The sequence below is a fragment of the Paenibacillus nanensis genome, from assembly GCF_003583765.1.
GTDB lineage: Bacteria > Bacillota > Bacilli > Paenibacillales > Paenibacillaceae > Pristimantibacillus > Pristimantibacillus nanensis.
In genome coordinates this window covers 1-89,072 of record NZ_QXQA01000022.1, presented here as the reverse complement: position 1 = coordinate 89,072, position 89,072 = coordinate 1, and the positions used below count along the sequence as shown (strand labels likewise).

Here is an 89,072-nt window from a genome sequence, read left to right as displayed (position 1 = left end):
GGGTAGCCAAGTACGGACGGGATAAGCGCTGAAAGCATCTAAGCGTGAAGCCCCCCTCAAGATGAGATTTCCCAATTCGTAAGACCCCTTGAAGACGACGAGGTTGATAGGTTCGGGGTGGAAGCACGGCAACGTGTGGAGCTGACGAATACTAATCGGTCGAGGGCTTATCCTAAATAACCCCACAAAGTGAAGCGAATGCTTCGAGGATTATTCCTGATACTTTGCGGGGACCCCAAAACAGCTAAAATGATCACTACAGCTAAACTTTCGTATCCAGTTTTCAAGGTACAAACCTTGATCCGTTTGGTGGCGATGGCGGAGGGGAACCACGCGTTCCCATACCGAACACGACCGTTAAGCCCTCCAGCGCCGATGGTACTTGGACCGCAGGGTCCTGGGAGAGTAGGACGTCGCCAAGCACAGATAACCTACCGTAGTTGATACGGTAGGTTTTTTGTTGTGCATAGACCATTTCGGATGATAGCTGCGCCATCCGAAATGGTCTGGCGACGTTTCTCTCCCAGTTGGGAGAGTGTCTGAACCTTGTGATCGAACTGATCGAAGCAATTCGATGATGCATGACCCGGCCTGAAGAGGAAGGTTCAGACGCCGACCGTTGATGTAACTCTGCGAAGAGTATTCATCCCGGTGCGGAATGGATATCGCCAAGCACAGATAACCTACCGTAGTCGATACGGTAGGTTTCTTGTTGTGCATAGACCATTTCGGATGATGGTTCCGCTATCTGAAATGGTCTAGCGACGTTCGTCTCCCAACGGGGAGAGTGTCTGAACCTTCCGTTCGCAGCAATTCGATGATGTATGACCTGACTTTATTTTTTACTGAGTGGTTGCTGCATACGCTGTTGCTGCGGCGGAAAGGTAGTAGGCTAATCCTGTTTGCTGGCTCTCTAACATCTGAAGATGGAAGTCGTCGCTTAAGAAGAACTGTGTTTGCGCTGCAAAATCTACCGGCGATAGCCGATGGCCATGCTCATTCAAAAAAAGGAGATGGTCACGAATTAGCCGAGTTACCTTGTCATCCTGATGCTTAATGCCTTCCCTCAAACAATCGGCTATAGCATTCATAAAAGTCATTGCCTCGGCTGCTTGTTCATTTAGCTCTGGAACATCTGTAGTGTTAACCTTTAGAGGCTCCATCCCGTAGCTTTCCTTCAGGTGCTGGTTCTGTTCCATTAATGCATGGTCCCACTCTTCAGCGGTAGTTAAGCCTTTGAACATGTCCTTGTTATCCATAGCTCTTCCTTCCTCCAAACAATTCAAAGATTTGCGTAAAGTTTCTACGATGGACTCCAGTCTTTGTTTTCGATCAAACAGCAATTTCTCTTGGTGAGCGAGAATGGATTTCCGGTCTGAGTGGCGCTCAAGCATCTCTTTAATTTGGTGTAAAGGGAATTCCAATTCTCTATAAAACAAAATCTCCTGCAAACGTTCCAATTCCGTATCTCCGTATAATCGGTAACCGGACTCGCTAATTTCTCTCGGAAGCAGCAGCCCTATCTTGTGATAATGATGAAGGGTCTTGATTGTAACATTAGACATCTCCGATACTTCCTTAACGGTATACAAAACGTTTCTTCCTCCTTTCATTTTGAAGTTTAAGGTCTGACCCAAGAGGAGAGTCAAGATAAAGATCAAACGGTCATACATTGATTTTGTTCTGCTATAATAAAAGGGCATAATTGGAAATAAGAGATTGGGTTTCAAATGAGGGGAGAGGCTGCTGCATGAAGAAGTTGGTGTTTGGTATGTTTATTTTATCCGTATTGGTTATTTTAATCTTTTCAAAAAATATGGACAAGCGGGATGGAGCTTACCTAGTCACGACCGTGGCTGAACAACAATATGATCAGGATCAGCCAGACAAGCTGTTTTCTTCTATTCTACAAGGAGTTGTAGACTTAGAAGAGGAAATTGATTATTTAAGTTTAGCGGACGAGAAAACGATTCGTATAGAGGTTGAGGATTCAATAAACGGTACTTATGTTCTTCAGGATTATATTTTGAATCCCGATGGGAAAGCCTCGATTGATTTGGAGGCAAACCCTATTGCTTTGCTCAGCTCACAAAGCAGTGATTATGAGCCTGGGGCTGTTATTCGCGGCTTCCAGTGGGTAGAGGAGGCGACAGGTAAGGAGTACGGATTTGTCATACGAACGGATGCTCAGCGAACCGAAAAGTGAATACAATTCGGAAACTAGTAATGTGAAAATCGATAAAAAAGGAACTTTTGCTAACGTATCGTTTTGTTTGCAAGGGGTTCCTTTTTCATTTATTATTGGCAGGTTGATGACTGCTTGAGTTGATAGTCTTTATGCGCATTCCCGGCCACGGCCTTGGCATTTTTTAAATAACGTTAATATTTGAGAAGCAAATTCAATTGATGAGATTAAGATTAAGATGTTTGTGAGCAAATATGCAAAAAAACAGAAGGCACGCACATATGGTTGTATGACGAAAGCCTCCAAGCTGGCGGGTGAACGCGAGCCTGGAGGCTTCGATTATGCGTGTATGATGATCCTGTGCGCTAGAGCTTCTCCAACAAACGGATGATAAGTGTGAGAGCTTCGGCCCGGGTGGCGGTTGCGTTCGGATCGAAGCGGTTACCATCCTTGCCTTCGAGCAGGCCCGCTTCTACAGCAGCGCCGACTTCCTTTTGCGCCCATGCCGGAATATCGTCTCTATCGGCGAAAGAGAGTGAGGCGTCCGCGTCCAGCTTCAGACCTGCCGCTCTAGCAATAATGACTGCGAGCTGAGCACGCGTCAGCTGACCGTCCGGGCGGAAGGTCGAATCCTCGAAGCCGCTAATGATGCCTGCGGCCGCAATACGCGCAACATGCGCTTGGGCCCAGCTAGGAATACTGTCGAAGTCCTTCAAGGTATCGGCGTCGCCTTCGCCCTCAAGACCAAGCGCCCGGCTGATCATTACGGCAATTTCGCCGCGTGTTACGATATGATCCGGACGGAAGCTGCCGTCCGAGAAACCGTTCACGATGCCGAGCTCGACAGCGCGGGCAATGCTGGTTTTCGCCCAATGATTCGCCGTATCGTTGAACGCTATTTTTGATCCTTCTGTTCCGCCTTGTTCAGAGTCTTCCTCGTCTTCATTGGACTCGGCTTCGTTCCCAGAATCTTTAGGGTTTTCGCCATTTGTATTCCCGCCTGGATTTGGCAGACTCGGCGGTCCGGCAGGACCTCCCCCGATTACCTCTGGCGAGCTGCCCGCATACGTCGCCGCTGATTCATTAAATTTGAATTGAATATCATACTCATGGTGATAGTTCAGGGAGCTCCAGTCGACCTTTACCCATCCGTTCACGGTGGAAGAAAGATTGGACAGGTTAAACGTGACGATCCGTGTATTGTTGCCGGAATCTCTCGAGGTGCCGCTGCTTCCTCCGATCGTTAGTCCGGTAATTTCGGCGCTTTGTACGACGGTGAAAGAGACCGTTTTGTTACCCCCCGATACGGTTACGAGCGCAGGGCTGATCATGTAATCATTGGCTACCGATGTAGAGCTCGTGCCGTATTTCAGCACCGTAAACGGTACATAGTAGCTTCCATCGGCAGGGTACTGCGGGTTCGTACTGCCGCCAGGCGTTCCCGGGCCTGGTCCTGGGACCGATCCCGGATCGGTTTCTGAAGCTTGGAAAGTATTGACCGCTTCAGTGAGACCGGCCGACGCGGCAGCAATGTTCCCCCGCGTGGCGGACAATTGTGTTCCTGTTAATTTTGCGCTGTTGATCGCTAATTGAAGCGCGGACAGGGCGGGAGCGCCGAACCGTCCTTTTAAATCCCCGTTCGAAGCGCGATCGTGCAGCGCCTGCGCTTCCTCGATTTGTTCGTTGAGATCGTCCAGCAGCGTGCCGTTAAGACTTAAATAAAGGGTCTCCGTAACGTCAGGCGCGGCGGTTGTCGTATATGAAAGCTTTACGATGCCGCTAATGGAATGAGCAGGCTGCGCGCTTGTTCGTTGTATCAGTTGAGCAGAGTATTTGCCGGCGCCAACAGTTAAACCTGTGGGCACTACCTGCAAGGCTGTTTCCTCTTGGAAGGTAGCCGTTCCATCCGTGCTTGGTCTGAAGTAAGAAATCGTTGCGAAATGGTCGGCATCTTCGTTTATCGTAATGTTGGCATGCTCGCGTGGCGTATGTCTTTTCAAAATAGTGGCGGTAGAATCGAAAAGCGAGCTTTTTGTGGAGGGTGCCGCGTCAGCATCGAGCGAGTCCAGTACGATGAGGCGGACATTTGCCGCGACGCTCCGAGACTGGTTGACGTAATCGATGGCCTGAGCAAGCAGGCTGATTTGCTCCTCCACTTTTTCTTGCGTAGCGGATTCGTCTTTGAATACGGCGTCGGCGGCAGCAATGGCATTCTTCATATTAGCGTCAGTCAGCCCGATAATTGCTCCTTCGGCATATACGCCGTTAACGGGGACATACGTCAGTGTTGCGGCAAAGGCCTCAGCCTCTTCGATTGCGGTCTGCAGTCTCGACTTATCTACCGATGGCTCTTCCCCCTCGAATGGAAGACCAGCCGTATCGAAAGCGACCTGCGCCACATACCAATGATCGTACTCGAAGGGTGCCCCGCCTGGAATGAGGTATAGATCCTTGACGACAATGTGCATGAGCACATCTTGCTTAGCCATTACATCTTGAATCGGGAACTCGACCGTTCCGTAATAGCCCTCCACAAGCTTACTCTCCTGCTGAGGACCGCGAACGGCTTGGCCGTCCTTCACCTCGAGCTCGGCAGCAGTCACGAATTCAGAGACGGCCTCCGGACTCGCAGAAGGCGTACCGCCCGGCTTTAGGCTGCCCCAATATTCGAACCAGTCATAGTTTTTAAAAGTGATCCGCAGCTTATATTCGCCATTATTTGCAATAAGCTTTCCCGTTGTAGATTCGAGATAAGTATGGGCGACTGACGCTTCATTTGTGTTGTCCTTCAGGATTTGGACATTGACGTCATATTCGCCATCCCGCACTTTAGAGGCAGGTCGTGGTGCAGTCTCTGCCGCTGCGGCCTGAGCTGCAGATAGGAGCAGCATGCAGGCCAGCAGTATGGACATGAACCGTTGAAGCTTCTTTTTAGAAAACATGATGATGACTCTCTCCTTTGCATATTGTTGCGAAGAAAGCGGCGGACCGCCTTCGCGGCGCAAGCGACAAGCAGAGCGGGGTGCCGACCTGCCTGTCGCTTGCGCCGCGAAAACACCGATGCCGAAACAGGAAGGCGAGCGCTCCGCAAAAGCTGGAATAAGCACTTCGCCATGAAACGCGCTGCGCCGCGCAATGACGGCGACAGCGGTTTCGGCTGGTTATTCGTTAACGGTTTACAGCCATTCAATCTGAATTTCGTGAGTAGCGTTATAGAGTCCAAAGACCGAAACGGTAATTTTTGCTTTCGCGTTTTCGCTAAAATCGTAAATCGGGAATGTATAGTAAACCACGCCGCCGGATGTCGTGCCGGTATATGGCGTATAGGTCGCGCCGCCGTCATGCGAAATGCTGAGACCGTTAATGCTGTAGAGGGACGATGTCGTGAATCCAAGCGTCACCGTCTCTCCGTCGTTGGCTACGGATGCAGGCTTAACGGCATATCCGTCGGCGGTCGACGTTTGAGTCGGATCGGAAGCTTTGACGATTCGGAAATCTTGGCTCGTTGCCGCGGAGGCGGAACCTACGATCATGACAACGGAAAGCATAAGAGCGAGAATTAGAGCAGGCAGTCCTTTTTTCAATGTGAATGACATAGTAAAATCTCTCCTTTAATTTTCAAAGTGTCATCTCCCTACAGAGACGCGAGCTTAAGCAGCCAATACTTGTGCAATGGGACAGGCACCCTTCCCTCCTTTCTACCAGGTTCAGCAGGAACAACCACAGAAACAAAACTATTTTGTAGATAATGATAATCATTATCGTTCATGGTGCAAAAAAAATTTCTGTGGCAGAAGTCGGACGCACCGGTATACGTGCCGTACCTCTCTCTCAGAAAAAATGTCTGGCGTGTACATCGCCGTTGACAGGATAAATTCTATATGCGGATTATGAACGGAGCGTGAACGTTACATTACAAATTATACGGATCTGCTTAGGCATTACGGGAAGGGGAACGCTGCAACGGCGTCTAATCCCCCTTCGGACCGTTCGAGGGAATGCGGCGCTGCGCGAAGAAAGGCTAGTTTGGAATGGACGAGGCATTGGGTGAGGACTTGGCCGGTGTTGTTGACGATTGCGTTATTTTTCGTTTCAAGAGTGAAAGGATGACGGAAGTGACGGCAATAGATAACACGGAGATGAGCCCGTTCAGAAGGGAAAAGGAGGCCAAGCTGGTTAATACCACGATAAAATCGAATAGAAAGTTTGTTTTGCCGGGATTGATGCCATGCCTCTTATGAAGATAGAGGGCGAGGAGAGTCGCGCCGCCGAGAGAAGCGCCATTTCGAAACAGTGCCGTAATGCCTATGCCAATAAGGATTCCTCCCACGATTGAGCCGGCAAGGGGCGGCATAACAAAGTCCGGGAGGTGGGAGTCGACGGAAGTCATAGCAGTTAGTATGGCGATTGCGATGATCGTTTTGACGGTAAAGGCTTTGCCCATGAAGAAGCAGGAGAACAAAAAGAAGGGCAAGTTGAGCAGGGCGAACAAAATAGGAAACGAGCTGCCGAGCAGAGGCGCAAGACTGAGCGATAGTCCCGCTGTGCCCCCGGTTACGATTCCCGCATGCCGCAGCAGGAGAAGGCCGCTGGCCGTGATCAAACAACCGATTGCAATTTGAAGCCATTTTTGCATGACAACCTTCATTTTGGAGCCTGTCATTAGCCGCATTTTGCATGCACCACCTGGATGTCGATTTATATATTTAGAATACAGGAGTCGAATGCAGCGATATATGTTAAACTGAACCAATTCCATGTTAAAATAGATAACATTGAATCAAATTTAGGATTGAATGCATCAAAATGAAAGGTGGCTGAGAGGTATGGACCAATTGGATCGAACACTGCTTGAATTGCTGCAGGAGGACGGCCGGATGACCGTTAGCGAGCTGTCCAAAAGATTGGCTCTAAGCCGCCCGAGCGTATCGGAGCGATTGCTGCGTTTGCAGGAAAGAGGGGTTATTACGGGGTTTGGCGCCCGCGTATCGCCCGCGGCAGTCGGCCGGAATATACAGCTCATCATTCAGATCAGCGAGCTTAAAGTAGCGCCGCACGAATTCGAGAAACGGATTGTGCTCGACGCAGATGTGCTCGAATGCCACCGGGTAACGGGAACCGTCAGCTATGTGATCAAGGCGGCCGTGACCGGGATGGACGCGCTTAGCACGCTTGTCGAGAGGCTGCTGCCGTACGGCAACGTCAATACTTCCGTTATATTGTCCTCTCCGGTTATTAACCGGCATGTGCTGCCGCAGGAGTAACTGACACGCCGCATCCGGTTTGCCCGGCCTCTGCAATGTTGTTATAATGCCCTCATATATGAAAGGGGCGGATGCGGTTTTGCGAAAACAATTATGGATTGGCGGGAGCTGGCGGGAGGCAAAAGCATATGAGGAGCTGCGATCGCCTTATTCGGGCGAGCTTCTTGCTGAGATTGCTTTAGCCGGCGCGGAGGAGACGCAGGACGCGATTGCCGCGGCGCATGCGGCACGTCAAGCGATGAGGGCGATGCCTTCGCATGAACGGGCGGCTATTCTGGAACGGGTAGCGTCTGCGCTGAACGCGCGGCGGGACGAGGCGGCGCGCCTCATTGCGGCGGAGGCGGCGAAGCCGCTCAAATATGCGCTCGCGGAGGTCGACCGGACGGTGCAGACGTACAAGTTCTCGGCCGAAGAAGCGAAGCGGATACACGGCGAGACAATCGCGCTGGACGCGGCTCCCGGCGGCGAAGGCCGGCTCGCGTATACGAAGCGCGAGCCGCTTGGCGTGATCGGGGCGATTACGCCGTTTAATTTTCCGATGAACCTGGTCGCCCATAAGGTGGGGCCTGCCATTGCCGCCGGCAACACGGTTGTGCTGAAGCCGGCGGAGCAAACGCCGCTGTCGGCATTGTTCATCGGAGAGCTGTTCCATGAAGCCGGATTGCCGGCAGGGGCGCTTAATATTGTAACCGGCCACGGACATGTTGCGGGCGAGGCGATCGTGACGGACGAACGCGTCGCGAAGCTGACGTTCACGGGCAGTCCGGAGGTCGGGAAAAGCATCCGCGCGAAAGCGGGTCTGAAGCGGGTTACACTCGAGCTCGGCTCGAATGCGGCTCTAATCGTCGATAAGGACGTCGATGTGCCGCGGATTATTGCGCGCTGCGTGATGGGGGCATTCTCCAATCAGGGGCAGGTGTGCATATCTTTGCAGCGGGTATATGTGCACGAAGCCCTCTTTGAGGCATTCGCGCGGCAATTCGTGGAGTTTGCCTCGCGTCTGAAACTAGGCGATCCGCTTGATCCGGATACCGATGTGTCGGCGATGATAGCGGAGAAGGAGGCGCGGCGCGCGCTTGCTTGGATTGAAGAAGCGAAGGCGGCGGGCGCGAACGTCCGGTTAGGCGGCGTCATCGAAGGCGGCATGTTGAAGCCGACGGTGGTTACCGATGCGGGAGATACGCTGCAGGTTTCCTGCAAGGAAATTTTTGCTCCTGTTGTCGTGCTGCACAAGGTCGGCTCCATGGAGGAGGCGTTCCAACGGGTGAATGATTCCCGTTACGGCCTGCAGGCAGGCATCTACACGAACAGCCTGCAGATGGCGCTCCGAGCGGCGGACGAGCTGCAGGTAGGTGGCGTTATGATCAATGATATCCCGACGTTCCGCGTGGACCATATGCCGTATGGCGGGGTGAAGGAAAGCGGATTAGGACGCGAGGGCATACGGTACGCGGTGGAAGAGATGACGGAGCTGAAGCTCGTCGTGATCAATCGAAACGAATAATGAAGGTATAGAGCGCCGTCCCCGGCAATTGGGGCGGTGCTTATTTTTTTGCTAGATTTAAGCATCCGGTCGTATGCACCGATTAAGCCTGCCCTCTTCTGCAAAAGTGTAATCTAAAGTTCACGTTCCGTTCATAAACGGAGGTTAGAATCCAAGTGAAGTTCTAATTGATAATGACTCTCACTTGGAGGCTGACAGAAGTGGACGCAACAGGAAAAGGATATAAGAAAAGGCTTGGCGGCTTGCTGCTTCTCGCCATTCTCGTGTCAGGCTGCAGCTCCGCGGCTGCCGGCCAAGGTGACGGTGCGGGCTCGCTCGTCATCCGGGATGCCGCAGACCGGGAGGTCTTACTGCCAGGGGCGCCAGAAAGAATTGTCGCACTGGGCAATGGAGAGGTTGATATCGTCTACGCCCTAGGAGGAGAAGTCGTAGGCAGACCTGAAGACAACGGCGGATTGCCTGAGGCGGTACAGGATGTGCCGATCGTCGGGTCCGTTCATACGGTGGATTTGGAAAAAATCGCGGCGCTGCGTCCCGACGTTGTGCTCGGCAACGAGCCGATCAACCGAGGCGATATTCCTCAGCTGGAAGGGATCGGAGCGAAGGTTGTTTTGACGGAGGCGAATTCGATCGCGGACATCCGGGACCAGATCAAGCTCATCGGCCAGCTGACGCAGCGGGAGGAGCGGGCATCGGCGCTCACCGCGGAGCTGGACGCGAAGCTTGCGGAATGGAGCGGACGAACGGGGGCGGAGCGGACGGCGCTAATGGTGTACGGCGCTCCGGGCACTTATTTGGCCGCGCTGCCCAATTCGCTTGCCGGCGATTTGCTCGAGACGGCGGGCGGCGTGAACATCGCTTCGCAGTTTCCTCGGATGCAGAGCTACCCGCAGTATGCGCAGCTCAATACGGAGCGTGTCGTTGAAGCGGAGCCTGACGTTATTTTCATTATGACGCACGGCAATCCGGAGGAGGTGCAGGAGGGCTTCATAAGGGAGATGGAGGACAATCCGGCATGGAGCTCGCTTGCCGCCGTGCGCGAGGGCCGCATCCATACCCTTCCTGCCGATCTGTTCGGAACGAATCCCGGCACGCGGATTATCGATGCGCTGCAGCTGCTAGGGGAGCTGCTGGAGCCATGAGCCTGAGCCTTCAGACGAGGAATAGCCGCAGGCGCTGGCTGGGATGGCTGGCGCTGCCTGCAGCGATGGCTTCCGTTCTATACGGAGTGGGGAGCGGCTCCGTCCCTTTGACCGTAACGGAGATCGTTCAAGTGCTGTTCGGGGACGGCACCGCCGTTCATGAATCGATCGTGTGGAACATTCGGCTTCCCCGCGTGTTAGTGTGCTTGCTGGCAGGCGCGTGTCTGGCCGCTTCGGGCGCGCTGCTGCAAGGCGTCCTGCGCAATCCGCTCGCCGACCCGGGCATTATCGGCGTCTCTGCCGGCGGAGGGCTCGCAGCCGTCATAGCGCTAGTGCTGTTCCCGCAGTTCGGATATTTGCTGCCGGGATTCGCTTTTGCCGGCGCGCTAATTGCCGCGCTGGCCATTTATTTGCTCGCATGGGACGGAGGCAGCTCCCCTGTGAAGATCGTGCTGGCCGGCATTGCAGTGAATGCGCTGCTCGGAGCGGTCATGAACGGCATCATGGTGCTGAACAGCGACCGGATCCAAAGCGTTATTCCATGGCTGGCGGGGGGCTTCAGCGGCCGGAGCTGGCCGCATCTGCAATTTATGCTGCCGTATGCGCTGGTCGGTCTGGCGTTGACGCCTTTTGCCGCGAAGACGTCGAACCTGCTGATGCTGGGCGATCAGTCGGCGCAGTCGCTCGGGCAGCATGTCGAAAGGCAGCGTTTTTTAATCGTTGCGCTGGCGTCGCTGCTAGCGGGAGCCGCCGTCAGCGTCGCCGGGCTGATCGGCTTTGTCGGGCTGATCGTGCCGCATGCGGTGCGTCTATTCATCGGGGACGACTATCGGTTTCTGCTGCCCTTCTCCATTGCCGGAGGAGCGGCGTTGACGGTTATTGCCGATACCGCCGCCCGCAGCTGGTTCGATCCGCTGGAGCTGCCCGCCGGCATTTTGCTGGCTGCCATAGGCGCGCCGTTTTTCCTGATCCTGCTGAAGAGAAGGAGGCTGCTGAGATAGATGGCCATTCACATTAATGAGCTGACGTACGAGCAGGAGCGTTTCGGTCTGCAGGCTGCGGATGTGGGGATACCGAAAGGCAAAATGACTGCCATCGTCGGCCGCAACGGCTCCGGAAAGTCAACCTTGCTGAGGCTGATCGCGAGGCTGACGAAGCCGGATAGCGGGAGCATTCAGTATGAAGGCGAACCGGGCGAAGCCTACGACCGGAGGACGTTCGCCCGGCTGGTATCCGTGCTCAGCCAAGAAAAAGGCGCGATGCCGGACATGACGGTGCGGGAGCTGGTCGCACTCGGCCGGGCGCCGCGTCAGTCCGCCTTTCGCAGCAGGCTGACGCCGGAAGACGATCAAGCCGTGGACCGCGCGTTATCGGTCATGGGTGTCCGGCATTTGGAGGACCGGCTGGTCCATTCGCTGTCCGGCGGAGAACAGCAGAAGGTGAGAATCGCAATGTCGCTTGCGCAGGAGTCGCCCATCATGCTGCTGGATGAACCGACAACGTATCTGGACATGTCGCATCAGCTGGAGCTGATGGAGACGCTGAAGCGCCTTAACCGGCAGATGGGGCTTACGATCGTGATGGTTCTCCATGATCTGCAGCAAGCCGCGGCTTATTGCGATCACCTGATCGCGATGGATGACGGACGGATTGCGGCCAGCGGGCCGCCGCGCGAGGTCATAGACCGGCGCTTTATGTTAAGCGTGTTCGGAGTAGTCGCCCGAATCGAGTTCGGGGGCGATTACCCTGTCATTGTACCTATACCCCAACAAACCGAGGAGGAGAACAAAATGGTCATTGTAACCAACGTATCGCAAATTACGAAAGGCAACGGAATGAAGCTGATCGAACGCTTTAACAAGGTGGGCAAGGTAGAGGGAATGAAAGGCTTTCTCGGCCTTGAGGTGATGCTCACGGAAAACACGAAGGAATACGACGAAGTGACAGTCAGCACCAAATGGGAGAGCAAAGAGGATTTTCAAGCTTGGACGCGCAGCGAAGCGTTCCGGGAATCTCACGCTCATCGCCAGACGCCGGACTACATTTTATCGAACAAAATTTCATTCTACGATGTGTTGGTCGTCCGCAAGCCTCTTGATTTGGAAGAGCAGACGGAGCAGGCTGAGCAGCAAATCGTATAGGAAAACGGCTTCGACAAGGGGCTTCCGTGTGGCCGGCTCGCCTTCGGGAGCTCTTTGCATAAGCTTGAAGAATGTATCATCGCAAAAGGTACGACCCTTAAGAATACCAAGGTATCTCCATCTGAGATAAAAACCTATTGACAGGATCTGTCATCCATTGGTAGCATATCTATTGATAATAATTATCATTATCAAATAACTGAAACGGTTTGAAAAGGTGCAAGGGCTTTTAAAGATAGGATCTCTATTCGTGAGGCAAGTACATACAGAAGCCAAAGAAGTAGAGGCTGATCAATCGGCGTTACACGAGGGGAAGGGAACAAGTTGACGAAGCGAATACAAAAAGCCGCATACGGCTTGTTAGTTATATGCTTATGCTTTTTCGGGCTGTCGGGCGCAGCGCTTGCAAGCGCCATGCCGGAGGATGGCGCGTACGAGGCGAATTACGTGGTGCTGCAGGCGGATAACGACAATGTCTCGATGGCGAATGACTATTGGGAGAAGCCGGCCAAGGTAACGATCAAGAACGGCAAAGCGACGGTGCGGCTGTCCATTAACCACAGCAAATGGGTCACCGAGTTTAAGGTGCCTAGCGGCAGCAGCTATGCGGATGCGAAGGTTGTTGTGTCGAACAAAAAAGACGATATCCGCACGGTAGAGTTCAGCGCGGATATAACAAGCCCAATTATTTCGAAAATCCATGTCACCGTGCCGGACATCGATTATGATCACGATTACACGATCCGGCTGGTGTTTGACCTGGAAAGCTTAGAGCGAACTGAAGGGGCGAAGCCGTCGGCAACGGAGGAGGTTAAGCCAACGGCGACTGCGAAGCCGTCGGCAACGGCTAAGCCGACAGCGGCGGCGAAACCATCGGAGAAGCCGGCTTCTGCGGGAGAAGCAGCCGAGACCGCAAAGCCCGAGGCTGCCAAGAAGCCTGCCGCGGCGACGGCAGCCCCATCCGCAACCGTCCAGTCCACAGCTGGGAACACGGCGGCGGGGGGAACGGAAGCGGAAGGAGGGAAGCAGACGGAAGCGAGCGGGAGCTCGGGAGCAAAAGCCGAGACGGAGCCTGCTGCGGAAGCTGGCGAAGCGGCGCCAACCTCATCGCCTGCTCCTTCCGATGAAGCGGATACGGGCACGCCTGAGGCCGATCAAGGGGGAGGCGGAGACGGTGATAACGGAACAGAACAGGCTGGAGAGTCCACGGGGGCGGAAGCGGCCGATATTCAAACCGCTTCAGCGGAAATTGCCGCCGAGGGTGATGCCGGCGGCGTGACGTCGTCCGGCATGATCTGGTGGACGCCGCTTGCGGTAGGACTGCTGCTAGCAGGAGGAGGCACCTATGTCTGGAAAAAGAAACGCGGCTAACCGTCAGCGGCGATGGAGGAATAACATGCGATGAACAAATGGAGATGGGAATGGAAGGCGATTCTGCTGCCGCTTATTCTAGCGACCCTGCTGATCGGACTTGCGGGGTGCGGTAACAGCGGTAACGAAGGTGCGGCGCAGAACGCCGAGCCGCCGAATTCTTCAGCGGATGCTGATCCAGCCGCGCCGGCATCGGCAGAGCCGACGGCGTCCCCAGAGACGGAGCGCCGGATTGTATCGACGACGGTCGCGATTACGCAAATCATGGATTTGCTCGAAATCGATCTGGTTGGGATCCCGAAAAGCGTGAAGACGCTGCCGGCGCGTTATGAAGGCGTAACGAAAGTGGGCAACCCGATGAGCCCGGACATGGAGCTCGTGAAGTCGCTTAAGCCGACCGAGGTGTTGTCCGTGACGACGCTCCAATACGACTTGGAGCCGGTGTTCGAAAACGCTGGAATTGAGGCATCCTTCCTGGACTTGACGAGTCTTGAGGATATGAAGGCAGAAATTTTGAAGCTGGGTGAAAGGTACGGGAGGCAGGAGCGGGCAGCCGAGATTGTAGCCGAATATGACGAGAGCCTGAGCAAGATTCGGGCCGCGGCGGAAGGCAAGCAGCCGCCGACCGTTCTTATCCTGCTTGGCGTGCCAGGCAGTTACTTGGTTGCGACGGAGCATTCGTATATTGGGGACTTGGTGAAGCTGCTCGGAGGCGTCAATATCGTTCAGGGCGAGAAGGTGGAGTTTCTAGCCTCGAATACAGAGTATCTTCAGCAGGCGAATCCGGATGTCATCCTGCGCGCCGCGCATGGCATGCCGGAGGAGGTCGTCAAGATGTTCGATGAAGAGTTTAAGAAAAACGATATTTGGCAGCATTTCAAAGCTGTCCAGACGGGACGCGTATACGATCTGGAGGAAAGGCTGTTCGGCACGACGGGCAATTTGGAGGTAACCGAAGCGCTGGAAGCTCTGCTGCCTATGCTCTATCCTTAATCCAAGCGAAGGAACGAAGAAACGATGATGAAAAAGACAGGCGTATTTGTTCTGACAGCCGCGCTGCTGGTAGCTGTCGCCGTCTTTTCGGCGATGACGGGAAGCATCCGCGTATCGGTCGGGGATCTCATCGCAGGGCTGTTAAGCGGAGCGAACGAGCAAGTCGAGATCATTAAAGATTTGAGGTTTCCCCGCATTCTTGTATCGATGCTGGCAGGAGCGGCGCTTGCTGTCTCGGGCGCCCTGCTGCAGGCGGTCATGAAAAACCCGCTCGCGGAACCCGGCATCATCGGCATTTCGGCGGGAGCGGGATTCGTGTCGATTACAATGGTCACGATATTCCCCATGCTGTATTTCTGGTCGCCGCTGTTCTCTGTGCTGGGGGGAGCGTTCGCCTGTTATCTGGTGTATTCGTTGTCATGGAAGACACAGCTGAATCCGCTCCGCCTCATTTTGGTCGGCATCGCGATTAACGCGACGTTCAGCGGTCTCGGCCAATCGTTTAATTACCGCGGAAGCTATGCGGTGACGAGCGTGAACCAAGCGGTATCCTCCATCTTCACCATGAAGACGTGGGAGGACGTGTACATAATGGCCCTCTTCGGGGGTATCGGCTTGTTCATCGCCCAATGGCTGGGGCCGTGGTGCAACATGCTGGCGTTCCGGGATGAGACGGCCCGCAATCTGGGGCTGCGAGTCGTCCGTGTGCGGCTCGTCATTTCAGCGGTTGCCGTCCTGCTGGCCTCGGTGGCGACGGCGATCGGCGGTTTGATCATGTTCGTCGGTTTGCTGGTCCCGCATATCGGCAGAACGGTCTTGGGGACGAACTTCAAGCTGCTTCTCCCTTTCTCCGCGCTCGGAGGAGCGCTTCTTGTCCTCATGGCGGACACTTTGGGACGAACGGTTCTCGCCCCGAACGAAATACCGGCTTCTATTATTATGGCGGTCATCGGAGGGCCTTTCCTCATTATGATGCTGAAAAGAAGCGACCGCTTGAACAAGTAGACAATGACACGTCTTAGGCCAAAGGAGGTTAGGGAATAAACATGAAGCATGTGCTGATTACGGACGACGATGCGCCCAACCGTACGTTGCTCAGCCACTTTTTGACCAAGGAGGGCTTTCGGGTATTCGAGGCGCAGAACGGCCGCGAAGCGATGGCGACGCTCGAGAAGCAATCCGTCGACCTCGCGATATTCGACATCATGATGCCGGAGATCGACGGATTCGCGCTTTGCGAGCATACGCGCAAAAACTACGACATTCCGATCATCCTGCTGACGGCCCGCGATCAGCTGAGCGACAAGGAGCTTGGCTACGCCAAAGGAACGGACGATTATTTGACGAAGCCGTTCGAGCTGCCGGAGCTCCTGTTCCGGGTCAAAGCGCTGTTCCGCCGTTATTCCCTGGCCTCCAGCGATAAGATTCGGCTGAGCAACCTCGTTATTGACCGGAAAAATTACGAGGTGGTGGACGGAGACGCGGTCATGCTCCCGCCTTTGAAGGAATTCGAGCTGCTTGCCCAATTAGCCGAGTATCCGGGACGGGTATTTACCCGCGACGAGCTGATCCGCCTCATCTGGGGAACCGACTACGCGGGTGATGAAAGGACGGTTGATGTTCATATCAAGCGGCTGCGCAAAAGATTCCCCGAGGCCGAGAAAGGTTTCGCTATTCAGACAATCCGGGGGATCGGCTACAAGCTTGAGGTGTCCGTCTCATGAAGTCGATCTATTTGCGCGTATTATTCGTCACGATCTACACCATCGCGATCTGCGGATTTCTCGGCTTTTATGTCGCCAATCTGTACGACCATTGGGCGCTGAAGCCCCGTCTGGACGCCAAGCTCCTCCAAATGGCCTCCAGTATCGGCGCCCATATGGAGCGATTCCCCGATCGGGCCGGCGATTTTTTGTCGAACGCTGCGGGACTCGGCTACCAAATCTATTTGCATGATGCCGCCGGCAATGACATGTTCTACGGAGGGGCGTTCCAGAAGCGGGATTTGCCGGAGGAAACGGTGCATCGCGTGCTGTCGGGGGAAGAGTTTCACGGCATCGCAACGTACCCGTACCGGCCGTTCGTGCCCAGTTATTTCGATAATCGGCTCAGCAACTCGGTCGGCATTCGGGTGATGGTGGAGGGCGAGCCGGTTGCGCTGTTTTTGAGGCATGATACGAGACTGCAGTTTGACGAGCTGCAGGTTTTTTTTGTGCTGATGTATGCTCTGACCATCCTGTTCAGCATCCCGTATCTGCTGTTCAGCACCCGCTACCTGGTGCAGCCGATCGTACGGCTGACAGAGGCGACCAAGCGCGTGGCGCAAGGCGACTTCAATTTGCGGCTGCCTACGAGCAGAAAGGATGAGATCGGGAGGCTGGCCTCGCATTTCCGTGACATGGCCGCGCGGCTTGAAAGGATGGACCGATCCAAAAAAGAGTTTGTAGCGAACGTCTCCCATGAGATTCAGTCTCCGCTAGCATCCATTCAAGGGTTTGCGGATTCGCTTCTAAGCGAGAACCTGGAGCCTGAACGCATCCGGCATTACGCCGAAATTATCGGACAGGAGACCCGGCAGCTGACAAAGCTCAGCAAGCAGCTGCTCCTGCTTTCCACGCTGGAGCATGGGAGCGACGCGGTATGCAAGGGGACATACCTCCTGCAGACGCAGCTGAGACAAGCGCTTCAGCTGTTTGAGTGGCAGCTTGCGGAGAAGGAAATTGCTGTTCGGATGGTGGTGCCGGCGGGAATGACCGTTTATGGGGATGAGGTTTTGCTTATGCAGATCTGGACCAATCTATTGTCAAATGCGGTGAAGCATATTCCCCCCGAGCGTTCGATCGAGATCGAGGCGAAGAAGACGGGCGGGGAGTCTGTCGTATGCATTTCGGATAACGGCGACGGAATCGAGCCTCGGCACATCCCTTATTTGTTCGACCGGTTCTACAGGGGAGATGCCGCCAGACAACGCGGAGAGGGCAGTACGGGACTAGGCCTATCCATTGTGCAAAAGATCGTTCATCTGCACGGAGGAACGATTGAGGCTGCGAGCGAGACCGGAATGGGAACGACATTCCGCGTACGGCTTCCGGAAGGGGAGAACGAACGGCTCGAATCCGTGCAAAAGGTATAAATCAAACGTCGGTGCATCACCCTAAAGATGACGACGTTTTTTGCTTTTTTTAGAAGAAGTATAATTGTCTGAAAATTTGGCCTATACGTATTGACCTTCGTTCATTTTTGCGTATAATAAAATTAAAGTCAAAGAAAGTCAAAGTCAATCACTCCTATCCGCTTTGACTTCTGACTGGCAATCAATCAGGGAGGTTGGTGGTTTGCGTAACATTTCCGATCTCATTGAACAGTATTTGAAGCATATGCTGGATAGCAGCGACGAAGGCGCGATCGAGATTCAACGCAACGAGCTGGCGGATAAGTTTTCCTGTGTGCCGTCGCAGATCAACTACGTCATCAGTACCCGGTTCACGCTGGAGAAAGGATACATGGTTGAAAGCAAGCGCGGAGGCGGAGGCTATATCCGAATACAACGCGTGGATCTGCCGGCGCTGAAGTCGATTCAGTTCCACATTGAACAGACGATAGGAGAGAGCGTGGACCAGGCGGCCGCGGAGGGGCTGATTTATCAGCTGGAGGAAGCGGACCTCATTAGCAAGAGGGAAGCGAATCTGCTGCGCGCGGCGGTCAATCGGGACACGATTGCGGTCATGCTGCCGCTCCGCGATGAGATGCGGGCCAGGCTGCTGCGATCGATGCTCATTTCATTACTAGTCAAATAGGAAGGGGGAACGAGGCTTTGTTCTGCCAAGAATGCGGCAAGAGGCCGGCTACACTTCATTTTACGAAAATTGTAAATGGCGACAAGACGGAGTTCCACATTTGCGAAAGCTGCGCGCGCGAGAAAGGGGAAGGCATTCCGGGCACACCGAACAGCTTCTCCATCCATAGCTTGCTGTCAGGCCTTCTGGATTTCAATTCCCCCGGCAGCGCGGCGCACAGCCAGCTGTCGCCGCAAAGCGTGCGCTGCGAGCAGTGCGGACTGACATACGCACAGTTCAGCAAAATCGGGCGCTTCGGCTGCAGCAACTGCTATAACGCGTTTGCGGACCGGCTTGATCCGCTGCTGAAGAGAGTGCACAGCAGCACGTCGCATAATGGAAAAATTCCGAAGCGTTCCGGTGCGCAGATTGGGTGCAAGCGGGAAATCGAACAGCTGCGCCGGGAATTGCAAACCTACATCGAGCAAGAGGAATTCGAGCAAGCGGCTACGCTTCGAGACCGCATCCGCGAATTGGAGCGCAAGCTCGCGGAGCTGTAGTCATAGTTTAGTAAAGAGGTCATTCAGTTTGCTACAAACTTTAAGCATATGGTTTCGACGTAAGTTTGCTACACAAGCCGTAACCCGGCTTCTGCTACACAAACTTTAAGTTTTTGCTTACGATGCAAGTTTGCTACACAAGCCGCAACCGGCTTCTGTTACACAAACTTTTAAGGAGTGAGCCTGTTGACGAAGCATCGATTCTCGGAGGATGCGCTTAGCGATTGGATGCGCGGTACGGGACCGGATTCCGACGTGGTCATCAGCAGCAGGGTGCGCGTCGCGCGCAACTTGCGCAATCAGCCGTTCCCGATGCTGGCGACGAGCCAGCAGGCGGCGGAAGTGCTGAATCGGCTTACCGAGGTAAGCCGGTCCGGAAAGCTTGATGCCTACGGCCGCTTCGATACGATCCTGCTCTCCGACCTAAGCGAGCTTGATAAGCGGGTGCTGGTCGAGAAGCACTTGATCAGCCCGAACCTCGCCAACGAATCGCGCGGGGGAGCGGTTATCCTTAGCGAAAATGAAGCGGTCAGCATCATGATTAACGAAGAGGACCATCTGCGCATCCAATGTTTGTATCCCGGTTTTCAAATCGGGAAAGCGTGGACATTGGCGAGCGGAATTGACGATATATTCGAGGATGCCGCCGATTACGCTTTTGACGAGAAAAGAGGTTATCTGACGACTTGTCCGACGAATGTCGGCACCGGCATCAGGGCGTCGGTGATGATGCATTTGCCGGCGCTTGTGCTGACACAGCAGATTAACCGCATTTTGTCGGCGGTTACGCAAGTCGGGCTGGCCGTCAGAGGATTGTATGGGGAAGGCAGCGAGGCGCTGGGCAATCTGTTTCAAATCTCGAATCAGGTCACACTCGGCCAGTCCGAGGATGAGATAATCGAGAACCTGCACGGCGTCGCAAGGCAAATTATCGAGCACGAGCGGGCGGCCCGCAAGCGTCTTTTGGAGGAATCGCGCATTCGTATTGAAGACCGGGTGAACCGATCATTCGGTATTTTGTCGCATGCCGCGATTATGGATTCGAAGGAAGCGGCGCAGCGGCTGTCGGATGTCAGACTCGGCGCCGATCTGGGACTGCTGAAGGAAGTGACGCCGAATGTGCTTAACGAGCTGCTCGTCATGACGCAGCCGGGCTTTCTTCAACAGACGTTTAATGAAAAAATGAGCCCGGAACAGCGGGATATCCGGCGGGCGGAGCTTATACGAGACCGATTAAACGGTAAAAATGATCATGGGGGTGTAGAACGATGATGTTCGGAAGATTCACGGAACGAGCGCAGAAGGTGCTTGCGCTTGCACAAGAGGAAGCGGTTCGTCTAGGTCATAACAATATTGGGACCGAGCATATTTTGCTGGGACTTATTCGAGAAGGGGAAGGCATTGCGGCGAAGGCTTTGACAGGCCTTGGTCTTGGTCTCGAGAAAATTCAAGATGAAGTGGAAGCGCTGATCGGCCGCGGTCAGGAGCAGCCTAACAATATCGCCTATACGCCTAGAGCGAAAAAGGTGATCGAGCTGTCGATGGATGAGGCGAGAAAGCTCGGCCATACTTACGTTGGCACGGAGCATATTTTGCTTGGCCTCATTCGCGAAGGAGAGGGCGTTGCGGCACGAGTGCTGAACAATCTGGGCATCAGCTTGAACAAAGCGCGCCAGCAAGTGCTGCAGCTGCTAGGAAGCAGCGAGGCGGTGTCGAGCAATCACGGCTCGCAGTCTAACGTCAGCACGCCGACGCTGGACGGTCTTGCGAGAGACCTTACCGCTTACGCGAAGGAAGGCAATCTGGATCCGGTTATCGGCCGGAGCAAAGAAATCGAGCGCGTGATCCAGGTGCTAAGCCGCCGGACCAAAAACAATCCGGTGCTGATCGGGGAGCCGGGCGTCGGTAAAACGGCGATTGCGGAAGGCTTGGCCCAAAAAATTATCGCCAACGAAATTCCGGAGACGCTGCGCGACAAACGCGTCATGACGCTGGATATGGGTTCCGTCGTTGCCGGCACGAAGTACCGCGGCGAGTTCGAGGACCGGTTGAAAAAAATTATGGATGAGATCCGCCAGGCGGGCAACATCATCCTGTTCATCGATGAGCTGCATACGCTGATCGGAGCGGGCGGCGCGGAAGGCGCGATTGACGCTTCGAATATTCTAAAGCCTGCGCTTGCGCGCGGCGAGCTGCAGTGCATCGGCGCGACGACGCTGGACGAATACCGCAAATATATCGAGAAGGACGCAGCGCTCGAGCGCCGCTTCCAGCCGATAACGGTCGACCAGCCTTCCGTTGAGGAAGCGATTCAAATTTTGCACGGTCTGCGCGACCGTTACGAAGCGCATCACCGCGTCAAAATTACGGACGAATCGATCGAGCAAGCGGTGAAGCTGTCGGACCGTTACATTACGGACCGGTTCCTGCCGGACAAAGCGATCGACCTGATCGACGAGGCAAGCTCCCGAGTAAGACTGAACTCTTACACGGTACCGCCAAATCTGAAGCAGCTGGAGAACCGTCTGGAGGATATCCGCAAAGAGAAGGACGCGGCGGTTCAAAGCCAAGAGTTCGAGAAGGCGGCGGCGCTTCGCGATACCGAACAGAAGATTCGCGAAGAGCTCGATATGACGAAGAACCAATGGAAAGAGAAGCAGGGCCGCACCGATTCCGAGGTAACGCCGGACGATATCGCGCAGGTGGTGGCAAGCTGGACCGGCATTCCGGTCGTGAAGCTGGCTGAAGAGGAAACCGAGCGCCTGATGAAGATGGAATCCATTCTTCATGACCGCGTAATCGGCCAAGAGGAAGCCGTCAAATCGGTTGCCCGCGCGATCCGCAGGGCGAGAGCGGGTCTGAAGGATCCGAAGCGTCCGATCGGCTCGTTCATCTTCTTGGGGCCAACCGGCGTCGGTAAAACGGAGCTGGCTCGCGCGCTTGCCGAAGCTATGTTCGGCGATGAAAATGCGGTGATCCGCATCGACATGTCGGAATATATGGAGAAGCATTCGACCTCCAGACTGGTCGGAGCGCCTCCGGGCTATGTCGGCTACGAGGAAGGCGGACAGCTGACCGAGAAGGTTCGCCGCAAGCCGTACTCCGTTGTGCTCCTCGATGAAATCGAGAAGGCGCATCCGGAAGTATTCAACATCCTGCTGCAAGTGCTCGAAGACGGCAGATTGACGGACTCCAAAGGCCGCGTCGTCGACTTCCGCAATACGCTGATCATTATGACGTCGAACGTCGGCGCGGATCAAATCAAGAAAAATTCGTCGCTCGGCTTCACGGCGGTGCAGGATGCGGGCCGCGAGTTCGCTGTGATGAAGGATAAAGTGCTCGCCGAGCTGAAAAAATCGTTCCGTCCGGAGTTCATCAACCGGATCGACGAAACGATTGTTTTCCACTCGCTTGGCGAAGAGCATATCGCTCAGATCGTAACGCTGATGTCCGACGAGCTGCGCAAGCGCCTGCGCGAGCAGAACGTGGAGTTTACGCTTACCGATGCGGCGAAGGCGTTCCTGGCGAAGGAAGGCTACGACCCGCAGTACGGAGCGCGTCCGCTGCGCCGCGCGATCCAGAAGCATATCGAGGACCGTCTGTCCGAGGATCTGCTGATGGGCGTCATTCAGAAGGGCGATACCTTCGTGATCGACGAGAAGGACGGCCAGCTTGTGGTCAACAAAACGGAAAAAGCGCCGGCTCAGGAAGAGGAATCGGCGGCGAAATAAGAATGCTCACGAATAAACCGGCAGCGGGAAGCTGCCGGTTTTTTTATGGATATTGCTTGTTTTTCCGGAATAGCATCATGTATGGTTGTTTTATATATCCGATTCTGGGGGAGGAAACCAAACCGTGAACAAGCATTCGAACGCCATCGCGAAGCGAATATCGGAGCTTGAACAATATCGCCCGCCGCTGACAGCAAGAGAGAATCTGCATACATACTGGGATGAGACATTAAAGCAATATGCCAATAAGCCGCTCAACGCGACGAAGGAAAAAGCAGACACCCCGATGCCTTACGTCGATGCCTACAAGGTCACCTACGAAGGCTTTGACGATACGCCGATTCATGGATGGTATTTGCGTCCGCGGTTTGCTAAGGCCGAAAAGCTGCCTTGCGTCGTTTGGTTTCATGGCTATAGCGGCAACAAGGGGTACCCTGAAGATTTCGGCCGGTTTTTGTTAATGGGGATTTCCGTGTTCACCGTCGATGTCCGCGGACAAGCGGGGGAAACCGGGAATCACATGGCGAATACGTTCGGCATGACGAGCGGCTGGATGACCCAAGGGATTCTCGACAAGGACACTTGCTATTATAAAGCGATCACGCTTGACGCGCTTAAAGCGTTGGAGTGGGCGGCTTCCGAGCCGTCAGTCGACCCTGCGCGCATCTGCGCGGCAGGCGGCAGCCAAGGCGGCGGACTGGCGATGATCGCGGCGGCGCTCAGCGACAAAGCGGCGATAGCCGTTGCCGATATCCCGAATATGTGCCATATGGATTTCGGCATTCTGAACTCGACCGGCTCGTTATCCGAAGCGGCGAGATTCGTGTCCCAATTCCCGGAGCAGCTGGATACGGTGCTGGAGACGCTGAGTTATTACGACAATATGAATTTGGCGTCCGCCATCCGGATCCCGATTCTCGTGTCATGCGGGCTGAAGGATACGGTGTGTATGCCTGAGACCGTCTATGCCGCGTATAATCGAATCGATTCGGAAAAAGAGATGCATGTTTATCCGTTTAACGGGCACTTCTTGAACGCCTTTCATCATCGGAAGGTGATGGAATTTATCGCGAGGCATTTTGGCTTGGCGCAAAATGGCAGATAGCTTAAACCAAACAACCGGCAGCCTCTCGCTGCCGGTTGTTTGTTTGCAAGAAAGTGAGGCTTCCGCTCACGTGAATAAGGGTCATTTCAATGTAATGGTTTTGGACCATGGTTTTTTATCCTTCATTTTTCCATAGGAGCATCCTCTGGTCATCCGTCCTCAAGCCCCAGTTTAACGGCCGGTTGTGTCCATCGTGTGTACGAGGCATGGTTTTCGGAAGACCATCAACGAACGGCTCATAAAAACCGATAAGGAAATTAAGGGCATCGTTATCCGCAAAGTGCCTTTCTTGGCACAAGATAAAATGGTAAACTTTGAAGAAGAGATTTAGTAGAAGGAGCACGGAATGGCCAAAATAAAAACGAAATTCGTGTGTACCGAATGCGGCAACGAATCGCCGAAATGGCTCGGGAAATGCCCGGGCTGCCACGCTTGGAACACGATGGTCGAAGAGAAAGAGACGGTCGTGAAGACGAAGGGCGTCGGCTTATCGGGAATCCATACGAAAGAAAAGCCTCAATCGATCATACATATAGAAAGCGGGCAAGAACCGCGCATCGAGACGCGAATGGCCGAGCTTAACCGGGTGCTCGGAGGAGGCGTCGTGCCGGGCTCGCTTATTCTGGTCGGCGGCGATCCCGGCATCGGGAAATCGACGCTGCTCCTGCAAACCTCTCATGCGCTTGCGAGCAAAGGGCTGAAGGTGCTGTACATATCGGGTGAGGAGTCCGTCCGTCAGACGAAGCTGCGCGCAGACCGGCTGGGCGCGTTGACGGAGACGCTGTATGTATTGTGCGAGACGAATATGGAGCAAATTAACGATGCCATCGAATCGGTACAGCCGGATTTCCTCGTGATCGACTCGATTCAGACGGTATTTGACCCGAGGGTTGAATCCGCGCCGGGGAGCGTATCGCAGGTGCGGGAATGCACAGCCCACTTCATGCGGGTTGCCAAGATCAAAGGCATCGCCACCGTACTGGTTGGACATGTGACGAAAGAAGGCGCGATCGCGGGGCCGAGACTGCTGGAGCATATGGTGGACTGCGTGCTTTATTTCGAAGGCGAGCGTCACCATACGTACCGCTTGCTGCGGGCCGTGAAGAACCGCTTCGGCTCAACGAACGAAATCGGTATTTTTGAAATGGGAGAACAGGGACTTCGCGAGGTTTCGAATCCGTCCGAGCTGTTCCTCTCGGAACGTCCGCTCGGCGTATCCGGCTCCACCGTCGTCGCGAGCATGGAAGGAACCCGTCCGGTTCTGGTCGAGCTGCAAGCGTTGGTGGCGACGACGAACTTCCCATCCCCTCGAAGGATGTCCACGGGGATTGACCATCACCGGATGGCGCTTATCATTGCGGTGCTCGAGAAGCGTAACGGCATGTTCCTGCAGACGCAGGATGCTTATCTTAACGTAGCGGGCGGCGTGAAGCTGGACGAACCGGCGGTCGATTTGGCCGCAGCGGTCAGCCTCGCCTCCAGCTTCCGGGATGCGCCGACCAAGCCGTATGACGTTATTTTTGGAGAGGTAGGCCTAACTGGGGAGGTTAGAGCCGTATCGAGAGCCGAGCAGCGCGTGAAGGAAGCGGAGAAGCTGGGCTTCAAAAGGGTGATCATGCCAGAGAAAAGTCTCAAAGGCTGGAAAGCGCCTGACGGCATTGAGATCATTGGAGTAAGCACAGTAGCGGAAGCACTTAAGGCGGCGCTTGGATAGGGGGCATAATCATGAAAGAACCGACTCAGCAGGAAGTGATGAATCAGTTATTGCAATTAGTTGCGCCAGGCACCCCTTTCCGGGAAGGGCTAGAGAATGTGCTTAGAGCGAAGACGGGCGCGCTTATTGTCGTTGGCTACAGCCCGGAAGTAATGGAAGTGGTGGATGGCGGCTTTTCCATCAACTGCGATTTTTCGCCTAACTACTTATATGAGCTGGCCAAGATGGACGGGGCCATCATTATGAGCGAGGATATGAGGCGGATTCTGTACGCGAACACGCAGCTTATTCCGAACAGCTCGATCCCGTCGATCGAGACGGGCATCCGGCATCGTACGGCCGAGCGGGTGGCCAAGCAGACGGGCAAGCTCGTCGTGTCGATCTCGCAGCGGCGCAATATCATTACGCTGTACCAGGGAAACCTGCGCTATTCGCTTAAAGATATGGGCGTTATCCTGACAAAGGCGAACCAAGCCATTCAGACGCTTGAGAAATATAAAGCGGTGCTTACCCAGTCCTTCACGAATTTGTCCGCGCTTGAATTCGAAGAACTGGTGACGCTGCAAGAGGTTGCTCATGTGATTCAGCGCGTCGAGATGGTGCTTCGCATTAAGATGGAGATCAGCCGATATGTCAACGAGCTAGGCACGGAGGGACGTCTTATCAGCATGCAGATGGATGAGCTGGTAGGGGGCGTCGAGGAGGATGCATGGTTCCTTCTCAAGGATTACGCCAAAGACAACTCCGACGAGAAAATTCGCGAAATCCGGAACGGCCTGAAGAAGCTGAGCTCGGAGGAGCTGCTTGACGCATCTCCGGTCGTGCGATTGATCGGATACCCGCAGACGAACAATATGGCGGACGAATCCGTATCGCCGCGCGGCTATAGACTGCTTAATAAAATCCCGAGACTGCCGCTGATCATTATGAACAATTTGGTGGAACGTTTTGGACATCTCCCGCATATCTTAATGGCGACGATTGAAGAATTGGACGAGGTGGACGGAATTGGCGAAGTGCGCGCCCGTGCGATAAAAGACGGGTTAAAGCGCATTCAGGAACAGATGTTCATTGACAGACAAATTTAATTCTCATACAATTGATTGAATGTGTTCCAAACATTAACCGGCTGAGCAGGTTCGGCATTGGGGCATAGTAGAGAAGAGGTGGATTAGATGATCGCAAAATCGATACCGAGCCTTCTCACGGTTGGCAATTTGTTTTTGGGTATAATCGCCATTATCTTGGTGTTCAACGAGAAGCCGGAGATGGCGGCGGTGATGGTGCTGATCGCCATGCTGCTGGATGGCGTGGACGGCAGAGTGGCAAGAGCCCTCAATGCCCAAAGCGAATTTGGCAAAGAACTGGACTCTTTATCCGATGTTATCTCATTTGGCGTAGCGCCGGCCTTTATTATGTATGTCGTGGCCTTTCAGGACTTAAGTCCTGCGCTTGCCTGGATCGTAACCGCCATATTTCCGATTTGCGGCGCGCTTCGACTCGCCCGGTTTAATGTGATTACAAGCCACGCGGGGTATTTTATCGGTTTGCCGATTCCGGCCGCCGGGGGCGTGCTTGCGACTTTAGCTTTGTTTAAAGACGATATTTCGGTAGGTATTCTGCTTACATGCTCACTCGTTCTGTCCTTCTTAATGGTCAGCACGATTCGATATCCGAATTTCAAGAAGGTCGGCATTCCGCGCAGCGCGGTCTGGGCCGTGCCGATTATTATCGTGATCGCTATCGTATTAGGACTGCTCTTCGAAAATCAATTGTCGAAAATCTTGTTTGTTCCGCTGCTTTTATATGCGTTGTACGGATTAAAAAAAAACGTTGACCGCCGTCTGCCGAAACGGGCTCGCAAACGCGGCAAGGCGAAAAATGACGCTGACGACTCGGCGCAAAGCGAGAAGCCGGCATAGTCTAATCGATCGGTATTTAAATGAAAGAACGTTCCCTGTGGCCGCAAGCGGCCGGGAACGTTCTTTTTTCATGCGAATCGGTTGTTGATTCTGGCCTTAGGTCAAGTTGAAAAGTCCAAGCGTCGAGCATTTGTTATGTTCTTCGGCGACCACTTCGTCCAGTTGAATTTGAAGCAGATTACATAATGCGGTCATATAAAACAAATTACGTCCGAGCTCGCTTTTTATGACATCCTCGCAATGCTCGCACAGCTCGCCGGAAAGATGATTGTCCACCGTTTGTTTCGCATTCTCCAAATTCAATTCATCGGAGTAATGCTGCTTGCGGGCATTTAATTCAATGCAGCCGCAGTCCGTTACCGCTTTGGTTACTGCCCTGTTGACGGATGCGCTGGATTGGCCAAGCTTAGACATGACATCCAGCAGGCTTCGATGCCGCAGCAATAGCTCGGAAACTTGCTGCTGGAATTGTTCTAATGTTGGAGCACTCATGGATTCCACCTCATTCACCCACTTTGTAGGAAGTAATCACCTTTTCATTATAATCCTCCCTGCAGCCGTTTTCCACATGTCATAAGATATTGAACATTTTACCTATTGCCACGATTAACGATGGAAAGATTGGAACATAATTGTAATGGAGGTGAACCATTATGGTTAGACGAATAATTCAGGCGATCGGTTTATTGTTTGGCGGAATAGCAGGCAGCGAGATTAATGGATGGGTGAACGGGTCGTCCGCTTGGACAAGCTCTTCCTCATTCGGCATGCTGCAGCAATCCGGCACTTATTACATGAATGTAGCGGTAGGAGCCCTAATCGGCATGATTGCGGCAACGGTTCTGGCGGGTCCGGCCATTCGGTTAATGCAAAGAGGCGTTGAGGTTACGGCGGAAATGCCGCTTCGGCAATTATTATCCGGATCGGGCGGCTTGCTGGCCGGATTGCTGCTGGCCGTGCTGCTGTACCCGGCGGTATCCGAGCTAAACGGCGTTGGCGTTCTGCTTCCAGCGGTAATGGCGCTGGCATTCGGTTATGTCGGGCTGCGGATCGGACTGTCGAAGCAGGAAGAGATCGCTGCAGGGATTACGGCGCTTGCCGAGAAGCAGCGGCCGGTCGCGGTGCCGGAGGAAACCCGGGGCTACGAGGAGCATAAGATTTTGGACACCAGCGTGATCATTGACGGACGCATTGCGGATATTTGCAAAACGGGGTTTATTGAAGGCACGCTCGTCATTCCGGAATTCGTGCTCGAGGAGCTGCAGCATATCGCGGATTCATCCGACCTGCTGAAGCGTAACCGGGGCCGCAGAGGGCTTGATATTTTGAACAAAATTCAGAAGGAGCTCGATGTGAAGGTGCTGATCTACGAAGGAGACTTCGAGGAGATCGGCGAGGTGGACAGCAAGCTGGTGAAGCTGGCGAAGGCGCTCCGCGGCAAAGTCGTCACCAACGACTTCAACCTGAACAAAGTATGCGAGCTGCAAGGCGTATCCGTACTGAACATTAACGATCTTGCCAATGCCGTTAAGCCGGTTGTGCTGCCGGGAGAAGAAATTATTGTTCAAGTGATCAAGGATGGCAAGGAGCATGGGCAAGGCGTCGCTTATCTCGACGACGGAACGATGATCGTTGTGGAAGGCGGAAGGGACTACATCGGAACAACGATGGAAGTGCTGGTGACGAGCGTTCTGCAGACGTCTGCGGGCCGTATGATATTTGCCAAGCCGAAGCTGTTGGAAAAAGCGCTGTAACAAGGTATGATAGTACTATTGTACAGCGCGTAACCGAACGGATGCCGGCGCGGGCCGGTTCGGCTGCGCAGATTGGTTCGGGGGCAGGTTGAAGACATGGAACAAAAGTGGGGCGTCGTTATCGTTGCGGCCGGCCGCGGATCGCGGATGGGGACGAAAGAGAGCAAGCAGTATTTGCGTCTGGCGGACAAGCCCATCCTCGTGCATACATTGGAGCTGTTTGACCGGCTTTCGTTTGTAGAGGAGATTGCGCTTGTCGTCGGCGAAGGGGATATCGTCCGCTGCCAGAGCTGGGTAAGCGAATACGGCTTGCGGAAGGTGTCCGCCGTTCTAGGCGGCGGCGCGGAGAGGCAGCATTCCGTGAAACTCGGCCTTACGGCGCTTCGGTCGGAATGGGTCATGGTGCATGACGGCGTCCGCCCGCTGGTGACGGAGGCGGCGGTGGCGAATTGCTGCCGCGCCGCTCTGGCGTCCGGCGCGGCCGTTCTTGCGGTTCCTGTCAAAGACACGATCAAGCAGGTTGATGCAGGCGGCGTCATTGTGTCGACGCCGGACCGGAGAAGCTTGTGGGCGATCCAAACGCCGCAAGCTTTTCGTCGTGTCATGCTGCTTGAAGCGCATGCGCGAGCGGCGGCGGAGGGCTTCCTCGGCACTGACGACGCGATGGTGGTGGAGCGTATGGGCGTTCCCGTATCCGTCGCGGAAGGGGACTACACGAACATTAAGATCACGACGCCGGAGGATTTGCCGTATGCGGAGTTTTTGCTGGCGCAGCGGCGGTCGTCGGCTTTAACTGGGAGAGGGGAAACATAGAAATGATACGAGTGGGACAAGGTTTTGACGTGCATCAGCTGGTAGAAGGGCGGCCGTGCATTATCGGAGGGGTTACCATCCCGTACGAGAAGGGGTTGCTTGGACATTCCGACGCGGACGTGCTGCTGCACGCGATATCCGATGCGATTCTCGGAGCGCTTGGGCTTGGCGATATCGGGAAGCACTTCCCGGACACGGACGCGGCGTTCAAGGACGCCGACAGCTTGCTGCTGCTGAAGCGGGTATGGGAGCTGGCGAAGGAGCGGGGCTACAAGCTTGGCAACGCCGACTCCACCATCATCGCGCAGCGTCCGAAGATGCTGCCGTACATCCCGCAGATGGCGGAGATCATCGCGGACGCGCTCGAGGCCGACGTCAGCCAGATCAACGTCAAGGCCACCACGACGGAGCAGCTCGGCTTCGCCGGCCGCGGCGAAGGCATCGCCGCGCAATCGGTGGTGCTATTGGTGAAGGCGTAGGCGATAAGCCGCTCGGGCCGCTAAGTGAGCGCGGGGCTGGCTTGTTTGCGCGGAATAAGCCGCTCGCACCGCCTTAAATGCGGGGAAGCGGGCGGTTTGCGCGTGGTAAGCCGCTCGCGCCGCCTTAAATGCGGGGAAGCGGGCGGATTGAGCTGGTTAAGCCGCTTGCACCGCCTTAAATGCGGGGAAGCGGGCGGTTTGCGCGGGATAAGCCGCTTGCACCGCCTTAAATGCGGGGAAGCGGGCGGTTTGCGCGTGGTAAGCCGCTCGCGCCGCCTTAAATGCGGGGAAGCGGGCGGTTTGCGCGTGGTAAGCCGCTTGTACCGCCTTAAATGCGGAGAAGCGGGCGGTTTGCGCGGAATAAGCCGCTCGCACCGCCTTAAATGCGGGGAAGCGGGCGGTTTGCGCGGGGTAAGCCGCTTGCACCGCCTTAAATGCGGAGAAGCGGGCGGTTTGCCGGGGTAAGCCGCTTGCACCGGCTTAAATGCGGGGAAGCGGGCGGCCTGCGTGAAATAGACGCGTGTGGCGAGCTAAAAAGTCGAGCAGCAGCGGGTTTGCGCGAAATAGTCGCGTGTGGCGAGCTAAAAAGTCGAGCAGCAGCGGGTTTGAGCTAATTAGTAGCGTGAGGCGAGCTTAAAGGGTTGCAGCAGCGGGTTGAGCGAAATAGTGGCGTGAGGCGAGCTAAAAAGTCGAGCAGCAGCGGGTTTGAGCGAAATAGTAGCGTGAGGCGAGCTTAAAGGGTAGCAGCAGCGTGTTTGAGTGAAATAGTGGCGCGTGGCGAGCTTAAAAGCGAGCAGCAGCGATTATGAGCGAAATAGTCGCGTCAGGCGAGCTTTCTCAAGCTTACATGGGAGTTGTAGCAGCTTCGGGTTTTGAGTAACATCAACTTATGAACAGCCGATAAGTGGAGCGGGATGTTCTGGAGAACGGCATTAAACTACAACAGGATGATCCCATTTACAGCCGCCTTGGCTTACAATTAACCAAGATCTATGACCCACTGGAGACTTTAGCCACACCTATAATCAAGGAGGAACAATCCATGACATCAGAAGTACGCGTACGTTATGCGCCGTCACCGACGGGACATTTGCATATCGGCAATGCCAGAACGGCCTTATTTAATTATTTATTTGCGCGAAACCAAGGCGGGAAATTTATTATCCGCATCGAAGATACCGACGTGAAACGCAACGTGGCGGGCGGCGAGGAGAACCAGCTGACCTACCTGAAGTGGCTCGGCATCGATTGGGACGAAAGCATCGACGTGGGCGGGGGATACGGACCGTATCGCCAAACCGAACGTCTTGATATTTACCGCGAATATTGGCAGGATCTGCTCGACCGCGGGCTCGCGTACCGCTGCTACTGCACGGAAGAAGAGCTGGAGCAAGAGCGCGAGGAGCAGCAGGCTCGCGGCGAGACGCCGCGTTATTCCGGCAAGCATCGCAATCTGACGCCGGAGCAGCAGCAAGCCTTCGAAGCGGAAGGCCGCGTCGCAAGCATTCGTTTCCGTGTGCCGGAAGGCCGCACGTACACGTTTAACGACATGGTGAAGGGCACCATCAGCTTTGACACGGCAGAGATGGGCGATTTCGTCATCGTGAAAAAGGACGGCATTCCGACCTATAATTTCGCGGTCGTCCTGGACGATTACCTGATGAAAATCAGCCATGTGCTCCGCGGGGAAGATCATATTTCCAACACGCCGCGCCAGCTGATGATTTACGAAGCGTTCGGCTGGGAACCGCCGGTGTTCGGCCATATGACGTTGATCGTCAACGAGAACAAAAAGAAGCTCAGCAAACGCGACGAGTCCATCATCCAATTTATCGAACAGTACGATGCTCTGGGCTATTTGCCTGAGGCTTTGTTCAACTTTATCACGCTGCTGGGCTGGTCGCCGGAAGGCGAGCAAGAGATGTTCACGCGCGAAGAGCTTATTCAAGTGTTCAACCCGGATCGTCTCAGCAAGAGCCCGGCCGTGTTCGACACGCAGAAGCTCAACTGGATGAACAACGAATATTTGAAAAAAGCCGATCTCGCGCGCGTTGTTGACATGTGTATCCCTCATCTGCATAAAGCCGGCCGCGTCCCGGATACGCTCAACGCCGAGGGCCGAGAGTGGGTGACGAGCCTGGTTGCGCTGCATCAGGATAAGCTGCGCTGCGCCGCGGATATCGTGCCGGTTACGGAGCTTTTCTTCCGTGAAAACGTCGTCGAAGAAGAAGAAGCCGCAGCCGTACTAGCGGAAGAGCAAGTGCCGGCAGTGCTCGGCGCGTTCCTTGCGCTGGTTGAATCGGACGCAATTCCTTTTACAGTAGACGGCATCAAAGATATGATCAAAACGGTTCAAAAGGACACCGGGCACAAAGGCAAGGCTTTGTTTATGCCGATCCGTGCGGCTCTGACGGGGCAAACGCATGGTCCGGATTTGAATCAATCGATCGCTCTGCTTGGCAAGCAAAAGGTTGTGGCGAGACTGAAAGAACGTCTCGCGTAAGCAAAAGCCTGTTCTGACTCCGCATGATGCGGAATTCGTGTAAAGGCTATTGCACTTTTTGCGCGATTCGGTATACTATGACTATCCATAATGGATCGGCCATGAACAGGAGAAGTACGTTTGGCTTAGGATTCGCAGAGAGGACAACCGTCATTCGAATCGGCGCCGCTTCTTAGTGCGGAACGGAATGGGGCTGCAAGTTGTCTAGTCCGCCTGAACGGAAACATGCACCTGGGAGCCTTGCTCCGAGCCGTTATTCCCGGAAACGTAAGTCCGGCAGATAACGAGGTAGGCGGCAACGTAATGTCTGCGTTAAAGACGGCATCGAGATGTTCGGCCTTCGGTTATAAGCCGCAAGGGCTGTTCAAGCAGAGTGGAACCGCGAGTATACGCCTCTGCAGCACGCTATGTGCTGCGGGGGCTTTTTATTTTTACCCGTAGTGTTGGGATAGATATGGCGGCATGGAAGGGGGAGATCGATATGCTGCGCCAGTTTCGATCGGATGTGCAGACTGTTTTTGAAAATGATCCGGCAGCCCGCAGTCGTTTTGAAGTCATATTTACATACTCCGGCGTTCATGCCATTTGGGCGCACCGCTTAGCTCATGCGCTCTATAAAAGGCGCTGGTACACGCTGGCGAGGATGATCTCGCAGTTCAGCCGTTTTATGACCGGTATTGAGATCCACCCTGGCGCAAGAATCGGGCAGCGGCTTTTTATCGATCATGGCATGGGTGTGGTCATCGGGGAAACCTGCGAGATCGGGGATGATGTCGTCATTTACCAAGGCGTGACGCTCGGAGGAACAGGCAAGGAGAAAGGTAAAAGGCACCCGACGATTGGCAATAATGTGGTTATCGGCTCCGGCGCGAAGGTGCTGGGTTCTTTTAGGGTCGGGGATAACTCCAATATCGGTTCCAATGCCGTCGTGCTGCGTGAGGTTCCGGACAATTGTACGGTAGTGGGCAACCCTGGACGGGTTGTCAGACGCAATGGAGAAAGAGTCGGCGACCGGCTCGACCATACGCAGCTGCCGGACCCGGTAATCGAGATGCTTCGGGCGATGCAGAAGGAAATCGATGATTTGAAGAAGGAAGTACACAAGGCCAAACAGGAGGGGAACGAAATCCATGACCGTATCAATCTATAACTCGCTCACGCGTTCGAAGGAAAGCTTTCAGCCGCAGGAGCCAGGCAAAGTAAAAATGTATGTTTGCGGACCAACGGTCTACGACTATATTCATATTGGAAACGCTCGGCCGGTCATCTTTTTTGACGTTGTTCGCCGATATTTGGAGGATGCGGGGTTTGAGGTGCAGTATGTTGTCAACTTCACGGACGTGGACGACAAACTGATTCGCAAGGCGGATGAACTCGGCACGACCGTCCCTGAGGTGGCGGAAAAGTTTATCGGAGCGTTCTACGAGGACATCGAAGCGCTAGGCGTGCGCAAAGCGACGCTGAATCCGCGCGTAACGGAGCACATTCCCGATATTATCGCATTTATTGCGGAACTAATTGACAAGGGTTATGCGTACGCAAGCGAAGGCGACGTGTATTTCCGGACTTCAAAATTCGAAGACTATGGCAAGCTGTCTCATCAAAATATTGAGGAGCTCCAGTTCGGTATTCGGGTTGAGATCGGCGACCGCAAGGAGAACCAGGGCGATTTTGTGCTGTGGAAGGGCGCGAAGCCTGGGGAGATCAAGTGGGATAGCCCTTGGGGACCGGGCCGTCCGGGCTGGCATATCGAATGCTCGGCGATGGCGCGCAAATATATGGGCGATACGCTGGATATTCACGGCGGCGGTACGGACCTGCAATTTCCGCATCATGAATGCGAGGTTGCGCAAACCGAATCGATCACAGGGAAGCCATTCGCTAATTATTGGATGCATAACGGCTTCGTCAACATCAACAATGAAAAAATGTCGAAGTCCCTCGGCAACGGCATTACGGTTCATGAGCTTGTGAAGCGGGTGAAGCCGCAGGCAATCCGTTATTTCATGCTGGCGACCCATTATCGCAGCCCGCTTAACTTTAGCGACGATACGATCGCGCAAGCGGAGAACAGCGTTGAGCGCATCGCCAACTGCTACGCGAACCTGAAGCATAGATTGGAAGCGGCGGCAGGCAGCGTTCCTTCGGGGGATTCGACAGCAGCGCTTCGGAGTAAGCTGGACGGGATCGCCGCGCAATTCCAGGCGAAGATGGAAGACGATTTCAGCACGCCGGACGCGATCACGGCTTTGTTCGAGCTCGTATCGGAAGCGAATCTGTACATGAAGGGCGACGACGTAACAGAGGAAGGTCTTGGGCTGCTGATTGCGGCGTTTGAACGTATGGATAATGTGCTTGGTCTTTTGCCGGCGGCTGCGGAAGAGGATTTGCTGGATGAGGAAATCGAGCAATTGATCGTGGAGCGGACAGAGGCGCGTAAAGCGAAGAACTGGGCGCGCGCGGACGAAATCCGCGATCTGCTGAACGAAAAGAACATCGTGCTTGAGGATACGCCTCAAGGTATTCGTTGGCGGCGCAAATGACGGAAATGTGGAAGGATCTACAGGAAGCGGGTCTCCATTCGGATAAACCCAGTAACAATCCGCTCGCGCTGCATGTCCCGGATAAAAAGGCGGGGCTTATCAATCCGGTCGTGCTGGCTTATATGGGGGACGCGGTGTTCGAGCTCTTGGTCAGACAATATTTGATTTCATTGCCGAATAATAAGTCGCACCACCTCCATAAGGAAGCGACCAAGCTGGTGTCGGCCAAGGCGCAAAAGGAATTGCTGGAGCGGTGGACGCCTTATTTGACGGAGGAAGAAGCGGACATTATGCGGCGCGGACGCAATACGAAATCCGGCGCTCCGCCGAAAAATGCCGACCCCGCGGACTACCGCATGGCCACCGCTTTGGAGTGTCTGGTCGGTTACCTCTACTTTGAGGGCCGGCTGGACCGCCTCGGGGAGCTGTTCCAAATTGCGCTGGAGCGGCAGCCGCAAGGCGAGGTGTAAAGGAAAAAGGGGCGCAGTTGCGGTGTGAGCTGCTGGGCACGCTGTAACGGTGGAAAACGCCGTTACCTGGGCGCAATAGGCTAGTGGGCACGCCGTAACGGCGAAAAACACCGTTACAGGGACGTAAGAGGCTGGCATGTACGCTGTAACGGCGAAAAACGCCGTTACCGGGGCGCAAGTGGCCAGTATGTGCTCCGTAACGGTGAAAAACACCGTTACAGAAGCGAAAGAGGCTGGCGCGTACCCTGTAATGGCGAAAAACGCCGTTACAGGGGCCTAAGCGGCCAGTATGTGCGCCGTAACGGTGAAAAACGACGTTACAGAGGCGTAAGAGGCTGACGCGCACGCTGTAACGGTGAAAAACACCGTTACAGAGGCGAAAGAGGCCTGGCACGCATGCTGTAACGGCGAAAAACACCGTTACCGGGGCGCAAGTGGCTGGCGCGTACCCTGTAACGGCGAAAAACGCCGTTACAGGGGCGAAAGAGGCTAGCGCGTACCCTGTAATGGCGAAAAACGCCGTTACAGGGGCCTAAGCGGCCAGTATATGCGCCGTAACGGTGAAAAACGCCGTTACAGAGGCGTAAGAGGCTGACGCGCACGCTGTAACGGTGAAAAACACCGTTACAGAGGCGAAAGAGGCCTGGCACGCATGCTGTAACGGCGAAAAACACCGTTACCGGGGCGCAAGTGGCTGGCGCGTACCCTGTAACGGCGAAAAACGCCGTTACAGGGGCGAAAGAGGCTAGCGCGTACCCTGTAATGGCGAAAAACGCCGTTACAGGGGCCTAAGCGGCCAGTATATGCGCCGTAACGGTGAAAAACGCCGTTACAGAGGCGTAAGAGGCTGACGCGCACGCTGTAACGGTGAAAAACACCGTTACAGAGGCGAAAGAGGCCTGGCACGCATGCTGTAACGGCGAAAAACACCGTTACCGGGGCGCAAGTGGCTGGCGCGTACCCTGTAACGGCGAAAAAACGCCGTTACAGGGACGTAAGAAGCTAGCGTGTACGCTGTAATGGCGAAAAACACCGTTACAGGGACGTAAGCGGCCAATATGTGCGCCGTAACGGTGAAAAACGCCGTTACAGAGGCGAAAGAGGCTGGCGTGTACGCCGTAACGGCGAAAAAAGCCGTTACAGCACCGTCCCGCTGGCGCTACAATATGGCGCACGGTTCTAAATAGTGCGCACATCATTCAGTTAAACCATTTCAGAACGAACCCACATCAGACAGGAGGACAATTATGTCCGTTGAGGTTAATCAGGAGGAGCTCATCGCCGGCAAGCATCCCGTGCTGGAAGCGCTGCGCTCCGGACGTGAAATCAACAAGATTTGGATCGCCGAGGGGGCGCAAAAAAGCCTTTCCCAGCCGATTACTACGGAAGCCAAGAAGCAGGGCATCGTCGTTCAGTTCGTCGATAAGCGCAAGCTGGACAGCATGGCGCCGGGCATTACGCATCAGGGCGTGATCGCGCAGGCGGCTGCTTTCGCTTACGTTGAAGTCGAGGACATCTTGAACGCCGCGCAAAGCATAAACGAGACGCCGTTTATTTTGCTGCTGGACGAAATTGAGGATCCGCATAATCTGGGATCGATTCTAAGAACGGCCGAATGCACCGGCGTCCACGGCGTCGTCATTCCGAAGCGCCGCTCGGCCGGGCTGACCGCGACCGTGCTCAAGACATCCGCGGGCGCGGCGGAGCATGTGCCGGTTGCGCGGGTGACGAACCTGGCGCAGACAATCGATAGGCTGAAGGAAGCGGGCGTCTGGGTCGCGGGTACGGACGTAAGCGCGAAGCAAGATGTGTTTAAAACCAAGTTTGATATGCCTCTGGCCATTGTCATCGGCAACGAGAGCAAAGGGATGGGGCGGCTTATTAAGGAAAAATGCGATTTTCTCGTAAAGCTTCCGATGCTTGGCCAGCTGAATTCCTTGAACGCTTCGGTTGCCGCGGGCGTGCTCATGTATGAGGTTGTCAGGCAACGACGGGAAAGCTAGGCCATGAACCGGCGCGACGACGTCCTGCTCGTGGACGGCTACAATATGATCGGGGCTTGGCCGGAGCTGGAGAGGCTGAAGGAGCACGATTTGGAGGACGCGCGGGATAGGCTGCTGGACATGCTTGCCGACTACCAAGGCTTCACGGGGATGCAGGTGTACGTCATTTTTGACGCGCATCAGGTGCCGGGGCTCGGCAAGACCTACAAGCGGAACAAGCTGACCATCGTCTACACAAAAGAAAAAGAAACGGCGGATGAATGCATCGAGAGGTTGTGCAACGAGCTGATCGCGAGAAGGCGCAACCTCTACGTCGCGACTTCCGACCTGGTGGAGCAGCACGTGGCTTTCGGCAAGGGCGCTTTGCGCATCTCCGCTAGGGAACTGCTGATCGACATCGGCCAAAACCGCAAAGAAATCGAGCAAACGATCAAAGAGGAAAAACCGGTGAAGCGCAACTCTCTCGACCAGAATATCAGCCTGGATGTTTGGAGCAAACTGGAGCGTATGAGAAGAGGCGGAAAATAGCATCATTTTCTGTGCCACAAAGTTACAATTTTGCTATAAAATCGATAGATTTCGGGTGTCGGATCGGTTGACGTTGTAAGGTTACATAATGTATACTGAATCATGTTTCAAGCGATCTTTTCGTATGTTTATATATACTCAAATCTAGCGCGGTGTACGCCTTGCAGGCCGGAGGGATAGTGTGTGAGTATCGACCTCAAAGAATGGAGTACGCTCGAATATGAATGCAGCGCGGACGAGGATATCGTAGAAGCGGTCCGTAACGGCGACAGCATGGCGCTGGAATATTTGATTAACAAATATAAGAACTTTGTGAGAGCGAAGGCGCGTTCCTATTTTTTGATCGGTGCCGACCGCGAGGATATCGTGCAGGAAGGGATGATCGGTCTTTATAAGGCGATCCGGGATTTCAAAGGGGACAAGCTTGCTAGCTTTAAAGCCTTTGCCGAATTGTGCATTACAAGACAAATCATCACGGCGATCAAGACAGCTACCAGACAGAAGCATATCCCCCTCAATTCTTATGTTTCGTTAGACAAGCCCATCTACGACGAGGACTCCGACCGGACCTTGCTCGACGTGATCTGCGGCACGAGAGTGTCTGACCCAGAGGAACTTATTATTAATCAAGAAGAATTCGTCGGTTTGGAAGACAAGATGTCCGAGATTTTGAGCGATTTGGAGCGCAAGGTGCTGATGCTCTATCTCGATGGGCGATCCTATCAAGAGATAGCGGTCGATCTCGACCGGCATGTGAAATCAATTGACAATGCTTTGCAGCGTGTGAAGCGCAAGCTGGAACGATATTTGGAAGTTCGGGATTTCGGCGGCCTATAGACCCTTTGTTCAACGGACTGTCTTTACTGTCTGACGTTTTTCAGGCAGAGAAGACAGTCCATTGGTTTTAAAAGAGGTAGTTTCGACGATACTGATAGCAACCAATTTCGGACCCAAGTTGCCATAAATTCGTAAATTGCCGGCCACCTATCTTTCATTGACACAAGGAATGCCTTGTGATAAAGTGTTTAGGTAGGCCTGAATTCGAGGTTTTTTTCGTATTGGCGATGGAATCAATGAACTTACTATATAGCTTCAATGATTCGTATTTTTAAGCAGTTCGGGAGGTGTAATTCAATGCGGGTAATCATCACGTTGGCATGCACAAACTGCAAACAGAGAAACTATGCGACGACCAAGAACAAGCGCAATCACCCCGACCGCATCGAGTTGAAGAAGTTTTGCAAGTTCTGTAACGAGCAGACTCCTCATCGCGAGACGCGATAGTCCATTGGAGGTGTGACCGTGGCATTTTTGGCGAGACTGAAGCAAGGCTTTGGATCGACGTTTAGTTTTTTTGCCGACAGCTGGGCGGAGCTGAAGAAGGTTCGCTGGCCAAGCCGTAAAGAGCTCACGAGCTATTCCTTGATCGTATTTTTCACGGTAATAGTCGTGACGATTTACTTCTGGCTTCTTGACATCGGGATCTCGGAATTGGTTCAGCTGATTGTCTAAGAAGGGACCAAAGGTGGATTATTGATGGAAAAAAGATGGTATGTCGTGCATACTTACTCCGGCTATGAGAACAAGGTGAAAACCAATCTGGAGCGCCGGGTTGAATCGATGGGCATGGAGGACAAAATCTTCCGCGTGCTCGTTCCTATGGAGGACGAAGTGGTAGAGAAGGACGGGAAGAAAAAAACCGTTCAACGCAAGGTCTACCCTGGTTATGTCCTTGTAGAGATGATTCAAACCGACGATTCGTGGTACGTTGTTCGGAATACGCCGGGTGTAACAGGATTCGTAGGATCGACAGGATCCGGTTCCAAGCCGACGCCTCTGCTGCCTGATGAAGTGGATCAGATTCTGAAACACATGGGCATGGAAGAGCCGAAGCCGAAGATCGAATTCGAGCTGAAGGAAACGGTTCGCGTCAAGGTAGGTCCTTTTGCCGACTTTGTCGGTTCGGTAGAAGAGATTTTGCTGGACAAAGCGAAGCTGAAGGTTCATGTCAACATGTTTGGCAGGGAAACCCCGCTTGAGCTGGATTACACTCAAGTGGAGAAGATATAATATCCGGTTTCCGGAGCAGGCGTTTCTCGCTTGTATATCAGGGCAAGGAGGTGTGAGTCATGGCAAAAAAGGTCATCAAGATGGTCAAGCTGCAAGTTCCTGCAGGTAAAGCAAACCCTGCGCCGCCAATCGGTCCGGCACTCGGTCAAGCAGGCGTTAACATCATGGCGTTCTGTAAAGAATTTAACGCTCGTACTGCGGATCAAGCAGGTCTGATTATTCCAGTCGTGATCACGGTATTCGAAGATCGTTCCTTCACTTTCGAAACAAAGACGCCGCCGGCGGCAGTATTGCTCCGCGTAGCAGCTGGTATCGAAAAAGGTTCGGGCGAGCCGAATAAGAAGAAAGTCGCAACTGTGAAGCGTGACAAAGTTCGCGAAATCGCAGAATCGAAAATGCAAGATTTGAACGCAGCTTCCGTTGAAGCGGCAATGCGTATGGTTGAAGGTACTGCGCGCAGCATGGGTGTAACGATCGTTGACTAATTTCGCATCGTTCTTCGGGACGAACGCGGTTAAGATGTTCTCGGACATCGCGCTTGGCGAGACTTCGGTCTCGCGAGGTGGGAGGATCATCCCTAGGAGGATGAACCGCTATAACCACAAAGGAGGAAACTTACAATGGCTAAACACGGCAAGAAGTATCTAGAAGCTGCTAAGCTGATTGACAGCGAAGCAACTTACGAGCCATCTGAAGCGATTGAGCTTGTAAAGAAGGCTGCGACAGCTAAATTCGACGAGTCCGTTGAAGTAGCAGTTCGTCTGGGCGTTGACCCTCGTAAACAAGACCAAGCGGTACGCGGCGTTGTCGTACTTCCGCATGGTACTGGTAAGACAAAACGCGTTCTCGTTTTCGCAAAAGGCGAAAAAGTGAAAGAAGCGGAAGCTGCAGGCGCTGACTATGTTGGCGACGCAGACATGATCAACAAAATCCAACAAGGCTGGTTCGAATTCGACGTCTGCGTAGCAACGCCGGACATGATGGCTGAAGTTGGTAAGCTCGGTCGTATCCTGGGCGGTAAGGGCCTTATGCCTAACCCGAAAGCAGGTACTGTAACGTTCGACGTTGCAAAGGCCGTTCAAGAAATCAAAGCAGGTAAGATCGAGTACCGTCTGGACAAAGCGGGTCAAATCCACGCTCCAATCGGTAAAGTTTCGTTCGACGCTGAGAAGCTGAACGAAAACCTGAAAGCTCTGATCGACGCTCTGGTGCGCGCTAAACCGGCTGCTGCTAAAGGCGTTTACCTGAAAAACATTTCGGTTTCCTCCACAATGGGTCCTGGCGCTCGCGTCTCGACTGCATCGTTCCGCTAATCCGGAATTTAGGAAACTGAGCTAACATTCGAATACGCATACCGTAGACAGTAGGTGTCCGAGAGGACTTAATTTCCTACCGAGGTGTTATGATAAAACGTTGAGGAATGCGGCAAGCGATGCTTGCCTGCGCTCGATAACGAAATCATGGCCTTCGCTTCGTCTGCGAAGGCCTTTCTCATTGCACCCAAGGCCAGGAATATCCGTCGTATTCACGGGATGTATAAATTTTACGGGAGGTGTACAGTTTGGCTAACGCAAAGATCATTCAAGAGAAACAAGAAGCGGTTGCTGTTATCGCGTCGAAGCTTACTTCGAGCCCAAGCACCGTTGTTGCCGACTACCGCGGTCTGAACGTTGCGCAAGTAACTGAACTCCGGAAGCAGCTCCGCGAGGCGGGTGTTGAATTCCAAGTTCTGAAAAACTCGCTCGTTCGCCGTGCGACTGAAGGTACGGAATTGACAGCATTAAACGACATTCTGACAGGACCTACGGCAGTAGCATTCAGCGGCGAAGACGCTGTTGCTCCAGCAAAAATCCTGAACGAGTTTGCTAAAAAGAACGATGCTTTGAAGCTTAAAGGCGGCGTTGTAGAAGGCAAAGTCGTAGGAATGGATCAAATCAAGGCTCTTGCAGAGCTTCCTTCCCGCGAAGGTTTGCTCTCCATGCTCCTCAGCGTGCTTCAAGCGCCTATGCGCAACTTCGCGCTTGCGGTTAAAGCAGTTGGAGAAAAGCAAGAAGCTGGCGCTTAATATCGGCAGTGCAACAAATGGAGCCGGAATGAACCAGGCTTCGTAACGAAGGCAACACCAAAAAAACTTAAACCAAATTCGGAGGTATATACCATGTCTAAAGAGCAAATCTTGGAAGCAATTAAAGGTATGACTGTTCTTGAACTGAACGATCTTGTTAAAGCAATCGAAGAAGAATTCGGCGTAACAGCTGCAGCTCCAGTTGCAGTAGTAGCTGGCGGCGGCGCTGCTGAAGCTGCTGCTCAAACAGAATTCGACGTAATCCTGGCAAGCGCTGGCGCTTCCAAAATCAACGTTATCAAAGTGGTTCGCGAAATCACTGGTCTTGGCCTGAAAGAAGCAAAAGACCTGGTTGACGGCGCTCCTAAACCAATCAAAGAAAAAGTTAGCGAAGAAGAAGCTAACGGCATCAAAGCTAAGCTTGAAGAAGCTGGCGCATCCGTTGAAGTTAAGTAATAGCTTTTCTTCATATGACAGCCGCGCATGCTAACCTAGCATAAGCGGCTGACGAACCCCTTGAAAACCTTCGCGGTTTTCAAGGGGTTCGTTGCATGTTGCAGGACATGACGCTTAAGGAGGCGGAAGGATGTCGAATCATTATTATTCCAAAACGCCGGGGACGGCTCATAACAGACAGACCCATGACGATACGCTCAGAGGTTTTCCGTTGAAATTTGTTACGGATGCCGGCGTATTTTCCAAAACGGGTGTCGATTATGGCAGCCGTGTATTGATCGAAACGATGGAATTGAAAGACGGGGACCGGATATTGGATGTTGGCTGCGGCTATGGTCCTATCGGAATCACGGCGGCAAAGCTTGCCGGAAGCGGTCATGTGACCATGATTGATATAAACGAACGCGCTGTTGAACTGGCCAGAGAGAATGCGAAGCTGAACAGGGTTTCCAATGTAACGGTGCTGCAAAGCGATTTGTTTGAGGCAGTGCGCGAGGAGCGCTTTGATGTGATTTTGACGAATCCGCCGATTCGGGCAGGCAAAGCTGTTGTTCACAAAATATTTGAAGAAGGTTATTCGTTGTTGAAGGATGGCGGCGTCATGTGGGTCGTCATTCAGAAAAAGCAAGGAGCGCCTTCCGCGATGGATAAGCTGGAGTCGATCTTCGGCGAAGTGGAAGAAGTGACGAAGGACAAGGGATATCGGATACTGCGAGCTCAAAAATGATTGTTCTTCCGAATTTGCTCGGGAGCTTTCAATTCTTAAGCGGCGAGGCCAATTTGAGCCTAAAAACAATTTGACTTGACATTTTGGATATGGTAATATTATAAAATGTCAGCATAAAATTGCTTGAAATCTCTTTAGTTAACTAAAATGTCAAGTGCAAATTTTAAGCGCGGTATGCATATTTTTGATGCGTTTGACGTATAATGTTTACATTTTGGGCAAAATACTTGATATGTGACCGTCGCACCCGCGCTGCGCACGGTAAGCTGCCGGAACATGCTCTTTTTTCGAACACTATTCGATAAGGGCTTTTCTTTATTTATCTGAATAGGCGGTTGTTGCCGCCCAAGGGTAACGCAGTAAAGTATCAATGCTGTGAGACAGACATGAGGGGTGAGGTTAAGTTGGCAGGACAACTTGTTCAGTATGGTCGGCGTCAGCGGAGAAGCTACGCAAGGATCAAAGAGGTGCTGGAAGTCCCGAACCTGATTGAAATCCAACAAAAATCGTACGAAAAGTTTCTGGAAACCGATTTGATCGAGTTATTCCAAGACATTTCGCCGATTACGGACTTTACGGGTAATTTATCGCTTGAGTTTATCGACTATAGCTTAGGCGAACCGAAATATTCGGTGGATGAATCGAAAGAACGCGACGTGACTTATGCGGCTCCGCTCCGCGTGAAGGTTCGTCTGTTCAATAAGGAAACGGGCGAAGTTAAAGAACAAGAAGTTTTCATGGGCGATTTCCCGCTTATGACGGAGACGGGCACGTTTATTATTAACGGCGCCGAACGCGTTATCGTCAGCCAATTGGTTCGCTCCCCAAGCGTGTACTTCAGCACGAAGGTTGATAAGAACGGGAAGAAAACATACACCGCAACGGTTATTCCGAACCGCGGCGCTTGGCTTGAGCTGGAGACGGACGCCAAGGATATCATTTACGTTCGTATCGACCGGACCCGGAAAATTCCGGTAACGGTACTTTTGCGTGCGCTGGGCTTTGGCACAGACGCTGAAATTTTGGATCTGCTCGGCCATGACGAGTACATTCGCAACACGCTGGACAAAGATAGCACGGATTCGACGGAGAAAGCGCTGATCGAGATTTACGAGCGCTTGCGTCCAGGCGAGCCGCCAACTTTGGACAATGCGAAGAGCCTTTTGGTCGCGCGTTTCTTCGACCCGAAACGATATGATTTGGCCAATGTCGGCCGTTATAAAATAAACAAAAAGCTGCACATCAAGAACCGCTTGTTCAACCAGCGTCTTGCCGAGCCGCTAGTTGATCCGTCCACAGGCGAGATCATTGCGGAAACAGGCCAGATGATTGACCGTCGTCTTCTGGACGAGATTCTTGATAAGCTGGAGAGCGACGTTGGTTTCAAGACGTACCATGTCGCTAACGGTGTGCTTGATGCCGATAGTATTCCACTCCAAGCGATTAGCGTATACTCGCCGCTGGATGAAACGAAGGTCATCAAAGTCATCTCCAATGGGATCATCGATAAATCCGTTAAGCATATTACGCCAGCGGACATTATTGCGTCCATTAACTATTTCATTAACCTGCTTCATGGCGTCGGCAGCACGGACGATATCGACCATCTCGGTAACCGTCGTCTGCGTTCCGTCGGCGAGCTGCTGCAGAATCAGTTCCGTATCGGCTTGTCCCGTATGGAACGCGTCGTGCGCGAAAGAATGTCGATTCAGGACGCGAACGCGATCACGCCGCAGGCGCTGATCAACATTCGTCCGGTTATCGCGTCGATTAAAGAGTTCTTCGGCTCTTCCCAGCTGTCTCAGTTCATGGATCAGACGAACCCGCTTGCTGAGCTTACGCATAAGCGCCGTCTGTCGGCGCTAGGACCAGGCGGTTTGACGCGTGAGCGCGCGGGCTTTGAAGTCCGTGACGTCCATCACTCTCACTATGGCCGTATGTGTCCGATCGAGACGCCGGAGGGACCGAACATCGGTCTGATCAACTCCTTGTCGACTTTCGCCCGCATCAACGAGTACGGCTTCATCGAAGCGCCGTATCGCTGGGTTGATCCGAAGACAGGTGTCGTTACGGATCAGATCGCATATCTGACCGCTGACGAGGAAGACAACTACGTTATCGCGCAGGCGAACGCACAGCTAACAGAGGATAACAAGTTTGCAGAGGCGCAAACGATTGTTCGTTACAACAAACAGGCTGACAACATCCTAACGATGCCAAGCGACCGCGTTGACTACATGGACGTATCGCCGAAGCAGGTCGTATCGGTTGCGACGGCGCTTATTCCGTTCCTGGAAAACGACGACTCCAACCGCGCCCTGATGGGATCGAACATGCAGCGGCAGGCCGTTCCTCTCCTTATTCCGAAAGCGCCGTTCGTCGGCACGGGTATGGAGCATAAGGCGGCGAAGGATTCCGGCGTATGTATCGTCTCGAAGTATGACGGCGTAATCGAACGCTCGTCAGCCAACGAGATTTGGCTGCGCCGCGTCGAAATGATTGACGGCAAGCCTGTGCAAGGCGATTTGGTGAAGCATAAGCTTCATAAGTTTATGCGCTCCAACCAAGGTACTTGCATTAACCAGCGTCCAATTGTCCGCAAAGGCGATGTCATCAAAAAAGGCGACATCTTGGCGGACGGTCCATCCACGGAAATGGGCGAATTGGCGCTTGGACGCAACGTTGTCGTTGCCTTCATGACTTGGGAAGGCTACAACTACGAGGATGCGATCCTGCTAAGCGAGAAGCTTGTGAAGGAAGACGTGTACACGTCCATTCACATTGAAGAATATGAATCCGAAGCCCGCGATACGAAGCTGGGACCTGAGGAAATTACGCGCGATATTCCGAACGTCGGCGAAGAAGCGCTTCGCAATCTCGACGAGCGCGGCATTATCCGCGTCGGCGCCGAGATCAGCGCAGGCGACATTCTCGTCGGCAAAGTAACGCCAAAAGGCGTAACGGAGCTGACAGCCGAAGAAAGATTGCTCCATGCGATCTTCGGCGAGAAGGCGCGCGAGGTTCGCGATACGTCGCTCCGCGTGCCGCATGGTACGGACGGTATCGTCGTAGACGTGAAAGTATTTACACGCGAGAACGGCGACGAGCTGCCTCCAGGCGTTAACCAGCTTGTTCGCGCATATATCGCGCAGAAGCGTAAAATCTCCGAAGGCGATAAGATGGCCGGACGCCATGGTAACAAGGGTGTCATCGCGCGCATCATGCCGGAAGAGGATATGCCGTTCCTTCCGGACGGAACGCCGGTTGAAGTCGTTCTGAATCCGCTCGGGGTACCATCCCGGATGAACATCGGTCAGGCGCTTGAGGTTCACCTCGGCATGGCGTGCAAACGTCTTGGCATTCATGCCGCGACTCCTGTATTCGACGGCGCGCGTGAGAACGACGTCTTCGATACGATGGAAGAGGCAGGCATGCAGCGCAACGGTAAAACCGTTCTTTATGACGGACGTACGGGCGAGCCGTTTGAACGCGAAGTTACGGTCGGCGTCATGTACATGATCAAGCTGGCGCACATGGTCGATGACAAAATCCATGCCCGTTCGACAGGCCCATACTCGCTCGTTACGCAGCAGCCGCTTGGCGGTAAAGCCCAGTTCGGCGGACAGCGTTTCGGGGAGATGGAGGTTTGGGCGCTTGAGGCCTATGGCGCAGCCTATACGCTTCAAGAGATTCTTACCGTCAAATCCGACGACGTGGTCGGCCGCGTGAAGACGTACGAATCGATCGTCAAAGGCGAGAACGTGCCGGAGCCGGGCGTTCCGGAATCGTTCAAAGTTTTGATCAAAGAGCTTCAATCTCTAGGTATGGACGTTAAAATCCTGACGGAGAACGAAGAAGAGATCGAAATGAAAGAAATCGATGACGATGACGATGCGACAGGCGATAAGCTCAACCTGAACCTAGAAGGCGCAGAAGCAGGCGTAGAATAATAACCGATTACAGACAGCTGAGCTTCATTCGCGAGTCTCCTTCCGAGAATGCGATTGGAGTTCAGCTTCTGATAAGACATAGTCATACATGACGAAGGAGGGTTGCTCCTTGTTGGACGTGAACAACTTCGAGTATATGAAAATTGGTCTGGCTTCGCCGGATAAAATTCGCTCGTGGTCCCGCGGAGAAGTCAAGAAGCCGGAAACCATTAACTACAGAACGCTGAAGCCCGAGAAGGAAGGTCTCTTCTGCGAGAAGATATTTGGACCAACCAAGGATTGGGAGTGCCATTGCGGCAAATATAAACGCGTACGCTATAAAGGCGTTGTCTGCGATCGCTGCGGAGTTGAAGTAACTCGCGCGAAGGTGCGCCGTGAACGTATGGGTCATATTGAGCTTGCAGCTCCTGTATCCCACATTTGGTACTTCAAAGGCATCCCAAGCCGCATGGGTCTTGCGCTGGATATGTCCCCTCGTTCCCTTGAGGAGATTATCTACTTCGCATCTTATGTTGTAACGGATCCAGGCGACACGCCGCTGGAGAAGAAACAGCTCTTGTCCGAGAAGGAATACCGCAGCTACCGCGAGAAGTACGGCTACGGCTTCCAAGCGGGAATGGGCGCTGAGGCAGTGAAGAAGCTGCTTCAAGACATCGACATCGACCGCGAGCTCGAGACGCTTAAGGAGGAGCTGCGCACGGCACAAGGCCAGCGCCGCAACCGCGCGATCAAGCGTCTTGAGGTCATCGAGGCGTTCCGTAATTCCGGCAACGCGCCGGAGTGGATGATTCTCGACGTGCTTCCGGTTATTCCGCCGGAGCTTCGTCCAATGGTACAGCTGGACGGCGGACGCTTCGCGACTTCCGACCTTAATGACCTGTACCGCCGTGTTATTAACCGTAATAACCGTCTGAAGCGTCTGCTCGATCTCGGCGCTCCCGACATTATCGTACAGAACGAGAAACGTATGCTTCAGGAAGCGGTTGACGCCCTGATTGACAACGGCCGCCGCGGCCGTCCGGTTACAGGCCCAGGCAACCGTCCGCTGAAATCGCTCAGCCATATGCTGAAAGGTAAGCAAGGACGTTTCCGTCAAAACCTGCTCGGTAAACGCGTCGACTACTCCGGTCGTTCCGTTATCGTCGTAGGTCCGAACCTGAAGATGTTCCAATGCGGACTTCCGAAGGAAATGGCGCTGGAGCTGTTCAAGCCTTTCGTCATGAAGGAGCTTGTGAACAAAGGTCTGGCTCATAATATCAAGAGCGCGAAACGGAAAGTAGAGCGTGTAAGCCCAGAGGTTTGGGACGTTCTTGAAGAAGTAATCAAAGAACATCCGGTTCTGCTGAACCGTGCCCCTACGCTGCACAGACTCGGTATTCAAGCGTTCGAGCCGATTCTGGTAGAAGGCCGCGCGATCAAGCTGCATCCGCTCGTATGTACGGCTTATAACGCCGACTTCGACGGTGACCAGATGGCGGTTCACGTTCCATTGTCCGCCGAAGCGCAAGCGGAAGCTCGCCTGCTGATGCTGGCATCCGGCAACATCCTGAACCCGAAAGACGGCAAGCCTGTCGTTACGCCATCTCAGGATATGGTTCTCGGCAGCTACTATCTAACGATGGACAACAAAGAGTCCAAAGGCACCGGCTCCGTATTTGCTACGGTTAACGAAGCGATCTCCGCTTACCAACGCGGTATCGTCTCGCTGCATGCTCGGATTTTCATTCCGGCAAGAGTCGTGAAGAAAACGATCTTTACGGAAGAACAGCAGAAATCGCTGCTTGTCACAACGGTTGGTAAGGTTATCTTCAATGAGATCTTCCCTGAAGATTTCCCTTACATCAACGAAGCGACCAAGGTGAACTTGCTGCAAGGCACACCGGAGAAATATTTTGTCACCGAGAAGGGCGCTGACCTTAATAAAATTATTGAGGAGCTTCCGACGCCTGGCGCGGTAGGCAAAGACTATCTCGGCACGATTATTGCGGAGTGCTTCCGTAAATACCATACAACGCTAACGGCGATCATTCTTGACCGCATTAAGCAGCTTGGTTTCACGTATTCCACGAAAGCGGGTATTACGATCGGCGTAGCCGACGTTATTATTCCGAAGGAAAAAGCGGAAATCATGAAAGCTTCCGACGAGAAGGTCGCTACCGTTATGAATCAGTACCGCCGCGGTCTGATCACGAACGACGAGCGCTATGACCGGATCATTGGCATCTGGAGTAAGTGTAAAGATGAAATTACGGATATCCTCATGAAGTCGATGGATCGTTACAACAACATCATGCTCATGGTGGACTCCAAAGCGCGGGGTAACAAATCGCAGATTACGCAGCTCGGCGGTATGCGCGGTCTCATGGCGAACCCATCCGGCCGTATTATCGAGTTGCCGATCAAATCGAACTTCCGTGAAGGCCTGACGGTCCTCGAGTACTTTATCTCGACGCACGGCGCGCGGAAAGGTCTTGCCGATACGGCGCTCCGTACAGCGGACTCCGGTTACCTGACACGCCGTCTGGTTGACGTTGCGCAGGACGTTATCGTGCGCGAAGACGATTGCGGAACGGATAAAGGCTTTATGGTCAGCAAAATCCAAGACGGCAAAGAGGTTATCGAGGATCTGTACGACCGTATTGAAGGCCGTTACTCGTTCGAGACTGTCCGCGATCCGAAGACCGGCGAAGTCATTGTGAACCGCAATGAGCTAATCGACGCGAATAAAGCGGAAGCCATCGTAGCTGCCGGCGTAGAGCGCCTGCAGATCCGTTCGGTGCTTAGCTGCCGCGCTCGTCATGGCGTATGTAAGATTTGTTACGGCCGCAACTTGGCGACAGGCAAGCACGTTGAGATCGGTGAAGCGGTCGGCATTATCGCGGCGCAATCGATCGGCGAGCCGGGTACACAGCTGACAATGCGTACATTCCATACCGGCGGCGTTGCCGGCGACGATATTACGCAAGGTCTTCCGCGTATCCAAGAGCTTTTCGAGGCGCGTAACCCGAAAGGTCAAGCGATCATCTCCGAGCTCGACGGCGTTATCAAGGAAATTCGCGAAGCGAAGGATCGCCGCGAAATCGAGGTACAAGGCGAAGCCGAGTCCAAGGTTTATGCGGTAACTTACGGCTCGCGCATCCGCGTCGTTGAAGGCCAGCAGATTGAAGCCGGCGATGAGTTGACGGACGGTTCGATCGATCCGAAGGATATGCTGCGCATCAAAGGCATCCGCGGGGTTCAGAACTACATCCTGCAAGAAGTACAGCGCGTTTACCGGAACCAAGGCGTTGAGATCAACGACAAGCACGTTGAAGTTATGATCAAGCAAATGCTTCGGAAAATCCGTATCGTAGACGCGGGCGACACAACGCTGCTCCCAGGCGCATTCGTAGACATTCATGAATACGAAGCGGCCAACAGCGAAGCAATCTTCGCTGACAAAGAGCCTGCCGTTGCGAAGCCGGTATTGCTTGGTATTACGAAAGCTTCCCTCGAGACAGATTCGTTCTTGTCCGCGGCGTCCTTCCAGGAGACGACTCGTGTCCTGACCGACGCGGCAATCAAAGGCAAGGTTGACCAGCTGCTCGGTCTGAAGGAGAATGTTATCATCGGTAAGCTGATCCCGGCTGGTACGGGCATGCAGCGTTACCGCAACATTCGCTTCGCGGGCATGGAAGAGGAAGTAGTAGAAACCGCAGATCAGGAAGAGAATGCGGAAGCTGTAGTTGTCGAATAAGACACGGCCGTAACGTTTATACGGCTTATATAGAAAAGCGGCACACGTTAAATCGCTACTTGCGAGATGACGCGTGCCGCTTTTTTTCGTTACCGTTATATAATTTACCGTTTCCGATCAATCATTATAGCAGTTGGGCATATCATGTGGTAACTGTATGGAAATGGGGGATCAAAGCCATGAGAACCTATAAGACGAATTTGTTCTTTTTTATCGTGCTGGTTGTGCTCGGTGTGATTTCTTATGTGATGGAAAGATCAGAAGTGAACGAGCTCCAGGCCGAAGCGCAAATGATGTCATTGCTGGCTGTTCAAGAATATGAACCGTTCTATTCCTTGGCAGCAACTCAAGCGGAACGACAAGCATTGAATAAGCTCGAGTCCGATACAAGCCTAGGCCCAGGCGTGTGGACACGGGAGGCTTTGGTGACTGTGGGCCTGCTGCCTGCGGATCAATCGCGGCTCACGCTGGAGGATGCTGAAGCGATCGTCGGGCAAACACTTGAACCGGATAAGATCATCGAACGATTTAATGACATTGCAGGGGCGCCGGACTGGCAGGGAGGAAGCGGCACCGATCTCAAAATTTATTATCTCGACGATGAGAGGCGGGACGCGATTACTGTCTTGAATCGGATGACGGTATCCTACGTGTCATATGACGAATCAGGAGAAAAGTCGGTTCAATTGACAAAGGAATGACGCAACATGAGCAGCTTTTGAAACGTCATAGGGTTATATTGATGTATGGAGGGGGAGCGCCGCATGAAAAATAAAGCTGTCGGTATCGGTTTACTTATTATGGCCGCAACGGCGCTCTTGGCGTTTATTGTATTCGAACGCAATGGTGGTTTAATGGCAGAGTCGTTAGGCCGTTATGGAATCGAGGAATTGCAAACAGCAATGTCTGCAAATAAGGTGGCGTTAGGCGAAGAGGACACCACTCGAAAATATTTCAAGCTGAATGGAGTTCATGCGAGAACCTTTGCGCTCGAAAACGGAGAAAGGATTTCGTTCTATATTTACCGTTCGGATAAACAGAGGGAAAAGGGCGAGGAGGACTTTAAGAAGGAACGGGCCAAATACGATATGCAAATTCCGGAGGCGTATACCGCGCATAATGTGCTGATTCACTATTGGTACCAAGGCGAGACCGGTTCGGTTACGGAGTACGGGGAGAGAATCGGGCTTGCCGTGAAGGAGCTATTGGGGGAGAGCTAGGCTATTAGAGGAGGGATGATATGTCCGACCAACACGACCGCATTCACGAAACCGTGCAGCATGAACGGACCGAGCATGTCGAGACAGGATTTATGGACCCGAACACGTCATCCATCCAGCAGATCGAGGGCGGCGGTCCTATGAAGAGGATTCATCTACAAGACATGCCCATGCCTCTGCGGCTTTTTGGTTACGGGATTAAGGTGGCCATGATAGTAGGTGTCGTTGCCGTGATTGTCGGCAGTTTTGTAAGGTAGTTAGTAGGGAGAATCGCTAGAAAGGCGAGGAGTTTGTTTTTAAGCTGGACTTGGACAAGCCGGCCAATGCCATTTTCCATATAAAAAGCTTCCCGAAGCGATGCGAGTAAATTGGGGTTAGGAGATCTATTATGCAGCGAAAATATACTGCCGACGAAATTTTATCCATCATCAGAGATCGATGTGGGATTCAAGATTCTTTATCCCGATTCAGCATCGAGATCGAAGGTATTGAAACGGAAATCGAGAAGCTTGATGACCGAAGATTGATGATTCGAACGGATAGGATGGAACAAACGCTTGCAGGCGGAGAGTTTCATGAAGAGCATAACAGCATTTTTCAAATGGTCGAAATCATGGATACCGTTTATAAGCCGTTTAATCCAACCCATACTATAACAGTGCTAGCGTTTTTGACTGGGCATCTCGATGAGTCTAAAAAGCCGAAGCCAATTCCTTTCCGATTTGTGCTGAAAGTATTTAAGGACAGGCAGGGGATCGCGGATAGAAGTGACCGGTTTGTTATGTCGTATAACGGTACGGAAATGGAGCTTGAGAGTAAGGGCGAAGAAAGGATCGTTATAAGGGCGTCAGGAGTTAAGATCGTCGCAGGCTCTTTGTTCGCATACTTGGATCCGCTTGATTTTCATGTGGATGCTCAATATTTATATGAGAATTTTAATGCAGCAAATCCGGCCAGAATGACCGTATTAGAGGAGATACGATTTCAGCCGTCAGCGGAAAGGGCGTTCCAGTCGATCATGGAGCTCCTCTTAAGCTATTATGAAACGATACTTATGAAGAGCGGCGAAAACGGTGAAGCGGCGGACCTAATCGCACAAAAAACGTGGAAGCAGGCCGATGCCCATTTGGCCGGTCAAACCTTTCAAGTTTTCTCTAATCCTCAATTTGCATAATCGCTTGATATGAAACTTTTATTAAGATAGGCTAGCCGACAAAAGATACCTTTTTTCTTGCTTGACACGCCTATGTGCAAAGTGATAATATATCGGAGTGTGCCTGATGACTAGGTTTATGAAATCGTCTTGTTCATTTATGAACCGCCTGGGTCTGTGGGCTTAAATTTTGGGTGATATGTCTACCATAATAAAGACATGAATTAGGGGAAGGGGGTGGCAACATGCCAACAATTAACCAGCTCGTTCGCAAAGGACGTCAAGCGAAAGTCGTTAAATCGAAATCGCCAGCCTTGCAAAGAGGTTTCAACGCATTGAAACGTGAAGCGACTGACATCAGCGCGCCTCAAAAACGCGGTGTGTGCACTCGTGTAGGTACAATGACTCCGAAAAAACCGAACTCCGCGCTTCGTAAATATGCGCGTGTACGTTTGACTAACCGTGTAGAGGTTACTGCGTACATCCCAGGTATCGGTCATAACCTTCAAGAGCACAGCGTTGTTTTGATCCGCGGCGGTCGTGTTAAAGACCTTCCGGGTGTGCGTTACCATATCGTTCGCGGCGCGCTTGACACTGCGGGTGTTAACAACCGTAACCAAGCTCGTTCCAAGTACGGCACGAAGCGTCCGAAAGTTAAGAAGTAATAAGTATAACCTAAACGGGTTAATAGCAAGCTAGAACAAGTTACTATGAGAAGAAAGGGGGACTTTCTCATGCCACGCAAAGGTCCTGTAACGAAACGTGATGTGCTTCCGGATCCGGTTTATAACAGCAAACTGGTTACGCGCCTAATCAACCGTATTATGATCGACGGTAAGAGAGGCACTGCACAAACATTGTTATACGATGCTTTCAAACTGATTCAAGAGCGCTCGGGAAAAGATCCAATGGAAGTGTTCGAAGCAGCTTTGAAAAACATCATGCCGGTTCTTGAGGTTAAAGCACGCCGTGTAGGCGGCGCTAACTACCAAGTACCTATCGAAGTTAAGCCTGAGCGCCGTACGGCTCTTGGTCTTCGTTGGCTCGTGAACTACTCGCGTAACCGCGGCGAGAAAACGATGACAGAGCGTTTGGCTGCTGAAATCTTGGATGCTTCCAACAACACTGGCGCATCTGTTAAGAAGCGTGAAGACACGCACAAAATGGCTGAAGCGAACAAAGCGTTCGCTCACTACCGCTGGTAGGATAACCATTAACGAGAGGAGACATATTCATGGCAAGAGAGTTCTCCTTAGAAAATACGCGTAATATCGGTATCATGGCGCATATCGATGCTGGTAAAACCACGACAACTGAACGGATCTTGTTCTTTACGGGCCGTACCCACAAAATCGGCGAGGTGCACGAAGGTGCAGCGACGATGGACTGGATGGAACAAGAGCAAGAGCGCGGTATCACGATTACGTCTGCCGCGACAACCGCTCAATGGAAGGGTAACCGCATCAATATCATCGATACTCCGGGTCACGTTGACTTCACAGTCGAAGTTGAACGTTCCCTCCGCGTATTGGACGGGGCTGTTGGTGTATTCAGTGCGAAGGAAGGCGTTGAGCCACAGTCCGAGACTGTATGGCGTCAAGCTGACCGTTACGGCGTTCCACGGATCGCTTACGTTAACAAGATGGACATCATCGGCGCAGATTACCTGAACGTTGTAAAGGACATGCGTGAGCGTCTGCAAGCTAATGCAGTTGCTATTCAGCTTCCTATGGGCGCTGAGTCCGATTTTGTCGGCGTTATCGACATCATCGAGCGCAAAGCTTACACGTACAAGGACGATCTTGGCAAAGAGCCTATTCAATCTGAAGTTCCTGCAGAATATGCGGACCAAGTTGAAGAGCTTCGTGCCGATTTGGTTGAGAAAGTCGCTGAGCTTGACGAAGAACTGATGATGAAGTACCTGGAAGGCGAAGAAATTACGATTCCAGAACTGAAGGCTGTTCTTCGTAAAGGCGTTTGCGAAGTGAAAATTTTCCCTGTAGTTGCCGGTTCTTCGTACCGCAACAAAGGCGTTCAGCTGGTACTGGATGCGGTAGTTGACTACCTTCCATCCCCAGTTGACATTCCAGCGATCAAAGGTACGCTCGAAGACGGTACGGAAGCGGTTCGCCCTTCCTCTGATTCGGAGCCGTTCTCGGCGCTGGCGTTCAAAATTATGACGGACCCTTATGTCGGCAGACTGACGTTCTTCCGCGTATACTCGGGTATCCTGAAATCCGGTTCGTACGTACTGAACGCGACGAAGAATAAGCGTGAGCGTATCGGCCGTATCCTTCAGATGCATGCGAACAGCCGTCAAGAAATCACCGAAGTTTACTCCGGCGATATTGCGGCTGCAGTTGGTCTGAAAGACACAACAACAGGCGATACATTGTGCGAAGAGAAGTCCCCGATCGTTCTCGAATCGATGAACTTCCCTGAGCCGGTTATCCAAATCGCGATTGAACCAAAAACAAAAGCGGACCAAGACAAGATGGGCGTTGCCATCTCCAAGCTTGCCGAGGAAGATCCGACGTTCCGCGCTTACACGGACGAAGAAACTGGCCAAACGATCATCGCAGGTATGGGTGAGCTTCACCTTGAGATCATCGTTGACCGTATGCTTCGCGAGTTCAAAGTTGAGACAAACGTAGGTAAACCTCAGGTTGCTTACCGTGAGACATTCCGTCAAGCGGCTAAGGTTGAAGGTAAATTCGTTCGTCAGTCCGGCGGTAAAGGTCAGTTCGGTCATTGTTGGGTCGAGTTCGAACCACAAGAGGCTGGCGCAGGCTTTACCTTCGAAAGCAAAATCGTGGGCGGCGCAATTCCTCGCGAATTTATCGCTCCGATCCAGGCTGGTATCGAAGAGTCCATGAAGAACGGCGTACTTGCCGGCTTCCCGCTTGTTGATATCAAAGCTACCGTTGTCGATGGTTCTTACCATGACGTTGACTCCTCGGAGATGGCGTTTAAGATCGCGGGCTCCCTGGCGCTTAAAGCTGCGAAAGAAAAATGTAAACCTGTCCTTCTTGAGCCAATCATGAAGGTAGAGGTTACCGTTCCTGAAGAGTACATGGGCGACGTAATGGGTATGCTGAACTCCCGCCGCGGTCGCATCGAGGGCATGGATTCGCGCGGTGGCGCGCAAATCATCCGTGCGAAGGTGCCTCTCTCCGAGATGTTCGGTTACTCCACAACACTTCGTTCCGGTACACAAGGACGCGGCGTATTCTCGATGGAGCTTTCTCACTACGAAGAAGTTCCAAAATCGATCGCCGACGACATTATTTCGAAGCACAAAGGCAGCGCAGAGTAATCTACTCGAAGCTTGCTGATATCTTAAGTTTGTTTTGGCCGTCATCAAGCGCCTGGCGTCTGGTGCCGGTCCACACATAAAATTAAAAAGTTAAATTGAGGAGGATTCAGTTCAATGGCTAAGGCAAAATTTGAACGTAATAAACCGCATGTTAACATCGGTACTATCGGTCACGTTGACCACGGCAAAACAACTCTGACTGCTGCGATCACAACTGTACTTTCCAAAAAATACGGCGGTGCTGCTGTAGCATTCGACCAAATCGACAAAGCTCCAGAAGAGCGCGAGCGCGGTATCACAATCTCCACAGCTCACGTTGAGTATGAGACTCCTAACCGTCACTACGCTCACGTTGACTGCCCAGGTCACGCCGACTATGTTAAAAACATGATCACTGGCGCGGCTCAAATGGACGGCGCGATCCTGGTCGTATCCGCTTCCGACGGCCCTATGCCACAAACGCGCGAGCACATCCTGCTCTCCCGCCAAGTAGGCGTTCCTTACATCGTCGTATTCCTGAACAAATGCGACATGGTTGAAGACGAAGAGCTTCTTGAACTGGTTGAAATGGAAGTTCGCGACCTTCTGTCCGAGTACGAGTTCCCAGGCGATGACACTCCAATCATCCGCGGCGCTGCTCGTGAAGCTCTGCAAAACCCAGACGGTCCTTGGGCTGACAAGATCGTTGAACTGTTCGAGCAAATCGACACTTACATCCCAACTCCAGAGCGCGACACGGCTAAGCCTTTCCTTATGCCAGTCGAGGACGTATTCACAATCACAGGCCGCGGTACAGTTGCTACAGGCCGTGTAGAGCGTGGTACTGTTAAAGTTGGCGACGAGATCGAAATCATCGGTCTGCAAGAAGAAACCCGCAAATCCGTTGTTACAGGCGTTGAGATGTTCCGCAAATTGCTGGACTCCGCTCAAGCTGGCGACAACATCGGTGCACTGCTTCGTGGTGTTGACCGTAAAGACATCGAGCGTGGTCAAGTTCTGGCTAAGCCAGCTTCCGTTAAGCCACACACGAACTTTACAGCTCAAATCTACGTTCTGACTAAAGAAGAGGGTGGCCGTCATAAGCCTTTCTTCACTGGCTACCGTCCACAATTCTATTTCCGTACAACTGACGTAACAGGTATCATCAACCTGCCAGAAGGTACTGAAATGGTTATGCCTGGCGACAACATCACAGTTACAGTTGAACTGATCGCTCCAATCGCGGTTGAAGAAGGAACTCGCTTCTCCATCCGTGAAGGCGGCCGTACTGTAGGCGCTGGCGCTGTTGCAACAATCCTGAAATAGTGTGCTGCGGTCTGTTGGCCGCATCGCATGAACAGAAACCTCCACTTCGGTGGAGGTTTTTTTATTTTTTTGACCGGATATGACTGTAACAGTAATTAACAAATAATTTTGCATTGACGTTACTGCCAAACTGCAATTAAGATATTAATAATAGTCCAAAAATCTCTTTTAATCGCTAAAATATAGGTTTAACTTGTTATAATCATATACTTTAGCGACTAAAAGCGATAAAGCTTTTAAGTAATGTAAGCCACTTTGTACAAAGAAAAAAGAATTTATAAGAGATGAGAGGGGTTAACAAAAATGAAGAAAAGGTTTTGGGTTGGCTTGGCTCTTGCATCCCTAATGGCCGTAACAGCTGCGTGCGGCGGCAACACAGGCAAAACGAACTCGGAGAATGAAGGACAAGCATCGGGTAACGATACAGCTGCAGAGAAGACGTATAAAATCGCTATTTCTCAAATCGTTGAGCATCCTTCGTTGGATGCAACACGTGAAGGCTTTTTGAAGGCATTAGAAGACGCTGGCCTAAAGGTGGATGTCGATTATAACAATGCTCAGGGCGATCCAAACAACTTTAAAGCAATTGCGGAAAAAATCGCCTCGGGCGATTCTGAATTGGCTTTGGGTATAGCAACAGCAACTAGCGCAGCGCTTGTTGAGGAAGTGACGGACCGGCCAGTCTTGTTCGCCGCAGTTACCGATCCGCTAGCCGAGAAGCTGGTTCCACAGCTTGAAGCTCCGGGAGGCAACGTAACGGGAGCATCGGACACAAACCCAGATGCAATCGTCCAACTCATGGATTTCATTGCTAAAGAGTTACCGGACGTTAAAAAAGTCGGCATCGTCATCAATGAAGGTGAGCCAAATGCAGTCGTAATGAGTAAAATTGCGGAAGAGGCTTTGTCTAAGCATGGAATTGAATTAATCAAAGCTCCTGTTGTAAATAGCTCTGACGTCCAACAAGCGGCTCAGTCGCTTGTCGGTCGTGTTGACGCTGTTTATATCACTTTGGATAACACAGTAGTTGAAGGTGTAGACTCGATTATTGATGTCGTAAATGAAAATGATATTCCGTTCTTCTCAGCTGACCGTGACACAGTGGAAAAGGGCGCGTTTGCAACCGTTGGATTCAAATACTATGATCATGGGTATGAAGTTGGTCAGATGGCGGTCGAGATTCTGAAGGATGGCAAAAATCCAGGCGAAATGGATGTACGTACGCCGGAGAAGTTGGACTTTATTCTTAACTTAAAAGCTGCAGAAGAACAAGGCGTTACGGTAACAGATGCTATGAAAGCTTATGTAAAAGACCCAGACAACAACATCATCGAATAGTTAGCATAAGTTCAAGTTCATTCAAGGCACTACTAAAGCATGGGGTGATCGGGGTTACTGATTCACCCCATTTCTATTAATGAAGGAGGCAGCACAAATGCTTGTATCTCTTACAGGGGCTGTCGAAAGTGGACTGCTGTACGCGTTAATGGCACTTGGAGTATATATAACGTTTCGAATTTTGGATTTCCCCGATTTAACGGTGGACGGTAGCTTTACTACTGGTGCGGCAATTGGTACGGTCATGACAATTGGGGGAACTCCCCCTTGGCTAGCCGTCATATGCGCTTTCATCGGAGGGGCGTTAGCCGGTACGTGTACAGGGCTTCTTCATACGAAAGGGAAGATCAATGGTCTTCTTTCGGGCATAATAATGATGATCGCTTTGTATTCCATTAATCTTAGAATATTAGGGAAACCAAACGTATCCTTGCGTGGCGAGGACAATGTTTTCGATAATGCTTCCATTATTGTAATTGGACTGATTTTAGCTATTATAGTGAAGGTAGCGCTGGATATGTTCTTTAAAACCAATATCGGACTCAGCTTGCGCGCAACAGGCGATAACAGCCGTATGATCCGCAGCTTTGGAGCAAATACGGATATGACCACCATTATTGGAGTTGCTCTTTCGAACGCACTAGTAGCGTGCTCCGGAGCGCTTATCGCACATTCGCAAAATGGCGCGAACAATTCCATGGGGATTGGTATGATCGTAATTGGTCTAGCTTCTGTTATTATAGGCGAGGCAATTTTCGGGGCAAAGACAATATTCCGGGCGACGCTGGCCGTCGTACTTGGAGCCATCATTTATCGGATCATATATGCCCTAGCACTTCGTGTTGAATGGCTGGATGCGCAGGATATGAAGCTAATTACTGCAGTAATTATCATCTGTGCTCTCGTTGTTCCAACAATACGCAGTACAGTGAATTCAAAGCTAACAGCCAAACGGCGGACAGAAGAAGTGCTGGCTTCCATCCACGCTAAAAACGGAGGTGGACGCTAATGTTAAAGATTGAGAAGGTCTCTAAGCTTTTTAACCCCGGGACAGTCGATGAGAAGATCGCGCTTATGGATGCAAATCTATATCTGAAACCTGGAGACTTTGTTACCGTTATTGGAAGTAATGGCGCGGGGAAATCAACCCTTATGAATATTATTTCTGGTGTAATGAAACCTGATGCAGGTAAAATCTTCATTGACGGCAATGATGTGAGTCAAGTTTCGGAGTATCAGCGGAGTCAATGGATCGGGCGGGTATTTCAAGATCCGATGGCGGGAACAGCTCCTCGTATGACGATTGAAGAGAACTTGGCGATCGCGTATAAACGCGGGAGGCCTCGCGGCTTCAGCTTAGGGGTTACGGGAAAAACACGTAAAATTTTTCGGGAAGAGCTGCAGCGTCTCGGTATCGGCCTCGAGAATCGGATGGGCGCAAAGGTAGGACTGCTGTCCGGCGGCGAGCGGCAAGCGTTAAGCCTGCTGATGGCGACCTTTACCCGGCCGCAAATCTTGCTGCTTGACGAGCACACGGCTGCGCTCGACCCGGCCCGCGCGGAGCTCGTTACTACGCTGACCGAGAACATTGTACGGGAACTGAAGCTGACAACGTTGATGGTTACGCATAACATGGAGCAAGCGATCCGGCTCGGTAACCGGCTGATTATGATGGACAAAGGCAAGATCATTCTGCAATTCGATGAGGACCGCAAGAAAGATCTTACCGTTGAGCAGCTGCTTGGCGAGTTCGAGCAAATCAGCGGAAAGAAGATGGCGGATGACCGCGTAGTGCTTGGATAAGGGGGAGCCCTTTCGCAATGGATGCCGGTCGCTGTTAAGGTGGTGGGTAGGTGGGAGAAACGAGAACGTGAACTCATTCACCTGCGCCGGACTTGCCGAGTGCTCCGCACATCACGTGTGCCCTTTTTCTCCGGTAACAAAAGAAATGCAACCGCTCATCGAAGGATGCTAGCCATCCTTTCGAGATGGGCGGTTTATTTGTTCGGTGTCGATTACCGCATGCACACTTTGAAGTACCTTACTATCAGAAATGTTCCCAAGGGGAAACTTGCTGCTCAATCAGAAATAGAGACAAAAGTGCACGTATTTGAGCCATCCTAGACCGCCCAGCTAGAAATAAAGGCAAAAGTACACTTATTCTGATCCATATCTCGATTGTTATAGGTTAGCTGAAGAAATAAGTGCACTTATGGCGTTATTCATATAAAATGCCGCATCACGAGAAAATTAGGTGTACTTTTGTCCTTATGAGAGCAGTAAGAGGAGAAATGCGGCAAGAATGCCGAGCAGTGAGATCCCGACAAGGCAAGAGCGGACTGAAGCAGTTCCGGCAGCTAAGCTATATTACTATAGAAGAAACGAACAGTTGGAATGATTTGACCATTCCGAAATCAGCACAACAGACCTAGGAAAAGCCGGATCCGACGCGGATTTCTGGCTTTATATTTTTTATGCGTAATTCGAAATGTTTTAGTTGCAATCGCCTATTCAATCCGATATAATATTGACTGTTGGTCTGACGTTGCGTTGATGTGAGAGGTTGCCGACACACCCGGCTCCTTTGCCATGGAGCTAGTGACGGGTTATTCTCACGGAGTATGTCCGATTAAAAAATTGGGCGAAAGAAGGAGGGACTTATATGGCAAAGCAAAAGATTCGTATCCGCTTGAAAGCATACGATCACAGAATTCTTGATCAATCCGCTGAGAAAATCGTGGAAACTGCAAAACGTTCCGGTGCAGGCGTGTCCGGGCCGATTCCGTTGCCAACGGAAAAGCAAATCATCACTATTCTCCGCGCGGTGCACAAGTACAAGGATTCCCGTGAGCAATTCGAAATGCGCACACACAAGCGCTTGATCGACATTGTGAATCCTACGCCGCAAACGGTTGATGCGTTGATGCGTTTGGATCTGCCATCCGGTGTAGATATCGAAATCAAACTGTAATAGCTGTAACATCTGATATACGAACATAGAGAGGAAATGAGGTGTCAACATGAAAGGTATCTTAGGGAAAAAACTTGGAATGACTCAAGTATTTACCGCTGAGGGTAACGTAGTTCCGGTAACGGTAATCGAAGCTGGTCCGAACGTTGTTCTTCAGAAAAAATCGGTAGAAACTGACGGCTACGAAGCGGTTCAGCTCGGTTTCGCTGATAAGAAAGAGAAGAGATCGAACAAGCCAGAGATCGGCCACGCGAAGAAAGCGGGAGCGACTCCTAAGCGCTACGTTCGTGAAATTCGCGGGATTAACCTTGGCGAGTACGAAGTTGGCCAGGAAGTGAAAGCTGACTTGTTCGCAGAGGGCGAATTTGTTGACGTAACAGGTATTTCGAAAGGTAAAGGCTTTGCCGGCGTAATCAAGCGTTGGGGACAAAGCACTGGACCAATGTCTCACGGTTCCCGCTACCACCGCGGACCAGGTTCCATGGGTTCGATTCAAGCGAACCGCGTTCCGAAGGGCAAGCACCTTCCAGGACATATGGGCCATGAGACGATTACGATTCAAAAACTCGAAGTTATCCGTGTAGACGCAGAGCGCAACGTGATCCTGGTTAAAGGCTCCGTTCCTGGTCCTAAAAACGGCTTCGTGAAAGTAAAACAAACAGTTAAGAACTAATTGCTCTTGAAGAAAGGAGGAACACGAAATGCCTAAAGTAACAGTATTCAATGTGAGCGGTTCGCAAGTTGGTGAACTGGAACTGGCAGATAGCGTTTTCGGTATTCAGCCAAATGCTCACGTTATGCATAGCGCTGTCGTTCTGCAGCAAGCTGCTGAGCGTCAAGGCACGCACAAAACGAAAGGTCGCTCCGAAGTACGCGGCGGCGGTCGTAAGCCTTGGAAACAAAAAGGCACGGGCCGTGCTCGTCAAGGTTCGATTCGCTCCCCGCAATGGGTTGGCGGCGGTACTGTATTCGGTCCAACGCCTCGCACTTACGGTTTCAAACTGCCTAAGAAGGTTCGTCGTCTGGCGATCAAATCCGCATTGTCTTCCAAAGTGATTGCAGAAAGCATCATCGTTCTGGATCAACTGACATTCGCGGCTCCTAAGACGAAGGAATTCAAAGGCATCCTGAACAACCTGAAAGTTGACCGCAAGGCACTGGTTGTTACAGCTAATTATGAGGATAATGTCGCATTGTCCGCTCGCAACATCCCTGGCGTGAAGTTCGTCGCTGCTGACGGCATCAATGTTCGCGATGTGCTTGTATACGACAAGCTGATCATTACCAAAGAAGCGGTAGAGAAAGTACAGGAGGTGCTTGCGTAATGAAAAATCCTCGCGATATTATCAAGCGCCCGGTTATTACGGAACGTTCCAGCGATTTCATGGCTAACAAACGTTATGTGTTTGAAGTCGATCTTCGCGCGAACAAAACGGAAATCAAACAAGCTGTTGAACAAATCTTTAACGTAAAAGTAACCGGCGTTAACACAATGCGTGTTGCGGGTAAACCTAAGCGTTATGGCAGACATAGCGGTTATAGACCTGACTGGAAAAAAGCTATCGTTCAACTGAGCGATGACAGCAAAGAACTTGAGTTCTTTGAAACGTCTGTATAGAAAAGGAGGGAAACCAAGTGCCAATCAAAAAGTACAAACCGACCTCTCCTGCACGTCGTAACATGTCCGTTTCGACATTCGAAGAAATTACGACAAGCACACCGGAGAAATCGTTGCTGGCTCCTCTGTTCAAGAAAGCAGGCCGCAACAACCAAGGTAAAATCACTGTTCGTCACCATGGCGGCGGACATAAGCGTAAATACCGTATTATCGACTTCAAACGTAATAAGGATGGCGTTGTAGGTAACGTGGCAACGATCGAATACGATCCGAACCGTACTTCCAACATCGCTCTGATCCACTACGTTGACGGCGCGAAAGCTTACATCATCGCACCGAAAGGTCTGAAAGTCGGCGATCAAATCGTTTCCGGACCAGACGCGGATATCAAAATCGGCAACGCGTTGCCGCTGAAGAACATCCCAGTTGGTACAGTTATCCACAACATCGAGTTGAAGCCGGGCAAAGGCGGCCAATTGGTTCGCGCAGCCGGCACAGAAGCTCAATTGCTGGGTAAAGAAGACGATTATGTTTCCATTCGCCTGAGCTCTGGCGAAGTTCGTCGTATACTCGCTACTTGCCGCGCGACAATCGGTTCCGTTGGCAACGAAGACCACGAGCTTGTGAAAATCGGTAAAGCCGGCCGTTCCCGTTGGCTTGGCAAACGTCCTGAAGTTCGCGGCGTTGTTATGAACCCGAACGATCACCCGCACGGTGGTGGTGAAGGCCGCGCTCCAATCGGACGCAAGTCGCCATTGTCTCCATGGGGCAAACCGACTCTTGGCTACAAAACTCGCAAGAAAAAGAAAGCATCGAGCCAATACATTATTCGTCGCCGCACGAAGTAATAGCTGCTTGATACAATCCGCGTGAGAGTGATCTCACGCCAGCGCTTATGCGAAGGGAGGATTCTACATGGGTCGCAGTTTGAAGAAAGGTCCGTTCATCGACGATCATCTGATGAAGAAAGTCGAAGAGCTGAATGAAACGAACAAAAAGGTCGTAATCAAAACATGGTCCCGTCGTTCGACGATTTTCCCGCAATTTATCGGACACACAGTTGCGGTGTATGACGGCCGTAAGCACGTGCCTGTATACGTGACTGAGGATATGGTAGGACACAAGTTCGGTGAGTTCGCGCCAACTCGTACGTACAAAGGCCATGCCAGCGATGACAAGAAAACGGGCAGACGTTAATTTGCCCTTTAACACTTTTTAAAGAACGAGAGGAGGTTCCCACATGCCAGAAGCTAAAGCGCACGTTAGATTCGTACGTATCGCTCCTCGCAAAGCGCAGCTCGTAGCGGACTTGATTCGCGGCAAGCAAGTAGGCGAGGCGATCGCGATTCTGCGTCACACTCCGAAGTCGGCTTCCCCGATTATCGAGAAGCTGCTCAACTCCGCGATTGCGAATGCTGAGCATAACTACCAGCTAGACGTGAACAAGTTGGTTGTATCGCAAGTATATGCGAACCAAGGACCAACCATGAAACGTTTCCGTCCTCGTGCTATGGGACGCGCTAGCCGGATTAACAAAAGAACCAGCCACATCACCTTGGTGGTATCTGAAAAATAAGGAGGGATAACGTGTGGGTCAAAAGGTAAATCCAGTCGGCCTTCGTGTCGGGATTATCCGTGATTGGGAATCCAAATGGTACGCAGGCAAAGACTTTGGCGATCTTCTTCTGGAAGACGTTAAAATTCGTGAATACTTGAAGAACAAGCTGAAAGACGCAGCAGTTTCCCATATCGAAATCGAGCGCGCGGCTAACCGCGTGAACGTGACGATCCAAACGGCTAAGCCGGGTATGGTTATCGGCAAGGGCGGTTCCGAAGTGGAAAACCTGCGCACGGAGCTTGGCAAAATTACGAACGGCAAGAAAGTTCATATCAATATCTCCGAAATCAAACAAGCGGATCTGGACGCTATCTTGGTAGCTGAAAGCATCGCTCAACAACTCGAGCGTCGCGTATCTTTCCGCCGCGCGCTGAAACAAGCGATCCAACGCTCCATGAGAGCTGGCGCTAAAGGAATCAAAACTGCGGTTAGCGGTCGTCTTGGCGGCGCTGAAATCGCACGTACTGAAGGATATAGCGAAGGAACGGTTCCACTTCACACGCTGCGCGCTGACATCGACTACGGTACAGCTGAAGCACATACAACTTACGGCCGCATCGGCGTAAAAGTATGGATCTATCGCGGTGAAGTCCTTCCTACGAAGAAGAAAGCTCCCCAGGAAGGAGGCAACTAATCATGTTGGTACCTAAACGTGTAAAACACCGCAAGCAACAACGCGGTAATATGAAAGGTCGCGCAAAAGGCGGCACTACTGTAGTGTTTGGCGAATACGGCCTTCAAGCGCTTGAGCCATCATGGATCACGAACCGCCAAATCGAAGCGGCTCGTATCGCGATGACACGTTACATCAAGCGTGGCGGTAAAGTATGGATCAAAATTTTCCCTGACAAGCCGATCACTCAAAAGCCTCTCGAGGTTCGTATGGGTAGCGGTAAAGGTAACGTTGAGAAATGGGTTGCCGTTGTAAAGCCGGGCAAAATCATGTTCGAGCTGGCTGGCGTACCTGAAGAAGTGGCTCGTGAAGCTATGCGCCTTGCGGCTCACAAACTGCCTGTCAAAACGAAGTTCGTGAAACGCGAAGAAGTGGGTGGTGAAGCAAATGAAGGCTAGTGAATTTCGCAACCTAACCTCTGCTGAGATTGAACAACAAATCGCTGGTTTCAAAGAAGAGCTGTTCAACCTTCGTTTCCAATTGGCTACAGGCCAACTGGATAACCCGACTCGGATTCGTGACGTGCGTAAGGAAATAGCTCGTGCTAAAACCGTTTTGCGTGAAAGAGAACTCGGAATCAGCAGCTAATAGATCCTTACCCTGAGACAGTACGATCACGGATGAAGGAAGGAGGAAGAACATGAGCGAACGCAATGCCCGCAAAGTTCAGATCGGCAAAGTCGTAAGCGACAAAATGGATAAAACAATCGTGGTGGCAGTCGAAACGTACAAAAAACACGATTTGTACCATAAACGCATCAAGTACACGAAGAAATACAAAGCGCATGACGAAAACAACACAGCGAAAATTGGCGATACCGTGAAAATCATGGAGACTCGTCCGTTGTCCAAAGACAAGCGCTTCAGACTCGTTGAAGTTGTCGAGAAAGCTGTTGTTCTCTAATAGCGTAAGAACGACCAAGCACTTTTCTGCTGAAAGGAGGACGTTACAATGATTCAACCATTTACACGTTTGAGAGTTGCCGACAACTCCGGCGCTAAGGAATTGATGTGTATCCGCGTCCTGGGCGGCACTGGCCGTCGCGTAGGTCACATCGGCGATCTGATCGTTTGCTCCGTCAAACAAGCAACGCCAGGCGGCGTTGTCAAAAAGGGCGACGTAGTTAAAGCGGTTATCGTTCGCACGAAGCGTTCCGTACGCCGTAAAGACGGTTCCTACATCGCATTCGACGAGAATGCTGCGGTAATCGTGAAGGAAGATAAGAGCCCGCGCGGTACTCGTATTTTCGGACCAGTTGCCCGTGAGCTTCGCGATAAAGATTTCATGAAAATCGTATCGCTTGCACCAGAAGTAATCTAAGGAACAACCATATAAAGCCTGAAAGCTTAAGCGAGCAGGAGGTGTAACAAATGCCAAGGCTGAAAAAAGTATTGGAATCCCACAACAATAAGCTGCACGTGAAAAAAGACGATACGGTAATCGTTATTTCCGGTAAAGACAAAGGCAAGAAAGGCCGCGTCATCGCAGCTTATCCGCGTGAAAACCGCGTTCTTGTAGAGGGTGTAAACATGGTGAAGAAGCACACGCGTCCTTCCCAAGCGAACCCGCAAGGCGGAATTATCGAGCAAGAAGCTCCAATCCACGTGTCGAACGTCATGCACGTAGATCCGAAGAGCGGCGGAGTAACTCGTATCGGTTACAAAGTGCTGGATAACGGTAAAAAAGTTCGGATTGCTAAAAAATCCGGAGCACAGATCGACTAATCGTTATGGTAGGAAAGGAGGTCCATGATCAATGACAGCAAGAATGAAAAGTCGCTTTCTTAATGAAATCACTCCTGCGCTGATGCAGAAGTTCAACTATACTTCGGTTATGCAAGTGCCGAAAATTGAGAAAGTTGTAATTAACATGGGTGTTGGCGAAGCGGTTTCCAACTCCAAAATTCTCGATGTTGCAGTAGAAGAGCTGCGCATCATCTCCGGTCAAAAACCGGTTGTCACTCGCGCGAAGAAGTCGATCGCAGGCTTCAAGCTTCGTGAGAACATGCCGATTGGGGTTAAGGTTACACTGCGCGGCGAGCGCATGTATCACTTCCTTGACAAGCTGTTCAACATCTCGCTTCCACGTGTACGCGACTTCCGCGGTGTATCGACTAAAGCATTCGACGGACGCGGGAACTACACGTTGGGCCTTAAAGAGCAGCTGATCTTCCCAGAGATCGAATACGATAAAGTTGACAAAGTTCGTGGTATGGACATCGTCATCGTGACGACGGCAAAAACGGACGAAGAATCCCGTGAGCTGCTGACCCAATTGGGCATGCCGTTTGCGAAGTAATCCACTAGTAGGAGGTGTAATACCCAGTGGCAAAAACTTCGATGAAAGTGAAGCAACAACGCACACCGAAATTCAAAGTGCGCGCTTATACGCGCTGTGAGCGTTGCGGCCGTCCGCACTCTGTTTTGCAAAAGTTTAAAATTTGCCGGATTTGTTTCCGCGAGTTAGCATACAAGGGCCAGATTCCTGGCGTTAAAAAAGCAAGCTGGTAATCAAGCCTAGTTCGGGAAGGAGGTTCACACGAAATGGTTATGTCTGATCCGATTGCAGATATGTTGACACGTATTCGCAACGCGAATGTCGTTCGTCACGAAACAGTGGAAATGCCTGCTTCGAAAGTGAAGAAGCAAATCGCTGAAATTTTGAAGCGCGAGGGCTTTATCCGCGATGCTGAATATATCGAGGACAACAAACAAGGGATTATCCGTATCTTCTTGAAATACGGCCCTAACCAAGAGCGCGTTATCACTGGTTTGAAGCGTATCTCGAAGCCAGGTCTGCGCGTATATACGCAAGCGACTGAAATTCCTCGCGTGCTTGGCGGACTTGGAATCGCGATTATCTCCACGTCCAAAGGCATCATGACGGACAAGGAAGCTCGCCAAGTGAAATCCGGCGGCGAAGTCGTCTGCTACGTTTGGTAAGAAATAAGTCAGAAAGACAGGAGGTGTAACAATGTCCCGTATTGGTCGTAAACCAATCCAAGTGCCTAACGGCGTTACCGTTACCTTGGACAACACAGTTGTAACAGTTAAAGGACCGAAAGGTACGCTTTCCCGTGAGTTCCACAAGGATATCAAAGTGAACGTTGCGGAGAACGAAATCGTAGTGGAACGTCCTTCCGATAATAAATTGCATCGTTCCTTGCACGGAACTACTCGTTCGTTGATCGCGAACATGGTGACAGGCGTTACTGAAGGCTTCACGAGAAATCTGGAGCTGGTAGGCGTAGGTTACCGCGCAAGCAAATCCGGCGACAAAATCGTGCTGAACGTTGGTTACTCTCACCCGGTTGAGATCGCGCCAGAGCAGAACATCGAGTTCGAAGTTCCTTCTAACACGAAGATTACCGTTCGCGGTATCGACAAAGAGCGCGTAGGCGCTATTGCCGCTCAAATCCGTTCCGTACGTGAGCCAGAGCCGTATAAAGGCAAAGGTATCAAATACGAAGGCGAGCGCATTCTTCGCAAAGAAGGTAAAGCTGGTAAGAAGAAATAAGGAACCTGAAGCGTTCCTTGCAATAGCTTCCTAAGGCATAAGGAAAGGAGTGAACCTTGGCATGATTACAAAAGGCGACAAGAACAAGGCTCGTCTGAAAAGACACCTTCGTGTTCGTAAAAAAATCAACGGTACAGCTGCACGTCCGCGTCTGTCTGTATTCCGTTCCTCCAAGCATATGTACGCTCAATTGATCGACGACGTAGCAGGTGTAACACTGGCTTCGGCATCCACTAAGGATAAAGAGCTGGCTGGACAAATCGGCAACGGCGGCAACGTTGAGGCGGCAGCGAAAGTTGGCGAGTTGATCGCTAAACGCGCAGTGGAAAAAGGCGTAACTGAAGTGGTATTCGACCGCGGCGGTTACTTGTATCACGGCAGAATTCAGGCGCTGGCAACAGCGGCACGCGAAGCAGGCCTGAATTTCTAATAACAAATAAGGAGGTAAAATGACTTGCGTGTAGATCCTAATACGTTAGAACTGACTGAAAAAGTCGTTCACATCAACCGCGTAGCGAAAGTTGTTAAAGGCGGACGCCGTTTCAGCTTCAGCGCGCTCGTAGTGGTCGGCGACGGTAAAGGCTACGTTGGCGCAGGGATCGGTAAAGCGGGCGAAGTACCTGATGCGATTCGCAAAGGTATTGAAGACGCTAAGAAAAACCTGATCCACGTACCACTCGTTAACACGACAATTCCTCACCTGGTCGTTGGACATTTCGGCGCTGGTGAAGTTCTTCTGAAGCCAGCATCTGAAGGTACAGGTGTTATCGCAGGCGGTCCAGTTCGCGCAGTGCTTGAGCTGGCTGGCGTAGGCGACATTTTAACGAAATCCCTTGGTTCTTCGAACTCCCTGAACATGGTTAACGCAACGCTTGAAGGTCTTTCCCGTCTGAAACGCGCGGAAGATGTTGCAAAGCTGCGCGGCAAAACAGTCGAAGAGCTGTTAGGTTAAGGAGGGACATACGATGGCAAAATTGCAAATCACCCTCGTTCGCAGTTTGATCGGCCGCAACGAGAAACAACGCGCAACGGTTGAAGCGCTCGGCCTTCGCAAAATTCGTCAATCGGTCGTTCTTAACGACAGCCCGGCTATCCGCGGTATGGTTAACGCGGTTAACCACCTGGTAAAAGTCGAAGAAGTTTAAGAATAGATCGTACTTTAACGAAATCTATAAGGAGGTGCACGAACGATGAAATTGCATGAGTTAGCACCAGCACCGGGCTCGACACAAGCACCTAAGCGTAAAGGTCGCGGTATCGGTTCCGGCAACGGCAAAACGGCAGGCAAAGGTCACAAAGGTCAAAACGCTCGCTCCGGCGGCGGCGTTCGTCCAGGTTTCGAGGGCGGACAAAACCCATTGTACCGTCGCGTACCGAAGCGTGGTTTCAACAACCCGTTCCGTACGGAATACGCGATTGTCAACATTGAAGAGCTTAACGGCTTTGCAGCAGGTACTGAAGTTACACCAGCGGTTCTTCTTGAACAAGGTATTGTAAAAAATCCTTTGGCAGGAATCAAGATCTTGGGTAATGGTGAATTGAAAGTAGCGCTTACTGTAAAAGCGAAAAAGTTCTCTCAATCTGCGGTAGAGAAAATCCAGGCTGCCGGCGGTAAAACCGAGGTGATCTAATTGTTCACAACCGTGTCCAACATTTGGAAGGTGGCGGATCTGCGTACAAGGATCCTGTTCACGCTTCTCATTCTACTCATCTACCGTATCGGCTCTTTCATTCCGGTACCGGGAGTTGACAAATCCGTATTCGAGAGCATTGATTCGGCGGGCGCAGACTTGTTCGGCCTGCTGAACACGTTCTCGGGCGGCGCGCTTTTCCAATTCTCCATCTTCGCGATCGGGATTACGCCATACATTACAGCTTCCATTATCGTGCAGCTGTTATCGATGGACGTTATCCCTAAATTTGCGGAATGGGCGAAGGAAGGCGAGAACGGCAAGCGCAAGCTTGCGCAAATGACGCGTTACGGTACAATTATTTTGGGTCTGGTGCAAGGCTTCGCGACAGCGATCGGCTTTAACCGCCAGTACGCTTATCAATTTGTTCCGAATGCTAACTTCACGGATTACTTGCTGATTGCGATCATCCTGACGGCCGGTACGGCTTTCTTGATGTGGCTCGGCGAGCAAATTACGGAAAGAGGTATCGGCAACGGTATCTCCATTCTGATCTTCGCGGCGATTGTTGCCGGTATCCCTGGCCATATCCGCACGATCTACGAATCCCAATTCGTAGGCGCTGAAGATCAAATGTTCTTGAACATCGCGAAAATGGTTCTGATCGTAATCGCGATCATCGCGATTATCGTCGGGGTTATTTTCATCCAGCAAGGTATCCGCAAGATTCCGGTTCAATACGCGAAGCGTGTTGTCGGACGCAAAATGTACGGCGGACAATCGACTCACATTCCGATGAAGGTTAACGGCGCAGGGGTTATCCCGGTTATCTTCGCGGTATCGCTGATCATGTTCCCTGTTACGATTGCGAACTTCTGGCAAGGGAAGCCTTGGGCGAATTGGATTATCGACAATATGAACTATGACAGACCGCTTGGTATGGTCTTGTACGTATTGCTGATTATCGGATTTACGTTCTTCTACACATTCGTGCAAATTAATCCGGTGCAAATGGCAGATCAGATGAAGAAGAATGGCGGATACATTCCGGGCATTCGTCCTGGCAAGCCGACTTCCGCTTACTTAACTCGCGTTATGTCGCGGATCACGCTTACGGGCGCTATCTTCCTGGCGGTCATCTCTGTACTTCCAGTGTTCTTCGGGGCGCTTGCTGGATTACCGCGCACAGTGCAGCTTGGCGGCACCTCCCTCCTCATCGTAGTCGGCGTAGCGCTTGACACGATGAAGCAGATCGAGAGCCAGTTGATCAAACGCCATTACAAAGGGTTTATCAATAAATAACAATAGGTTCGAATGCGGGCTGGCGCGCCTTCGAGATTTGCGCTTGGCCCGAACGAGCCTATTGTGTTTAAAGCGAGGAACACGGTAATGAACATTTTATTCATGGGCCCTCCGGGAGCCGGCAAGGGAACGCAAGCCGAGCGTATTGTAGAAGAGTTCGGTATTCCGCATATTTCGACCGGCGACGCTTTCCGTCTCGCGATGAAGCAAGGCACGCCGCTTGGGTTGAAAGCGAAGGAATATGTAGACCAAGGTCTGCTTGTTCCGGATGAAATTACGAACGGCATCGTGAAGGAGCGTCTCGCTCTGGACGATTGCAAGAAAGGGTTCTTGCTTGACGGATTCCCTCGCACGCTGCAGCAAGCCGAAGCGCTTGATGTTATGCTGACGGAGCTGGGCCGCAGCATCGACCATGTTGTGAATTTGAAAGTTGACCGCGGATTGCTGCTTGCTCGTTTGACGGGCAGACGTATCTGCAAATCTTGCGGAACGACCTACCATGTATTATTCAATCCTCCGAAGGTCGAAGGCGTCTGCGACAAAGACGGCGGAGAGCTGTATCAGCGTTCCGACGATACAGAGGAGAAAGTGGGCACGCGTCTGGATGAGTACACGTCCAAGACAGCTCCGCTTCTTGATTACTACAGCGGGAAAGGTCTCCTGCGTGAAGTCGACGGCGAGAAAGATATTGATGTCGTGACATCCGATATCGTTTCCTGCTTGAAAGGTACGTTGTAATGATTATTTGCAAATCCGAATCGGAGCTGCGATTAATGAGGGAAGCCGGACGCATCGTTGCGGAAACGCACCGACTAATGGCGCAGGCGGTACGGCCAGGCATCACCACAGGTGAGCTTGACGAAATTGCCGACAAGTACATTAGAAGCCAAGGCGCGACTCCTTCATTTAAAGGTTACAATGGATTTCCTTCCAGCATATGCGCTTCTGTCAATGACGAGCTGGTGCACGGCTTCCCTGGATCTCGCAAGTTAAATGAAGGCGATATTATTAGCATCGATATCGGCGCGCAGTACGAAGGCTATCACGGCGATTCCGCTTGGACCTACGCGGTCGGAACGGTAACGCCTGAAGTGCAGAAGCTGCTCGACGTAACGGAAGAATCGTTATATGCGGGTCTTGCGCTCGTCAAGCCGGATGTGAGACTCTATACAATATCGCACGCCATCCAGAAGGTGATCGAAGCGGCGGGCTTTTCGGTCGTTCGGGAATACGTAGGGCACGGAATCGGCGCGGAGCTTCATGAAGAGCCGCAAATACCGAACTACGGTATACCAGACAGAGGACCGCGGCTGAAGCCGGGTATGGTGCTTGCAATCGAGCCGATGGTTAATATCGGGAAACGGTATGTCCGGACGCTCGAGGACAATTGGACAGTCGTAACGCAAGACGGCTCCTGGTGCGCTCACTTCGAGCACACGGTAGCTGTCACAGAGGACGGCTTTGAAATCTTGACCAAACTGCCTGAGCAGACAGAGGGCTAACGATGGATGCTCGGCCCGAGATTGGTCAATTCGTCAAAGTGCTTCGAGGCAAAGACGAAGAAAGCTATGCCGTTATTATCGCTATCATCGACGAACGGTTCGTCCTGATCGCGGACGGCGATAAGCGGAAATTCGATTCGCCAAAGAAAAAGAACGTTCTGCATCTTCAGTTGCAGCCTGCCATTAGTCAAGAGGTCGTAAGCAGCTTGCAAGAGTCCGGCAGGGTAACCAATGCCAAGTTGCGTTATGTGATTCAGAAGTTTGCGTATGCGAAAGGAGAATGACGGTTGGCTAAGGAAGACGTCATTGAGGTCGAAGGAACGGTTATCGAGCCGTTGCCTAATGCCATGTTCAAGGTGGAGCTGGAGAACGGTCATCAGATTCTCGCCCATGTTTCCGGAAAGCTTAGAATGCACTTTATCCGCATTCTGACAGGAGACAAAGTGGTCATTCAGTTATCGCCTTATGATTTATCAAGAGGGCGCATCACCTATCGGAAGTAGGCCGTGACCTACGGCTTGCCCACGAAAGATTCGGGAGGTAATCACAATGAAGGTTAGACCTTCGGTTAAGCCAATTTGCGAAAAATGCAAAGTCATTCGTCGCAAAGGCAACGTTATGGTGATTTGTGAAAATCCGAAACACAAACAAAAACAAGGATAAAAGGAGGGAAAATTAGCCCATGGCACGTATAGCTGGTGTAGATATTCCGCGCGACAAGCGCGTTGAAATCGCCCTGACGTATATTTTCGGTATCGGCAAGACGACTTCTCAAAAAATCCTGGCTACCACAGGAGTTAATCCGGACACTCGCGTTCGCGATCTGACGGAGGATGAGCTGGCTCGTTTGCGCGAAGCTATCGACAAAAACGTTAAAGTGGAAGGCGACCTTCGCCGTGAAATTTCGCTTAACATCAAACGTCTGACTGAGATCGGCTGCTACCGTGGTCTTCGTCACCGTCGCGGTCTTCCTGTTCGCGGTCAACGTACGAAAACTAACGCTCGCACGCGCAAAGGTCCTCGTCGTACTGTAGCGAACAAGAAGAAATAAGAAGGGAGGATAATGATCAATGGCTAAACCAAAAAAAGTCGTTCGCACGAAACGTCGCGACCGGAAAAATATTGACAGCGGCGTGGCGCATATCCGCTCCACGTTCAACAACACGATCGTTACGATCACCGACCCGCACGGTAACGCAATTTCATGGGCTAGCTCCGGCAACCTTGGTTTCAAGGGTTCCCGCAAAAGCACCCCGTTTGCCGCTCAAATGGCTGCTGAATCCGCTGCAAAAGCTGCAATGGAGCACGGCATGAGAACGGTTGAGGTTATGGTTAAAGGACCAGGCGCTGGCCGTGAAGCCGCGATCCGTTCGCTTCAAGCTGCAGGATTGGAAGTTAACCTTATTAAGGATGTAACGCCAGTTCCGCACAACGGATGCCGCCCACCAAAACGTCGTCGCGTATAGTCGAATTTCTGGTGGTATCAAATAACAACAACTTGTGAATAATGGTTGTGAAGGTTTGGCATACTACGAGATTTGACATAAAAACGACTAGGTAACGGAGCGACGTTTGAAGGAGGGTACTATTGTGATTGAGATCGAAAAGCCGAAAATCGAAACCGTAGAACTGAATGATGAAGGAACCTACGGACGTTTCGTGGTCGAGCCGCTGGAACGCGGATACGGCACGACGCTGGGAAATTCGCTTCGCCGAATTCTGTTGTCGTCTTTGCCTGGTGCGGCTGTTACGTCGGTGCAAATCGACGGCGTGCTGCATGAGTTTTCGACGGTTCCCGGAGTGATTGAAGACGTAACGGAGATCATTCTGAACCTGAAAGGCCTGTCGCTCAAAATCCACTCCGACGAAGAGAAGGTACTGGAAATTGACGCGGAAGGCGAAGGCAACGTAACAGCGGGCGATATTCGAGCTGATAGCGATGTCGAGATTTTAAGCCCTGATCTTCACATCGCGACCTTGGCCTCCGGAGCGCGACTCCATATGCGGATTTTTGCAAATCGGGGACGCGGTTACGTGCAAGCGGACCGGAACAAGAGCGAAGATCAGCCGATTGGCGTAATTCCTGTCGATTCGATCTACACGCCCATAACTCGCGTTAATTACAGCGTAGAAAACACACGCGTCGGCCAAGTTACGAACTATGACAAGCTGACGCTTGAGGTTTGGACGGATGGCAGTATTCGCCCAGAAGAGGCTGTAAGCCTCGGCGCTAAAATATTGACCGAGCACTTGGACTTGTTCGTTGGATTAACGGATGAAGCCAAAGATGCGGAGATCATGGTTGAGAAGGAAGAGGACAAGAAAGAGAAGGTTCTGGAGATGACTATCGAAGAACTGGACCTTTCGGTACGTTCATATAACTGCTTGAAGCGCGCAGGCATCAATACCGTTCAAGAGCTGATTACGAAATCCGAAGAGGACATGATGAAGGTCCGCAACCTGGGCCGCAAGTCGCTTGAGGAAGTTCAAGAGAAGCTCGAAGAACTGGGACTTGGCCTTCGCATGGAAGAGTAGAACCGAGACAACCAGATAGACAAACGAGCAAGGGAGGGGAAAACAAGATGGCATATCAAAAACTAGGACGTGACGCTAGCGCGCGGAAAGCATTGTTCCGTGACCTCGTTACTGATCTTTTCCTGTATGAGCGCATTCAAACGACTGAAGCTAAAGCGAAAGAGGTTCGCTCCATCGCTGAAAAGCTGATCACAAAGGCTAAGAAAGGTGATCTTCACGCTCGTCGTCAAGTAGCAGCTTACGTGCGTCGCGAATCCGTAAACGGTGAGCAAGACGCAATTCAAAAGCTGTTCTCCGAGCTGGCTACTCGTTACTCGGAGCGCGCAGGCGGATACACGCGTATCCTGAAGCTGGGCCCTCGTCGCGGTGATTCCGCGCCTATGGTTTACCTTGAGCTGGTTGACCGCGCGTAAGACAACACATAGAAAGGGTGGACCCTCGAGGCCACCTTTTTTTTGTTGAAAAGTCTGCCGGAGTACACGGAGTGTTCTCAGCGGCAGATTGCAGGAGGAATGGCATGCGGAATATTTGCATGAAGGTGAGTTATGACGGCAGTGGCTTTAACGGCTTTCAATCGCAGCCGAAGGGCAGAACGGTTCAGGATGAGATCGAGAAAGCGATCAAGCATTTAACGGGAGAACCTATCGTGATCATTGGTTCAGGCCGTACGGATGCTGGCGTTCACGCAATGGGTCAGGTGTTCAACTTCCATACCGCATCGACGATCCCGACGGAGCGTTGGGCAATCGCGTTGAATACGCGGCTGCCGAAGGATATCGTCATTCGGGATGCCTGGGATGTGCCGGATGCCTTCCACTCCAGACGGTCCGCAAAGCGGAAGACGTATCGCTATTCGATTGATATCGGGAAGTTTCCGGATGTTTTCGCTAGAGCGTACCGGTTCCACCATCCGACCAAGCTTAACATAGAGGCCATGGCTGAAGGACTGTCCTACCTAATCGGAACGCACGATTTCACTTCTTACACATCGATTCACTCGACGAAGCCTCATCATATCCGCACGGTATACGAAGCTTATTTCGAAAAAGAAGGACAAGCCGTCCATATGTACATTACAGGAAATGGCTTCTTGTACAATATGGTACGGGTCATTATGGGGACGTTGCTATGGGTAGGCCAAGGAAAGCTAAAGCCTGAGGATATGAAGCTGATCCTTGAAGGCAAATCGAGATCGCTTGCCGGTCCGACGGCAATGCCGCACGGATTGACGCTTGTTGATGTGGAATATGGGGATGCGGCGGTTGAGCCGGCGGAGGCCACAGATCATGACGATGATGAATAATGTATGAGGTTAACCATTCATAGAAAAACCGACGCTCGATCAGCGTCGGTTTCTGAATGCTTATTATTTGAGGACGAAATCGCCCGAGCCCGTCTGCACGTTGAGCTTGACCTCGCCTGCGCCGAACGCGCCTGCGATTTCATCATCGCCGTTAGAGCCTCTCTCGTAGCTAAAACCGTCCAAGCGAATTTTGCCGTCTCCCGAGCCCGCGGAAAACGTAACCGCGAGGGAGTCCGGATCATTCTTCAACGAAACGGTGACATTGCCGCTTCCTGTCGTTAAGTCGGTATCGTAAAGTAAATCATCGGCATGGAGAGAGATGTCTCCGGAGCTTGTTTCTCCCGATATGGCGCCAGTGCCGTCTTCGAAAGAAACGTCGCCGCTGCCGACGGAGAAGCGGATTTGTTCTGCGGCATAACGCTCCGCCTCGATATCGCCGCTATCTGTTTCAAGCTCAAGCGAATGGCTAGTCACATTGTTTAGCTCGATGTCGCCGCTGCCTACTTTTAATACGAGACTATTGTCTACTGTGATGCGATTCACTTCGATATCGCCGGAATCGGCTTGAATCTCGGCGCTTGCGAATTGTTGTTCGTCAATCCGGATGTCGCCGCTGCCTACCTGAACATTCCATTCATTCCATGCCTGTTCGGGAAGCTCAATCGTCAATTTGATGTTGGACCAGTTGAATCCGAACTGAAAGCCCTGCTCTCCAATTAAAGTAACGTAGAGGGTGTCGTCATTTTTTTCTGTTGTAAAATCAATGTTTTTAATTACGTTTTTGGATGCGCGGCCTTGAAGCGTAAGCACAGCTTCGGAGCCTCTGCCTGGTACAAAGCTGACGTCGAGGCTGCCTGACTCGACATCGAGATTCGAGATGTCATTCAGGTCGACAGTCTGCTGTTCATACACTTCGGCAGTGAAATAGTTTTTTACGGCTTCCAGCGGCGACTTTCCTTCGTTCGTAAAGACGTAATATAAGCCGATTAGGCCGATAATGACAAGGAAAACGCCAAAAGCGGATCTTGGTCTCATGTTTCGATTTCTCTCCTATCGTATCTGTCGGGCCGAGGCCCGGCTGCATATGTGATAGACTCATTGTAACAGCGGGAGGAAATGGATGGAACAGCCCGTTGATGTAGAGCGATACCCGACCTAGGTCTAGGAGGCGGCTCGAAATAAAAAGGGAGCGAAAAGGGAAATACAGCTTGCGCTTCTCTAGGCTTTATAGTAGAATATAACTTGTGCTTTCTTAGTGGCTCTCCCACAGCCCCGACTAAGAATGGCCGCAAAAGCAGTATCCAACAATGTATAACAAACCAACGGAAACGTTGTTATAAAAACGATTAATGTTAACCGAATTAAGGAGGATCATCCATGCGTACCACCTATATGGCTAAGCCAAATGAAGTTGAGCGTAAATGGTTCGTCATCGATGCGGAAGGCAAAACGCTCGGACGTCTGGCTAGCGAAGCTGCAAGTTTGATTCGCGGTAAGCACAAGCCGCAATTCACGCCACATATTGACACCGGCGATTTCGTAATCGTGATCAACGCTGAGAAAATCGTACTGACAGGCAACAAAATGGCTGACAAGAAATACTACCGTCACTCCCTGTACCCAGGTGGCCTGAAGGTTACTCCGGCACAAGAGATGATCAAGAACAAGCCAGAGCGCGTAATTGAAATGGCTGTACACGGCATGTTGCCGAAGAACCGTCTTGGCAACAAGATGAAGCTTAAGTTGAAAGTTTACGCAGGTGCGGAACATCCACATCAAGCCCAAAACCCTGAAGTCTACGAGCTTCGCGGGTAATAAAGAGGAGGACACGTTTCATGGCTCAAGTGCAATACTATGGAACCGGTCGTCGTAAACACTCTGTTGCGCGTGTACGTCTCGTGCCGGGTGAAGGACGAATCATTGTAAATAAACGCGATTTGAATGAATATTTCGGTTTGGAAACACTCAAACTGATCGTTAAACAACCGCTGAACCTGACTGACACATTGTCCAAGTACGATGTGCTCGTTATCGCTAACGGCGGCGGTATGTCCGGCCAAGCTGGCGCTATCCGTCACGGTATCTCCCGCGCTCTGCTGAAAGCAGACCCTGAGTTCCGTCCGGCTCTGAAGCGCGCAGGCTTCCTGACTCGCGATCCGCGTATGAAAGAACGTAAGAAATACGGTCTTAAAGCGGCTCGTCGCGCTCCACAGTTCTCGAAACGTTAATATTCAAACAAACGCCTTTTCTGCTCAGCAGAGAAGGCGTTTTTTGCGTATTGACCGCAAAGCGGGAACGAATGCTGGAACATGCCCATGCCTTTTTTCATTTAATGGATAATGGCCCTCATGAAACAAATCATCAAGGGAAAAAGTTATCATTGAACTGAGGGCATCACTAGCGTATAATCTTTAATACAGAGCAAATTACTAGGAATTAATAACGGAGGTCATTCGCATGAATCTGTTTGAAAAAGAAGCTTTAATCGCGAAGCAAGCAGTTGAGCTCGAGAACGCAACACCGGAAGAAATTATTCGTTTTGCCGTTGAAACATTCCCGAACATTACATTTGCGTGCAGCTTCGGCGCAGAGGATGTTGTTCTTGTAGACATGCTTCAGAAGATTAGCCCGAAGACGGATATTTTCTACCTGGATACGGATTTCCACTTCAAAGAAACGTACGAGACGCGCGACCGCCTGGCTGAGCGTTACCCTGGCATTCCATTCGTAGAAGTAAAGCCGGAAATCACTCCGGAAGAGCAGGCTGCACAATATGGCGAAGAACTGTGGAAATCCGACGCGAACAAATGCTGCGATATCCGGAAAGTTCAACCGCTGACTAAGATCCTTTCGAAGTATGAGGCTTGGATTACAGGCATTCGCCGCGACCAAGCGCCTACTCGCGCGAACGCGAAGAAGATCGAATATGACGTGAAGTTTGGTCTCGTGAAATTCAATCCGATCGCAAGCTGGACAAGTGAAGACGTGTGGAATTACATCCGTGAGAACAACGTCGTCTATAATCCGCTGCATGACAACAACTACCCAAGCATCGGCTGTGAGCACTGCACGCGTCAAGTAATGCCGGGCGAAGACCCTCGCGCTGGACGCTGGTCTGGCCAAGAGAAAACGGAGTGCGGATTGCATAAATAAGAAAGCCATACATTTAGGAGGATTTAAACGATTATGAGTCAGATTCTACCTCATGGCGGCGTACTGGTTAACCGGATCGCCGAAGGCGCAGAGCGCGAATCGCTTCTTCAAGAAGCCAAAAGTCTTACTCCTATCACGATTAACACGTGGACGATTTCGGACCTGGATTTAATCGGCGTTGGCGCTTTTTCCCCGCTGACTGGATTCCTGAACGAAGAGGACTACAAGTCCGTCGTTCATCATACAAGACTGGCGAACGGTCTCGTATGGAGCATTCCGATTACGTTGGCTGTTCAAGAAGAGACGGTATCCAAGCTGAAGGTTGGCGAACGCGCGGCGCTTATCGGCGAAGACGGCGTAACGTATGGCGTTATTAACGTAGAAAGCATTTACTCCGTGGATCAAAAGGTAGAAGCGGTAAACGTGTTTAAGACCGATGATCTCGCGCATCCGGGCGTACAGAAGCTTCTTGAGCGTCCGTCCACCTATGTTGGCGGTTCGATTACCGTTCTGAACCGTCCGCAGCCGGAGAAGTTCCAGGAGTTTTATTTCGACCCTGCTGAAACGCGCCGTATCTTTGCGGAGAAAGGCTGGAAGACGGTGGTTGGCTTCCAGACGCGCAACCCGGTTCACCGCGCGCATGAATACATTCAGAAAACGGCAATGGAAATCGTGGACGCTTTGTTCCTGAACCCGCTGGTCGGCGAAACAAAGTCCGACGACGTACCGGCTAACGTGCGCATGAAGAGCTACCTGGCGCTGCTGGAGAACTATTATCCGGCGGACCGTGTATTCCTGGGCGTGTTCCCGGCGGCTATGCGTTACGCGGGTCCTCGCGAAGCGATTTTCCATGCGCTTGTTCGCAAAAACTATGGATGTACCCATTTCATCGTAGGCCGCGACCATGCGGGCGTCGGCGATTATTACGGCACGTATGAAGCGCAGGAATTGCTGAAGTCGATTCCGGCTGAAGATCTCGGCATTACGCCGCTGTATTTCGAGCACAGCTTCTACTGCACGACTTGCGGCAACATGGCAACGACCAAGACCTGTCCGCATGACAAGTCGGCGCATTTAACGCTTTCCGGAACAAAGGTCCGCGGCATGCTTCGCGACGGCATTTGCCCTCCGCCGGAGTTTTCGCGTCCAGAGGTTGCGAAAATTTTGATCGAAGGCATGACGGAACAGCCGGTCGGTTAAGGATCATTTTTTGAATAGCTGCAAAGCACATAAATAACCATCTTGTCCCATATACATGAATGTACGCATAAGGCTTATCCCACGGATACAGCCTTCGGAAGCGAGCACTCATCGATATGGAAGACGAGGTGGTTTTTTTGATGCGCCGACTGAAGCGGCATTTCGTAGTATGGATGACCTACAAGGGAATGCTTCGAATAGCGGTGGCCATGCTTGTTCTTGTATTGACCGGACTGCTGCTGCGGCAGACGATGCCGACAACAGGCACCTGGTCGTATTGGACGCTGCCGCTGTCAGGCAAAACGATCGCTATTGACGCAGGTCATGGCGGAGCCGATGGGGGAGCCGTCAGTAAAAGCGGCGTCATAGAGAAGGACCTGAATCTGGCGATCGCGATTTTTTTACGGGATTATTTGCAGCAGGCGGGAGCGACGGTCATTATGACCCGGGAAGGCGATTACGATCTCGCTTCGGGAGATGCCAACGCCTACAGCAAACGGAAAACAGAGGATTTGATCCGCAGAGCGAAGCTGATCAATGAAAGCGGAGCTAACATCGTCGTCAGCATTCATATGAACAGTATTCCGCAGGAGAGGTGGTCGGGCGCGCAGACGTTCTACCATCCGTCGAACCATCCGGATAACAAGCTGCTGGCTCATTTCATCCAGGATGAAATTAAGCGCAATTTGGAGAACACGACGCGGATCGCCTCAACCAAGAAGGATGTCTATTTGATGAAAGCGATCAAGGATGTGCCGACGGCGCTTGTTGAGGTTGGTTTCTTATCGAATCCCGGCGAGGCGCAGCGTCTGGTCGATTCGGACTACCAGCGCAAGGTGGCGGCTTCGATCTATCAGGGCATTCTTCGCTATTCTTCGGGAGAGAAGCTGAGCGGCAGCGCGCAGGAGCAGATCGAGCTTCAGAACGGCAAGTAAAGGAGCACATTGCGGGGAGAAGAGCGGGCCTTCATGATTTTGGGACTTCCTGTGCTATAATAGATAGCATAAGCTCTTTTATTCCATAAAGGTGGGACACATATTATGTTGACACGCGAGCAAGCAGTACAGGCCATCGAAACGGCGATGGCCTCCGGATACAGCGCGGAAGGCATCAGCTTCCGCGACGTCATGGTGAGGAACCGTCAAGTATCGCTGACGGTTCTGGGAGCGAGCGCGGAGCGCCAGCCCGCGCTCGAGGCCTCGCTTCGCGAGGCGCTGGCGCCGCTCGGCGTCGAAACCGTGCATTGCCGGTTTCGGGACGAGGCGGCGCCTCCGGCGGGCGGCGCGCAGGCTGCGCCCGCCGGAGGCGCGAGCGGCCCCGTACAAGGGCACGGGGCCGGCCTGGCCAGCCCGCTGCTCGGACCCGGCAGCGGGACAACCTTTATCGCCGTCGCCAGCGGCAAAGGCGGCGTCGGCAAGTCCACGGTGACCGTCAATCTGGCGGTCGCCTTGGCCCGTAAAGGCAAGCGCGTCGGCATCATCGACGCGGACATCTACGGCTTCAGCGTGCCCGATATGATGGGCATCGAGGAGCGCCCGGTCGTCGTGAACGAGCGCGTCATCCCGATAGAACGCTTCGGCGTCAAAGTGATTTCAATGGGCTTTTTCGTCGAAGACAACAGCCCGATCGTATGGCGCGGTCCGATGCTCGGCAAGATGCTGCGCAACTTCTTCCAAGAAATCGAGTGGGGCGAGCTCGACTACATGCTCCTCGACTTGCCGCCGGGAACAGGTGACGTTGCGCTCGACGTGCATCAGATCATCCCGCAAAGCAAGGAGATTATCGTGACGACGCCACATGCAACTGCCGCATTCGTCGCTGCCCGCGCAGGCGCGATGGCGATCAAAACCGAGCATGAAATTATCGGCGTTGTGGAAAACATGTCTTACTTCGTATCCAAATCAGGGGAGAAGGAATACGTGTTCGGCAGAGGGGGAGGAGGCAAGCTGGCGGAGACGCTGCATTGCGACCTGCTGGCGCAAATCCCGCTTGGCGCGCCGGATAATCATCCGTCGGAGCCTGACTTCTCGCCGTCGGTATATAAAGCCGATACGGAGACAGGCGCGCTATACCTGGAGCTTGCGGAGAGCGTTATGGCGCGCTGCGAACGTTAAGGCTCCGAATCTTTAATCCATTTCATTCCATGATAAAGCCCATGCAGTTGGGAGCCGCTCCTTCCGGAGCCTTGCTTCCAACCGCATGGGCTTCTTTTTCTTCAGGAATTACTGCTCGCCGCCGCCTTCTCCCCCGCCGCTGCCATCTTCGCCGCCGCTGTCTCCGCCTTCACTGCCGCCTTGACCTTCTTCTTGGGACTTCACTTTTTCATCTGGCTTCGTTGTAAGCTCCTCTTGAACGGCTTTCTTCATGAGATCCAGCACTTCCAGACGGAAGAGAGGGTTCTGCATAGACTCCTGCATCAGCGACATTACCTCTTTACGGTATTGAGCGCTTTTTAATACCTGGAGAATCATTTTCTCCATCTCCGGGTTTTGCAGCGTTTTAACCAACTCCTGCTGGTAAGAAGGATCCTTGATCAATTCTTTGTGAATGTCTTTATTTTCCTTCATGACCGATTTCGCGAATTCGCCGGCAAAACGCGTGTCCGTCATCAGCTTTTTAATGACTTTGTCGTATTCGGGCGAGCTGATGACATCTTTTACCGCAAGACGAACTTCTTCTTGATCCTGAACGGACAGCAGCTTAGACTGCTGCGTGCTATATCCGGAGAGTTGCTGTGACGATTCCTGCAGCGCCTTTTGAGCGTCTTCCGTCTTTAGAATATCAATAACCATCGACTTGACATCCTTATAGCTGAGCTGCTGCGTGCTCGCCTGTGTAGTTCCGCCGCAGCTTGTTAAGACCAAAGTGAACGCTATAAGAGATGAGGATAAAGCCCATCGAATGCGCATGTCCTGCTTGCTCCCTTCTATGTCAATGCTTGGCAGTGTGGAGGCTAGCGCCCTGCGCGAAATTGCGCCGGACTTAGCGCTGGATTGTTAGTTATTATGTGCATTGTTCACCGTTTTATCATGGACGGGCATTAGCTTTTTGATGTGATCGTGGTAAAATAAAGGGAATGGCTAAAAGCTGCTTACGAAGGATGTTTGCGTCCGCAAACATTGGAGGAGGATAAACGTGAACTTACGCAAATGGTTCTTTTTATTTTGGAGTACGATGGCGGTAGGGATGCTGGTTTGCGTCGTTATCGGTTCGATCATGCTGTTGACCGATCAAGAATTTGGTTTTCTTGGGTTTGAGGCGACAGGCTTTAATGCGCTAATGATGGGAATCTCGGGGCTTATGATCGGAGCCTTCAGCCAGATGGGCTTTTTTGCGTATCTGACTTTAAACTATATTGCGCTTAGCGTGTTCCGCAAAAAATATTTATGGAACACCCTTCAGGGCTACACAACCTTGTTTGCTGTATTTATGCTCGGATACGTGTTGTTTGAAGACCGCACGAACGATTGGTTTTTCTGGGTGCTGCCGCTCATTACGCTCATCGCATCCTTGGGGGTATCCTGGCTGAAAGTGAAGCAGACGAACAAAAGCGCCTTTGTGCCGACAATGTTTTTAATGTTCGTCATTACCTTTATCGAGGCTTGGCCGGCTCTGCAAGGGGAGACGAATATTGCGGCTATCGTCTTTATGATGTTCCCGTTGTTTATTTGTAATGCATACCAGAATATGATGATGCACCGTCTGCTCAAAAAAGAAACAACCGACTCCGCGTCTGTGCCCGCGAAATCGGCTGGTTAGTATCTATTGAAGTGAAACGGCGGATTCTGGCGACATCGATTGCTTATCCTGCACGGCGCTGCCTTCCGTTTCGGTTTGCGTAATCAGCTGCGTGACGCTGACGAACTCGTAGCCATCGGCGCGAAGCTGATCGATAATGGCCGGCAAAGCTTCATGGGTTTGCGTGACCGTATCGCTGGCATGCATCAGTATAATATCGCCAGGGTGCGTGCGGGAGACGACGCGGTTAATAATTTTGTCCGTGCCGATATTCATCCAATCCATGGAATCGGTGTCCCATTGAATGACTTTGTACTGCAGCTCCTCGGCGATGCGCAGAACTCTTTTGTCGAAGTCGCCGTTAGGGAGGCGGATCAGATTCGGCTGTTTGCCCGTTATATCGGACAAAATCGTATGCGCCGTCTGAATCTGCTTGCGGATCTCTTCATCGCTAAGTTTGCTGTAGAAGTCGTGCTTGTGTCCATGGCTGCCGATTTCGTAGCCCGCATCTTGAATCTTTTTCACGAGGTCAGGATGGGCTTGGCTCCATGGAGAGGATAAGAAGAAGGTGGCTTGCTTGATGTTCTTTTCCTTCAGCACTTCCAGAATAGGCTCGGCACGCTTGTCCCCCCAGCTAATATCGAACGTCAGCGCGACAACCTTCTTATCGGTTGGAACGCTATAGATGGCGGCAGGCTGTTGAGGCGCAAATACCGTGATGTTGTCCCGTTCGGAATAGATAATGCCAATGGAGAAGACCAACGCGATCATAATAAAAAAGTACCTTTTCAGCTTTTTGCCGTTCATGACGTAGAACATGTTCATGGTGAAAAGCGCTCCTCTCTTTTCTTCGCCCCGCAAGGAGGGCGTTTAACATTTTGCGTTTGTAGTACAATCTATGCTCGTACACCGGAGATATTCGTTCTCTTTTAAAAATAAGAGCAATCTTTGATTGAAGCCTATGCTGCGGGGGTGTTCATTTGTTCAAGCCAAGCGCGATCATTCAGCATTTTAAAGAGATGCGGGGATATATTAGCTTTTCGTTTATTTTGTTTTTTGCAAGTATTGTTGTGGGCGGTACCAATACCAGCTTTCATTCGTTCCTTAACGGACAATTAGAAGGGCTGGGGCAGCTAGTGGACATGGTCGGAAACAATACGCTGCTCATGATGCTTGTTATATTTCTAAACAACGCGATAAAGTCCATCTTGATTATGTATCTGGGCGCCTTTTACGGAGTCATTCCGTTTTTCTTTATTGTCACGAACGGCATGGTCATTGGATATCTCCTTGAAGCTGCATCGAACTCCACTTCTCCGGACGCTTTGCCCGTGTGGGAGATTATCGTAAAGGGACTGCTTCCGCATGGCATCATTGAAATTCCGGCGATTATTTTTGCTTGCGCTTACGGCTTGAAGTTTGGAGGTCTTGTGTTCCGTGCGTCGGGAAGCTTGGTTTTTGCTCGGGGGAAGCTGGGCGGTATCGGGAAGGAGATCGAGCATTTTGCGATTCGAACCGTGCCGATGATCGTCATTTTGACCGTAGCGCTGTTGATTGCATCCGTCATTGAAAGCACAATAACAACTTGGTTGTTAAAATAGTGTAATAATCTTTCCATAATTTGAGCATAACAGTAAGGCGGCGTCCAAACGCATTAGCGAAGGAGCCGCTTTTTTGTACGTCTCACGACGGTCCATACGCACCATACATCCAAAGGAGGCCGCAAACAGCTATGCTCGGAATACTATTCAATGACAAGGAATGCAAAGAACTCGATTACGTCCTTCGCAAAGAACTCGATGAAATGCTGCTCGATCTTAACGACTCCAGATTAGATGGCGACATCAAAAGCGCGATTACAAGAAGATACAAAATCATCTTCCGCATGTATGCCAGAATCGCATCTCCGAAAGAGCTCTCGCGCTACGCGCTAAATGTTCGTACATACCGTTCCTAGGTTATATGAAAGAGAAATCAAAAAAATTAAAAATAGGGGTTGCATTCAAATGGGCCCCTGTGATATATTATAAAAGTCGCCGCTGAGACACGGGCGACACGAAAGAAAAGAGATTGTTCTTTGAAAACTGAACAACGAGCGAAACTGCCCTGTTAATTCGGTAACGAGTTAATAGATATAAGAAGTTTTCGTACTCGGCTTTAGCCGATGCGAAAAGCTTCAAGCAACAAACGTAATGAGCAATCAAACACTTTTCTGGAGAGTTTGATCCTGGCTCAGGACGAACGCTGGCGGCGTGCCTAATACATGCAAGTCGAGCGGAGTTATTCCTTCGGGGATAACTTAGCGGCGGACGGGTGAGTAACACGTAGGTAACCTGCCTGTAAGACTGGGATAACATTCGGAAACGAATGCTAATACCGGATACGCGAGTTGGTCGCATGGCCGACTCGGGAAAGACGGAGCAATCTGTCGCTTACAGATGGACCTGCGGCGCATTAGCTAGTTGGTGAGGTAA

At 52.0% G+C, this 89,072-nt stretch carries 102 protein-coding genes, 3 rRNA genes and 1 other annotated feature; of the genes, 96 read left to right on the top strand and 9 right to left on the bottom strand.

All coding sequences use genetic code 11. The features are described 5' to 3' along the window. Positions 1 to 175: ribosomal RNA gene (locus tag D3P08_RS25010) — 23S ribosomal RNA — on the top strand; the annotation flags it as partial. A 130-nt stretch (positions 176 to 305) separates the two neighbouring features. Further along, a 5S ribosomal RNA gene (rrf, locus tag D3P08_RS25005) occupies positions 306 to 422 on the top strand. A 420-nt stretch (positions 423 to 842) separates the two neighbouring features. Here rrf and D3P08_RS25000 read toward each other — a convergent pair. Continuing rightward, a complete protein-coding gene (locus D3P08_RS25000; protein ID WP_119602860.1) occupies positions 843 to 1,613 on the bottom strand; it encodes a MerR family transcriptional regulator in 771 nt (256 codons plus the stop codon). Positions 1,614 to 1,750: 137 nt separating this feature from the next. Between D3P08_RS25000 and D3P08_RS24995 the strand changes: the two genes are divergently transcribed. Further along, positions 1,751 to 2,206 carry a hypothetical protein gene (locus D3P08_RS24995; RefSeq protein ID WP_119602854.1) on the top strand — a complete coding sequence of 152 codons (456 nt, stop codon included), beginning with the start codon at positions 1,751 to 1,753 and terminating at the stop codon, positions 2,204 to 2,206. 344 nt (positions 2,207 to 2,550) lie between these two features. Here D3P08_RS24995 and D3P08_RS24990 read toward each other — a convergent pair whose 3' ends face one another. From D3P08_RS24990 to D3P08_RS24980, 3 genes are all read right to left on the bottom strand, one after another. Then, on the bottom strand, positions 2,551 to 5,127 hold the full coding sequence (locus tag D3P08_RS24990) for an NEAT domain-containing protein (protein WP_119602853.1): 2,577 nt from the start codon (positions 5,125 to 5,127) through the stop codon (positions 2,551 to 2,553). Positions 5,128 to 5,361: 234 nt separating this feature from the next. Next, a complete protein-coding gene (locus D3P08_RS24985; RefSeq protein ID WP_119602852.1) occupies positions 5,362 to 5,781 on the bottom strand; it encodes an NEAT domain-containing protein in 420 nt (139 codons plus the stop codon). A gap of 425 nt (positions 5,782 to 6,206) precedes the next feature. Next, positions 6,207 to 6,821: a YitT family protein gene (locus D3P08_RS24980; RefSeq protein ID WP_119602859.1), complete on the bottom strand. Its 615-nt coding sequence runs from the start codon at positions 6,819 to 6,821 to the stop codon at positions 6,207 to 6,209. A gap of 190 nt (positions 6,822 to 7,011) precedes the next feature. Between D3P08_RS24980 and D3P08_RS24975 the strand changes: the two genes are divergently transcribed. The 18 genes from D3P08_RS24975 (at position 7,012) to pssA (ending at position 27,408) form a co-directional block, all read left to right on the top strand. Beyond that, entirely contained in the window at positions 7,012 to 7,449 is a 438-nt protein-coding gene (locus tag D3P08_RS24975; RefSeq protein WP_119602851.1) for an Lrp/AsnC family transcriptional regulator, read from the top strand. Between the two features lie 58 nt (positions 7,450 to 7,507). Next, positions 7,508 to 8,953, top strand: a complete 1,446-nt coding sequence (locus tag D3P08_RS24970; protein ID WP_119602850.1) for an aldehyde dehydrogenase family protein — start codon at positions 7,508 to 7,510, stop codon at positions 8,951 to 8,953. Between the two features lie 200 nt (positions 8,954 to 9,153). Then, entirely contained in the window at positions 9,154 to 10,095 is a 942-nt protein-coding gene (locus D3P08_RS24965; RefSeq protein ID WP_240647739.1) for an ABC transporter substrate-binding protein, read from the top strand. Next, on the top strand, positions 10,092 to 11,096 hold the full coding sequence (locus D3P08_RS24960) for a FecCD family ABC transporter permease (RefSeq protein WP_119602848.1): 1,005 nt from the start codon (positions 10,092 to 10,094) through the stop codon (positions 11,094 to 11,096). The genes D3P08_RS24965 and D3P08_RS24960 overlap by 4 nt, the downstream gene beginning before the upstream one ends. After that, positions 11,097 to 12,236, top strand: a complete 1,140-nt coding sequence (gene isdG / locus D3P08_RS27950) for a heme oxygenase (RefSeq protein ID WP_119602847.1) — start codon at positions 11,097 to 11,099, stop codon at positions 12,234 to 12,236. A 324-nt stretch (positions 12,237 to 12,560) separates the two neighbouring features. After that, the gene (gene isdC, locus D3P08_RS24950; RefSeq protein ID WP_162848595.1) at positions 12,561 to 13,607 is read left to right on the top strand and encodes a heme uptake protein IsdC; all 1,047 of its coding nucleotides are present in this window, start codon (positions 12,561 to 12,563) and stop codon (positions 13,605 to 13,607) included. 30 nt (positions 13,608 to 13,637) lie between these two features. Beyond that, positions 13,638 to 14,600: a heme ABC transporter substrate-binding protein IsdE gene (gene isdE / locus D3P08_RS24945; RefSeq protein WP_119602845.1), complete on the top strand. Its 963-nt coding sequence runs from the start codon at positions 13,638 to 13,640 to the stop codon at positions 14,598 to 14,600. Between the two features lie 24 nt (positions 14,601 to 14,624). Next, positions 14,625 to 15,605, top strand: a complete 981-nt coding sequence (locus D3P08_RS24940) for a FecCD family ABC transporter permease (protein ID WP_119602844.1) — start codon at positions 14,625 to 14,627, stop codon at positions 15,603 to 15,605. 41 nt (positions 15,606 to 15,646) lie between these two features. After that, on the top strand, positions 15,647 to 16,324 hold the full coding sequence (locus D3P08_RS24935) for a response regulator transcription factor (protein ID WP_119602843.1): 678 nt from the start codon (positions 15,647 to 15,649) through the stop codon (positions 16,322 to 16,324). Then, a complete protein-coding gene (locus D3P08_RS24930) occupies positions 16,321 to 17,733 on the top strand; it encodes a sensor histidine kinase (RefSeq protein WP_119602842.1) in 1,413 nt (470 codons plus the stop codon). Before D3P08_RS24935 ends, D3P08_RS24930 begins: the two co-directional genes overlap by 4 nt. A gap of 202 nt (positions 17,734 to 17,935) precedes the next feature. Next, positions 17,936 to 18,397, top strand: a complete 462-nt coding sequence (locus D3P08_RS24925) for a CtsR family transcriptional regulator (RefSeq protein WP_119602841.1) — start codon at positions 17,936 to 17,938, stop codon at positions 18,395 to 18,397. A 17-nt stretch (positions 18,398 to 18,414) separates the two neighbouring features. Further along, the gene (locus D3P08_RS24920; RefSeq protein WP_119602840.1) at positions 18,415 to 18,936 is read left to right on the top strand and encodes a protein-arginine kinase activator protein McsA; all 522 of its coding nucleotides are present in this window, start codon (positions 18,415 to 18,417) and stop codon (positions 18,934 to 18,936) included. 186 nt (positions 18,937 to 19,122) lie between these two features. Next, a complete protein-coding gene (locus D3P08_RS24915) occupies positions 19,123 to 20,208 on the top strand; it encodes a protein-arginine kinase McsB (protein ID WP_119602839.1) in 1,086 nt (361 codons plus the stop codon). Beyond that, positions 20,205 to 22,667, top strand: coding sequence for an ATP-dependent protease ATP-binding subunit ClpC (gene clpC / locus D3P08_RS24910; protein WP_119602838.1), 2,463 nt, complete (start codon positions 20,205 to 20,207; stop codon positions 22,665 to 22,667). The genes D3P08_RS24915 and clpC overlap by 4 nt, the downstream gene beginning before the upstream one ends. A 124-nt stretch (positions 22,668 to 22,791) precedes the next feature. Further along, on the top strand, positions 22,792 to 23,772 hold the full coding sequence (locus tag D3P08_RS24905; RefSeq protein ID WP_119602837.1) for an acetylxylan esterase: 981 nt from the start codon (positions 22,792 to 22,794) through the stop codon (positions 23,770 to 23,772). A 346-nt stretch (positions 23,773 to 24,118) separates the two neighbouring features. After that, positions 24,119 to 25,486 carry a DNA repair protein RadA gene (gene radA / locus D3P08_RS24900; protein WP_119602836.1) on the top strand — a complete coding sequence of 456 codons (1,368 nt, stop codon included), beginning with the start codon at positions 24,119 to 24,121 and terminating at the stop codon, positions 25,484 to 25,486. A gap of 11 nt (positions 25,487 to 25,497) precedes the next feature. Continuing rightward, complete coding sequence (gene disA / locus D3P08_RS24895) at positions 25,498 to 26,574, top strand: DNA integrity scanning diadenylate cyclase DisA (RefSeq protein WP_119602835.1); 1,077 nt, start codon at positions 25,498 to 25,500, stop codon at positions 26,572 to 26,574. A gap of 87 nt (positions 26,575 to 26,661) precedes the next feature. After that, on the top strand, positions 26,662 to 27,408 hold the full coding sequence (gene pssA / locus D3P08_RS24890; protein WP_119602834.1) for a CDP-diacylglycerol--serine O-phosphatidyltransferase: 747 nt from the start codon (positions 26,662 to 26,664) through the stop codon (positions 27,406 to 27,408). A gap of 96 nt (positions 27,409 to 27,504) precedes the next feature. On the opposite strand, the gene D3P08_RS24885 is transcribed toward pssA, so the two are convergent. Continuing rightward, positions 27,505 to 27,900, bottom strand: a complete 396-nt coding sequence (locus D3P08_RS24885) for a nucleoside triphosphate pyrophosphohydrolase family protein (protein WP_119602833.1) — start codon at positions 27,898 to 27,900, stop codon at positions 27,505 to 27,507. A gap of 161 nt (positions 27,901 to 28,061) precedes the next feature. On the opposite strand from D3P08_RS24885, the gene D3P08_RS24880 reads away from it, so the two are divergent. The 3 genes from D3P08_RS24880 to ispF all read left to right on the top strand — a co-directional run bounded on the left by D3P08_RS24880 (position 28,062) and on the right by ispF (position 30,454). Beyond that, positions 28,062 to 29,162 carry a PIN/TRAM domain-containing protein gene (locus tag D3P08_RS24880; protein WP_119602832.1) on the top strand — a complete coding sequence of 367 codons (1,101 nt, stop codon included), beginning with the start codon at positions 28,062 to 28,064 and terminating at the stop codon, positions 29,160 to 29,162. 96 nt (positions 29,163 to 29,258) lie between these two features. Then, on the top strand, positions 29,259 to 29,975 hold the full coding sequence (gene ispD, locus D3P08_RS24875) for a 2-C-methyl-D-erythritol 4-phosphate cytidylyltransferase (RefSeq protein ID WP_119602831.1): 717 nt from the start codon (positions 29,259 to 29,261) through the stop codon (positions 29,973 to 29,975). 2 nt (positions 29,976 to 29,977) lie between these two features. Beyond that, positions 29,978 to 30,454: a 2-C-methyl-D-erythritol 2,4-cyclodiphosphate synthase gene (ispF, locus tag D3P08_RS24870; RefSeq protein WP_119602830.1), complete on the top strand. Its 477-nt coding sequence runs from the start codon at positions 29,978 to 29,980 to the stop codon at positions 30,452 to 30,454. 156 nt (positions 30,455 to 30,610) lie between these two features. Here ispF and D3P08_RS27130 read toward each other — a convergent pair whose 3' ends face one another. Next, positions 30,611 to 30,880 (bottom strand): hypothetical protein, encoded by a 270-nt coding sequence (locus tag D3P08_RS27130; RefSeq protein ID WP_147381851.1) that lies wholly within the window; start codon positions 30,878 to 30,880, stop codon positions 30,611 to 30,613. 616 nt (positions 30,881 to 31,496) lie between these two features. Between D3P08_RS27130 and gltX the strand changes: the two genes are divergently transcribed. The 62 genes from gltX (at position 31,497) to truA (ending at position 78,507) form a co-directional block, all read left to right on the top strand. Then, positions 31,497 to 32,957: a glutamate--tRNA ligase gene (gene gltX, locus D3P08_RS24860; RefSeq protein ID WP_119602828.1), complete on the top strand. Its 1,461-nt coding sequence runs from the start codon at positions 31,497 to 31,499 to the stop codon at positions 32,955 to 32,957. Between the two features lie 481 nt (positions 32,958 to 33,438). Continuing rightward, positions 33,439 to 34,107 (top strand): serine O-acetyltransferase, encoded by a 669-nt coding sequence (cysE, locus tag D3P08_RS24855; protein WP_119602827.1) that lies wholly within the window; start codon positions 33,439 to 33,441, stop codon positions 34,105 to 34,107. Further along, positions 34,088 to 35,500 carry a cysteine--tRNA ligase gene (gene cysS / locus D3P08_RS24850; RefSeq protein ID WP_119602826.1) on the top strand — a complete coding sequence of 471 codons (1,413 nt, stop codon included), beginning with the start codon at positions 34,088 to 34,090 and terminating at the stop codon, positions 35,498 to 35,500. The genes cysE and cysS overlap by 20 nt, the downstream gene beginning before the upstream one ends. Before the next feature lie 5 nt (positions 35,501 to 35,505). Further along, a complete protein-coding gene (locus tag D3P08_RS24845; protein ID WP_119602858.1) occupies positions 35,506 to 35,970 on the top strand; it encodes a Mini-ribonuclease 3 in 465 nt (154 codons plus the stop codon). A gap of 136 nt (positions 35,971 to 36,106) precedes the next feature. Further along, the gene (locus D3P08_RS27455; protein WP_162848594.1) at positions 36,107 to 36,250 is read left to right on the top strand and encodes a hypothetical protein; all 144 of its coding nucleotides are present in this window, start codon (positions 36,107 to 36,109) and stop codon (positions 36,248 to 36,250) included. Positions 36,251 to 37,028: 778 nt separating this feature from the next. Then, the gene (locus D3P08_RS27945; RefSeq protein WP_276311192.1) at positions 37,029 to 37,157 is read left to right on the top strand and encodes a hypothetical protein; all 129 of its coding nucleotides are present in this window, start codon (positions 37,029 to 37,031) and stop codon (positions 37,155 to 37,157) included. Between the two features lie 60 nt (positions 37,158 to 37,217). After that, positions 37,218 to 37,973, top strand: coding sequence for a 23S rRNA (guanosine(2251)-2'-O)-methyltransferase RlmB (gene rlmB / locus D3P08_RS24840; RefSeq protein ID WP_119602825.1), 756 nt, complete (start codon positions 37,218 to 37,220; stop codon positions 37,971 to 37,973). A 3-nt stretch (positions 37,974 to 37,976) separates the two neighbouring features. Further along, the gene (locus D3P08_RS24835) at positions 37,977 to 38,501 is read left to right on the top strand and encodes an NYN domain-containing protein (RefSeq protein ID WP_119602824.1); all 525 of its coding nucleotides are present in this window, start codon (positions 37,977 to 37,979) and stop codon (positions 38,499 to 38,501) included. Positions 38,502 to 38,684: 183 nt separating this feature from the next. Then, on the top strand, positions 38,685 to 39,338 hold the full coding sequence (gene sigH / locus D3P08_RS24830; protein WP_119602823.1) for an RNA polymerase sporulation sigma factor SigH: 654 nt from the start codon (positions 38,685 to 38,687) through the stop codon (positions 39,336 to 39,338). A 297-nt stretch (positions 39,339 to 39,635) separates the two neighbouring features. Further along, on the top strand, positions 39,636 to 39,785 hold the full coding sequence (gene rpmG, locus D3P08_RS24825) for a 50S ribosomal protein L33 (RefSeq protein ID WP_082967189.1): 150 nt from the start codon (positions 39,636 to 39,638) through the stop codon (positions 39,783 to 39,785). 18 nt (positions 39,786 to 39,803) lie between these two features. Beyond that, positions 39,804 to 40,013 (top strand): preprotein translocase subunit SecE, encoded by a 210-nt coding sequence (gene secE, locus D3P08_RS24820; protein WP_119602822.1) that lies wholly within the window; start codon positions 39,804 to 39,806, stop codon positions 40,011 to 40,013. Between the two features lie 24 nt (positions 40,014 to 40,037). After that, positions 40,038 to 40,571, top strand: a complete 534-nt coding sequence (gene nusG, locus D3P08_RS24815) for a transcription termination/antitermination protein NusG (protein ID WP_119602821.1) — start codon at positions 40,038 to 40,040, stop codon at positions 40,569 to 40,571. A 59-nt stretch (positions 40,572 to 40,630) separates the two neighbouring features. After that, positions 40,631 to 41,056, top strand: coding sequence for a 50S ribosomal protein L11 (gene rplK / locus D3P08_RS24810; RefSeq protein WP_119602820.1), 426 nt, complete (start codon positions 40,631 to 40,633; stop codon positions 41,054 to 41,056). A gap of 135 nt (positions 41,057 to 41,191) precedes the next feature. Then, entirely contained in the window at positions 41,192 to 41,884 is a 693-nt protein-coding gene (gene rplA, locus D3P08_RS24805) for a 50S ribosomal protein L1 (RefSeq protein ID WP_119602819.1), read from the top strand. 23 nt (positions 41,885 to 41,907) lie between these two features. Next, positions 41,908 to 42,073, top strand: a sequence feature (ribosomal protein L10 leader region). 59 nt (positions 42,074 to 42,132) lie between these two features. Then, on the top strand, positions 42,133 to 42,636 hold the full coding sequence (gene rplJ, locus D3P08_RS24800; RefSeq protein WP_119602818.1) for a 50S ribosomal protein L10: 504 nt from the start codon (positions 42,133 to 42,135) through the stop codon (positions 42,634 to 42,636). Positions 42,637 to 42,729: 93 nt separating this feature from the next. Continuing rightward, a complete protein-coding gene (rplL, locus tag D3P08_RS24795; RefSeq protein ID WP_119602817.1) occupies positions 42,730 to 43,092 on the top strand; it encodes a 50S ribosomal protein L7/L12 in 363 nt (120 codons plus the stop codon). 130 nt (positions 43,093 to 43,222) lie between these two features. After that, complete coding sequence (locus tag D3P08_RS24790; protein WP_119602816.1) at positions 43,223 to 43,819, top strand: class I SAM-dependent methyltransferase; 597 nt, start codon at positions 43,223 to 43,225, stop codon at positions 43,817 to 43,819. A 386-nt stretch (positions 43,820 to 44,205) separates the two neighbouring features. Further along, positions 44,206 to 47,769, top strand: a complete 3,564-nt coding sequence (gene rpoB / locus D3P08_RS24785) for a DNA-directed RNA polymerase subunit beta (RefSeq protein WP_206099004.1) — start codon at positions 44,206 to 44,208, stop codon at positions 47,767 to 47,769. A 109-nt stretch (positions 47,770 to 47,878) separates the two neighbouring features. Further along, positions 47,879 to 51,505 (top strand): DNA-directed RNA polymerase subunit beta', encoded by a 3,627-nt coding sequence (gene rpoC, locus D3P08_RS24780; RefSeq protein WP_119602814.1) that lies wholly within the window; start codon positions 47,879 to 47,881, stop codon positions 51,503 to 51,505. A gap of 179 nt (positions 51,506 to 51,684) precedes the next feature. After that, positions 51,685 to 52,206: a hypothetical protein gene (locus D3P08_RS24775; RefSeq protein ID WP_119602813.1), complete on the top strand. Its 522-nt coding sequence runs from the start codon at positions 51,685 to 51,687 to the stop codon at positions 52,204 to 52,206. A 63-nt stretch (positions 52,207 to 52,269) separates the two neighbouring features. Further along, the gene (locus D3P08_RS24770; protein WP_119602812.1) at positions 52,270 to 52,725 is read left to right on the top strand and encodes a hypothetical protein; all 456 of its coding nucleotides are present in this window, start codon (positions 52,270 to 52,272) and stop codon (positions 52,723 to 52,725) included. A gap of 20 nt (positions 52,726 to 52,745) precedes the next feature. Beyond that, positions 52,746 to 52,982: a hypothetical protein gene (locus tag D3P08_RS24765; RefSeq protein WP_119602811.1), complete on the top strand. Its 237-nt coding sequence runs from the start codon at positions 52,746 to 52,748 to the stop codon at positions 52,980 to 52,982. Positions 52,983 to 53,113: 131 nt separating this feature from the next. Next, positions 53,114 to 53,899: a hypothetical protein gene (locus D3P08_RS24760; RefSeq protein WP_119602810.1), complete on the top strand. Its 786-nt coding sequence runs from the start codon at positions 53,114 to 53,116 to the stop codon at positions 53,897 to 53,899. A 224-nt stretch (positions 53,900 to 54,123) separates the two neighbouring features. Continuing rightward, positions 54,124 to 54,543 carry a 30S ribosomal protein S12 gene (gene rpsL / locus D3P08_RS24755; protein ID WP_119602809.1) on the top strand — a complete coding sequence of 140 codons (420 nt, stop codon included), beginning with the start codon at positions 54,124 to 54,126 and terminating at the stop codon, positions 54,541 to 54,543. Positions 54,544 to 54,612: 69 nt separating this feature from the next. Further along, a complete protein-coding gene (rpsG, locus tag D3P08_RS24750; protein WP_087570303.1) occupies positions 54,613 to 55,083 on the top strand; it encodes a 30S ribosomal protein S7 in 471 nt (156 codons plus the stop codon). A gap of 29 nt (positions 55,084 to 55,112) precedes the next feature. After that, complete coding sequence (gene fusA / locus D3P08_RS24745; protein WP_119602808.1) at positions 55,113 to 57,194, top strand: elongation factor G; 2,082 nt, start codon at positions 55,113 to 55,115, stop codon at positions 57,192 to 57,194. Between the two features lie 114 nt (positions 57,195 to 57,308). Continuing rightward, positions 57,309 to 58,499, top strand: a complete 1,191-nt coding sequence (gene tuf, locus D3P08_RS24740) for an elongation factor Tu (protein WP_119602807.1) — start codon at positions 57,309 to 57,311, stop codon at positions 58,497 to 58,499. A 303-nt stretch (positions 58,500 to 58,802) separates the two neighbouring features. Next, positions 58,803 to 59,837, top strand: a complete 1,035-nt coding sequence (locus D3P08_RS24735) for an ABC transporter substrate-binding protein (protein WP_119602806.1) — start codon at positions 58,803 to 58,805, stop codon at positions 59,835 to 59,837. A 97-nt stretch (positions 59,838 to 59,934) separates the two neighbouring features. Then, positions 59,935 to 60,846 (top strand): ABC transporter permease, encoded by a 912-nt coding sequence (locus tag D3P08_RS24730; protein WP_119602805.1) that lies wholly within the window; start codon positions 59,935 to 59,937, stop codon positions 60,844 to 60,846. Further along, on the top strand, positions 60,846 to 61,640 hold the full coding sequence (locus tag D3P08_RS24725) for an ABC transporter ATP-binding protein (RefSeq protein ID WP_119602804.1): 795 nt from the start codon (positions 60,846 to 60,848) through the stop codon (positions 61,638 to 61,640). Before D3P08_RS24730 ends, D3P08_RS24725 begins: the two co-directional genes overlap by 1 nt. A gap of 859 nt (positions 61,641 to 62,499) precedes the next feature. After that, the gene (gene rpsJ / locus D3P08_RS24720) at positions 62,500 to 62,808 is read left to right on the top strand and encodes a 30S ribosomal protein S10 (RefSeq protein ID WP_005544556.1); all 309 of its coding nucleotides are present in this window, start codon (positions 62,500 to 62,502) and stop codon (positions 62,806 to 62,808) included. A gap of 49 nt (positions 62,809 to 62,857) precedes the next feature. Beyond that, positions 62,858 to 63,481: a 50S ribosomal protein L3 gene (rplC, locus tag D3P08_RS24715; RefSeq protein ID WP_119602803.1), complete on the top strand. Its 624-nt coding sequence runs from the start codon at positions 62,858 to 62,860 to the stop codon at positions 63,479 to 63,481. 28 nt (positions 63,482 to 63,509) lie between these two features. Beyond that, positions 63,510 to 64,133 carry a 50S ribosomal protein L4 gene (gene rplD / locus D3P08_RS24710; protein ID WP_119602802.1) on the top strand — a complete coding sequence of 208 codons (624 nt, stop codon included), beginning with the start codon at positions 63,510 to 63,512 and terminating at the stop codon, positions 64,131 to 64,133. Then, complete coding sequence (rplW, locus tag D3P08_RS24705; protein ID WP_119602801.1) at positions 64,133 to 64,426, top strand: 50S ribosomal protein L23; 294 nt, start codon at positions 64,133 to 64,135, stop codon at positions 64,424 to 64,426. The genes rplD and rplW overlap by 1 nt, the downstream gene beginning before the upstream one ends. Positions 64,427 to 64,443: 17 nt before the next feature. Then, a complete protein-coding gene (gene rplB / locus D3P08_RS24700) occupies positions 64,444 to 65,274 on the top strand; it encodes a 50S ribosomal protein L2 (RefSeq protein ID WP_119602800.1) in 831 nt (276 codons plus the stop codon). Positions 65,275 to 65,341: 67 nt separating this feature from the next. After that, positions 65,342 to 65,623 (top strand): 30S ribosomal protein S19, encoded by a 282-nt coding sequence (gene rpsS, locus D3P08_RS24695; protein WP_119602799.1) that lies wholly within the window; start codon positions 65,342 to 65,344, stop codon positions 65,621 to 65,623. 43 nt (positions 65,624 to 65,666) lie between these two features. After that, positions 65,667 to 66,002, top strand: coding sequence for a 50S ribosomal protein L22 (rplV, locus tag D3P08_RS24690; RefSeq protein WP_119602798.1), 336 nt, complete (start codon positions 65,667 to 65,669; stop codon positions 66,000 to 66,002). Between the two features lie 13 nt (positions 66,003 to 66,015). Next, complete coding sequence (rpsC, locus tag D3P08_RS24685; RefSeq protein ID WP_119602797.1) at positions 66,016 to 66,678, top strand: 30S ribosomal protein S3; 663 nt, start codon at positions 66,016 to 66,018, stop codon at positions 66,676 to 66,678. A 2-nt stretch (positions 66,679 to 66,680) separates the two neighbouring features. After that, complete coding sequence (rplP, locus tag D3P08_RS24680; RefSeq protein WP_119602796.1) at positions 66,681 to 67,115, top strand: 50S ribosomal protein L16; 435 nt, start codon at positions 66,681 to 66,683, stop codon at positions 67,113 to 67,115. Further along, complete coding sequence (gene rpmC, locus D3P08_RS24675; protein ID WP_119602795.1) at positions 67,105 to 67,305, top strand: 50S ribosomal protein L29; 201 nt, start codon at positions 67,105 to 67,107, stop codon at positions 67,303 to 67,305. Before rplP ends, rpmC begins: the two co-directional genes overlap by 11 nt. Positions 67,306 to 67,357: 52 nt before the next feature. Next, positions 67,358 to 67,621 carry a 30S ribosomal protein S17 gene (rpsQ, locus tag D3P08_RS24670; protein ID WP_119602794.1) on the top strand — a complete coding sequence of 88 codons (264 nt, stop codon included), beginning with the start codon at positions 67,358 to 67,360 and terminating at the stop codon, positions 67,619 to 67,621. Between the two features lie 48 nt (positions 67,622 to 67,669). After that, the gene (gene rplN / locus D3P08_RS24665) at positions 67,670 to 68,038 is read left to right on the top strand and encodes a 50S ribosomal protein L14 (protein ID WP_087570318.1); all 369 of its coding nucleotides are present in this window, start codon (positions 67,670 to 67,672) and stop codon (positions 68,036 to 68,038) included. A gap of 50 nt (positions 68,039 to 68,088) precedes the next feature. Next, the gene (gene rplX, locus D3P08_RS24660) at positions 68,089 to 68,442 is read left to right on the top strand and encodes a 50S ribosomal protein L24 (protein WP_119602793.1); all 354 of its coding nucleotides are present in this window, start codon (positions 68,089 to 68,091) and stop codon (positions 68,440 to 68,442) included. 31 nt (positions 68,443 to 68,473) lie between these two features. Then, a complete protein-coding gene (gene rplE, locus D3P08_RS24655; RefSeq protein ID WP_119602792.1) occupies positions 68,474 to 69,016 on the top strand; it encodes a 50S ribosomal protein L5 in 543 nt (180 codons plus the stop codon). Positions 69,017 to 69,042: 26 nt separating this feature from the next. Next, complete coding sequence (locus tag D3P08_RS24650) at positions 69,043 to 69,228, top strand: type Z 30S ribosomal protein S14 (protein ID WP_013312154.1); 186 nt, start codon at positions 69,043 to 69,045, stop codon at positions 69,226 to 69,228. A gap of 33 nt (positions 69,229 to 69,261) precedes the next feature. Next, positions 69,262 to 69,660: a 30S ribosomal protein S8 gene (gene rpsH, locus D3P08_RS24645; RefSeq protein WP_119602791.1), complete on the top strand. Its 399-nt coding sequence runs from the start codon at positions 69,262 to 69,264 to the stop codon at positions 69,658 to 69,660. 31 nt (positions 69,661 to 69,691) lie between these two features. Continuing rightward, positions 69,692 to 70,234: a 50S ribosomal protein L6 gene (gene rplF / locus D3P08_RS24640; RefSeq protein WP_119602790.1), complete on the top strand. Its 543-nt coding sequence runs from the start codon at positions 69,692 to 69,694 to the stop codon at positions 70,232 to 70,234. A 61-nt stretch (positions 70,235 to 70,295) separates the two neighbouring features. After that, positions 70,296 to 70,664: a 50S ribosomal protein L18 gene (gene rplR, locus D3P08_RS24635; RefSeq protein ID WP_119602789.1), complete on the top strand. Its 369-nt coding sequence runs from the start codon at positions 70,296 to 70,298 to the stop codon at positions 70,662 to 70,664. Between the two features lie 24 nt (positions 70,665 to 70,688). Beyond that, entirely contained in the window at positions 70,689 to 71,186 is a 498-nt protein-coding gene (gene rpsE, locus D3P08_RS24630; protein WP_119602788.1) for a 30S ribosomal protein S5, read from the top strand. Between the two features lie 13 nt (positions 71,187 to 71,199). Then, the gene (gene rpmD / locus D3P08_RS24625; RefSeq protein WP_119602787.1) at positions 71,200 to 71,379 is read left to right on the top strand and encodes a 50S ribosomal protein L30; all 180 of its coding nucleotides are present in this window, start codon (positions 71,200 to 71,202) and stop codon (positions 71,377 to 71,379) included. A gap of 45 nt (positions 71,380 to 71,424) precedes the next feature. Continuing rightward, on the top strand, positions 71,425 to 71,865 hold the full coding sequence (rplO, locus tag D3P08_RS24620) for a 50S ribosomal protein L15 (protein ID WP_119602786.1): 441 nt from the start codon (positions 71,425 to 71,427) through the stop codon (positions 71,863 to 71,865). Next, positions 71,866 to 73,167 carry a preprotein translocase subunit SecY gene (gene secY, locus D3P08_RS24615; protein WP_119602785.1) on the top strand — a complete coding sequence of 434 codons (1,302 nt, stop codon included), beginning with the start codon at positions 71,866 to 71,868 and terminating at the stop codon, positions 73,165 to 73,167. 87 nt (positions 73,168 to 73,254) lie between these two features. Next, entirely contained in the window at positions 73,255 to 73,905 is a 651-nt protein-coding gene (locus D3P08_RS24610) for an adenylate kinase (RefSeq protein WP_119602857.1), read from the top strand. Next, on the top strand, positions 73,905 to 74,669 hold the full coding sequence (gene map / locus D3P08_RS24605) for a type I methionyl aminopeptidase (protein WP_119602784.1): 765 nt from the start codon (positions 73,905 to 73,907) through the stop codon (positions 74,667 to 74,669). Before D3P08_RS24610 ends, map begins: the two co-directional genes overlap by 1 nt. A gap of 2 nt (positions 74,670 to 74,671) precedes the next feature. Further along, entirely contained in the window at positions 74,672 to 74,953 is a 282-nt protein-coding gene (locus tag D3P08_RS24600) for a KOW domain-containing RNA-binding protein (protein WP_119602783.1), read from the top strand. 3 nt (positions 74,954 to 74,956) lie between these two features. Continuing rightward, positions 74,957 to 75,172, top strand: coding sequence for a translation initiation factor IF-1 (gene infA / locus D3P08_RS24595; protein ID WP_015847200.1), 216 nt, complete (start codon positions 74,957 to 74,959; stop codon positions 75,170 to 75,172). Between the two features lie 46 nt (positions 75,173 to 75,218). Next, positions 75,219 to 75,332 carry a 50S ribosomal protein L36 gene (gene rpmJ, locus D3P08_RS24590; RefSeq protein ID WP_003333770.1) on the top strand — a complete coding sequence of 38 codons (114 nt, stop codon included), beginning with the start codon at positions 75,219 to 75,221 and terminating at the stop codon, positions 75,330 to 75,332. 19 nt (positions 75,333 to 75,351) lie between these two features. After that, entirely contained in the window at positions 75,352 to 75,720 is a 369-nt protein-coding gene (gene rpsM / locus D3P08_RS24585) for a 30S ribosomal protein S13 (protein ID WP_119602782.1), read from the top strand. A 19-nt stretch (positions 75,721 to 75,739) separates the two neighbouring features. Further along, positions 75,740 to 76,135 carry a 30S ribosomal protein S11 gene (gene rpsK / locus D3P08_RS24580; protein ID WP_116050217.1) on the top strand — a complete coding sequence of 132 codons (396 nt, stop codon included), beginning with the start codon at positions 75,740 to 75,742 and terminating at the stop codon, positions 76,133 to 76,135. Positions 76,136 to 76,259: 124 nt separating this feature from the next. Further along, a complete protein-coding gene (locus D3P08_RS24575) occupies positions 76,260 to 77,204 on the top strand; it encodes a DNA-directed RNA polymerase subunit alpha (RefSeq protein WP_119602781.1) in 945 nt (314 codons plus the stop codon). Between the two features lie 47 nt (positions 77,205 to 77,251). After that, positions 77,252 to 77,617, top strand: a complete 366-nt coding sequence (gene rplQ / locus D3P08_RS24570; protein ID WP_119602780.1) for a 50S ribosomal protein L17 — start codon at positions 77,252 to 77,254, stop codon at positions 77,615 to 77,617. Between the two features lie 104 nt (positions 77,618 to 77,721). Beyond that, positions 77,722 to 78,507, top strand: coding sequence for a tRNA pseudouridine(38-40) synthase TruA (truA, locus tag D3P08_RS24565; RefSeq protein WP_119602779.1), 786 nt, complete (start codon positions 77,722 to 77,724; stop codon positions 78,505 to 78,507). 63 nt (positions 78,508 to 78,570) lie between these two features. On the opposite strand, the gene D3P08_RS24560 is transcribed toward truA, so the two are convergent. Continuing rightward, entirely contained in the window at positions 78,571 to 79,542 is a 972-nt protein-coding gene (locus D3P08_RS24560; protein WP_119602778.1) for a DUF4097 family beta strand repeat-containing protein, read from the bottom strand. A gap of 342 nt (positions 79,543 to 79,884) precedes the next feature. Between D3P08_RS24560 and rplM the strand changes: the two genes are divergently transcribed. The 6 genes from rplM to D3P08_RS24530 all read left to right on the top strand — a co-directional run bounded on the left by rplM (position 79,885) and on the right by D3P08_RS24530 (position 84,974). Then, complete coding sequence (rplM, locus tag D3P08_RS24555; RefSeq protein ID WP_119602777.1) at positions 79,885 to 80,322, top strand: 50S ribosomal protein L13; 438 nt, start codon at positions 79,885 to 79,887, stop codon at positions 80,320 to 80,322. A 20-nt stretch (positions 80,323 to 80,342) separates the two neighbouring features. Next, entirely contained in the window at positions 80,343 to 80,735 is a 393-nt protein-coding gene (gene rpsI, locus D3P08_RS24550; protein ID WP_028609625.1) for a 30S ribosomal protein S9, read from the top strand. Positions 80,736 to 80,964: 229 nt separating this feature from the next. Continuing rightward, positions 80,965 to 81,660, top strand: coding sequence for a phosphoadenylyl-sulfate reductase (locus tag D3P08_RS24545; protein ID WP_119602776.1), 696 nt, complete (start codon positions 80,965 to 80,967; stop codon positions 81,658 to 81,660). 33 nt (positions 81,661 to 81,693) lie between these two features. Next, positions 81,694 to 82,860 carry a sulfate adenylyltransferase gene (gene sat / locus D3P08_RS24540; RefSeq protein WP_119602775.1) on the top strand — a complete coding sequence of 389 codons (1,167 nt, stop codon included), beginning with the start codon at positions 81,694 to 81,696 and terminating at the stop codon, positions 82,858 to 82,860. A 140-nt stretch (positions 82,861 to 83,000) separates the two neighbouring features. After that, positions 83,001 to 83,795: an N-acetylmuramoyl-L-alanine amidase CwlD gene (cwlD, locus tag D3P08_RS24535; RefSeq protein ID WP_119602774.1), complete on the top strand. Its 795-nt coding sequence runs from the start codon at positions 83,001 to 83,003 to the stop codon at positions 83,793 to 83,795. Between the two features lie 105 nt (positions 83,796 to 83,900). After that, the gene (locus D3P08_RS24530; RefSeq protein ID WP_119602773.1) at positions 83,901 to 84,974 is read left to right on the top strand and encodes an Mrp/NBP35 family ATP-binding protein; all 1,074 of its coding nucleotides are present in this window, start codon (positions 83,901 to 83,903) and stop codon (positions 84,972 to 84,974) included. Between the two features lie 108 nt (positions 84,975 to 85,082). Here the strand turns inward: D3P08_RS24530 and gerD are convergent, their stop codons facing one another. After that, positions 85,083 to 85,769, bottom strand: a complete 687-nt coding sequence (gene gerD / locus D3P08_RS24525) for a spore germination lipoprotein GerD (protein ID WP_162848593.1) — start codon at positions 85,767 to 85,769, stop codon at positions 85,083 to 85,085. Between the two features lie 226 nt (positions 85,770 to 85,995). On the opposite strand from gerD, the gene D3P08_RS24520 reads away from it, so the two are divergent. Further along, positions 85,996 to 86,619: a KinB-signaling pathway activation protein gene (locus tag D3P08_RS24520; RefSeq protein WP_240647738.1), complete on the top strand. Its 624-nt coding sequence runs from the start codon at positions 85,996 to 85,998 to the stop codon at positions 86,617 to 86,619. A 3-nt stretch (positions 86,620 to 86,622) separates the two neighbouring features. Here D3P08_RS24520 and pdaB read toward each other — a convergent pair whose 3' ends face one another. Beyond that, the gene (pdaB, locus tag D3P08_RS24515; RefSeq protein ID WP_119602772.1) at positions 86,623 to 87,423 is read right to left on the bottom strand and encodes a polysaccharide deacetylase family sporulation protein PdaB; all 801 of its coding nucleotides are present in this window, start codon (positions 87,421 to 87,423) and stop codon (positions 86,623 to 86,625) included. A 155-nt stretch (positions 87,424 to 87,578) separates the two neighbouring features. Between pdaB and D3P08_RS24510 the strand changes: the two genes are divergently transcribed. The 3 genes from D3P08_RS24510 to D3P08_RS24500 form a co-directional block, all read left to right on the top strand. Then, positions 87,579 to 88,199, top strand: coding sequence for a stage II sporulation protein M (locus tag D3P08_RS24510; RefSeq protein ID WP_119602771.1), 621 nt, complete (start codon positions 87,579 to 87,581; stop codon positions 88,197 to 88,199). Positions 88,200 to 88,330: 131 nt separating this feature from the next. Further along, the gene (locus D3P08_RS24505) at positions 88,331 to 88,555 is read left to right on the top strand and encodes a hypothetical protein (protein WP_119602770.1); all 225 of its coding nucleotides are present in this window, start codon (positions 88,331 to 88,333) and stop codon (positions 88,553 to 88,555) included. Positions 88,556 to 88,807: 252 nt separating this feature from the next. After that, positions 88,808 to 89,072 (top strand): 16S ribosomal RNA (locus tag D3P08_RS24500); the annotation flags it as partial.

Coding starts and splice junctions, on each gene's coding strand:
- rplC (WP_119602803.1), top strand. CDS start 62,858: ATGAAAGGTATCTTAGGGAAAAAACTTGGAATGACTCAAGTATTTACC.
- D3P08_RS24735 (WP_119602806.1), top strand. CDS start 58,803: ATGAAGAAAAGGTTTTGGGTTGGCTTGGCTCTTGCATCCCTAATGGCC.
- D3P08_RS24880 (WP_119602832.1), top strand. CDS start 28,062: ATGGTTAGACGAATAATTCAGGCGATCGGTTTATTGTTTGGCGGAATA.
- map (WP_119602784.1), top strand. CDS start 73,905: ATGATTATTTGCAAATCCGAATCGGAGCTGCGATTAATGAGGGAAGCC.
- rplV (WP_119602798.1), top strand. CDS start 65,667: ATGCCAGAAGCTAAAGCGCACGTTAGATTCGTACGTATCGCTCCTCGC.
- ispD (WP_119602831.1), top strand. CDS start 29,259: ATGGAACAAAAGTGGGGCGTCGTTATCGTTGCGGCCGGCCGCGGATCG.
- rplD (WP_119602802.1), top strand. CDS start 63,510: ATGCCTAAAGTAACAGTATTCAATGTGAGCGGTTCGCAAGTTGGTGAA.
- D3P08_RS24960 (WP_119602848.1), top strand. CDS start 10,092: ATGAGCCTGAGCCTTCAGACGAGGAATAGCCGCAGGCGCTGGCTGGGA.
- rlmB (WP_119602825.1), top strand. CDS start 37,218: ATGTCCGTTGAGGTTAATCAGGAGGAGCTCATCGCCGGCAAGCATCCC.
- D3P08_RS24790 (WP_119602816.1), top strand. CDS start 43,223: ATGTCGAATCATTATTATTCCAAAACGCCGGGGACGGCTCATAACAGA.
- D3P08_RS24600 (WP_119602783.1), top strand. CDS start 74,672: ATGGATGCTCGGCCCGAGATTGGTCAATTCGTCAAAGTGCTTCGAGGC.
- ispF (WP_119602830.1), top strand. CDS start 29,978: ATGATACGAGTGGGACAAGGTTTTGACGTGCATCAGCTGGTAGAAGGG.
- rplK (WP_119602820.1), top strand. CDS start 40,631: ATGGCAAAAAAGGTCATCAAGATGGTCAAGCTGCAAGTTCCTGCAGGT.
- rpsM (WP_119602782.1), top strand. CDS start 75,352: ATGGCACGTATAGCTGGTGTAGATATTCCGCGCGACAAGCGCGTTGAA.
- rplP (WP_119602796.1), top strand. CDS start 66,681: ATGTTGGTACCTAAACGTGTAAAACACCGCAAGCAACAACGCGGTAAT.
- D3P08_RS24985 (WP_119602852.1), bottom strand. CDS start 5,781: ATGTCATTCACATTGAAAAAAGGACTGCCTGCTCTAATTCTCGCTCTT.
- D3P08_RS24970 (WP_119602850.1), top strand. CDS start 7,508: ATGAAAGGGGCGGATGCGGTTTTGCGAAAACAATTATGGATTGGCGGG.
- rplO (WP_119602786.1), top strand. CDS start 71,425: ATGAAATTGCATGAGTTAGCACCAGCACCGGGCTCGACACAAGCACCT.
- D3P08_RS24770 (WP_119602812.1), top strand. CDS start 52,270: ATGAAAAATAAAGCTGTCGGTATCGGTTTACTTATTATGGCCGCAACG.
- pdaB (WP_119602772.1), bottom strand. CDS start 87,423: ATGAACATGTTCTACGTCATGAACGGCAAAAAGCTGAAAAGGTACTTT.
- D3P08_RS24760 (WP_119602810.1), top strand. CDS start 53,114: ATGCAGCGAAAATATACTGCCGACGAAATTTTATCCATCATCAGAGAT.
- radA (WP_119602836.1), top strand. CDS start 24,119: ATGGCCAAAATAAAAACGAAATTCGTGTGTACCGAATGCGGCAACGAA.
- rpsI (WP_028609625.1), top strand. CDS start 80,343: ATGGCTCAAGTGCAATACTATGGAACCGGTCGTCGTAAACACTCTGTT.
- isdG (WP_119602847.1), top strand. CDS start 11,097: ATGGCCATTCACATTAATGAGCTGACGTACGAGCAGGAGCGTTTCGGT.
- rpmJ (WP_003333770.1), top strand. CDS start 75,219: ATGAAGGTTAGACCTTCGGTTAAGCCAATTTGCGAAAAATGCAAAGTC.
- D3P08_RS24530 (WP_119602773.1), top strand. CDS start 83,901: ATGTTGACACGCGAGCAAGCAGTACAGGCCATCGAAACGGCGATGGCC.
- D3P08_RS24730 (WP_119602805.1), top strand. CDS start 59,935: ATGCTTGTATCTCTTACAGGGGCTGTCGAAAGTGGACTGCTGTACGCG.
- D3P08_RS24940 (WP_119602844.1), top strand. CDS start 14,625: ATGATGAAAAAGACAGGCGTATTTGTTCTGACAGCCGCGCTGCTGGTA.
- rplX (WP_119602793.1), top strand. CDS start 68,089: ATGCCAAGGCTGAAAAAAGTATTGGAATCCCACAACAATAAGCTGCAC.
- D3P08_RS24990 (WP_119602853.1), bottom strand. CDS start 5,127: ATGTTTTCTAAAAAGAAGCTTCAACGGTTCATGTCCATACTGCTGGCC.
- D3P08_RS24505 (WP_119602770.1), top strand. CDS start 88,331: ATGCTCGGAATACTATTCAATGACAAGGAATGCAAAGAACTCGATTAC.
- isdE (WP_119602845.1), top strand. CDS start 13,638: ATGAACAAATGGAGATGGGAATGGAAGGCGATTCTGCTGCCGCTTATT.
- D3P08_RS24775 (WP_119602813.1), top strand. CDS start 51,685: ATGAGAACCTATAAGACGAATTTGTTCTTTTTTATCGTGCTGGTTGTG.
- fusA (WP_119602808.1), top strand. CDS start 55,113: ATGGCAAGAGAGTTCTCCTTAGAAAATACGCGTAATATCGGTATCATG.
- rpmC (WP_119602795.1), top strand. CDS start 67,105: ATGAAGGCTAGTGAATTTCGCAACCTAACCTCTGCTGAGATTGAACAA.
- rpsK (WP_116050217.1), top strand. CDS start 75,740: ATGGCTAAACCAAAAAAAGTCGTTCGCACGAAACGTCGCGACCGGAAA.
- gltX (WP_119602828.1), top strand. CDS start 31,497: ATGACATCAGAAGTACGCGTACGTTATGCGCCGTCACCGACGGGACAT.
- rpsQ (WP_119602794.1), top strand. CDS start 67,358: ATGAGCGAACGCAATGCCCGCAAAGTTCAGATCGGCAAAGTCGTAAGC.
- rplE (WP_119602792.1), top strand. CDS start 68,474: ATGACAGCAAGAATGAAAAGTCGCTTTCTTAATGAAATCACTCCTGCG.
- D3P08_RS24995 (WP_119602854.1), top strand. CDS start 1,751: ATGAAGAAGTTGGTGTTTGGTATGTTTATTTTATCCGTATTGGTTATT.
- D3P08_RS24610 (WP_119602857.1), top strand. CDS start 73,255: ATGAACATTTTATTCATGGGCCCTCCGGGAGCCGGCAAGGGAACGCAA.
- cysS (WP_119602826.1), top strand. CDS start 34,088: ATGACCGTATCAATCTATAACTCGCTCACGCGTTCGAAGGAAAGCTTT.
- D3P08_RS24725 (WP_119602804.1), top strand. CDS start 60,846: ATGTTAAAGATTGAGAAGGTCTCTAAGCTTTTTAACCCCGGGACAGTC.
- D3P08_RS24545 (WP_119602776.1), top strand. CDS start 80,965: ATGAATCTGTTTGAAAAAGAAGCTTTAATCGCGAAGCAAGCAGTTGAG.
- clpC (WP_119602838.1), top strand. CDS start 20,205: ATGATGTTCGGAAGATTCACGGAACGAGCGCAGAAGGTGCTTGCGCTT.
- truA (WP_119602779.1), top strand. CDS start 77,722: ATGCGGAATATTTGCATGAAGGTGAGTTATGACGGCAGTGGCTTTAAC.
- D3P08_RS24930 (WP_119602842.1), top strand. CDS start 16,321: ATGAAGTCGATCTATTTGCGCGTATTATTCGTCACGATCTACACCATC.
- tuf (WP_119602807.1), top strand. CDS start 57,309: ATGGCTAAGGCAAAATTTGAACGTAATAAACCGCATGTTAACATCGGT.
- pssA (WP_119602834.1), top strand. CDS start 26,662: ATGATCGCAAAATCGATACCGAGCCTTCTCACGGTTGGCAATTTGTTT.
- rpsS (WP_119602799.1), top strand. CDS start 65,342: ATGGGTCGCAGTTTGAAGAAAGGTCCGTTCATCGACGATCATCTGATG.
- D3P08_RS24765 (WP_119602811.1), top strand. CDS start 52,746: ATGTCCGACCAACACGACCGCATTCACGAAACCGTGCAGCATGAACGG.
- rplA (WP_119602819.1), top strand. CDS start 41,192: ATGGCTAAACACGGCAAGAAGTATCTAGAAGCTGCTAAGCTGATTGAC.
- rplM (WP_119602777.1), top strand. CDS start 79,885: ATGCGTACCACCTATATGGCTAAGCCAAATGAAGTTGAGCGTAAATGG.
- rplR (WP_119602789.1), top strand. CDS start 70,296: ATGATTACAAAAGGCGACAAGAACAAGGCTCGTCTGAAAAGACACCTT.
- D3P08_RS24835 (WP_119602824.1), top strand. CDS start 37,977: ATGAACCGGCGCGACGACGTCCTGCTCGTGGACGGCTACAATATGATC.
- D3P08_RS27945 (WP_276311192.1), top strand. CDS start 37,029: ATGTGCGCCGTAACGGTGAAAAACGCCGTTACAGAGGCGAAAGAGGCT.
- D3P08_RS24885 (WP_119602833.1), bottom strand. CDS start 27,900: ATGAGTGCTCCAACATTAGAACAATTCCAGCAGCAAGTTTCCGAGCTA.
- rplN (WP_087570318.1), top strand. CDS start 67,670: ATGATTCAACCATTTACACGTTTGAGAGTTGCCGACAACTCCGGCGCT.
- D3P08_RS24560 (WP_119602778.1), bottom strand. CDS start 79,542: ATGAGACCAAGATCCGCTTTTGGCGTTTTCCTTGTCATTATCGGCCTA.
- D3P08_RS24935 (WP_119602843.1), top strand. CDS start 15,647: ATGAAGCATGTGCTGATTACGGACGACGATGCGCCCAACCGTACGTTG.
- disA (WP_119602835.1), top strand. CDS start 25,498: ATGAAAGAACCGACTCAGCAGGAAGTGATGAATCAGTTATTGCAATTA.
- D3P08_RS27455 (WP_162848594.1), top strand. CDS start 36,107: ATGTACGCTGTAACGGCGAAAAACGCCGTTACCGGGGCGCAAGTGGCC.
- rpsL (WP_119602809.1), top strand. CDS start 54,124: ATGCCAACAATTAACCAGCTCGTTCGCAAAGGACGTCAAGCGAAAGTC.
- D3P08_RS24845 (WP_119602858.1), top strand. CDS start 35,506: ATGTGGAAGGATCTACAGGAAGCGGGTCTCCATTCGGATAAACCCAGT.
- rpoB (WP_206099004.1), top strand. CDS start 44,206: ATGAGGGGTGAGGTTAAGTTGGCAGGACAACTTGTTCAGTATGGTCGG.
- rplW (WP_119602801.1), top strand. CDS start 64,133: ATGAAAAATCCTCGCGATATTATCAAGCGCCCGGTTATTACGGAACGT.
- rplF (WP_119602790.1), top strand. CDS start 69,692: ATGTCCCGTATTGGTCGTAAACCAATCCAAGTGCCTAACGGCGTTACC.
- D3P08_RS24980 (WP_119602859.1), bottom strand. CDS start 6,821: ATGCAAAAATGGCTTCAAATTGCAATCGGTTGTTTGATCACGGCCAGC.
- cysE (WP_119602827.1), top strand. CDS start 33,439: ATGCTGCGCCAGTTTCGATCGGATGTGCAGACTGTTTTTGAAAATGAT.
- rpmD (WP_119602787.1), top strand. CDS start 71,200: ATGGCAAAATTGCAAATCACCCTCGTTCGCAGTTTGATCGGCCGCAAC.
- rpmG (WP_082967189.1), top strand. CDS start 39,636: ATGCGGGTAATCATCACGTTGGCATGCACAAACTGCAAACAGAGAAAC.
- gerD (WP_162848593.1), bottom strand. CDS start 85,769: ATGCGCATTCGATGGGCTTTATCCTCATCTCTTATAGCGTTCACTTTG.
- rpsH (WP_119602791.1), top strand. CDS start 69,262: ATGGTTATGTCTGATCCGATTGCAGATATGTTGACACGTATTCGCAAC.
- rpsJ (WP_005544556.1), top strand. CDS start 62,500: ATGGCAAAGCAAAAGATTCGTATCCGCTTGAAAGCATACGATCACAGA.
- D3P08_RS24975 (WP_119602851.1), top strand. CDS start 7,012: ATGGACCAATTGGATCGAACACTGCTTGAATTGCTGCAGGAGGACGGC.
- sat (WP_119602775.1), top strand. CDS start 81,694: ATGAGTCAGATTCTACCTCATGGCGGCGTACTGGTTAACCGGATCGCC.
- D3P08_RS25000 (WP_119602860.1), bottom strand. CDS start 1,613: ATGAAAGGAGGAAGAAACGTTTTGTATACCGTTAAGGAAGTATCGGAG.
- rpsG (WP_087570303.1), top strand. CDS start 54,613: ATGCCACGCAAAGGTCCTGTAACGAAACGTGATGTGCTTCCGGATCCG.
- rplQ (WP_119602780.1), top strand. CDS start 77,252: ATGGCATATCAAAAACTAGGACGTGACGCTAGCGCGCGGAAAGCATTG.
- cwlD (WP_119602774.1), top strand. CDS start 83,001: ATGCGCCGACTGAAGCGGCATTTCGTAGTATGGATGACCTACAAGGGA.
- nusG (WP_119602821.1), top strand. CDS start 40,038: ATGGAAAAAAGATGGTATGTCGTGCATACTTACTCCGGCTATGAGAAC.
- rplL (WP_119602817.1), top strand. CDS start 42,730: ATGTCTAAAGAGCAAATCTTGGAAGCAATTAAAGGTATGACTGTTCTT.